Here is a 100,266-nt window from a genome sequence, read left to right on the forward strand (position 1 = left end):
TTGGTATATTAATATGGTGCGAGTTTACGCTCGCTCCTTGCTCCCAAGCGCAGCAATTTGGGGGCCATAGTCCAAGAGGAGGTGAATCAGATGCGCAAATATGAAGTGATGTACATTATTCGTCCTGACGTTGAACAAGAAGCTGTTCAAGCTACAGTCGAAAAATTCCAAGGCATCATCCAAAACGGCGGTGAAATTACCAAACACGATGTAATGGGCAAACGCCGGCTTGCGTATGAGATTAACAAGGTTCGCGACGGAATTTACGTGCTCGTAAATTTCACGGCTACCCCTGAAGTGGTTGCCGAGCTTGAGCGGATTTTGAAGATTTCCGACGAGGTTATCCGTTATCTCATCACGAAAGACGTAGCCTAATTGTTCAAGTTTGAGTAAACACTTCCCGAAGGAGGGGATTTGATTGTTGAACCGTGTCATTCTAATCGGACGTCTTACCCGGGATCCCGAGCTTCGCTATACGCCTTCCGGCGTGGCGGTAACTCAGTTTACGATTGCGGTGGACAGACCGTTCACTTCGCAGGGAGGAGAACGGGAAGCGGATTTCATTCCGGTGGTCACCTGGAGGCAACTTGCCGAAACTTGTGCGAACTATTTGCGCAAAGGGCGGCTTACGGCGGTGGAAGGACGTATTCAAGTACGGAATTACGAAAATAACGAAGGCAGACGTGTATACGTAACCGAAGTTATTGCCGACAATGTCCGTTTCTTGGAGTCGAATCGCGAAGGCGGCTCAGGTGGTGGAGGTGGCATGCGGGAGGAGTCTCCGTTTGGAGGCGGCAGCAGCAGCAGCGGTGGCAACAACCGCAGCGGCGGCGGATTCTCGCGCAGCAATCAAGATGATCCTTTCTCCGATGACGGGAAACCGATCGATATTTCGGATGACGATTTGCCATTTTAATTACGGAAAGGACTGAATAGCATGAGCTTCAAACAAAGAGAAGGCGGAGACGACAAGAGACCGGCTCGCCGCGGCGGCCGCAACAAACGTCGTAAAGTGTGCTACTTCACTGTGAATAAAATTACTCACATTGATTATAAAGACACTGAGCTGTTGAAGAAATTCATCAGCGAACGCGGTAAAATTTTGCCTCGTCGTGTAACGGGCACCAGCGCGAAGTACCAACGCCTTTTGACGGTAGCCATCAAACGCTCTCGTCAAATCGCATTGCTTCCTTACACTACGGAATAATCGGCAAGCCGAAAGCGGCAGCCGGAACCTACATGGTTCCGGCTGCTTTTTTTTTGTGACTATACATTTTGCGGCGGAGTAGAGGGCGATGCGCAGGTAGAGAGGGGAGGAGAAGAGGAGTCTGGGTGCTAAGGGACAGCAGAGCCGCTATTTTCGAAAAAACGGAGGTTTACAAAATGTAAACGGACACAGATGATCTTATTTACTTCAAAACGTCCTGGATAAACAGGTTTAGAGTGAAATAGGGGCGTTGGTGTCCGTTAGGCTGGGAAATACCCGGGAAATGGGCGGATAAGGTCGCTGGTGTCCGTTAGAGCAGCGTCCACAGATTAGAAAGTCCGAACCAAAGACGCGGTACTTCTGCTCATGAAAGAGGGGAAGAGTTCTCGTAATAGAACCGAAGAAAGAATAGGTATTTATACAAAAGATGTTACTTTTTTACTATTTACATAAATTCCTACCAGAGTTATTCTATGGATAGGAAATAATTGGATTTCAGAAAGAAACAAAATGGTTTCAAATAGTTGAAGGAGGGATGAAAGAACAATAAAGCCTACAAATGTATGTTTTCCTTGTCGGTTCAGACTCAGGTGTGAAGATTTAAAATTAGAGGAGGTAAAATTGTGAAAGCAATAAAAAAAATATTTGCTGGATTAATGTTGTTTACTCTGATTTTTGGTGTATCTTTTGCTGGATCGGCATTTGCGAGCGGTGATGAGGTCAAGCTTATTGACTCGGATGTCAGCGTTATTTATAAACCTGGATATGTCGGATTCAGCGGCAATATTGAAGTCGCTAATCTGGGACCCGTGAAGAATGTGACTGTCCATTACACGACAGATAACACAAATTGGTATGATACGAGTGCGTATTATGTAGGTCCGACAGATGTAAACCATGAGAAATGGCGTTTTAGCATTTCCACAAATGGTTCCACAACAGAACATTCTGAGTTGAAGAATCTGAGATCCATAAAATTCTCAATTAAATACGAAGTGAATAACCAGACCTATTGGGATAACAACGGGTCAGCGAATTATTATAATGAAGTGAATAGTACAGTTCCCCTTAGATCCGTGATTTTGGGATCACCAAATGTGCTTAACGCCAATAGTACTCTGAGCAATGGTGAATTTAGCGGAAATATCTATGTGAAAAACCTGGATCCTACGAAAACCGTGAAGATACGGTACACAACGGATGATTGGGCAACGACTCAAGAGGGCTACGCCACTTATAATGGCTCCTTGAATAATTTCAATAGTGTTGAAAACTGGAACTACAGTTTCAATGTTCAGGGTGCTACCAATGTTAAATATGCGATTTCGTATACAACCGGTGGGCAAACGTATTGGGATAATAACTATGGCCATAATTACGAGGTATTCTAATTCATTTTAATATACAATATAAGTAGGATCACAGGCGGATTATTGTTCTGCTCTGTGATCCTTTCTTTTCTCTATGCCCCAGAAGGGGGGGAATTGGCCAGGTTTTCTAACATACTTACCCTGAGATTGAACGATATCAATCGATGCGATACGACAAAATGTGATTATTTTATAGACAAGCCTAGTCGTATCTTGTCATATTGATGTAATATGTGTCAAAAACAAGCAATAAACTATGTTAGTTATATGTAATAAAATATAACTCATTAAACATTGTAAGCGTTTTATACGAACTTTTAATTTATATTTTTTGAAAAATTTGATAATTAAGGAATCGACAGTTTACTAAAAAAGATATTGACGTAAGATATTTTCACATGTATTATGATCAATAATTCAACTGAGATTTTTTGCCATTTGAGGATCGGCTTCAATTACATAATTCAAAAGGAGGAGTCACTGCATCATGGTAAAGAGGAGAAATGTGTGGTCGGTTTTGCTTATTTTATCGCTGGTCGGAATCTTGTTTACGGGCTGTAGCACGAGCAACACAGCTTCCAATAAGCCTGCGCCCGAGAACACGACGCCAACTGAAAATACGTCTGAACCCGGAACGGATAAGGCAGCCGGTGAACCGGTGGACGGCGGAACGATTACGATCAGTTCGTTCTCGGATATTGTCAATGTAAATCCGATATTTTTTAATGACACGGCCTCGGGTGATGTGGTGCAGTTTATTTTCGCCAAATTGTATGACTTGGACCGGGAAGGAAATGTCGCTGCCGAACCTTGGTCGTTGGCCGCGGAACTTCCGCAAATTTCCGAGGACAGCAAAACGTACACCGTGAAGCTGAAAGATACGGCAAAGTGGAGCGACGGGCAGCCGGTCACCGCGGACGATGTCATTTATACGATCGATACGATCCGCAATCCGGATACAGGGGCTCCCGGAATCGGGCTGTATGATAAAGTCGACAAAATGGAAAAGGTCGATGACCATACCGTGAATATTACGCTGAAGCAGGTTTATGCTCCATTCCAGTATTCGCTGGTCCAACAATTGGTTCCGGCCCATGTCTTGAAGGATGTTCCGGTGAAGGAACTGCAGAAGAACGCCTACGGAACCGATCCGGCCAAAACGGTCACAAGCGGGCCCTGGAAGTGGACGGCATGGAAACAGGGGGAAAGCCATACGCTGGATGCGGATCCGAACTATTGGGGAGCGATAAAACCGCATATCGCTCAAGTCATTTACAAAATTTACGCCGATCAGAACACCGAAGTACAGGCGCTGCTGAAAGGCGATACGGATCAAATCGGTGCTATTCCGGTGACCCAGGTGGAAGCCGTAAAAGCAAACAAAGATATTGCGATCATCCAAAAACCGGGAGCTCAGTACGAATACATCCAATTTAACTTTGAACCGAAAAACTTCCCGGGCAATTACGGACTGTTTGCAGGGCAAAAGACGAGACAGGCGATCGCGTATGCCCTGAACCGCCAAGGCATGGTCGATAACGTGCTGAAGGGTGTTGGTGCGTTGATGAACGCGCCATTCCTGCCGGATACGTGGGCAGACCCGAAAGACGCGGCCGTGAATTATCCCTATGATTCGGAAAAGGCCAAACAGCTGCTGGCCGAAGACGGATGGGTGGCCGGCAAGGACGGCATTCTCGAGAAGGACGGACACCGCTTCTCCTTTGAACTGCAGTACAATGCCGGGAACAGCCGCCGCGAGCAGATCGCTGCGGTCATTCAACAAAATTTGAAAGATGTCGGCATTGAAGTGGTTCCAAAAGCAATCGATTTTGCGGCATGGATCGACCAAAACGTAACGCCGGGCAAATACCAAGCGATCCTGCTCGGCTGGTCGCTAAATACGCCAGATCCGGATTCGGAGAACGTCTTCTCCTCCAAATACTTCCCGCCGACAGGCCAAAACAGCGGCTGGTACAAAAACGAGAAGCTGGATCAGCTGTGGGTGGACGGTTACTCGACGGTCGATCAGGCGGAGCGCCAGGCAATTTATAAAGAAGTGGCCAAGGAGATTTCCACCGATTTGCCTTATGTGTTCTTGTATCAATACGGGCAAGCGATCGGAACGGGACCTCGCGTACATTGGGCGGAAGAAGACCGTCCGGAACCGTCGCTCGGTTACGGTCAATACTTCCATATCATCAAATGGTGGGTAACTGACTAGAAAAGACGGGTACGGGATATAGAATCGCCGGAGGGGAAAGGGAGCACTCTCTTTCTCCTTCTCTTTAATGGAAAGGGTCCGGTGGTTCTATCGCTTGTTACCTCGGGAGGGTAAACAATGACAGAATATCTGATCCGTCGTTTGCTGCAATCGGTATTGGTCATTTTTTTGATTACGGTCGTCACCTTTCTGCTCATTCACGCTGCTCCGGGTGGTCCCACCCAAGTCATGCTGGCTCCGGGCTTGTCGCCGGAGACGTTTGAACAGCAGAAACGTAATCTTGGCCTGGATCAGCCAATTCCCGTTCAATACGTCCGCTGGGTGGGGGACTTGCTGCGGGGCGACCTTGGTTATACGTTCAAAAATCATCTGCCGGTCGGGGATCTGCTGTGGCCGCGAATCGCGAATACGCTGATTCTGATGGGGGCGGCCTGGCTGGTTACGCTCGTTATCGCTTTACCTTGGGGCATCTATAACAGTACGAAGGAGTACGGGTTGTCCGACCAGACCGCGTCCTTTATCTCTTATTTGGGGTTTGCCATGCCAACGTTCTGGTTCGGCATTTTGCTGCAGCAATGGCTTTCCCTCGGCCTCGATTGGTTCCCGCTTTCGGACATGCACAGCCGCGGCAAGGAAGGCAGCATCACCGATTTATTTATGCATCTGGTGCTGCCGGTCTCGGTGCTGTCTTTGGGGTTCCTGGCTTCTTATATGAAATACGCGCGCGCGAGCATGCTTGAGGTGCTGGAGCAGGATTACATTCGCACCGCAAGGGCCAAAGGCGTCAAGGAACGCAAGGTGGTGTTCCGGCATGCGCTGCGCAACGCGCTCATTCCAATCATCACGATCATCGGCCTGGACTTGCCGCTGTTGGTTGGCGGAGCCGCTTTGACGGAAAACGTGTTTAACTGGCCAGGCATGGGCCGGTTATATGTCGAGATGGCCACGGCGCGCGAATATTCCGTGCTGATGGCGATCACCATCGTCACCGCTGTCGTGGTTGTCATCGGCAGTCTGCTGGCGGATATTTTGTATGCGATCGTGGATCCGCGGGTCAAATTGGGACGGAAGGGGGGAACGGCGGCATGAGCGAGCTGAAAGTTCCGTATCCGTCCGGTCATTCTCCGGAGCCGCCCATCCCGAAGCCGCCGGAGTCTTCTCTAACCAGCGGCAAAGCCGAGCCGGCGCATGCGTCCAAAAAGCCGCCCGGCCCATGGAGAACACTCTGGAGCAAATTTTCGCATAATCCGTACGCCATGACGGGGCTGGGCGTGCTGTTGTTCTTCATTATCGCGGCTATATTGGCTCCGGTGATTTCAGGGTATGATCCGGCGAAAATCGATCTGCTGTACGCCAACCTTCCGGCTGGTTCGCCCGGGCATTTGCTCGGCACCGATGAGCTGGGCCGGGATATTTTTACCCGGCTGCTGTACAGCGCCCGCATCTCCTTGCTGATCGGCTTTTCCGTCGCCTTGGCTTCGGTCGTGATCGGATCGATCATCGGGGCGTTGTCCGGGTACTTCGGCGGCTGGATTGACACGGTGTGCATGCGCATCGTCGATGTGATGAATTCGGTGCCCACCTTGTTCCTTAATATCCTTGTGCTTGCTATCTTCGGGTCCGAAATCCGGTATATGATTATGATCTTGGCTTTTACGAGCTGGATGAGCATCGCCCGCCTGGTCCGGGGGAACTTTCTGCAGCTGCGGGAAATGCAGTATGTGGAAGCGGCAAGGGCGATCGGGGTATCGGATATGGGCATCATTTTCCGCCATTTGCTGCGCAATTCCAGCTTTCCGATTATCGTCAACGCCACGTTAATGGTAGGCTCGGCCATTTTGAGCGAATCGGCATTGTCCTATTTGGGGCTCGGCATCCAGGCGCCGGCGACGAGCTGGGGGCTTATGCTCAGCAATGCGCAGGAATTTATGCTGATCGATAAGCTGCAGGCCGTTTATCCCGGGCTATGCATCCTGATCGTCGTGCTGGCGGTGAACTTTATCGGCGACGGCATTCGCGACGCCCTGGATCCCAGACAGAACATCAGCAAATCGCGGAGGAGGCTGACGAAATGGCGGAAAAATTACTCGAAATCCGCAAATTGACGGCAGGTTTTCTTACAGAGCAAGGCGTCGTCAAGGCGACCGACCGCATCTCGCTTAGTCTGGACAAAGGGCAAACGCTGTGTCTCGTCGGCGAGTCGGGCAGCGGAAAAAGCGTGACCTCGCTGGCGATCATGCGGCTGCTTGATTATGCCGGGGGGATGATTTTGGAGGGAGATATCAGGTTCCGTGAGCAGGAGTTGTCGCTGAAGAGCCAGGAGGAAATGCGCCAGATCCGCGGAAATCAAATTGCTATGATCTTCCAGGACCCAATGTCGGCGCTAAATCCGGTATTTACGGTTGGGGAGCAAATCGCCGAAAGCTTGAGGCTGCATCAGCACAAAAATGGGGAGGAAGCCTGGAACATGGCGGTCGATTTGCTGCGTTTGGTGGGCATTCCGGGTCCGGAGATCCGCGCCAAGCAATATCCGCACGAGCTGTCGGGCGGCATGTGTCAACGCGTCGTAATCGCCATTGCCTTGGCCTGCAATCCGGAGCTGCTGATCGCCGATGAGCCGACGACGGCGCTGGACGTGACGGTGCAGGCGCAAATTCTCGATCTGCTGCGGAAGTTGCAGGCCGAGCTGGGGATGTCCATTCTGCTGATTACGCATGACATGGGCGTGGCCGCGGAAATGGCCGACCGGGTCGCCGTTATGTATGCGGCAGCGATCGTGGAGGAAGGGCCGGTGGCGGACATCTTCGCCCATCCGAGCCATCCTTATACGGTGGGGCTGCTGCAATCGATTCCGGGTTTTGAAGGGGAACGGGGAGGAGAGCTGTATACGATCCAGGGGACGATTCCGCCGATCGGGCAGCTGCCCTCGGGGTGCCGGTTTCATCCGCGTTGTCCGCACGCGATGGACATTTGCCGGCAAAAGGAGCCTGGCGAATTCTTGGTCGGAGACGATCATCGCGTGGCTTGCTGGTTGTATGAGGATAAGCCGGCGTTTATGGCCGGGGAGCCAAGCGGACGAAACGGGGTGAAACCGGCATGATCATCAACACGTCGCCTGTGCAGTCAACACCGAAGGCGGACCGCCAAGATTCCGGGGAGATTTTGGTGGATATCCGCAATGTTAAAAAGTATTTTCCGATTCACAAAGGATTGTTAAGCCGGGTCGTTGGGCACGTGAAAGCTGTAGACGACGTTTCCTTGGCCATTCGCAAAGGAGAAACGTTTGGACTCGTCGGTGAATCGGGATGCGGAAAATCGACGCTGGGGCGTGTGATATTGCGGCTTCAGGGCGCGACGGACGGGGAGGTCGTGTTCCAGGGGCAGGATATTCACGCGTTAAAGGGCCAGGAGCTGCGAAAGCTGCGCGAGGAAATGCAGATTATTTTCCAGGATCCGTTTGGCTCGTTGAATCCGCGTTTTCTGGTTAAGGATATCATCGGTGAACCGCTGCGCGTTCACCGCAACATGTCGGCCAAACAGATTGACGAGCGCGTTGTTGAACTGATGGAGCTGGTCGGGCTCGATGCCAGCCGGCGCAACCGGTATCCGCATGAATTTTCCGGGGGACAGCGGCAGCGGATCGGTATTGCCCGGGCAATTGCCCTGAACCCGAAATTTATCGTCGCGGACGAGGCGGTTTCGGCGTTGGACGTATCCGTGCAATCGCAAGTCATTAATTTGCTGATGAAGCTGCAACGTGAATTGGGGTTAACGTTTTTGTTCATCGCTCACGGTTTGAATGTCGTCCGCCATATTTCGGACCGGGTGGGGGTTATGTATCTCGGCAAACTGGTGGAGGTGGCGGAAACCGAAACATTGTTTTTGGCGCCGCTCCATCCTTATACGGCTGCACTGCTGTCGGCGATTCCCAAACCTGTGCCAGGACGCCGCAAGGAGCGCGTTGTGCTGCAGGGGGATGTACCGTCGCCGGCGAATCCGCCTGCAGGCTGCCGGTTCCATACCCGCTGCCCGTTTGCCAAAGACAAATGTGCCCAGGTGGAGCCGAAGCTGATAGAAGCGGCGCCCGGCCGCCAGGTGGCCTGCCACTTTCCGCTCAGCGCGGATGGCGGTTTGGTATGAAGCTGGGAATCGCAGCGATGGAATAATAGTAAGGCAGGAGGTCTGCTCTCGGAATGGGGAACAGGCCTCTTTTTTTAAGATATCAGAAAGTATAAATTTCAGCGTCTCGGCTTCTGATATCGCAAGAAAAACTACCGATAAACACACTCTGGCTTCCTTATAAGAATTTTCGGCAGGGTAGGGGAGTAGAGGAGGATGCGCAGGTAGAGAATGGGGGGGGGGAGAAAAGGAATCTGGAAGGGCTAAGTGACACCAGAGCCGTTATTTTCGAAAAAACGGAGGTTTGCAAAATGCAACGGACACAGATGACTCTATTTACCTCAAATCGGCTTGAATAAACTGGTTTAGAGCGAAATAGGGTCATGTGGGTCCGTTAGGCCGGGAAATACCCGGGAAATAGGCGGATAAGGTCGCTGAGGGCCGTTAGAGCGGCGTCCACAGATTAGAAAGAGCTGAGGTACTCGGTGCTTCGGCCCGTGAAGGAAGGGGAAGTGTTCTCGCAGTTGAACCGAAGAGGGGATAGGTTTGCACCCCACGAAAAACCTCGCCAGCGGCGAGATTTTATTACACTGCGAGATGTTCTCCTGACGGTTTGGAGACCTTGTTCGACAGGAGGTATGTCGGTTATTGTTGTACCGCAATTCCTCAATGTGTTATAGTACGAAACGATAGAGATATTTTTGTCGGCAAGTTGGAAATGGTATTTTTACTATAAAGTGGATATTTGAATCTATGAATTAAAAATGGAGGCATCATAATGATAGAAAGGCAGAAACGCAGCTCGAAGCGTAAAAAGAAGCTAGGTAAAAAGTCGTGGATTGCGCTCATCGCCATCGTGGTGATCCTTGGGGCGGGAGCTTACGTGTTCCGCAAGCCGCTGGCCGTCATGGCATTTGACTTGTTCCTCTCCGGACAGGTGGAGAAGCAATTGCAGGAATCCTATGCTCCGCTGGGAGGGGAAACGGAGCCGCAGCAGGTTGAGCAGGAGCAGGGACTGGAGCCGTTCACCATGCTGCTGCTTGGTGTCGATCAACGGGATAAAGAACCGGCCCGATCCGATACGATGATTTATGCGGTGGTGCGCCCGGAAGATGAGAAAGTGCTGCTCATTTCCATTCCCCGTGATACGTATACGGAAATTGTGGGTAAAGGCGGACTGGATAAGATCAACCACGCTTATGCTTTTGGCGGCGAGAAAATGGCGAAGGACACCGTGGAGAACTTTATCGGTTATCCGGCCGATTATTATGCGGCGATTAACTTTCATGGGCTGAGGGAAATCGTGGACGCCCTGGGCGGCATTGAGCTGCCGATCACCAAGGATATCGTCAACAAGGAGAAATATCACGAGAAATTTACGATTAAGGCCGGCAAACCGCTTTATAGCGGAGATGAAGCGCTTAATTACGTCAGATACCGGGAGGACAGCGACTTTGACCGGACGAAACGCCATCAGATCTTTTTGAGTGCGATGGTGAACCGGATGCTGAAGCTGGACCAGGTGACGAAAATTCCCGAATTGATGAACATGATGGGGGATAACTTCAAAACCGATCTTGCGCCAAGCAAAATCATCGACCTGTCGAAGCAGGTGCTGCTCGGCAGCCAGCAGCCGCAGATTAGCGGGTTCACCATTATGGGCGAAGGAATGCGCATAGGTGGGATTTATTATGACAAAGCCAACGAAGAGGATGTCGCCTTCGCCAAAGAGATGATCGGAAGCTGGATCGATCCGAAAACGGAGCCGGCTGGGTTGATTACCCCGGAATCGCGGGATGCGGAAAAGGCCGGGACCGAAGCCGGGGCATCGAACGGAAGCGATTCGGGGAAGGCGGCGGAATAGCGAGGCAGCATGAGAGTATGAGAGCATGAGCCGGAGAATCCGGTCATATTTTAGAATAGAGGTAGTTCAAAAAGTCATCTTTTGAACACGCACTTATAATGCAAAAAATTCGGCAGTCCGGTTTCCGGCTGCCGATTTCTCGCGGAACGGGCGGAACAACTTCCGTTTTGAAACGTAACAATTAGGGGAGTCTGAAGAAAGGTGAGGAGGATTTTCGATTCGATGAATATTGCGTTTTTTTTATTGCCCAAAAACGATGTCGTCACCGTCACGCTGGACTCCACGCTGCGGCAGACGCTGGAGCGGATGGAGTTCCACCGCTATACGGCCGTGCCGATCATCAGCGGGGACGGGGCCTATGTCGGAACGGTGACCGAAGGCGACCTGCTTTGGTACATGAAAAATTCCAATGGCAAGGTCAACTTTGAGACCGCTTCAAAATTTCTGCTGAAGGATGTTCCGCTCAAAATGGACATCAAGCCGGTGCGCATCGATGCGGACATGGAGGATTTGATTAATCTGGCGAAGATGCAGAACTTCGTTCCGGTGGTGGATGACCGGGGGCGGTTTATCGGCATCGTACGCCGCAGTCAAATTATCGAGTATTGCGAGAAATTCGTCACCAGAAACGCGCTGGAATCCAATAAATAGAAGGCGTTTGCGTCCCTTGGCGCATTTGCTATATGCTATAATGAAGAATAAGTTTTTTCAGGGAGGGTGGAAGCTGTCCGCCATGCAAAGGGAAATGGATGTGGCCAAACGCGCCAAGGTGATTGAATGGCTCAAAACCGAAGTAGTCGATCACGTATCCCGTTTGTTTAAGGCACTTTGGGAAGGCAGCACGACACGGGTAACGGACAGTCTTGCCAGTCTGATCGTCAGCAGTTATATTTTGGGGCGCAGACTTGGTGTTTCCTATCGGGATATGGATGACAGTATTCTGGAAAAACTAAGGAAACATAAGCAGGAGGGTCACCAGTTGGAGGATTGGTATCAGGATATTTCGGCACTTGAAGAACATATGCGTAAGAGGTGAACCCATTTGAAGTTGCGCTGGATATCGGTGGCCTGGAGCGCGGTTTATTTGCTGCTTCTGCTGTCACTTGCTACTCCGCTGATCGTGATTACGACTTTTTTCCTAATGGTACCGGGCGTTTTGCTCTACACGACGTTGTCCACCAGAGCGTTTATCGCGCATATGGCGGTTGTTTGGCTGATTGCGGCGCTCGTTTTCGGGCCGCTCATATTGCTGCAGGCCGTGATTTTCATCATTCCCGCGATCGTGATGGGTTATTTATATAAGAAAAGAAGCCCGGCCTTTCGGATCGTGATGTCCGGAACCGGGGTGCTCCTGCTGGAATTTATCCTGGTGCTGCTGATCAGTACGGTGTTTTTCAACTTCAATCTGGCTACGGCCATTGAAGATATGATCAATGCGGCGGTTGCGCCTTTGCAGGACGTGGCCGACAGCCCCATGTCGGGCGGATTGGTCTGGTCGCCGGAGCTGAGCCAGCAGTTTTCCAGTCTGACCGTGCGGATGGTGCCGTTCACGATGATTGTCTGTTCGCTGTTGATGGCCGCCGTGGCCCATGCCGTCTCCCGGCCGACGCTGGCCAGCCTGGGGCATGCCGTCCCGAAGCTGGCGCCGATCCGGGATTGGAAGCTTCCGCGCTCGCTCATCTGGTATTATCTGATCGGGCTGCTGATCCAGCTGTTTTCTGGCGGAGTCATCCAGAATGGGTTTATCGGCACGATCGTGCTCAATCTGATGCCGCTGCTGCAGTTTTTATTTATGGTACAAACGGCAAGCTTCTTCTTCTTTGTGGCTTATCATCGCAAGTGGAACCCGGTCTTCCCGGTGCTGCTCGTGGTGGCGCTCTTGTTCATTCCGCCGCTGCGTATCGTGGGGATTCTGGACATTGCTTTTCCGCTGCGGGATATGATTACTAGACCAAGACGATAGGGTGAGAAGGCATGCCAAATCTTTTGCAAAAACGTTGGTACGGTTATCAAACCGTGTGGATGTTCATGCTTCAGCTGCTGCTCGTCATCTTCGTCTCCTATTACAACTGGATTCTGGGACTCGTCAGCCTTTGCCTGGTCGGAGTGCTGACCTATAACATGCTGCAGGCGGAACGCCGGTTCCGCAAGGAGCTGGTCCGTTACGTCACGGATCTGACCTACCGCATCAAGCGGGTGGAAGGCGAGGTGGTCAGCAGCCTGCCGTTCGGGATTATGCTGTACAGCGAGGAGCGGACCGTGGAATGGCATAACCAGTTCGTCGATCGGATGTACGGCCGGGATTCGGTCATCGGGCAGCCGCTCGCCGAGCTGCTGCCGCAGCTGCAGTTCCCCCAGCCGGGAAAGGACAAAAAGGATGGGCACGGCGGAAAAATCACAGCGGAAGCGCTGGTGGACGATCGTTATTACGAGCTAATCGTGGATCAGGCGGAGCGGCTCATTTACATTCATGACATCACGGAACTGGCCGTGTTGCGCGAGCGTTACGAAGACGAGCGCGCTGCGCTGGGCATCGTCCTGCTGGACAATCTCGACGAGGCGACGCAGGGGATGGACGACCAGCAGCGGACGGCGTTGATCGCCCGGGTCGCGACGGCGATCACGGAATGGGCCAAACAGTACCGCGTTTATTTGCGGAGGCTGTCTTCCGAGCGGTATCTGATGATTCTGAATCAGAGATCGCTGAACGAACTGGAGCAAAGCCGGTTCGTCATCCTCGACGAGGTCCGCGAGATGACCGCGGACCTGAAGGTGCCGATTACGCTCAGCATCGGCCTCGCTTTTGGCACCGAGCGCTTCAGCGAGCTGGGCGAACTCGCCCAGTCGAGCCTGGATATGGCGCTCGGGCGGGGGGGCGACCAGGCCGCGGTGAAGGCCGGTCAGCGCTTGTCTTTCTATGGCGGCAAATCGGGCGCCATAGAGAAGCGGACGCGCGTTCGCGCCCGCGTGATCGCGCATGCTTTGCGCGATTTGATGCAGGAGAGCGACCGCGTCATCATCATGGGCCATCGCGTCCCGGACTTTGACGTGATCGGCGCCTCCATCGGCGTGCTGAAGGCCGCCGATATGTACAAGGTCGAAGCCCACATCGTCCTGGATGGCCCGAACCCGGGCATCGGCAGCTTGATGGAGCATCTCGGCAAGGACGAAGCTTTGATGCGGCGGTTTATTTCGCCCGAGCAGGCGCTCAGCATGATGACGCAGCATACGCTGCTCGTGCTCGTGGATACGCATAAGGCGTCGATCACGATGGAGCCGCGGCTGGTGGAGGAAGCGAGCCGGGTGGTCGTCGTAGACCACCACCGGCGGGGCGAGGAATTCGTGAGCGACGCGGTGCTCGTCTATCTGGAGCCGTACGCCTCCTCCGCCTGCGAGCTTGTGACCGAGCTATTGCAGTACATTCACGAGAAGGTGGAGATCAGCCCGCTGGAGGCGACGACGCTGCTGGCGGGGATGACGGTCGATACGAAGCATTTTGCGCTGCATACCGGGTCGCGCACGTTCGAGGCGGCGGCGTTCCTGCGGCGGAACGGGGCCGACACGGTGCTGGTGCAGCGGCTGCTGAAGGAAGACCTGCAGGAGTATATCACCAAGGCGGATATCATCAAGCGTGCGCAGATGATCCACGGGCATATCGCGCTGGCGGCGGCGGAGCCGGGACGCAAAGTCCCGCAGCTGTTGATCGCCCAGGTGGCCGATACGCTGCTAAATATGACGGGTGTGATGGCATCGTTCGTGATCAGCGAGCGGCCGGACGGCCTGATCGGCATCAGCGCTCGCTCGCTCGGCAGCATGAACGTGCAGGTCGTGATGGAGCGGCTGGGCGGCGGAGGGCATTTGACCAATGCCGCCGTCCAGCTGGAAGGAACGCAGGCGGAAGCGGAGAAGAAGCTGCTCGCCGTGCTGAATGAAATGGAGAAGGAAGAGGGGTTGTTCGAATGAAGGTTATCTTTTTGCAGGATGTTAAAGGTCAAGGCAAAAAAGGGGAAATCAAAAACGTATCGGAAGGCTACGCGCAAAATTTCCTGATCCCGCGCGGACTGGTCCGCCCGGCGACGGAAGGCAACGTGAAGACACTGGAGCAGCAAACGGCGTCGGAGCAAAAACGTAAACAACAAGAGAAGGAAGACGCGATCCAGTTGGGCAAAAAGCTCGAAGAGATCACTGTCGAGCTGAAAGCGAAAGCCGGTGAAGGCGGGCGCCTGTTCGGTGCGATCACCAGCAAGCAGGTGGCGGACGCGCTGGAGAAAACCGGCGTGAAGCTGGACAAACGGAAAATCGAGATGCCCGAACCGATCCGTTCGCTTGGTGTGACCCAGGTTTCGGTGAAGCTGCATCCGGAAGTGAAATCAACGCTGAAGGTTCACGTGGCGGAGGAATAAAATGAGCGGTGATCTGTTTTTCGATCGGATCCCCCCGCAAAATCTGGAAGCGGAGCAGGCGGTGCTTGGAGCGATCCTGCTTCAATCGGAGGCCCTCATCACCGCGATGGAGCGGGTGCGGACCGAAGATTTTTATGACAAGCCCCACCAATTGATTTTTGAAGCGATGGTTCAGCTTGGCGAGGAGAATAAGCCGATCGACCTCGTCACATTGACGGCCAAATTGAAAGACCGCGGCGAATTGGAGGATATCGGCGGGGTCAGCTATTTGGCGAAGCTTGCGCACGGTGTGCCAACGGCCGCGAACGTGGATTATTACGCGCGGATCATCGAGGAGAAGTCGATGCTGCGGCGGTTGATTCGCACGGCGACGCAGATCGTCAGCGACGGTTATGCTGGGGGCGAGGACGTCTTCGGCATGCTCAGCGACGCCGAGCGGAGCATCCTGGAGATTTCCAACCGCAGCTCGGGCAGCGGGTTCGTGGCGATCCGCGATGTGGTGATGGAGGTGTTCGACCGCGTCGAGCAGCTGCATCAGAACCGCGGAACGACGACCGGCATTCCTTCCGGCTTCGTTGATTTGGACCGAATGACGGCCGGATTCCAGCGCAACGATTTGATCATCGTGGCGGCTCGGCCGTCGGTAGGTAAAACGGCGTTTGCGCTGAATATCGCGCAAAACGTGGCGGTGCGCGCCAAAGAGACGGTCGCCATCTTCAGTCTGGAGATGTCCGCGGCCCAGCTGGTGCAGCGGATGATCTGCGCCGAGGCCAACCTCGACGCGGGGATCATGCGGACCGGCGATTTCAAAAACGATGACGACTGGGCGAAGCTGACGATGGGCATTGCCGCCCTGTCGGAGGCGGAGATTTACATCGATGATACGCCGGGCGTGACGGTCGCCGATATCCGGGCGAAATGCCGCCGTCTGAAGAAGGAGAAGGGCCTCGGCATGATCCTGATCGATTACCTGCAGCTGATCCACGGGCGGGGCAAACCGGGCGAGAACCGGCAGCAGGAGGTATCGGAAATCTCGCGGACGCTCAAGCAGATTGCGCGGGAACTGGAAGTGCCGGTCATCGCCTTGTCCCAGCTCAGCCGGGGCGTCGAGCAGCGGCAGGACAAGCGTCCGATGATGTCCGACTTGCGGGAATCGGGTTCGATCGAGCAGGACGCCGATATCGTGGCGTTCCTGTACCGGGACGATTACTATAATCAGGAAACCGAAAAGAAGAACATTATCGAAATCATTATCGCCAAACAGCGGAACGGCCCGGTCGGGACGGTCGAGCTGGTGTTCTTGAAGAACTTCAACAAATTCGCCAACTACGAGCGGGCGCATACCGACGCGTTTGCCGGTTAAAATTAGATACAAGATCAAGATACAAGATACGAGAGCTGACGTTTACCGTCGGCTCTTTTTTACATTTTAGAATTTATAAAATTTCGGTCATGACAGAGGGCGATGCGCAGGTAGAGAGGGAGGGAGAAGAGAAATCCGGGGGCTAAGGGACACCAGAGCCGTTATTTTCGAAAAAACGGAGGTTAGCAAAATGTAACGGACACGGATGACCTTATTTACCTCAAATCGGCCTGGATGAACGGGTTTAGAGCGAAATAGGGTCGCCTGTGTCCGTTTAGGCTGGGAAATACTCGGGAAATGGGCGGATAAGGTCGCCGGAGTCCGTTAGAGCAGCGCCAACAGATTAGAAAGAGTAGAATTACTCGGTGCTTCTACTCATGGGAGACGGGGAAGGGTACTCATAGTAGAGCCGAAGAAGAAACTCAGAACCTGCCATTTCATGGCATATATGTCTTCTGTTATCTGTACTTGGGTGAATAACTTGTATAATCTAGGGTTGCAAGGGATGAAAGTAAATGGAAGGGAGCTTGATGCGATTTTCAATAAACCGATCTGGAGGCTTCTTCAACTGCAGTATCCAAAGAGACAAATCACTCAAACGGGAGCAATAAGGAGAGGATACAGATGGAAATGAACGGCAAGCCGGATGTAAGGGATTGGTTTCCAAGCGAGGACGGCAATCCGGAACAGCGCGAACGGATGATGGAGTTGATCGAGCAACTGGTCCGGGGCGTTGATGAGTTGAAAAATCCCGAAGGAGTCAACCTTAAAGGGGAGAAGCAGAGAGACCCCGATTTTTACGGCAGGCTGGCGTCGCAAAGCGCCATTCCGAGTGAAGGTGCCCCTATGCAGGAGGTAAACGCGGAGCTGCTCAAGCTGCTGCATGGCCACCCGTATCATACCAAGTACTTTTTTACGAATATACTGCCTATGGCTTCGATACCCGGGATGCTGGGCATGCTGACGGCGATGCTGGTGAACGGGAACAATCTGTGGGATGTTTACGGACCGGCCGGGGCCGAAGCCGAGGTCAGAGTCATAGCGATGATGTCCAAGCTGGTCGGTTACGATGCCTGCCTGAGCGGAGGATACACGACCTGGGGAGGGCAAGGAGCGGTTTTTTCCGGACTTCGAATCGCCATCGCCAAATATGATTCGGGCGCGCTAAAACATGGTGTACCGAACAATCTGTATGCTTTTTGCTCAGAGGCGGCTCATTACAGCCTGCTCAAGTCGGTGGAAGCCGCCGGGATCGGCAGCGATCATCTCGTTAAAGTGAAAACATTGCCCGACAGCTCGATGGACGTGGCCGATTTGCGCAGCAAACTGGAGAAAGTCGCTTTATCGGGAGGTATTCCTGTTTATATCGTCGCCACGACGGGCACAACGGACGCTATCGGGATCGATGATCTCGCCGCGATTCGCGCCGCCGCCGAGGAAACCGCTGGGCGGTTCGGCTTGCCATGCCCGCATATTCATGCGGACTCGGCTTTGGGCGGTTTTTTTGCTTTTTTCAACGATTATGATTTGCAGGAAAATCCACTGCGGCTTAGCGCGGGGGTTGTCGATATGCTGCAGGACATTCAAAGAAAAATGCGGCTGCTGCCGCTGGCCGACTCGCTGTGCTTCGATTTCCAGAAGCTCGGACAAGCCCCTTACGTTTCCAGCTTGTTCCTGCTCAAAAACGCGGCCGATCTCCGTTTAATGGATCTGGAGGCGGACGAAACCCCGTATGTCGGACACCGCGGTTATGGCGAATACCACACCGGCTATACGCTGGAATGCTCCCGGATGGCCAGCTCGATCAGCATGTACAGTCTACTGCTGTCCTTCGGCGCGGAAGGCTATCAGCGGCTGCTGGCGCAATTCCTGGAGGTGAATTTGCGGTTCCGGGAACGGCTTGCCGCCGAAATCCCGCAGGCCGACATTGCCAATCCGGATAACCCGGGCATTTCGACGCTGATCCGCATCTATTTGCCGGGAAGCCCGCGGTTTTCCGATGAGGTCGGCGGGACATGCTCCGCGCGGGAGATTGAGCGGACCAACCTGTTGAATGAACGGCTGTTCGAGAAGCTTGGGGAGCGCCGCGACCGGATGTTTTTCGGGGATACGAAGAAGCATTTGCTGGTAGGCTCTGCCGAAGGCCAGGAAATTCCGCTTTATGTCAGCAAGTTTTTTGTCATATCGCCGCATACCCGGCCGCAGCTTGTGCCCGAAATCGTGCAGTATTTGAAGGCGTGCATATCCGAGGTATGCGAGGAGTTTAGCGTCTCGCTGGCTTAATCATGACAATTAGACGGTTCACTAACTAAACATTCCAGGAGATGAAATTCAAGTGAAGGAAAAGATCAAACGCTTGCTTTTTGGCCATATCTCTTCGAAGATTATGCTGGGGACGACCATCGTACTATTGGTGGCCATCCTCTGCTTTATTGGCCTTACCAGCGTAGTGAACTCCACCTTGAGCGGAGAGCTGCGGAGCGAGCTCGATAAACGTCTGCAGAGCAATATTCACGTCGTCCAGAACGAGCTTAACCGGATCGAGGGTAACAAACTGGGGATTACGGGAACGGACAGCCCGCTGTATCAGGAAACCCGGAAAACGCTGGACGAATTGAAGAAAGAGTACAATTTGGAAAATGTCTATATTTTATCGAATGAAGGAGGAAAGGAACGCATTATTGCCTTATCTGAAACGGAGGGGGATTTCAATCAGGACTATCCGTTCTCTGCAGAGATGAAACAAGCCATTGCGCAAGGAAAGGAGACCATTAGCGATATTTATGTTGATGAGTACGGCACGCATAAATCGATTTTTGTTCCGCTCGACAATAAGGACGGCGTAGCTTCGGGACTGCTCGGGATCGATCTTGACGCGTCCGTCATTCCGGCCACCGCGTCGAGGGTGTTCTGGATCAGCTTGGCCATTACGCTTTCCGTATTCATCATCGGCATCCTCATCGCTTATTTGCTGGGCCGGATGATTGCCAAACCGATCAGAACGCTGGTGCATGCGACGGAACGGATGGCCACGGGCGACTTGTCCCAGGAAGTCCAGGTCAGAAACCTGGATGAAGTCGGCCGGCTGGCCGACGCCTTCCGCGCGATGAGCGACAGCATGAAGCGGCTGATCAGCCATATTTCGACCTCGTCCCAAGAGGTATCGGGAACCAGTTCCCAGTTGATGCATGTGACCAAAGAATCCAGCGAAAGCGCACAGCAGGTCGCGGTATCGATGAACAACATGAGCGAGGGGATCAACGAAGTGGTGGAATCGATCGCCCATAGCTCCACATCGATCATGGAAATCGAACAGCAACTGTCCGGCGTCGTGTCGGATGTGAACGAGATGCAGTCCATCGCCGGGAAGGTCAGCCAGCAGTCGATGGAAGGGCAGAACATGGTCGACCATACCTTGCGTCAAATGAATACGATTGAAAAGGTGATGCGCCATTCGGTGTCGACGGCCGGGCAATTGGAAGAACGGTCCAAGGAAATCGGCAACGTCATCGGCATGATTACCGATATTGCCCAGCAGACCAACCTGCTGGCGTTGAACGCTTCCATCGAAGCGGCAAGGGTTGGCGAACAGGGCCGGGGTTTTGCCGTGGTCGCGGGCGAGGTGCGCAAGCTTGCCGAGCAGTCGGCCGCCGCGGCGTCTTCGATTACGGAACTGGTAGCGGGAACGCAGGAGAATAGCCGCTTGGTGATCGAGAGCATCGGTGAAGGCAACCGGGCAATCGAAGAGGGGCAAAAATGGATGGGTCAGACGTACCAGAACTTTCAGGATATTTTCCAAGGCATCAGCGATTTCTCCACCCGCACCGATCAGTTGCTGAAATCCTTGGTGCTGGTGGAAAATTCCTATCAAAGCATCTCGGCCTCGGTGCAGCAGATCTCCGGGGTAACGCAGGAGCAGGCGGCTTCTTCCGAGGAAGTGGCGGCAGCAAGCGAGCAGCAGAGCGCGGCGATGGGGGAAATCGCTGCAGCGATCCGCCAGCTCTCGGCATTATCTGGAGACCTTCAGAAGGCGGTAGCGATCTTTAAACTGTAACTTGGAAGGGATGGGGCGGGACGTTCGCGCAAGTCTAATTTTGGCTTCGACGTCGGACGTCCCTTTTTTGCCGAAATTTTGGGTTTGAGGGTGTCGCAATAACATTATTTCCGAACAATCATAAAATACTGTATATAAATCGTTCGTTTTTTAATTTGACTTTGAAATTGGAGACTGTTAAACTGGTATTGCTGCGTTAAAGCGCAGATGAGCCGCCGTCACCGTATATGTGTGAGCGCGTTCAAACGGCGGAAGCGGCAGTAAGTTGGTCAGGTTGTTACAGTCATCGGCCTACGATTTGGGGAAAGTGAATCGAGGCTGGATTTTGGAGTGCTTAAATACAGGTGCCGGACGCACCGGGCGGGGGAATGTACATGTCAACGGTAGTCGTTGTGGGAACGCAATGGGGAGACGAAGGTAAAGGTAAAATCACGGATTTTCTGGCGGAGAGCGCAGATGTGGTGGCCCGTTATCAAGGCGGCAACAACGCCGGTCACACCATACTTATCGACGGCAAGAAGTACAAACTCACCTTGATTCCGTCAGGCATCTTCAATCAAGATAAATTGTGCGTCATTGGGAACGGCGTGGTCATCAATCCGGCCGCTTTGATCGAAGAAATTCAATACGTGGAAGAGAACGGGTTCAGCGCGAAAAACCTGGTCATCAGCGACCGGGCCCATGTCATTTTGCCGTATCACTTGGTGCTGGACGCTTTGGAGGAAGATCGCAAGGGAGAGAACAAGATCGGAACGACCCGGAAAGGGATCGGACCGGCGTATATGGATAAAGCGGCGCGAAGCGGGATTCGGATTGCCGATCTGCTGGACCCGGAAGAGTTCGAAGCCAAGCTGCGCCATATCATGAAAGAGAAGAACCAGGTGATTCAGAACGTTTACGGAGGGCAGCCGCTTGATGTGGAAGAGGTACTGAAGCAGTACTTGGAATACGCGGAAATCATTCGTCCTTATGTTGCCGATACGTCGGTTATTTTGAACGATATGATCGATGCGGGCCGGAAGGTATTGTTCGAAGGCGCGCAAGGGGTCATGCTCGATATCGATCAGGGCACTTATCCGTTCGTAACGTCGTCCAATCCTTCGGCGGGCGGCGTCTGCAACGGTTCCGGCGTGGGACCGACGAAGATTCATCAGGTTATCGGCGTGGCCAAAGCGTATACATCCCGCGTCGGCGACGGCCCGTTCCCGACGGAGCTGAATGATGAAATCGGCGATTTCATCCGCGAAACCGGGCACGAATACGGCACGGTCACCGGCCGTCCGCGCCGTGTCGGCTGGTTCGACAGCGTCGTTGTCCGCCATACGCGCCGCGTGAGCGGACTCACCGGCCTGTCGCTTAACTCGCTGGACGTGTTGACCGGCCTGAAGACGGTGAAGATTTGCACCGGCTACAAATACCGCGGGGAAGTGATCACCCACTATCCGGCCAGCCTCAACATGCTCGCCGAATGCGAGGCGGTATATGAAGAGATGCCGGGTTGGGATGAAGACATCTCCGGCGCCAAAACGCTGGAGGATTTGCCGGAAACGACCCGGAACTACGTGCTGCGGGTCGCCGAGCTGACCGGCGTGCCGATCGCGATTTTCTCGGTGGGCCGCAACCGTAGCCAAACGAACCAGGTGCTGCCGATTTACGAATAGTTTGAGGCAACAGAGAACCTCCGAACCGTCCTTGATGAAGGACGGTTTTTTCGTTCAATATATAAAATATCGGTCATGGTAGAGGGCGATGCGCAGGTAGAGTGGGGAGAAGAGGGACCTGGGGGCTAAGGGACACCAGAGCCGTTATTTGCGAAAAAACGTAGGATTGCAGAATGTAACGGACGCAGAAGCCCTTATTTGCCTCAAATCGGCCCGGATGAACTGGTTTAGAGCGAAATAGGGTCGTGTGTGTCCGTTAGGCTGGGAAATACCCGGGAAATGGGCGGATAAGGTCGCTGGTGTCCGTTAGAGCAACGTCTAAATCAACGTCCAAAGTTTAGGAAGGGCTTCCAATCACTCCAAAGTAGAAGTCGGAGCCACTAAAGGGACGCCGTCAGGCGTTTTTCTTAACCAGACCAACTGCCAAAAGTGCATTTGATTTTTCTAAAAATCGGCATTTTGGGGCGATGAAGTGCAAAAGTGCATCTGTTTTGGGGCTATCGGATAAAAAAGTACCTTTTGAGCTGAAATGAAATGCACTTTTGCACTTGATGAGCTAATTTCGGGGCATTTGGGTGAACATGAACTGCACTTTTGCATTTGGTTGGGATTTGGCATGGCCTCGTGTCCATGTACCGGATATTTGCACGAAACTATTGTAAGCCGATGTAGACTGAATTCTCCTACTACTGTCCATACTAGAGATAGATGAGCTGCAAGGATAGAAGGAGGAAATCATTCATGAAATGGGTCGGCTGGCTGCTGAAATTATGCGCGACGATCGTGGCGGTAAGCCTGATCAGTGTGGCGACAACGGGCTTTGTCGTAAATATGTATATCGGATCGCTGCTGAGCAGTTTCAATTTGCCTATGATGACTCAGACGCCAAGTGTGGGCAGCATCGTGAAGGGGATGCTAGGTTTGGGCGGAGGCAACAGCGGCAGTGGTGACGGGGAACAAGGCAACAGCGAGACCGGGGCAAACGGAAGTGAGAACGCCAGCGGGCAAGGGCTTAACGGAGCAGGAAACACCGCAGGGGCGGGAGCCGGTAAAACCGGAAGCATTGCGGGCGGCGGAACCAACGGAACCGACAAAACTGGCGGAACTGGAGGAACTGGAGGAACTGGCGGAACTGGCGGGCAAGGCGCAGGCGGTTCCACAGCCGGCAACGGCACCTCGACAGCCGGCACGTCCGGGGGTGAGTCCAATGGCGGTGCGATGGGCGCTAACGGCTCCTCCGGGCAAGTAGGCTCCAGTTCCCCAGGTACGGGGCAGGGGACGGACGACAGCGTCCCGGAAGATGCGCTGCCGGTGATGGGCGGGATGTCCTCCGGTTCCTCCGGCCAGGGGGCAGCAGACCAGGATCAGCAGGTCGTGGTGACACCGGATGACATGATTGCAAAAAAGGACGAGCTGCCGGACAAGGACAAAGAAGAGGTGTTCAAAATTCTCATGTCCAAACTGCCGCAGGAGGATATGCAGACGTTGACTGCGGCGCTGGAGGGCGGGTTGACGGAGGCGGAATTGATCAATATTGAGCAGATTTTATCGAAACATCTGGATAAAACGGAATACGCCAAGGTGATGGAAATCCTCAAAAAATAGACGTTTATCCTGCGGCGGATCAGGCACGTCAGAGCTTCCATTCACAGGATTGTAACTAAACGCAGCTTCAAAACGTTATTGGTATACGGGTCAGGCCCGCGCACAGCGCGGGTTTTTTGCGCGTTGTGCGAAAGTTGAAATCCTTTGTTGGGCTGTGTTAAAGTAAACATTGGCAGTAAAAAGGTTAAAATTTTGAAACTATTTTTGGTCGAAATGAGTCGATGGAAAAAGGAGATCAGTATGAAAGGTTTCACGGGGAAGCTTTGGCAGCTGTGGCGCGGGGAGCAGTCCCAGGCGCAAGAGAGTGACGGCCGCCCGGAAAATGATCTAGAGATGTCCGAACAGACTGGAAAGACGGAAGAAATCAAGGCCTTCACCAATATACTTAAAACGCGCAAAACCGCTATAACGGCGGCTGCAGTCGTATTGATTGCCGGTTCGGTCTACTTGGCGGGCCAGCAATACGTCAAAGCCAATACGGTGTCCTATTACCGGGTTTATGTAGGCGGTATGGAGATCGGCACGATCGCCAGCAAGGCGGAATTTGAATCCATGATCGAACGCAAACAACAAGAATATAGACAAAAATATCCCCATGCGGAAATGGCCGTACATACCGAAGGTATTACGTTGAAGCCGGAGCAAGCCTATAAAGCGAAGGTGGATTCCGAGGAAACGCTGGGCGAGTTGTATAGCCTGTTGACCGGATACGCTAAAAGCGTTGAGCTGAAAGTGGATGGAAAAGTGATTGCCATCGTGAAGGATGAGGCGGCTGCGCAGGCGGTGCTGGAACAAGTTAAAGAAAAATACGTTCCGCAAACCGACCAGCAAACGCTGGCCTCCAAAGTGAAGTTGACCGGCGGGGCCAAATCCAAAACGTCGCAAGTGAAGTCCAAGGGGGCCAGCGTCACGCTGGAGTCGGCCAAAATCACCGAGGAAGTGGCGCAGGGGGCCGTAGATGCGGATCCGAACAAGGTGCTCACCGTCGACGAGGCGGTGCAAAAAATCGTCCAGGGGAACGAAGCAGCGATTGAATATGAGGTACAGGAAGGAGATACGATATCCTCCATTGCCGCCCGGTTCGACGTAAAACAGGCCGAATTGTTCGCTAATAACCCTGACGTAGAGGAACGGACGATGCAAATCGGCACGGTGTTGAACGTAAAAGCGCTGCAGCCGGCGCTGACCGTCAAAACGGTGGAGAAGGTGACGGAAGAAATCGTGACCGAACCGCAGCTGATCATTCGCAAAAGCGATAACCTGAAGGCCGGTGAGTCCAAGGTCGTCGCGAAAGGATCAAGCGGCCTGAAAACGATGGAATACCGCATTACTAGGGAAAATGGCGTCGTTGTTGCCGAGCAATGGCTCGGTCAGGACGTGACGAAAAAGGCGACCCCTCGGATCGTGCTGAAGGGGACGAAGGTGGTTGGCGAAGGAACCGGGCAGTTTGCCTGGCCGGTGTCGGGGGCGAGTATTTCGAGCAGCTACGGGTCACGCTGGGGGCGGACGCATAAAGGCGTCGACCTCGTATCCTCCGATCGCGCCATCCTTGCGGCGGACGAGGGTGTGGTCTCGTTCACCGGAACAAAAACCGGATACGGCAATGTCATTATTATCGATCATAAAAACGGCTACGAGACGCTATACGGACATTTGAGCAAGATCAGCGTCAAGGAAGGCGAGATCGTCGAGAAGGGCTCGAAGATCGGAGTTATGGGCAGTACGGGACGCTCCACCGGCACTCATTTGCATTTTGAAATCCATAAAAACGGGGGCGTCCAAAACCCGATGAAATATCTGTAAGAAGAGGTAGTTCAAAAAGTCATCTTTTGATCACGAAGCAAGTCACGAAGTGGATCGGGCGTCGAATCTTGAATTCAGCCGGGCCAAGTATATGCTTCCGAAGCATGTTTCCTGCGGAAACATTTCAGTTGCTCACGTAGGCTCCTCCTACGCTCCGCTACTCAGTCCCTAGCTTCATCCAACCTTCTTGGTGCTAAAAACCTGACTTTTTGAACACGTACTTATTGTACTCCTCAAAATGAAAAAATGGCCCGCGGGTCGGTTCCTGATGGAACGTCGTCGCGTGAGGCCATTTTTTGCTTTAATTCGCCAAAGCCTCTTCAACCTCTTGCTTGGATAGCTGATGCCGCCGAGGATATGGTAAGATAGAGGAAGATGAAAGCCATGACCGAAAGTTTGGGGGTGAACCTGCGTCATGCAAGGCAAAATTTTGGTAGTGGACGATGAGAAGCCGATTGCGGATATTTTAAAATTCAATTTGGAAAAAGAGGGCTACGAGGTCATTCTCGCCTTTGACGGCATTGCAGCGGTGGAGCTGGCGTTCTCCGAGCAGCCGGACCTCATTTTGCTCGATTTGATGCTGCCCGGCAAAGACGGCATGGATGTGTGCCGCGAGGTGCGGGCGAAGCTGGAAACGCCGATCATCATGCTGACGGCCAAGGACGGGGAGATCGACAAGGTGCTGGGGCTGGAGCTTGGCGCGGACGACTATGTGACCAAGCCGTTCAGCACGCGGGAACTGCTGGCCCGGGTCAAGGCGCAAATGCGCAGACGGCAGAAGCCGGCGGTTCAGGACGACGGCGAAGACGCGAAGCAGGGCATCAGCCTGTTCGAGCTGTTCATCGACACGGACATGTATACGGTGCATAAGAACGGCGAGCCGTTGGATTTGACCCACCGGGAATTCGAACTGGTGCATTACCTGGTCAAGAACGCCGGCAAAGTCATGACCCGCGAGCATTTGCTGCAGGCGGTGTGGGGGTTCGAATATTTCGGCGACGTGCGTACGGTCGATGTGACGATCCGGCGGCTGCGCGAGAAGATCGAGAAAGACCCGAGCAAGCCGGAGTATATTTTGACCCGGCGGGGACTAGGTTATATGATGCGCAGCTCCAAGGCGGGTGGATTCTAAGCGATGAATCTGCCCTCCTTTTTTCGCACGATCCAGGCCAAGCTGATCATTATTTACGTGCTGCTGATCCTGATCGCGATGCAGCTGATCGGGGTCTATTTCGTGAGCGCGATGAAAACCTCGCTGACCAGCAATTTCAGCAAAGATCTCAACGAGCGGGCGGAGCTGATCTCCGTGCTGGCGGCGCAAAACCTGGGCGTGTCCGGGGAGTCGGCGGAGGAATCGCTGGAAAATCTCCGCGTACTCGTCAACAATCTGTTCAGCATTAACGGAGCGGAGATTCAAGTGCTCGACGCCAGCGGCAAGGTGCTCACGACGTCCAAACCGTCGCACGCCGATTACGTCGGCACGAAAAACACGCAAACCGTGGTCAGCCGGGCGCTGCAAGGGATCCGGGACAACGAGGAATACATCATCGACGACGACAACGTCCGCAAGAAGGTGGTCGCCAAACCCGTCGTCAGCGGCGGGAAAATCGTCGGCGCGATCTACATCGCGGCTTCCATGACCGAACTGTACAGCACGATGGAGCGGATTAATAACATCTTTATTTCCGGGATTTTGCTGGCGCTGGGCCTGACGGTGGTACTTTGCGTCATCCTGGCGCATACGATCACGTCGCCGATCAAGGAGCTGACGCGGCGGGCCACGGCGGTGGCGGAAGGCGAGTTCCACCAGAAAATGGCCGTGCTCGGCAACGACGAAATCGGCCAACTCAGCAAGGCGTTTAACTATATGACGAGCCGGCTGCGCGACGCGCTAGCGCAAAACGAAGAGGAGAAGGAGAAGCTCGCTTCGATTCTAACGAACATGAGCGATGGGGTGATCGCGACCGACGAGACCGGCCGGGTCATCCTGATGAACCGGCGGGCCGGCGAGATGCTGCAGGTGGAAGACCACCCGGCCCTCGGGACGGACATCATGTCGCTGCTCCATTTGCCGCCCGAGGAGCAAGGCGTGCTGGAGCAGGGCACGATGCATTCGGCGATTCTGGAGAACGACGGGCCGGACGGCAACATGTACCTGATCCGGGTGACGTTTACGCCGATTCACCGGCGGGAAATCGGGATCATCGGCACGATCGCCGTGCTGCAGGACGTCACGGAGCAGGAGAAGCTGGAGGCTTCCCGGCGGGAATTCGTGGCCAACGTGTCGCATGAGCTGCGCACGCCGCTGACGACGATCAAGAGCTACACGGAGGCGCTGGAGGACGGCGCCCTGCAGGACCCGGAGCTGGGTCCGCGGTTCACTGCCGTCATCCAGAACCAGACAGAGCGGATGATCCGCCTCGTCACCGACCTGCTGCACTTGTCGCGGCTCGATTCCAAGGAAGCGCAGCTGCGCAAACAGCCGACCAGCGTGATGGAGATGCTGGAGGAAGTGGCCGACCGGTTTTCTTTTCAAATGCAGGAAAAAGAGATCAAGCCAACGCTGTTCATCGCCAGCGATGTGGACACGGCCTGGATCGACCGGGACCAAATCGACCAGGTGCTGGACAACCTCATTTCGAACGCGATGAAATATACGCCGGAAGGCGGAGCGATCGCGCTTGAGGCCCGCAAGAGCGAAGACGGGCAGCTCGCCATCTCGGTACAGGATAACGGGATCGGCATCCCGAAAAAGGACCTGGACCGGATTTTCGAGCGGTTTTACCGCGTCGATAAGGCGCGTTCGCGGAATATGGGCGGCACGGGCCTTGGCCTGTCGATTGCCCGGGAAATTGTGAAGGCGCACGGGGGGACGATCTCCCTGCAGTCGGAATTCGGCAAAGGCACGAAAGTCACCTTTACGCTGCCGATGGAACCCCAGGGAGGCGAAGCGAGATGAAAGAAAAAATCAAATCGCTGACGCTGGTCTTGCTGGTGGCGTGCAGCCTGATCCAAAGCTATTTTCTGATTTACCAGCTGCCGGGGAGCAACCCGGTCGTCAAATCGGGAAGCGACTATATCCGCACGGAGAATATGGGAACCGCGCTGAAAAGCGAAGATATGCTGTATCCTTCGCAGATCGCGGTGCATCTGGGCAAGGAGCGGCATACCGTTTTTTACCCTGATTCGACGTTTTACAATTTGATTTATTCGCGGCTGAAGGTCCGGCAATTTGACGGATTTCAGCGCCATGCGGTGCAAAATTTCGATTGGTCCGCGTTCCGCGGCGATCATGTCGGCATCGAGCTGGAGTTCGGGGACGGGATTCCGGTCGAGCTGCTGCAAAAAGTGATGCAGATCGCTCCCGATCCGCTGTTCGACGCGGAAACCGTCAGCCGGCTGCTCATTTACAACACGGGCACCGAGGACCAGGTGCGGGCGTTTTTCTTCAGCGCGCAGGGGGATGTCGTCTATGAGGCGACCAAAGCCGACCTGACGGTGCAGGACGTGCAGCAGCAGGCCGACTTCGGCAAGAACTGGGTGCCGTACACGTTAACGGCGGATGGCTACTATCTTCCCGAGGAGCCGGTCGAGCTGGTGGAAACGGGCCTGAATATCGGGGTGTATTCGACCGAACAGATGCAGCGCAGTCTCTTTTTCGACCCGAGCATTACCCGGTATATCCGCGAGAAGGACGGTTCGGAAATTTACACGGACAGCAAGCGAAGCCTGCAGGTCAAGCAGGACCGGAACTGGATCAACTACACCGATCCGGCGGCGCCTTCGGGCGGCGAAAACAGTCCGAGCAAAAACGTGCTGTCTGCCGTGGACTTCGTCAATCAGCACGGCGGCTGGAACGGCAAATACCGGCTGGAGCAGACCGACGGCTTGAATGAAGACGAGCCCAGGGTTGTTTTTCAGCAGTATTACGGAGTTGGGCAGTACGGCGCTTTTCCGATCCTCGATCTGCCTTCGTTCCATTATGGAGCGATTTCGCTGGAAATGCGCCAGGGGACGATCACCGGCTACGAAAGGTCGCTCATCTATAGCGCGGGCGGCAGCTGGGAGAAGAAGGTCGTCGCGCTGCCCGGCGGCAAAACGCTGCGGGAGCAGGTCGCAAAGCTGCAGACGGGGGCGGACGTCGCCCGCCTGTACCCGGCCTATCTGCCGTCCTTGTCCGAGGACGGGCTGCTGCTTACGCCAACTTGGGTGGCCGAGCTGAGCAACGGGGCGATCCGGGTGCTGAAGTAAGCGCGGGGGTTGCCGGGTGGGTGTGGAGAATGCGGCAATGGCGGCGTACCTCGTGGGCCGTGGGTTGGATTGGGCGATGGTTATGGTCCGGCGAATACGATGGAGAAAGCGTTGAAGCCATGAGTCGCGGGGACGGGGAACGCCCCCGATAGTGCGAATGCCGGAGCTTCTGGTGCCTGAACGCTTGGATGCCTGGATGTCGGAACGCTAGAACGCCGGAACGCCCGGACATGAACGTTGCTAGCCGGCGGGGCTGATCGCATGTAGGCTAACGGACCTGAGCGACCTTATTTGCCTGAAAAAACGCCGATTTCAATTCTAACGGACAGGGGAGCCCTTATTTTCTCGAAATAGGCCGGTTTTGGGTGCATAATCGCCGAATAAGGTCTGTAGTGTCCGTTACATTTTGAAAACAGTGGATTTCACCGAAATAGCGTCGCTGGAGTCCGTTAGGGCTGGCTTTACGGTGCACGAATGGTTTGCACAAACGCGCCAGTACACGTTTTTTCGAATGTTTCTACTAGATTAGACTCGTGACTTTAGCGAAGGGGGGATGATTCATGGATTGGGGCCGGGCGAAAAATGTGCTGATTTACGCGTTTTTACTGCTGAACCTGGTGCTTGGCTATCAGTTGTGGAACGGTGTGCGGGAACAGAGGGACTCCAATCTGGATATCACCTCCCTGGAGAACAACACGCAAAGACTTATGGATGAGAAGCAGATCCGCGTGCTGGCGAAAATTCCGACGGAGACGCCGGAGCTGGCCAAAATCGCCTACCGCTTCGTGGATGGGGATCAGCGGGGCAAAACCGTGGATTTGCCGGCGCCGGTGGACAGCAAGCTGATTTTTTCGCCGCGTGAGTTGGCGTCGGCGTTAAAGAACACGCTGCCGGACATCGACCAATACCGGTATGACGAGGTGGCGAGCAGCGCGGACGTGTTTGTTCTGCATCCGCTCGTCGATGGCAAGTGGCCGCTTTTTAAAATCGAGATGAAGCTGTTGGGCAGCAATCAGAAGATCATTTCTTACCAGCGCCAGGCGATCGAGATCAGCTATCCCGAGGAGGAGAAACCGCAGCGGGTGCTGTCGGCGTCGAAGGCGCTGGGCAATCTGATTGAGAACTTCCTGCCGGAAGGGTCGGTCGTGACGGAAATCGAGCTGGGATACTATGGGGAAGTGTTCGATTCGGACGCACATCTGCCGGCCGCGCCGGCCTGGCGGTTTATGCTGGAGAGCGGCAAAGAGTATTACGTGCAGGGCATCAGTGGGGACGTTATCAGTCCGAACACAGAGAAGACAAAGGAGTAATGGGAGATCATGGGGATACGTTTTTCGGTGCTGTCGAGCGGTTCGACAGGCAATGCAACGCTGGTCGCGAATGGGGAAGTAACGCTGATGATCGACGCGGGCTTCAGCGCGAAGCGGATCGACGAGCTGATGATGGAGCGGGAAGTGACCGGGCAGGAGTTGTCCGGGATTTTGGTTACGCATGAGCATTCCGATCATATCAAGGGCTTGGGCGCGGTAGCCCGGAAGTACAATCTCCCGGTTTACGCCAACGAAAAGACATGGGCCGCCATGGACAAAGCGATCGGCGCGATTCCGGACGAGCAGCGCTGCGTGCTGGGCACGGGGGAAACGCGCGACTTCGGCTCGCTTCGGGTAGAGTCGTTTGCGATTTCGCATGACGCCGCCGAGCCGGTGGGCTACAGCTTTTACGACGGCAGTGAGAAGCTGAGCGTGTGCACCGACCTAGGGTATGCCAGCGACAAGGTGAAGGAAGCGATTTGCGACGCCGATGTGCTGGTGCTCGAGGCAAACCACGACATCGAGATGCTGCGGATGGGGCGTTACCCGTGGAACATTAAGCGGCGTATCCTCGGCGACCTGGGGCACCTGTCCAACGACGCGACCGGCGAACTGATGAGCGAAATCCTGAACGGGCGCCTGAAGCGGGTGTATTTGGCGCACTTAAGCCGCGAGCACAATATGCTCGATCTGGCCAAAATGTCCGTGCGCAGCGCCATGGAGGACCGCGGCTGCTTCTACAAGGACAGCGAGTTCAAACTCTGCGACACGTATTACGACCGCCCGACGCCCTGGGATGTGCTGAAGGAGCGGTGATTGTCTATTTTTTATATTGAGAGGGGATTGTGTTGTGGATAGGACGAATGTATTCGATTCTGGCAAAGACAAGGCTCGTGAGCGGGTATTGTTTAAGTTTCGCTTGTTTTATAATGCGGTTGAAACGCTGGAAGACGCCTGTGCGCAACCTTACAATGTGTATATTCGGGATTCGGTTATAAAAAGATTCGAATATACATATGAAATGGCAAAAGGGCTTCTTCATTCTATTTTTCAAGAACGATTGGCCAATATTCCGCCTTACCCGAAGGATATTTTTCGTGAAGCTCTGTCCAGGGGCTGGATTGAGGATACCGTTTTATGGGAAGATATAGTATACGACCGCAATACGACTACTCATCAATATTTTGAAGCAAAAGCCGATTCCGTGTATGAACGCATTATTAAAAGATATCTTGAAGAATTTAAAAATTTGCGGCAAGTACTGAAGGAGTATGTGGAAAATGCCCTTTGATATGCCTGATCGGATTTATCGCAGATTGCTGGAGGTTTGTAAGTCCAGCGGATTATCGAACGTTTATATTTTCGGTTCCAGGGCCAGAGGCGATAGTACGGCCAGTTCGGATATCGACTTGATGGTGGAACAAGAGCTTCCTCCCCATGTAAAAAGCGCTTTTGATGATGCGGCAGGTTTTCTGAAAATAGATATCGTCGAATTACCGTTCGTCGACAACGAGTACTTATTGGAGAGTATACGTAAGGACAAGGTGTTATTTTATCCGGAAAAATAGAAAGAGAAGGCCTCCCGTACGTCATTGAAAATGACAGGGGGGCCTTTTGGGCTTCTGCGCTAACGGTTGTGACCTACGCTTATTTGGCTCCAAAGACGGTGTTTCTTTTTCTAACGGTTCTGAGCACGCCTATTGATTTAAAAATGCCCCATAACTCCAACCAAAACGTGGAATAACCGTTAGATTTTTCGCACTCAAACGCGATTTCGGTTTTGAACCTCAAAAATCCGGCTATTTTTTGCAAAGACGCCTGAAATGTAGAAAATTCCAATTCAGGTATTGACTTGTCCTAATTAAGAGTGGTATTTTTAGGAAGGAAACCGGTTTCCCTAAATTGTGTAAGCGTTTTATTGTTTGCCTGCCATACTGCCTCTGGCGGTTGTGCACCCGCCTTATGCAGGCCAGGCAGGTTCGGCTCCCAAAGATCGGCAGAACATTTGAGAGGAGAGATAGGACAATGAAATCGCAGTTCAAACGTTTGACCTCCCTGGCGCTTTCGCTGAGTCTGGCGTTGGGGATTTCGCTGCCCGCATGGGCGTCACCCGATACAAGTGTGGACAACAAGGTCAATTTTAGTACGGACGTCATCTATCAGATTGTGACCGACCGCTTCGCGGATGGGGACAAGACGAACAACCCGACGGGGGATGCGTTCAGCAGCGACCGATCCAATTTGAAGCTCTATTTCGGGGGAGACTGGCAGGGGATTATCGACAAGATTAATGACGGCTATCTGACCGGCATGGGCGTTACCGCCCTTTGGATATCCCAGCCTATGGAGAATATCACCTCCGTCATCAAGTATTCCGGCGTTAACAATACGTCTTATCACGGCTACTGGGCGAGGGATTTTAAGCAAACGAACGACGCTTTCGGGGATTTTGCCGATTTTCAAAATCTGATTGATACGGCTCACGCCAATAACATCAAGGTTGTGATCGACTTCGCCCCCAACCACACGTCTCCGGCCGACAGGGACAATCCCGGCTTCGCTGAGAACGGTGCGTTGTATGATAACGGTTCGCTGCTCGGCACTTACAGCAATGATTCGGCCGGCCTATTCCATCACAACGGGGGCACCGATTTTTCCACGATTGAAGATGGCATTTACAAAAACCTCTACGACTTGGCGGACATCAACCATAACAACAGCACGATGGACGCTTATTTTAAAACCGCCATCGATCTCTGGCTCGACATGGGCGTGGACGGGATTCGTTTTGACGCGGTGAAGCATATGCCTTTCGGCTGGCAAAAAAGCTTCGTTTCCTCGATTTACGGCGGCGATCATCCGGTATTTACGTTTGGGGAATGGTATCTTGGCGCGGATCAAACCGACGGGGACAACATTAAATTTGCCAACGAAAGCGGCATGAACCTGCTGGACTTTGAATACGCCCAGGAAGTGCGCGAAGTGTTCCGGGACAAAACGGAAACGATGAAGGACCTCTACACGGTGTTGGCCAGCACGGAAACCCAATACGACTACATCAACAATATGGTGACCTTTATCGACAACCATGATATGGACCGGTTCCAGGTTGCCGGCGCCGGTACGCGGTCGGCCGAGCAAGCGTTGGCGCTGACGCTGACTTCCCGCGGCGTGCCAGCTATCTACTATGGCACGGAGCAATACATGACCGGCGATGGCGACCCCAACAACCGGGCGATGATGACCTCGTTTAATACAGGTACAACGGCTTATAAAGTGATCCAAACTTTGGCGCCGCTGCGTAAATCGAACCCGGCCATCGCTTACGGGACGACGACGGAGCGCTGGGTCAACAACGATGTGCTGGTTTTTGAGCGCAAATTCGGCAGCAGCGCCGCTTTGGTTGCGATCAATCGGAGTACATCCACGTCTTATCCGATCTCGGGCCTGTTGAGCTCGCTGCCGGCGGGCACTTATTCAGATGAGCTAGGCGGGCTCTTAAACGGCAATTCCATTACCGTTGGCAGCGGCGGTGCCGTCACCAACTTTACGTTGGCGGCAGGCGGCACGGCGGTATGGCAGTACACAGCGGCGGAAACATCACCGACGATCGGCAATGTGGGTCCCACTATGGGCCAACCGGGGAACACGGTGACGATTGACGGCCGCGGTTTCGGTGCCACGGCGGGCACGGTCTATTTCGGCACGACAGCGGTGACCGGCTCTGGCATCGTAAGTTGGGAAGATACACAGATTAAGGTGCTCGTACCGAGTGTCACGGCCGGTAAAACAAGCGTATCGGTCAAAACATCGTCCGGCACCGCTAGCAATAAATTCAGCAACTTTAATGTACTGACAGGTGATCAGGTCACGGTGCGTTTCCTGGTCAATCATGCTACGACCGATTATGGATCAAACGTTTATCTTGTTGGCAACGTCGCCGAGCTCGGCTCCTGGGACCCGGACAAAGCGGTTGGACCGATGTACAATCAGGTGATCGCGAAGTACCCGACCTGGTATTACGATGTCAGCGTACCGGCCGGGACAAAACTGGAATTTAAGTTTATAAAGTCGAACGGAAGCAAGGCTACTTGGGAAGGCGGGAGCAACCATACGTACACGACGCCGGCCAGCGGCGTAGGGACGGTGACGGTGGACTGGCAAAATTAAGCGTCCTAAGCAGCCGGAGCGAGCGGCATCCGGAAGAAGCAGCGGCGGCCGTCAGTTAAAGCCAACATGTAAATGTGATTGGGGAGGGGCGTGAAGTAAAGGCACGGGATTTCTGCTGCGGTTAGGGCCAGCGGAAATTCCGTGTTTTTTTGGTAGAGGGCGATGTGCGGGTAGAGTCGGAAGGAGAAGAGAATCTGAAAGCTAGGGGACACCAGAGCCGTTATTTGAGGAAAAACGGAGGTTAGCAAAATGTAACGGACACGGATGACCTTATTTACCTCAAATCGGTCTGGATGAACGGGTTTAGAGCGAAATAGGGTCGTGTGTGTCCGTTAGGCTGGGAAATACCCGGGAAATGGGCGGATAAGGTAGCTGGTGTCCGTTAGAGCAACGTCCACGGGATGTAGATACAGATTGGAAAGGGCCAAGGGACTTGACGCTACTGTTCATGAAAGAAGGGGAAGGTTACTCAAAGAACCGAAGAAGGAATGGGTATGGGGTAAGAACACCCATCCCTCCAATCGCTCCAAAGTAGAAGTCAGAGCCATTACAGGACGCCGTCAGGCGTTTTTCTTGTATGCGCTTAATTTCCTGCTTTTGTGAAGGAGGGGAAACCGGTATAATTAGTTGTAAATCATTGTATTTTTTTTGAGAGGGTCTAATACGATGAAAATCACGATTAACGACATTGCCAAAGCCGCGAATGTGGCCAAGTCAACCGTATCGAAAGTGCTGAACGATGCGCCGAGCATTTCGGAAGCAACCAAGGAAAAGGTTAGGGCCGTCATGCGCGAGATGAATTATGAACCAAGCAGCTTGGCCACGCGGTTAGCGAAACAAAAAGGTTACAATGTCGGACTGGTTATCGATCTGACACGCAAAAGCGATTTTTTGAACGCTTCCTTCTACGATATTATCGGCGGCGTGGAAAGCGTCATCGGGCCGCTTGACTACGAACTGACGATCAGCAATATCGAACATGTCGGACGGGAGCGGTTTGTCAGCCGTTTTGTGCTGGGGCGCAAAGTGGACGGGCTGATTATGGACAATTCCATCCTGACTCCGGAGCTGGCCGGGGAGTTAAACGGCTTGAAATTTCCTTATGTCTCTATTGGCGAAATCCCCGGCATGGCCCCGTTGTGCTGGGTGGATATCAACAATCGCCGCGGGGCGGCAATGCTGACCAGCCACTTGTTTGCCCGGGGATACCGCAATCCCGCCTTTATTGGCGGGGAGCGGGGCGATCCGATGTTTGAAGCAAGGGTGGCGGGATACCGGGAAGTGCTTGTCGCTGAAGGAATACGGGGGGGAAAGGAGGCGGAAGCAGGCCCTCCCGTACCGTCCGGCATCGTGCTGCCCGGTTATGCCAACGAGGCCAACGGGCGCAGGCTGGTGCGCGAATTGCTTGCCCTGCCAAGCGTTCCCGACGCGATCATCTGCATGAGCAATTTGGTTGCTTTCGGGGCCCTGGAGGAGCTTCGCGGGCGGGGGGTGTCCATCCCGGACGAGATGGGTGTCGCCACTTTTGACAATAGGCCGCTCGCCCCCTTCACCACTCCGCCGCTTACCTGCCTGGACATGGACACTTTTGCGCTGGGAGCGGCGGCCGGCGAAATGCTGATGGCACAAATCAACGAGTCAGAGGCGGCTCTGTCCGGCAGGCGCCGATGGGTGGAGCCCAAGCTTGTAGTGCGGCGCTCCACGGAAAAGGAAACGACTTGATTTGTACGTTGGTTGACAGTATACAAGCAGGCGGGCTATAATTTAAAATTAATCTCAAAACGGACTATTCCGATGTACTATTTGAACCAGTTTGGCAAGAGTGAAGCAAGATCGCAGGCAATGGGGCTGACAAAGAATGTCATTCTTCGGGCGGGTTCTTTTGTGTGTTAGCGCGGCAATGTGACAAGCGCAAGAACCTTAACGTCTTCATGATTCAAGGGGGTCACGCCCGGCTATATTAATGGAAGGTAAGCCGTGGTGGCCGGGAGGGACAATCTCGGCCCATTATTCATTTTGCGCGGTTGCTTACGATGACAAGAAATACTTCCAGCCGCCGGATAGCTATTAATTGAAAAAGGAGATGTGCACATGACAACGATATCGAACTTCTTCAAGGAACAAGCCGGATCGCTTCAGCCAAAACTCGTCGACATACGCCGGGAATTGCACCGGCATCCTGAGCTCTCTAACGAAGAACACGAAACGACGAAGCGGATTCGCACCTGGCTTACGGAACTGGGCATTCGCCAGCTCGAGCTGAATTTGCCGACCGGTGTACTGGCCGAGGTGAAGGGGGCGCTTCCGGGACCGACGATTATGCTGCGGGCCGATATCGACGCGTTGCCGGTCAAGGAGGAGACGGGACTCCCGTTCGCTTCAACGGTTACGGGGAAAATGCACGCGTGCGGCCACGATTTTCATACGGCTTCGATGATCGGAGCGGCGGCGCTGCTTAAGGAACGGGCCGACGAGCTTCGCGGCACGGTGCGCATTTTGTTCCAGCCGGCGGAGGAACTGGCGGTTGGCGCCCGCGCGGTGATCGAAGCGGGAGCTTTGGAGGGAGTTACGGCGATTTTCGGCATGCATAACAAGCCTGACCTTCCCGTCGGTACGGTCGGGATTCGGACGGGCCCTTTGATGGCGTCGGTGGATCGCTTCGAAATCGAAGTCAAAGGCAAGGGTGGCCACGCGGGGATGCCGGAAGCGGCGATCGATCCGGTGGTGGTCAGCAGCGCCATCGTGGGCGCGCTTCAGACCTTGGTCAGCCGCAATGCCAGTCCGAAGCATTCCGCCGTGGTCAGCGTGTGCAAGCTGCAAGCCGGATCAACCTGGAACGTGATCCCGGACACGGGAGTTCTGGAAGGTACGGTGAGAACGTTTGAGCCGGAAGCGCGGATTCGCATTCCCGACCAAATGAAACGGGTTGTCGAAGGCGTGGCTGCCGGATACGGGGCCAAGGCAGTACTGAACTGGATGGGGATGCTGCCCGCGGTGAACAATGAGGCGAACATGGCGGAAATCATGCGCGTGGCCGCCGAAGCACAGGGACTACAAGTGGTGGAAGCGGAGCCGACGATGGGGGGCGAGGATTTCGCCCTGTACCAGGAGCATGTGCCGGGTTGTTTTATATGGATGGGCACCGGCGGGACGGAACAATGGCATCATCCGAAATTTACTTTAAAGGAAGAAGCGCTGGAGATTAGCGCAGCCTTGTTCGCGGAAACGGCCGTACAGGCGCTGAAGGCCCTCGGATGAGTGCGGGGTCCCTTACCCGGCAGCTTGCGGAACGAATTGTTGGCTCCGTTCTGCTGAAGGATACGTGGGCCTTGGAGGCCGCTCGCGCTGGGGTGCTGGACTGGCTGGCGTCTACGCTGGCCGCAAGGGACGATGCGGGAGCGGACAGCATTGCCGCGGCGCTTGGGACCGGTGTGGGCGGGACAGGCAACGGCCGCTCGTCCGTGCCGGGAAGGCCGGAACGGCTTCCGGCGCTTGATGCCGCGCTGGTCAATGGCTACTTAAGCCATGCGCTCGATTACGACGATGTCCACGAAAGCGTCCGGGGCCACCCGAGCGCCGTGATTTTGCCCGCGCTGCTGGCGGAAGCGGAGGAGCGGGGGGCGACCGGCGCCGATTTCCTGGCAGCGTATATCGTCGGGGTTGAGACGATGTGCAGGCTCGGGCTGGCGCTTGGTCCCAAGCCCTACGCGGCCGGCTGGCATAGCACCGCCGTTCTCGGCGTGGTGGGGGCCGCCGCCGCGTGCGCCCGCCTGATTGGCCTCGACGCCAGCACGACCGCCCGCGCGCTCGGATTAGCGGCCACGCAAGCCGGCGGGCTAAGAGTGCATTTCGGCACACAGGTCAAGCCGCTGCACGCGGGTTTGGCCGCCCGCTCGGGCTTGCTGGCGACGCGGCTTGCGGAGGCGGGGATCGCCGGAGCGGAGGAGCCGCTGGAGGGGCCGCTTGGTTTTTTTGCGGCCCTCGGCGGGGGCGAAGCAAAACCGGAGAAGACGCTGGAAGGCTGGGGCGAGCCATGGCAAATCGCCGAACCCGGTCTATGGTTCAAACGGTATCCGTGCTGCTCGGCGTCTCATCATGCCGCGGATGCCGCACTGGCGATTCGTGCCGCCCGCGGGGCGGACATCTCGGCCATCGACCGGGTGACCGTCACTTTTCCGCCCGGGGGAGACGCCGCTCTTATCGTCCGCGAACCGAAAACGGGCGTGGAAGGGCGCTTCAGCGTCGAATATGTGATTGCGGCGGCGCTGGCGGACGGGGAGCTTGGCATCGGCACGTTTGCCGATGAAACGATCCGCCCTGATTTGCTGGCGCTTGCGGCGAAGGTGCAGCGGCGTTACGACGCGGATGTCGTTCCCGCGCCGAACGCGATGCCCAAAGGGCGGTTTACGATCGTCAGCGTCACTTACGCCGACGGAACGACGCATATGGAGCGGGTGGATTGCCCGCGCGGAGCGCCTGGGCGCCCGCTGACTGCGGAGGAAAGAATGGACAAGTACGCTGACGCTGCCCGCGGCCTTTCCGCCGCTTGGCAGGAGCTGCCCGGCAAGGTCGGGCGACTGGAGCGGCTAACCGATATGCACGTATTGATTCCCAACACCTAGTAGACGATTCTGGAAATAACGTAAGCATGATGGTAAAGGAAGACTTGAGAAAACGGCAAAATGAGTCTATTGAAGATCTCGGGTGACAACATAAAGGAAAAAAAGGGCGCTATTTCAGCGCTATCCCCCATGTTGCGTGAAATAGAGGAATTTTATGGCGCTATTTTCATGATTTAGTGGCGAAAGGCCGACTTTCGACCTGTTCATCGGAAAATAAGACCCAAAAGTTCCCCTATGGTGATGAATAGGCTCAAATTCGGAAAATAAGACCCTAAAGTTCCTCTATTTTATGGGGACAGACGATACTGAGCACAAGACTAATATAGAACGAAGTGATTCATGGCCCCTGTCCGCAGATAAACCATATTATTTCCGGATCATTCTACTAGATGTAGTTCAAAAAGCCATTGAAAAAACGCACATCGGAAGCATACGCTTCGGTCTTTTTGAACACGCATTTTTGAACACTTTTGAACACGCACTTATGAGCACGCACACTTAGGAGGTACACACCATGCCGTCACATGTTATCGATATGATTATGCTGCAAAACAATTTTGGAACCGCGGAAATGCGCCAGGTTTGGTCCGACGAGAACCGGCTGCAGAAGCACCTCGACGTGGAAGCGGCTCTGGCGCTTGCGGAAGCGGAACTTGCGCTCATCCCGGCCGAATCGGCGGCTGTCATTGCCGACAAGGCGAAGGTAGAGCTTATGAATATAGAGGAAATCGCCCAGGAAGTGCTGAAGGTTAAGCATTCGCTGATGCCAACGCTGAAGGCGCTGCAAAACCTGTGCGGCCCTGAGCACGGGGAATGGATTCACTATGGCGCGACCACGCAGGACATTGTCGACACCGGGATGATGCTGCAGCTTAAGGAAGCCCACCGGATTATCGTCCGCGATCTGCGCGCGGTCGCCCGCGAGCTGGCGCTGCTGGCGCGCAAGCATCGGGAAACGCCGATGGCGGGGCGTTCCCACGGCATGCAGGGCTTGCCGACCACGTTCGGCTTCAAAATCGCCGTTCTGCTCGACGAAACGATCCGCCATCTGGACCGGCTTCGCGAAGCGGAAGCCCGGGTATTCAACGGCGTGATGGGCGGCGGTGTTGGCACTTACGCCTCCTTCGGTCCGCATGGGCCGGAGGTGGAGCGGCTGACGATGGAGCGGCTTGGCCTGCAAGCGCCGAATATTAGCTGGCACTCGTCACGGGACCGTTCGGCGGAATACGCCGGCCTGCTCGGCATGATCAGCGGCACGCTCGGCAAAATGGGCAACGAATTTTACAATTTGATGCGTACCGAGATAGACGAGGTGGAAGAACCGTTTACATCCGGCAAAATCGGTTCCTCGACGATGCCGCATAAACGGAACCCGGCGGCGCTGGAAGGGATCGCAAGCCTCACCAAGCCGATCCGCTACAATGCCGCACTTGTGCAGGAGTCGATGATCGTCGAGCACGAGCGGGACGCGATGTCCTGGCGCGGGGAATGGATCGCGCTGCCGGAAAGCTGCATTTATTTGGCGGCCCAACTGGCGTCTACGAAAGCGGTTCTGGCCGGACTGGTCGTCAAGCCCGACCATATGCTGCGGAATTTGAACAAACTCGGAGGATTGCTGCTTTCCGAGCGCGTTATGTTTGCACTGGCGAAGCCGATGGGTAAGCAGACTGCGCATGAGGTCGTTTACGAGCTGTGTATGAAAAGCGTGGAGGAGGACATTCCTTTCCGCGATATCTTGATGGCTGACACTCGCATCCGGCAAGCGGTCGCCGTGGAAGAGCTGGAGCGGTTGATGGACCCGTCGACGTATTTGGGTTCGGCTCCGCAAACGGTAGACCGGGTGCTGGCCGCCGCCGAGGCGAGCGGGTGGCTGCGGGAAGAACAAGCGTAAGCACGGGGACAGCGGCACAGATCAACTACATTAACGTTCCCCGATAGAACCCGCCCGTGAGGCACCTGAAACCGGGCGGCGTACATCGGCATTGAACGGCAGGAGGACGGAGAACGACATGACTAATTTTCGTATGGCAACCTTGAACGACGCGCCTGCTTTGCTCGATTTATCGCTGCGCGCCTATGAACCGATCCGCCAACTCGGCATTAACTTTGCCGCCGCCACGGCGGACCTCGCTCTGGTGGAAAAAAATATCCGGGAAAACCTCTGTTTCATGATGGAGGAGGACAGAAAAATCGTGTCCACGATCTCGGCCAGAATGCCGTGGGGCCCGTCCCCGGGACCGTTCGGGGTGCCTCACCTGTGGTGGTTTGCCAGTGACCCGGATGCAGGGCGAAAAGGGATCGGCCGGGAGATGATCTCCTGGTGCGAGGAAACGATCGTTCGCGATACCTTGAAATCTCCGGCCGTTTCGCTGGGTACGGCGGACAAGCATCCTTGGCTGATCGACATGTACAAGCGGCGCGGGTACGAAATTGAAGGCTCCAAGGATCTGGGCAAAGGCCATATTACGATTTACATGAAAAAAATCCTCATTCCGGGTATGCTAAAGCAAGACGGCGAAAAACGACATTAAGTTGACTAGTCTGATAGGAATATATATAATGTAACTCATTAAATTGTCGAATTTGTCGATATAAGTGAATAACATCATGAATGAGGGGGAAAACACAAAAATGAAGAAAAGATATCTATTTACCTTAATCTCTATACTTTTAATCGGCATGCTCGCTACCGCTTGCTCCGGTTCAAATTCCGGGGCGACAGACGGGAAGAAGGTGCTTCGCGTCGGGGCGACAGGACAATCTTTTCCTAACAGCTATAAAGATGGGGACAAGCTGGTTGGCTTCGATGTGGAAGTCATTGAAAAAGCTGCCGCCAATCTCGGTTACACCGTCGAGTGGACCAATTCGGATTTCAGCGGTTTAACGGGACAACTGGAGACGGGCAAAATCGACACTATCGCTAACGCGGTTGCGGTGACGGACGAGCGGAAGGCCAAATACGATTTCACGACTCCGTATTCCTACGCCGGGGTGACGATTGTTACGCATAAAGACAACACGAATATCAACACGCTGGACGACCTGAAAGGCAAAACTGTAGCCGGTGTATTCGGTTCGCAAAACGTGAAAAACCTGGAGAAGTTCGATACGAAAGGCGAGATCAAGGTTCGGACGTACGAAACTCGCGACGGCGCGCAAAACGATGTGCTGAACAAGCGTGTGGACGGTTACGTGAATTCCAAGGCGTCCCTGCTGGCGGAAATCAAAAAGCAGGACTTGCCGTTGAAGTTCGTCGGTGAACCGTTCCATTATGAAGATGTTGCGTTCCCGTTCATGAAGAACGACAAGAACACCGCTTTGATTGAGCAAATCAACGCCGAGATTCAAAAATTGAGAGACGACGGGACGCTCAAGCAAATTTCTGATAAATATTTCGGAGAAGATATTACGGTAAAACCGGAGTAATGGCTCAGGTGAATGGAGAGCAGGCGATTCGATATGAATTTTGATCCTTCTTATATTTTAGTGGCGATAGCCAATGCGATGAAATACATTCCGATTGCCTTGTTTATGGCCGTCCTGGCCATGGTCATCGCCGTGGTGGTCGGGCTCCTGATGGCATTCCTCCGGAACAGCTCCAACCGGGGGCTGCGGGGGCTGGCCAGCGTATATATTTCGTTTTTCCGCTCCATCCCGATGCTGGTGCAACTGTTCTTGTTATACTACGGGTTGCCGCAGTTGTTTCCCTTTTTCTCGAAAATGGATGCGGTCACCGCGGCGATTATCGGGCTCGGGATCAAGCAGGCCGCTTTCCTTGCGGAAATTTTTCGCGCTGCGCTTCTGTCGGTGGACAAGGGGCAGATGGAGGCTTGTTTAACCGGAGGAATGACGAAGGCGCAGGCGTACTGGCGTATCATCTTGCCTCAGGCGGCGCGCAATGCCCTTCCGGGTACGGGCAACGTTTTTATCTCGCTGCTCAAAGAAACCTCGCTCGCCTTCACATTGGGCGTCGTGGAAATCTTTGCGGAAGCGAAAATGCAAGCGGCGGAATCGGCTCGGTTCTTTGAGGCTTACTTGGCCGTGGCCTTGATTTATTGGGCGATGATTATCGTGTACACTTATTTGCAACAATTGCTGGAAAAATACTTGGAGCGTCCATACCGGACGTAAAGGTTGAATGGTATATGATTAGAGTCACGAATTTAACCAAAAGCTTTAAAGGCCTGGAGGTCCTGAGGGGCATCGATCTGGAAATCAAGGACGGGGAAGTACTCTCGATTATTGGCCCTTCCGGGTCGGGGAAATCGACGCTGATCCGTTGTTTGAACTTTCTGGAGAAACCGGATACCGGGATCATTGAAATCGGAAACGCCAAACTGGACGCGGAAAACTGCACGCGTAAGGAAATTCAGCAATTGCGCTCGCAAACCGCCATGGTCTTCCAAAACTATAATTTGTACAAAAATAAAACGGCACTGCAAAACGTGACGGAATCTTTGATCGTCGTGAAGAAAATGCCGAAAAAGGATGCGGACGAGCTTGGCATGCAACTGCTGAAGCAGGTCGGGCTGGCCGAGAAAAAGGACAACTACCCCGCGACGCTGTCGGGGGGGCAGCAGCAACGCGTTAGTATTGCTCGTGCGCTGGCCATGCGCCCGCACGCCATTTTGTTCGACGAACCGACCTCATCGCTCGATCCGGAGCTGGTAGCCGAAGTGCTGCAGGTTATCAAATCGATCGCGGAGATGGACACGACCATGATCATCGTAACGCACGAAATGGGCTTTGCCCGCGAGGTGTCGGACCAGATCGTGTTTGTCGAAGGCGGTCATATCGTCGAGCAAGGCCCGCCTGATCAATTTTTCAACCATCCGCAGAAGGATCGGACGAAGCAGTTTCTTAAAAATTTTCAAAATGGATAGAACAGGTTGATTCAACTGGAGACCGGATCCCGGAGGGGATTTGGTTTCTTTTTTTTGACAGTATAGAATTTATAAAATTTGGGGCAAGGTAGAGGGCGATGCGCAGGGAGAGAGGGGAGGAGAAGAGGAACGTGGGGGCTAAGGGACACCAGAGCCGCTATTTGAGGAAAACGGAGGTTAGCAAAATGTTAACGGACACAGATGACCTTATTTACCTCAAATCGGCCTGGATGAACGGGTTTAGAGCAAAATAGGGTCGCCTGTGTCCGTTAGGCTGAGAAATACCCGGGAAATGGGCGGATAAGGTCGCTGATGTCCGTTAGAGTGCAACTGCTTCCCTATGTAACTTTGGAGCACTGGTATAGAGAAAACTATAAGATTGTATGAGGATAATCTTTTATTTAATTTGCCTTATATAGCTTACTTGTTTTCTTCAGCTTCGCCACCTGCTCTTCGGACAACCCCGTAACTTTGGCAACCAGCGATGTTTCCATTCCCTCGCGAAGCATATTGAGCGCCGTCTTTTCTATCCCTTGCTCGATCCCTTTCTCCAAACCTTCCTCCAAGCCTTCCTCGTATCCCCAGCGCTTCCACGCGGGCATCAGTTCCATAATAGACTCACCTTCCTCCGGGTATTGTTCTTTCAACTCTTCCAGCAACCGCTTGTCTTGCTCGGGATCGGCATTGAAATACTGATCCGCCACCGACATGATCAAGGCCATTCGCGCATCCCTTTTAAATGTTTTGAGCTCACCAGTAACGTTTAAATGCCTTATCAACTTATTTTATTATAGCCCAATCATGCACATTTCTTCCTTATTGCTCCATAATGCAGCTGGCCGTATTATAAAATTAGTGTATTTTATTGTTCCGGTTTATTTGGTGAAGGAGGGGCTTGCTTGAAATCCGTGGCTACGATTCGCACTCAATTGGAAGAGTATTTGAAAAGCAACCGGATGACGCTGAATCAGTTCTCCGAGAAAACGCAGATTAACTCTGGAACGTTAAGCGGGATTATCAACGGCCATCGGCCCATTGCCATGCAGCAGTTGGACCGGATCACGGCGGGGATGGGATTGCCCGAAGGTTTTTTCTATGAAGCGTATATTGAAGAATGCTTTTTTCATGCTGCGCCGGATTGGCGTAGGTTGGGCCCCTTTTTGAGGCGATGCGCCGAGTTGAACAAGCTGGAATGTATTGAGCGAATGGTTCGGTTATTGATGGACAACCTCTCCTATATTCCGCTGCTTTTCGATTTGGCCGAACAGTTTTTTCATGAAGGCAAGCGGGAGGCGGCCGTACTATTATACGAAGCGGTTTCGGAGGGTGAACGGATGCAGCACTCCGAGCGGCTGGCGCTCTGCCGGTATCGTTTATTTACACTGGGTTTGTCCAAGGACCAAAACAAGAACTTATTGCTGGCCGCCCAATTTGAACCTTATGTGGACCGGCTGGATGAACCTTATCAGTTGGATGGGTTAAATGATTTACTCAATGTGTTTGGTTCGCTGCATCGATGGAATAAGGTCAAAGAATTGGCGGAAAAATTAAAAGTAAGGGCAACTATTTATTATCGGCTGAACGGCAATAAAAAGCCGGCGGAAACCAAAAAGCAGAATATTTTTTATGTTTTATATGCCTATTTAGAATTAGGTGACGCACTTTTCAATTTAGAAGACTATGAAAATGCGTTGCAGTATGTTTCCCTGTATACGGACTGCGATTGGGTGAAAAATCCAAATGAAGATGAGATGGTCGTGATTCACCAGTTTCAGGAGTGTGCTGAGGGCAATCGTTATCTGTATCAGTTAATGTCCGGGAAAGTGGAGGTTTTGCCGGAGTACGAGAGGTATATTTCTACCCGGGAAAACGAAGTTTTTACCGCTCTATGCGAAATTGTTATTGCGGCTAACCGGTATAGTTTTAATATCGATTTTATACTTGAGAAGTACAAGTCTTATTTGAACTACCGAGAGCAACGTAACCGCATCGGAAAGATTAGCGAACAGTGTACTAACGACCAGTACCTAAATTTAATAACGGGTTTGGGGGAATATTATTTAAGGAAAAGTGACTTAGGGCGGGGATTTAGGTTTGTTTTAGATAGTTTGGCGTACGCTATTGACACCCGTAGTGGGCACGGAATGCTGAAAAGTGTGGAATTGTTTGGACAATATAGAAGCTATGCCTCTGACGAAGTGAACCGGGAGTACAAACGGTTATATGAGAAAATGAATTTTACGGAAATCAGCGTATAAAAGTTAGATTACCTTGATCGGTTCCGCACCGTCGAGGTTTTCTTTTTTTAGAAAAAGTTAATTTTGTAACATTTTTTTCCTCTTCCTTATTGACCGATGTTATATTAGTCTATACTATTAGTCATATATGGCTGTTTATTCCATTATTGTGTAAAAGGAGGTGTTCACTTGAAAGCGGCAACGATGATTCGCTCCCAGTTGGAGGCTTATTTAAAAAACAAAGGTATCACACTCAATCAATTCTCCGAACTTACGCAGATCAATTCCGGAACGTTAAGCGGTATTATCAATGGGCATCGGCCTATTGCCATGCAACAGCTTGACCGGATTACGACGGGGATGGGGCTGCCCGAAGGATATTTTTATGAGATGTATATTGATGAATGCTTTTTTCAGGCCTCGCCGGACTGGCGCAGATTGGGACCGTTTTTGCAGCGGTGCGCCGAGCTGAATAAGCTCGACTGTATTGAGCAATCGGTTCGGTTAATGATGGATAATCTTGCTTACATACCGTTGTTATTTAACTTGGCCGAGCAGTTTTTTCATGAGAACAAATGGAAAGCGGCTGCTATACTTTATGAATCAATTGCGGAGAGTGAGCAGAAGCAGCATTCTGAGCGGCTGGCACTATGCCAATATCGGTTGTTTACGTTGGGGTTGTCCAAGGATCGGAATCAAAATTTGTTGCTGGCTTTGCAATTTGAACATTTTGTGGATCGGCTCGACGAACCCTATCAATTGGACGGACTTAATGATTTAATTAATGTGTTTGCTGCGCTGCATCGGTGGAACAAGGTAAAGGAACTGGCGGAAAAATTAAAGGTACGGGCAATTGTTTATTATGAGATGAACGGCAAAAAGAAGCCGGCGGAAATGAAAAAGCAGATTATTTTTTATGTTATGTATGCCTATTTAGAATTAGGCGAGGCACACTTTTATTTGGGGGACTATGTGAATGCGCTGCATTACGTCTCATTGTATACGGATTACAATTGGGTGAAGAATCCCAGTGAAGATGAAAAGGTCATGATACACCAGTTCCAGGAATGGGCTGAGGGCAATCGCTACTTGTATCAATTGATGTCCGGCAATGTAGAGATTCTTCCGGAATATTTAGAGTATATTTCCACGAGGGAAAATGAAGTATTTCAGGCCCTATGTGAGATAGTGATTGCTGCTAACAAATTCGATATAAATATCGATTTTGTACTAGAACAATATGAGTCGTATTTAAAGTACCAAGAGCAAAACAGCCGTATCGGAAAGACCATTGAGCAATACACTGATGATTGCTATCTAAAATTACTATTAGGTTTAGGGGAGTATTATTTAAAGAAAAGCGATTTTCAACAAGGGTTGAAGTATGTACTGGATTGTTTTGCATTCGCTATTGAAATTCAAAACGGACACGGTATGCTTAAATGTGTAGGATTATTTGAACAATACCGTGATTTTGCAACTGAAGCGGTGATCCGGCATTACAAAATTTTGATTAGCGAGGTGCAAAAACCAAATGAAGAAGAAGTTGTATTTATTGGTAGCGGGATGTAGCTTAATGGTGATGGTAGTGTTCTCACCTACTACCCTTGTCTCTATCGAAAAGCTGCAGACTCCTGTCATCACCACTTATGGTCATGGTCAAGGGCATTAATTATCTGGCAATGAAAGTGCTCCTGGATTTTTGAGATCCGGAGCTTTTTTTATCTCGACCAAGCTAAACAATTTCTATACTCGCAAGAAAAAACCAACTTGACTTATTCAACTGCAAAAGTGCATTCTATCCTCCTTAAATTACCGCTCTAGGGCGATTGAAATGCAAAACTACATTTGAAAAAGGGCTATTTGATAAAAAAGAGAATTTTGAACGGAAATGGACTGCCCATTTGCATTTGGCGAGCTATGATCGGGGCGTTTGGGAGAAAATGAGGTGCACTTTTGCATTTCGTGGATTGCTTAACAAGCTCCGGCTCGATGTTCTCTCACTCCATCCTCCCTCTGTAAGAAAGTTCCACTGCTGACAAAATAGCCACACCCTGGGGTTTAACATCATACATTAGAATGATGGCGGTAGGAGGGAAATCGTTGATGGAAAGCCCCGAAAAACTAAAAATAAGAATTGAATTAGCCCGAAAGAGGCTTGTCCAATTAGAGATGATCTACGGGCTCGGTCACGCTCTGGTCCTGAAACAATCCGTGCGGTTGGACGAGCTCATTAATCAGTACTACAGGTTTGGCATTATGGTTTCCGCAAAGAAAAGAGCCGATGTATAAACCAATGGGCTCAGCGTAGAAAGCAGTAACTCAGGGCGCAGAAAGCAGTAACTTAGGAACGGAATTCAAGCTTTGCTGCAAGGTTATCGGTTAGGACACGGCCACAGGATGCAGGCTGACCGCATTCCGGCCGTTTCGTTTAGATTCGTAAAGGGCGGTGTCGGCATCCCGGAGCAGCGACTCGAGCGTATCGTGAGCCCCTGCATATTGGGCGGCGCCGAAGCTTGCGGTTATCGGGACTAGCTCGCCTGCAGTATCGAACGGTTTTTCCTCCAAAGCAGTTCGGAGCTGTTCCGCGACTTCCCCAGCTTCCCGGATGGAAGCTCCGGGCAGACCGATGACAAATTCCTCACCGCCATACCTGGCAAACAAGGCCTCCGTCGGAAGAATAGTCTTGCACACCTCGACAACATGTATCAGGGCTTTGTCCCCGGCTTCATGGCCATAGGTGTCGTTGATTTTTTTGAAAAAATCGATGTCAAACAGGATGAACGAGCAGCACGTTCCAGCCGCTGCCGCTTCCTCCAACAGGGCCAGACCCTGTCTGAAAAAATCCACCCGGTTGCCGATACCGGTCAAACCGTCGGTATAGGCGAGCCGCTCGAGCTCGTTCTGAAGCGCTTTTTGCTCAGTCACGTCGATCAGCAGAAGCAGCGTGCCCAGCGTCTCGCCTCCTTTGCCGAGAACGGGGGAGGACCGCACGAGAAAAAACCGCATGTCCCCGCCAACCTTCCACCCCAGCTCCTTCTCCATACCGTCGATATTTTCCACCGCAGGGAAGTCCGTACCCGTTAAGGCAAGCCACACCTTCCTCAGCGGCTGGCCGATTGACCGGCTGCTGATCTCCGGTATCATTCCGGTCAGCGCCTGATTGAAGTCAATAATCCGCCGGGTGCTGTCCAGGACAATGACACCTTCCCGCATGCTTTCGAAGATGCTGTCCTTGGCGATCGGCACGATCGTCAGCATTCTGGAGGAAACGATCGCCCAGATGTACATGGCCGAAGTCAGGCACAGCACGACGGGCACCGGATCGGCCCCCCAGGGGGTCAGCCCCATCAGATAAAGAAAAGCGGCAACCATAGGAATCAGCTGCGAGACAAGGAGGGTGGCGTGCTGGATCCGGTACGTCTTTTTCGTATGCGTCCACCGCCTGAGCAGCAGGATAAACCCCGCCAGCAGGCAGCCGAACGTATAAGCGCCATGAACGATATACCATTCGCCTATGACGATATCAACCATTGGGGTAGGAGCGGACTCGCGCAAAAAAATCGACTTGTAAAACCGGTGGTGCGCATCGTTGGTAGCCACCATAAGCAGTGTGATGACGGGAATGATGAACATTGCGGAGACCGCTTTGCGCGGGATATTTTTCCCTAGGTAACGGAATACCAGAAGCAGGCTGAGAGCGGCCGAAAACGGCATGCCGAAATACTCCACTACGATCCAGCGCTTGATTTCCGCCAGCGAATTGCTCGACAGTTCGAACGCAAAACCGAAAATGTAAATGCACAAAGTGGCCATGTAAACCATAAAGGTCCGCGCGAATGGAATGTTTTTGCGGTTGATGAACGCGTAAATGCCCAGAAACAAGGACAGTACGCCGGAGGTGGCGACAAGCGTAATATATACGTTAATTGGGGCTCCCATTGGTTATTGTTCTCCATACTCGGGATCACCCGAGGAAATTTCGCGATTCGCTGCCTGCTCGCTATCTATGATTGTACAGAAAGTGCAGAGGGTTGGGAATCTCTTTTATTTTGGAAAAAGGCAGCCGAATAGGATGCGCATGGAAAAGCAATAACACGGGAGCCGCAGGTACACCTATTTTACGATGAATGAGCGATCATCAAGCCTTGACGTACGGTTCCAACAGCCAATCCGGCAAATAGGCCTTGGTGTTGTTCAGCATAGTCACGAAAAGCTCCTCCGCTTGCTCCGGCGTCAAGGCGGAGAGCAGGGGATCGTTCATGAACGCCCGCAGCGCCAGTTCCCGGTCTTGGTTCAGCGAGGCTTTGACCAGCGCTTCCTGGTTGTAGACGTGGCGGATGACCAGGTTGTTGATGTCGTCCGGCAGGCTGCCGGCCAATACCGGCTGTACGCTGTCCGTGCTGAACACGGCGTTGGTCTCGACGACGGCGCCCAGCGGCAGCGAAGCCACCTGGCCGCGGTTCGGCAGGTTGACGTTGGTCACTATCGGCCCGCTTGCCCCGGTCAGGCTGCGCAGCATGGCGATGCCCTCTTCACCGCTGTTCTTCAGCGTAAATGCCTCTTCGCCGGAGACGAGGCGGCTGCTGCGGTCCAATAGCTTTTTCTGGTTATCGGTCCGCCAGGAGACGGGGGTTAAGCCGAACTTCCAGCGTTTGACGTGTTCGGGATCACGCAAGTACCAGGTGTGTGGCAGGAATTCGGCGAGATGACGGTCCCCGGCGGCGGCGATCAGGCCAAACCGCAGGAACAGATCGAAATGGATCCGGTTGGCGGAGGCGAAGCTGTTGTTGATCCAGTGGTCTTTATCGGCGTGGCCGCTGAACCCTTCATCGGCGTATTTCACCGCAAATTCACGATATAGCGGGAATAGGTTGGCACCCCGGTAAGAAGCGCGGTCAAGCCAGGTGAAGTGGTTGATACCGAGCACATTCACCTCGATGTCCTGACGCCGCACGTCTTCAATGCCTTGCAGATCCTTAAGCATTTCGGCGAGCAGGGACTGGGTGCCGAACACCTCATGACAGCAGCCGAACGCTTTGATGCCCGGGAACACTTCGTACAACGTGCGGGTCAGCACGCTCATCGGGTTGGTGTAGTTGATGACCCAGGCGCTTGGTGCGTGGTCGCGGATGGCCGCGGCGATTTCGGCGTACATCGGGATGCTGCGCAGCGCGCGGATGGCGCCGCCCGGGCCGACGGTGTCGCCGACGGACTGATATACGCCGTAAGCTTCGGGCGCATGAACGTCCGATTGCATCTCGGCGAAGGTGCCGGGCAGAATCGAGATGATGACGAAATCGGCTCCTTTCAGCGCTTCCGGCAGCGTCTCTACCGCTTCGTAGCGCCAGCGGCCGACGGCCTCGGGATGCTCCAACAGTTGGTTGCCGATTTGCTCATTGGCTTTGGCGGCCGCCAAGTTGATATCGTACAAAGCAACGGTCCCCGAAAGCGCCGGCTCCAAAGCCAGGTCGCTCATCAAACCCCAGGCCCAGCCGCGCGATCCGCCCCCGATATAAGCGATTTTCAAATCCATTGATTTATTCACTCCTTCGTGTTGTGTTACAATTACGATAGAACAAAATGAGAGCGATTACAGCACGATTATTGCTGAATTGGTCGCCGGATTCTACATTTTTTGCTGAAATGGACTGGGGAAGTAAATCTACCTGCGGCAGGGGGAGCATTGTGATGAATATCGAAGGACAGCTCGCACCCATCGAGCGGCATTTCACGATCGAGGCGGCCAAGCAGCCGGGCCGGTTTACCATGGACGGGGAGCATTTTCACGATGCCTGGGAAATCTACTATTTAGTGTCCGGGGAGCGCTGTTATTTTATCAAAAATCAAACCTATCATATCCGCGGCGGCGACGTGGTGCTGATCCCGATGGACGTGCTGCACAAAACTTCGCCCTCCGGCAGGCTGTCGCGGCCTCATGAGCGGATTCTGATCAATTTTCGCACGGAAGCGTTCGCCGGTGATCTGCCGGGCAGACAAGGGGAGATCAACCGCCTGTTCGGCGATTATCCCGTGATGCGGCTAACCGCGGAGGAACAAAACTTCATGCAGCCTCTGCTCTCCCGGATGCTTGCCGAGCAGAGCCGGAGGGAGACCGGGTTCGAGGATTATTGCCGGCTTCTTTTGTCGGAACTGCTGCTGAACCTGGTACGCTTGGCGGAGAATCGTCCCGTTTATGATGGGGAAGCGGAGGCGGGGAAGAGGCCTTACCGTGAAATCGCCGAGGTGGCCAAGTACATCACCGCCCACTACGAGGAAAACCTTGGCCTAAGCGAGCTTGCCGGCCGGTTCCACCTCAGCGCGTATTATCTCAGCCACATTTTTCCCCGGGTGACGGGAATGACGCTGGTCGCTTATATTAACCGTGTCCGCATCGAGCAGGCTTGCCGGCTCCTGCGGGAGACGGAGCTGCCGGTGACGGAGATCGCCTACCGTGTCGGCTACCAAAGCGGAACGCATTTCGGCCGCGTGTTCAAGAAAGCGAAGGGCATCTCGCCGCAGGGGTACCGAAGGGAGCGGGGGATGTTGGGGTGAGGGGGTGTCCCACCAATAATGTTTATGTATTAGCAGATAAGTAGCCATCATTATACCCTAGAATCTTTTTGTCAGTAACTTCAACTCTGGTTCTGGGCTCAATTTTGCGTAGTTCCACAAAAGAAACAGGTACAAAAAATTCAGGGTTATTTTTGCTTTCTCGGCGCAATTTTAGCTCGACAAAACGCCCAGTATATTTATTATAAAAAGTAAACATGGCCTGAACCCGATTAGGTTCATTAGGATGATTCATGACTACAATGGGATCGTGAATCAATTGATAAATAAAAGGGAAATATAACATTCGATATTGGGCAGTTTTAAATCCGCCAATGTTCGCTTGAATCAGGGAGTCAAAAGTTAATATATCTTTTTTCAATTTTTGAAACCCAAGCTCACCAGCAAATTGTCTGCCTTTCAAAACATACTGAATCCCCAGAAGATGGCATAAATCACCTTGTTTAAATCGGAGTCGGAGGTTTTGCTGCTTATGTTTCAGCTCATAATAAAATTGACGATTGCATAGGTGCTCTTCATAGAACATTGCAATGGTCTGCAGAGAAAGTTCGTCGGTGCTCGGTAATTCCTGAATTGTAAGCAAATCCTGAATAGATAATGGCATAATTAAATTTCCCCTGAAAACAAAAAAATCGGCCTCAAGGCCGATCCACATTTGTAAGCTTTGGCAGCGACAAGGACAATCTCCTTGTGGGACGAACGTGGTATTTTTTCACCTTTTCAGGTGCCCCCAAGCAGGAACGCAGAGTGCCTCTTCCGCGTAATAGGAACAGAAGAACTGTTCATTTATATTATAAACCCCTCTATCCCTAAAATACAAATAAAAATATGCCAATTTTGTGGCGTTAGCGGCGAAACCCCGAGATCGCTTTTCGACCTATTTGCGGCCGCCTTCGGCCCAAGTTGCCGCCGCTTCCTTCGGGGAAAAGCTCGGCAGGAACTACCTGTTCGCGCTCGTCTCCCGAACGATCAGTTCCGGATCGATCCGCTGGCTGGAGCCGCGCTTGTTTTTGCCGTCGATGCGTTTCAGCAGCATGTGGGCGGCGGACAGGGCGATTTTGCCGGCGGGCTGGCGGACGGTGGTCATGCGAGGGCGGAGCCGGGAGGCGGTGTAGTGATCGTCGTAGCCGACGACCGCGACCTGCTCCGGCACGGAAACGCCGGCCTCCATCAGGGCGTTCACGACGCCGAGGGCGATGTTGTCGTCGCCGGCGAACACGGCGCCCGGAAGCCTGCCTTCGCGCAGCCAGCGCTGGCACGTCTTGTAACCGAAGGCGATATCGAAATCGCCACAGACGACGTCGAACGGCTTAAGCCCGTGCTCCTCCAGCGCCTGCAAAAAACCGCCGCGCCGTTCCCGCGTGCTGCGGAACACTTCCTGGCCGCACAGATGGGCGATGGAGGTACGCCCGAGCTCGAGCAGATGCCGGGTGGCCGCATATCCGCCCTTGAAATTATCGACCGTCACGGAAAAAGCGTCGTTTTCCGTCTTTTGATGATCGATCAGCACATACGGGATGCTGCGCCGCTTCAGCTCCAAAATATAATGGTCTTCCTCCACCGGCGAGAGGAGGATCAGGCCGTCGACCCGGTCCTCCTGAATCAGGTAATGATCTCCGCCTTCGCCGATCCCGGTCGAAACCGAGATGGCTAAATAGTATCCGTGCAGTGCCAGCACTTCATTCAACTCTTTGACCACCGCATCGAAAAAAGGATCATGCAGCGTTGTCAAGATCACGCCGATAATGCCGGTTTTGCCGCTGGCAAGGCTGCGGGCGGCTGCATTCGGGCGGTAATCCAGCTCCTTTATCGCTTCGAGCACCTTTTGCCGGTTTTTCTCCCGCACGGTTTCCACCCCGTTCAGCACACGGGATACGGTAACGACCGAAAGCCCCGATTTTTTGGCCACGTCAAAAATACTAACCTTCATTTCAATTTCTCCCTGCGGCAGATTTTCCGTTCCCTGGAACCTGTTTGTTAGGACTAGTATAACAAGCCCTGCGGAACGTCCGCCAAAAACAATAGCTTAACTTGTAACAGAGGAATGGAAGGCCCCGAACCGGGGAGCCGCCTAAACGGAGGGATAGGGTGGAGGGGTCATAAAGCCGTCGATTTCCAGCGCCTTTTTCTCGACTTCTTCGCGCGTTAAAATCCCTTTTTCCGTCAACAGCTCGATAATCGCGCTGAGGGTCACCAACTGGTGGTAATGATCCTCCTTCATGTCGGCGAGTTTGGCCAAAACATTCACTTCGTTCATGGGCAAAGAATAATAGGAATTCATAGGTACCTCCTCAAGTTTAAAGTTAGGGCAAAAATCCGAAAATTACCTGATAGAAAAAGGCTTCCGTGCCATCAAAATATGGTAAAATAAATCTATCAATCTATCGCTTTAATATAGTGTAGTCCGAAACGCGGTCAAACATTCCTAATTTAAAGAAAAAACTGCAAAACATCCCGTGATGGCAGCAACTCATAAGCTCAGTGCAGCGTCAGAGTAAATGATGAATGCCTGACATATGGTTTTGCCGTACCGGCATACAGTTGAAGGGGACCTTTGTTTTGCGTAAAACAGACTAAAAAACATGGCGACGAGATCAGGGATAGAGTATGGAGGGAGAGAGTGCGATGGGATTGTTTGACGATGATTTTTATTCAACGAAAGTGCCGGGTCGCCGCTTGCGCATGTCCGAGGGCGGTAAACGACGTTGGCTGGAGGTATGGCGCGGGCAGGGGTTGTCCACGCTGCAAATCTCATTGATCTCTTCCGCATTGAGCGCGGTTGTCGCCGTTTTGTTGTTTAGCTTTATTGTGGGTCTTCCTTCCTCTACCTCCAGGGGTGATGCTTCGGCAGGAGCGGCCCCGAATCCTGCGAATCCGTTCGACCGGATCAGCTGGGCCGCGGCCAAGGCGGCTCCGGCGGTGGTCAGCATCCTCAATCACAGCGAGCTGTCGCATGGGGATCCCGAGCGGGCGGCGCTCGGTTCGGGCGTGATTTTCAAGAAAGAGAAAGGCAAGGCTTACATTATATCCAATACGCATGTTATTAGCGGCTCCGAGGACCTGGAAGTGGTGACGAGCGACGGTGTTTCGCATAAGGCCAAAGTGACTGGCCAGGACTCGATTAACGATATCGCGGTGCTGGAAATCGAAGATAAAGGAATCCATACGGTGATCGACATCGGTGATTCCAACAACCTTCGCGCCGGAGAGACGGTCATTGCCGTCGGCAATCCGCTCGGGCTGGGAGGCACGCTGACGTCCGGCATCGTAAGTTATACGAACCGGATGATTCCGGTCTCGCTAAATCAAGACGGGGTGTACGATTGGGAGCAGGAAGTGATCCAGACCGATGCGGCCATCAATGAGGGCAACAGCGGCGGGGCGCTGGTGGACCTGGACGGGCGGTTGATCGGGATCAATACGATGAAGATCGCCGACACCGGCGTGGAAGGCCTCGGCTTTGCCATTCCGGTGAACGATGTGATGAAGACGGTTGATGATCTGCTGCTGCACGGCAAAGTCGTCCGTCCTTATATGGGTGTGTATACGCTCGATCTGGATAACCCGTATTCGCCGATCACCGACGAGCAGCGTCAAGATTTGAAGCTGCCGAGCCACGTCACTGAGGGCGTCATCGTGCTGGAGGCTCACGGCCCGGCGCTGGATGCGGGGCTGAAGCTGAACGACGTGATCACTCAGCTCGACAAGCAGCCGATCCAATCGACGATGGAACTGCGCCGTTATCTCTATGAAAACAAGAAAATCGGCGACGATTTGCAGGTGAGCTACTACCGGGACGGCAAGCTGCAGAGCGTCATGATGAAGCTGACCGACAAGCCGTCGGACGCGGAGATTGAAGCAGGGCTTGAAGATAAATAATATGATTGAAGCGGAGTATGGTAGAAAGGATAAAGGACAACCTGTAATTACGTGAAGATTCCGCCGGGTGGGCGGTTGAAAGAGAAAGGATGCTTTGAATTTATGTATGTCGTTTGCAAGGATCATGTGGAACTGGCGATTGATATGTTCGTGGACGAATTCGAGGAGGCGCCCGACGTGGTTGATTTGGAGCACACGAAGTTCATCGACTGGGAGCCGCCGGTGAAGTGCCAGGAATGCGAGCAAGAGGCGCGGTTTTTGGTGGTATGAGGAAGCGGGGGCGGTTTTCTCCATGGGGGAAAGCGGCCTTTTTCTTTGGATACGTCTGCCTAAATATGCATTCCCCGGAGCAATTTAACAAGTAAAAAGATTCCCGGAGGAGTGAGGTCAATGAACCGGAAGTGCACGCTGCCGCGCTGCTGCTCCCGGGTTGGGGCGGCTTTTATCCGCTGATACATTTACGAAGCTAAGGAGATTAAACATGTACATACAAATCATTGCCGTCGGCAAGTTGAAGGAAAAGTACCTGGTGCAGGGGATCGCCGAATATACGAAGCGGCTGACGCCATATGTGAAGTTTCAGATCGTCGAGGTGCCCGACGAGAAGGCGCCGGAGACGATGAGCGAGGCGGAAGTGCTTCAGGTGAAGGAGCGCGAGGGCGAACGGATCCTCGCGCAGATCAAGAGCGACGCGCATGTCATCGCGCTCGCCATCGGCGGCCAGCTCTGGAGCTCGGAGGAACTGGCCGCCGAACTCGACCGGCTCGGCACGTACGGGACGAGCCATGTCGCTTTTGTCATCGGCGGCAGCCACGGGCTCGCCGATGGCGTGCTCAGCCGCGCGCAGCAGCGGCTGTCGTTCGGGCGCATGACGCTGCCGCATCAGCTTATGCGCCTCGTCCTCACCGAGCAGATTTATCGCGCGGTGAAGATTAATCGGGGTGAACCGTATCATAAGTGACGGCGAAAAATTGGGTTTAAGGCAGGAAATCCATTCCCGGCATCGTCTGCGGTATTTAACTTTGTTTCTCCGAAACTGGTCAGCTCGGCTAAGTTCTTGTCGTAGGCAAGCAGAAACAATTGAAGTGATTGCTCTACTTGGGAAAACCAGCTTTTATGATCTCTGTATCGATCAATCGAGATATTGTTTATCTTCTCTAATGCTTTCAACAACGATTCAATCATGGTGCAGATACAAACGATAATTTCAAAGAATATTTGGTGGGTAAGCTCCAACTTGCAGGGCTGAAGGACTGCAAGAACGTAAGCTGCAGTTGAAGCCCGGAATGCCGCCTCGCGGCACACTTAGGCGGATTTTTCGTAGAATAGACTCAGGCCCAAAAGACGGCTATTATGTGAAACAGCGTTTGATCATTTTATTAAGCTAACGGGCAGTTTAGCCCAATACAACGTTTGTAAAACGTACTTTATAATGCTATATTTGTATAGTATAATGAACGAAAGGGGGTGTTACTTCTTGAATGCTATACACATCAGGATAGGAAACAACCTGCAACGTATTAGAAAACATAGGCAGTTAAGCTTAGATAATCTTGCTGATTTAACAAAGGTTAGTAAAGGTATGCTTCATCAAATTGAGCGAGGAGAAACGCAGCCCTCAGTGACAACCGTGTGGAAAATTGCTACGGGACTCAATATTTCGTTTTCATCTCTACTTAAAGAGGATGAGGCAGTAGTATCCATTGCAACTCGAAAAGAAATTCCAGATTTAACAGAAGACAATGGAAATTGTAGAGTATACTTACTGTTTCCGTTTGACCCCCAAACACGTATTGAAACGTTTACGATTATTCTTAGTCCTACTTGTAACTATGTTTCACTCCCACACAATGATGGGGTTCAAGAGTACATCACCGTTATCTCTGGAGTGTTTAATCTACAGATTAAGGATGAAATATACGCCTTACAAGAAGGACAGGCTATAAGATTTGCAGGCAATGTTGAACACCGTTATATAAATAAATCGGACGAAGATGTGACGATACAGGTTGTTATGTATTATGGGGAATCTTAATTGCATGTGATCATTAAGGAGGGATACACGTTGACAAGTCAACTTAAAGATAGTGCACAACAGGTTCAAAACAAACTAATAGAGTTGGGATATGCAAATAAAGTTATAGAACTACCTGACAGTACACGAACTGCACAGGAAGCTGCCGATACGATAGGTTGCGAGGTTGCACATATAGCTAAGTCAATTATCTTTCGACTCAAAAATAACGATAAACCCTTATTGGTTATAGCCAGTGGAGTAAATCGAATTAATGAAAAACAAATTAACACCCATCTGAATGACAATTTAGGAAAAGCTGACGCTGATTTTGTACGTGAACACACAGGATTTGTTATTGGAGGCGTACCACCTTTAGGACATATAGAGTCAATCATCACTCTTATTGATGAAGACTTGTTACAATTTAGAGAGATATGGGCTGCTGCCGGACATCCAAGAGCAGTGTTTCAATTAACACCCGAAGAATTAGTGCAAATGACAAAAGGACGAGTAATCTGTGTAAAATAAATTTGTGTTAACTGGCCAGACCGAGAGAGAAATATGGACATCACTTCAACGCTAGTAGAAGGCTCCTGAAATGACACAGTAGCTTTTCAATCCACACTTCCAGCGAAAAGGGATTGGATAAAACCACCTTCGGAATAATGAACGAAGGTGGTTTTTCACATTCTGTATCTTTTCGGGTCATCATAAAATCATTCTTCATACGATGATGAGTAAGACGTTGACTCCATTTCCGTAAAAAGACCAAGGAGGGAGCCAAATTGAAGTGGAATGATTGTAGGGGGGAATACACGGCGTACATTAGCCTAGGTTCAACGTGTCAAACCGCCTATCAGCTAAAAAGACTGGGTTTACGGAAATTTTCAGGCCCGTTAGATTGGTTTATCTCGTTTAGGGCTCACGAGGTGGCTCGTTTGCTCCGAAATCGCTTTGACGGATTTATGGAATTAGACCAACTCCGACTTTCCGGTATGGATTTGAATTGTTACGTCGTTACAGATGACAGGTATGACATCGTTTCTTATCACGATTTTCCGTTAAGCTTGTCGATTTACCGATGGACGGATGCTTACCCTGCATTTAAACGTAAGATTGATCGGCGTATAAACAGATTTTTAACAGCAGCAAAGAGCAAGCCAATCTGCTTGGTTAGAACCCAAACGTCAAAGCTGGAAGCGGAGAAGCTTTATGCATCACTTCATAAGGTCATGCCCAATAAATTTCGTCTTTTAATTGTGAACAACATGGATTATTTACACGAGTTAGGGCACGAGGATTGGGGATTGCATGGTGTTTGCTCCGTATCGGTACCTAAAGGAATGGATTGGAGAGGATCTAACCAGGCATGGGACCAAATCATGAAAGGATTTAAGCTGAAACCTTAAAAAGGGAAACAGTGACTTTCACACATAGTCCCTGGTGCATTATACTATCGGAGGAGACGATAGTTAAATCACCGACAATCAGGCTGCCGATTACTTCTGCGGCCTTCCATGCATGTTATGGAGGTTTGGTCATTGTTTTGGATCGGGTAAAAGATTGGCAACTATGCGCCGCGGCGTGTTTTTCGCCGTTATGACCGTTAAGCTGAACCGTATCATAAATAAGGGCAAGTTTTAAATATGCTCCCCTTTAAGTAGACAGGATTAATAAATAAACCGGCTACTTGCAGAGGAGCATATCAGTTACCGTGGATGTCGAAGTCCTTTCGTATCCTTTAAAATGGTTTCACCACATCATCTGAATCAGTGGAGTAAGCCAGCTCTTTCTGTGCTTCCAGAGCGGCCAGTCTGTCCAGCAGGGCTGCCCGGATTTGCTCATAGGCGTCACTGCCCAACGCCATACGTATCGGACCCTCTCCCTGGTCAACACGATGGATAATCTGCTGCGCCATTTTATCCGGGTCGCCGACAACCATTTGATTGATCAGGCAGAAGCTATACTCATACTTTTCTATCAAATGTAAGCGTTTGATTTTATGATACACTTGGTAGTTTTTACAGCTACGGTAACCAGATTGCCATCAGAATTTAAGATCCTGGATGCAAAGGTATAATGGGATTACCTAATAGGGGCGAACCCTGCGAAAACATATCCGAATAACAAAGTGAAGAACCTTAGCTTTCCCGTTGGCAACATATCCGAAAAGGAACGTTACAATATAACGAAGGAGCTGTCGGCGGCAGCTCCTTTAGCAATTTCGCCGTTAGATCCGTTAGGCTGAACCGTATCACAAGTAGGGCGAAATTTGGAACTGAGAGTCCTTACGGCGCGTGGGTTTTGCAAGAGGAAGAGATGGAATCTTACAAGTGTAGAGGTTCTCTCAGCCAATGGAAAAGCCCAAACCAATTTAGCAATTCCTTATTGTTGACAATAAATAAACGAACATTTATTATTGTTTCATGCGATACAGAGATGATAACAAAGTCGAAGCCATATTCGACGCGACAATACAGCTAATTAACGAGATTGGTTTCTCAGAAACGTCGATATCCAAAATTGCCAAAAGAGCGAGTGTATCGGCAGCGACGATTTATATTTACCATGAGAACAAAGAGGATCTGCTTTACAAGACCTACTTGAAGATTAAAGGTAAGATGAGCGAGAGAATGTTTCAGGGAGTGGATCATACCCAAACAGTTCACGAACGGTTTGAGGCTATCATCCGCAACTATGTTGATTTTATCCAGTCTTTCAAAGAATATTTTTTGTTTCTGGAGCAAATAATGAATTCACCTTTGCCCCAAAAATGGTGCCTAGAGGATACGGTAGGTCAGTTTCAACCGATCTTCGCGATGTTTGATGACGGCATTCGACAGGGGCTGTTGAAGAAGGAGGATATTAACATGCTCGTAGTTTACTCCATCTTGCCAATAGCCGAATTGTTGAAATCACATTTGAAGAACGGGACCATACTGGATAGTAAACAATTAGATTCTGCCATCAAGATGAGCTGGGATGCTATTAAGGCATAAATCCGCGTAACAAAGCTTTTTCAAGCGATACTGTAGTGTCGCTATTCTTTTCACCATAAGTAAATGATTATTCACTTATTAATAAAAGAGATGAAAACAAAAAGAGAGGCAAATAACTATGAAATTTACCGTCTTTGGAGCTAGCGTTTAAAATATAACCTTTCGGAGGAATAACACATGAGACCAAACTGGAAACCTGACGATCTTCCAAGCTTAGGAGGAAAAACCGCTATAGTAACGGGAGGTAATGGCGGAGTAGGCTATTACACGGCATTAGAGCTGGCGAAGCACGGTGCCAAAGTGATCATTGGAAGCCGTGATTCTAGGCGTGGGGAAGAAGCAATCATAAAGATGAAACAAACGGTACCGGACATTCAAGTATCAGTGGAGCCATTAAACTTGGCCAATCTGAAGTCAGTTCGAAGCTTTGCTGATACGATCCTCGCAAAAGTGACAGGAATAGACATTCTCATTAACAATGCGGGGGTCATGGCAGTTCCTACTCGCGAACTAACAGCAGACGGTTTTGAAATGCACTTCGGAACCAATCATCTTGGACACTTCGCGTTGACAGGTCTGTTATTGCCTTTAATTGAGAAGAACCTCGGTCGTATTGTTACAGTTAGCGCACAGTCAGCTCAAATGGGGGATATAGATTTTTCTGATTTGAAAATGGACAAGAAATACGGGCCAATGGCTGGATACAACCGTTCGAAACTTTCGAACCTGCTGTTTGCCCGAGAATTAAATCGGCGTGCGATGAAGAAAGGTATAACTTCTATAGCAGTACATCCCGGTACAAGTCCTACGGGGATCGGAAGACATGCACCGAAGGGAACCAAAGCATTCGGACTGCTATTGATGAAAATATTCGGAACTTCTCCTGATCAATCAGCTTGGCCATCACTCATTGCGGCGACGGATTCGACAGTCACAGGAGATAATTACGTAGGGCTAGGAATGAATCCGCTAAAGGCTAAGAAACCAAAGCTTGTAAATTTCCCTAAAAAAGCCTTGGACGCGCAGCTTGCGGAAAAGCTATGGCTACTATCCGAAAAGTTAACTGGAGTACATTACGATTTATAAATAAATTGCCAAAGGTGGCTACAAAATGAGCAGCAAGCTTGTCTATTCCACCCGCAGATTGCTTATGAAAGCTTACGGGCTGCGGGCGCTAGCGGCAGCGATTATCACAGCTATTATCAACGTCATTGTGTATTAAGCCCTCGCGATTGCGAAGGCTTTTATTGATTTCATGACCCCTAGGCTCTTTATTAAGTTAGTATTGTTATTTAAAGCATGTATATCATTACTGGAACCAGGCATTACCATGGAATTGTTCCCTTGCGATCTGTGAAGGTTCCCGTAGGTCCGTCTTTACCAATGGTAGCCATTCTAACGATAGCATCTGTTCCTTCCTGGACAGTCTGATGTCCTTGTCCAGAGAGGTCTGTTTTCGTGGGACCAGGGTCTACGGCATTGACCTTCATATCAGTCAAGCCTTTCGCATATTGCACTGTGAGCATCGTTACAGCTGACTTGGATGAAGTATACGAAAGAGCGTTAATTTTCGATTCCAATGTGTCTGGGTTGGTAACCATACCGAAGGATCCTAAACCGCTACTTACATTGACGATAACGGGAGATTCCGAATGGCGTAGCAAGGGAATAAAAGCATGGGTAACACGGACGATTCCAAAGACGTTGGTCTCATAAGTCTGGCGGATATCATCAACGGTGATATCTTCAGGTTTTTTGTATGCTCCGGTGATTCCCGCATTATTGATAAGAACGTCAATGCGCCCCTCCTTTTGCATGATTTCGGTTGCGGCTGCATTCACAGAATTGGTGTCCGTCACATCGAGAAGAACATAACGAGCACCAAGTTCTTCGGCTGCTTTCTTTCCGCGCTCTGCATCCCGGGAGCCGATATATACGGTCTGTCCCAGTTCAATAAGGCGTCGTGCGGTCTCAAAACCAAGTCCCTTATTACCACCGGTTATTAATGTAATGGTCATTTTAAATATCTCCTTTGCTTTTTTCATAATGTAAGAATACTCTTACATAGTAACAGATTAAATGTAAGACGTCTATTACATTTGAGTGTGGTAATAGTGTACAATCATATTAAAGGAAGTGATAACATGACCAATAATGAACGGAGTTACCATCACGGCGACCTCAGGGAAACACTAATTCGAACTTCATTGGAATTGATCTCGGAAGCTGGACTTACCAATTTCTCTGTTGCCAGGGTAGCAAAACGAGCAGGTGTGTCCTCAGGTGCTCCCTATCGTCATTTTCCAGATCGGGAGAGTCTTCTTCTCGCTACAGGGATTGCGTTCCTAACCGGGCTTACATTGAACATGCGAACAGCAGCGAATAAGGCTGGTTATGATCCGGTTGACCGTCTGGCTTCGACAGCGGGTGCCTATGTTCTTTATACAATTGATCAATTTGTAGGTGTTGAATTATTTATTGCATTGCAAGGGGCTCAATTCACAGAATTTCATGAACGGAAACGTGAAATGATTGATTTTCTATTTTCCTTAGTACAAGAAATTGAACCACATGCGACATGGAGCCAAATCGTTGAGTTATTAGAAGCGCATCTAGCTGTTAGCCAGGGCTTTTCTGATATGTATCACCAAGGCATGTTTTCCCACATGAAACTTACAAATAAAGAAATTGCAACGAGGGCGACAGTTGCTGCTCGACATCTAATAAAGGGTTGGGAAATGAGGTAAAGCTGAAGATTCTTCTTGCTTTCGGTGTAGTTCCAACTTTTCCTTAGCTTTTGTGTTGTTGGGTAAGCGGGGGAGAGTGGTTGGTTAGCGTATAGCTTTGAGATAAAAGAAGAAAGAGGAGTTTTAAATGATCTACAAATTTACAGAAGTGCTGAATGATCTGATAGATTATTTCATTCTCGGGGATATTTTGCTGCTGGAGAGCTGGAAACAGTCCAATCATCTTTCAGACAACCTAGCAATGGAGTTTACAACAAACGAAAGCGGCGATCATGTTGTGCTTGATGGGATCGTACTTCCAATGGCAGGGATTGAAAACTATCCCTATACAATCATATTTAATCTTTCCGGCGATACACCGGAATTGTTAAAATCAGATAGCCATTTACAATTTAGACGTGGTGGCTATTCGCTTAAAGTTGAAAACAACATACTGATGTTGTTTACGTGGCGAATACTGGAACAATTCACTAATGAAAGAGTCAGCGCTTTACTTAATCAGTACCGGCAATCCCAAAAACCGATGATTGAAATTGAAAACGGCTGGTACAGCATAGAAGTATTGGGTGGGGAAACGTTGCAGGATTCATATTATGAACCTACATTTGAGTTTGTTTTGCGAAAGACAGAAAAGAAGGGGCCAGCGGAATTTGACATCAATTCAGATTTTAAGATTGACAGCTCCACCTACTAAAATAGAGGTTTGAGCAGCCCTTGCACTTTCTATAGCACCGTATTCCTGCATCAAGGGCAATTATTGGGCAGTTGATTTAGCTCAAGTCGCTGTCCTAACATAGGGAGGATGCCTCGTCTTCTTCACCGTTGCAACAAACGCATCCATACGTTTAAATGCGTTTGATTGCAATAAGCTCTATTTCAATCTTGGCGTCTCTTGGCAGTCTAGACACTTCTACGGTTGTTCTGGCAGGGTAATGATCGCTGAAATATAGGCTGTACACTTCGTTCATCTGCTGAAATTGCTCTATAAAAAGGCCCGAGGGACAATGCCGCGGGCCTCTCTAATTAGGCAAGCGATATCATTAAAATCCGCTCTTGAGCGGCGTCTTTATTTCGCAGGTGCGTACGATTCATCCAAGAAACCGCGGATGGCTTGAAAAGCCTGAAGTCTGTTTTTCTCCAGCAATACCATGTGCGTCCCTTCACCGATTTCCACCCAGCGGCGATAGGCGGCTCCTGTCAGGGAAGTGAAGAAGTTCTGGGCCAATTCAAGAGGGACATCGATATCCCACTCGGCATGGATCAGAAGGACGGGAACCGTGATATCCTTAGGATCATAGAAAGCTTTTCCAGCCGTCCAGTATTCGCGGATATCCAGGATAGGGCCGTTGGTCGCCCGGATATGCTCAGAATGATCGGTTAAACTCCCCGGGTCCGAAGCAAGAGTGGCTTTGACCCATTGTTCAAACCAACCGTCCGGAATCAGATCATCGCGTTTATGCTCTGGCGCCGCGCTGAGCCAGCGTTCCTTCGTGCTGCCGGCAGCAACAAGGCGATACGAACCGAGCGGGCCTCCGGTATCGATCGGAACCGGTTTGGAGCTCAGCCATTGCGGCGCGACAAGCGTAAGCTTGTTCACTTTCTCGTTGTTTTGGCTGGTATAAGCTCCCGCAACCGTTCCCCCCCAAGACATTCCCAGTATGTTGACCTTCGTTAAATTCCGGCGTTTCAGAACGTAGTCCACAGCTGTACCCAAATCTCGGACCCCTGTCTCCGTGCGGACAAGCGGCGGATTAAGGTCGGCAGGCTGCTCCATTTCAGGTGGTCTTGTCGAGCCGCCGTAGCCGCGAACATCCACGGCGTACACGTCATAGCCATGGCTGGCAAGGTAGTCCAGAAAAGTGAAGCCGTCCAGTTCCACGTCATACAGACTGCCAATTGAATAGGTAGCGCCATGAACCATCACGATTGTTTTTTCGTTAGAAAAGGTAGTCATGGAAGCGGGACGTTTATTTCGCACATAAAGCTCGATTCCGGGCGTATCGCTCGGGATACGCAGGTCTTCGGTCACGATAGGGTTATCTTCAAGAAAATCATGGGTTGTCATAAGCTCAGCGCCTTTCGTATTGGATTTTGTTGTCAGATGGTATTAAGTAAAGTTCCACTTATACTTGCCCCCGCTGCGAGTCACGTACCCCGCCGCGCTTCCGGGGAAATGCGTACTGAAATAAATGACCGGGCGATCCGCTATGAGCTCCAGCACCCGGAGCCGAGAAATACGCGCTTGATCGGAAAATTCGCAGTACATGGAATTCCATTCCGGATTATAGACCTGAAACGGATGATGCATCACATCGGCGCCGAATAAAGCTTCTTCTCCGCCAGATTTGAGACGGATGGACATTTGGCCGATGCTGTGGCCGGGTGTCGGAATGAATGTGAATAGATCAAGGAATTCACCGCCCTCAGGGGCAATGGTTTGCGTTAAGCCAGCTTCAACAACAGGCAATACACTTTCTTCGTAAACGTTAAAGTTTACTTCGTTTGCTTTGTTGTGACTGGCTTCGCTGGAGTAATATTGCTGTTCTGCGAGGGGAAATACGTATTTGGCATTGGGGAAGGTCGGTACCCATTTTCCATCCACAAGCTTTGTATTCCAGCCGACATGGTCCACATGCAGATGCGTCAGCAGCACGTAGTCCACTTCCTCCGGCGAAACCCCTGCCTCCTTCAGCCGCTCAAGATAGGGGAGCTGGAGATTGGCGAGATCGGGATTTAAAGGCAGGTTTTTATCGTTTCCTGTAGCCGTATCGATAAGGATCGTATGCTTCGGGGTTTTCACTACCCACGTTCCAATGCTGACGATAAGCTGAGAATGGCTATCGATCAGGCCAGCCGGAAGAGAGTTCCGATTCTCCTCCAGGAAAAGAGGGTTCCACGATCCCGGAAAATATACTTCTGGCGGAATACCCTCAAGCATCATCTCCGTGACACGCGTCACGGTAACATCCCCGACTCGATAGACTTTGGGAATTTTAGCGGTCATTCTTTTAACTCCTTTCGTCCTGCTGGCATATCTCTTTGAGCCGAATAACAAAGGTGCATCAATGTGACTCGTTCCTTATTATTCATGAGAATTTCGCTGTAAATGAAAATGATTCTATTGAAATGAGCGATGCTCAGATACCCGGGTAAGATTCGTTCGCCAACCTTGATTAAATCGTAGTCCAATAATGGCGCTAAATCAACGTTTTTACACCGTAATTCCGCTCTAGTGAAAGGGCTTGATATTGCTCATGTTTACGCCTAATATAAAACTATAAATTTCGCCAACAGCGAAACTTGATCGAAAATTTAGGGGGCTTGCATATGAATTCGATCGGCGAAGCCATTCGAAGCACGCGAAAAAAACAGAAATTAACGCTCAAGAAGGTAGCTCAAGCAGCCTCTGTATCCTTATCTTTTCTTAGTGAAATTGAACGCGATAAGGCGAATCCGTCCATCAGTGTTCTGAAGCGCATAGCGAATGCACTAAACGTGAATTTTACCGATTTGTTCGGCGAGGAGAAACGAAGCATTGTCGTTAGAAAAAACGAACGCAAACCTTTGGTGCATTCCGAAGGTTCCCGTATTACCTGGTACGCGCTCAGTCAAGGAAGCAGTAACCGAATGGGGCCGATATGGGGAGTGTTGGAAGAAGGAGCAGCTTACGGCAACATCGGTGTCGGGCATAGCGAAGGCGAGGAATTTCTATTTGTCCATTCCGGACGTTTGGAGTTTATGCTAGGCAATGAACGTTACACACTCGAAGAAGGGGACAGCATCTATTATGATGCCAGAATCCCCCATAGTTATAAGAATATTTGGGAAGGCGAAACGCTGCTAATAGCAGTTGCTTCTCCGCCTACTTTTTGACGGCACGGAGGTACATCCATACCCGGCAGCATAACAGCCTAAGAATACACTCAGCAAAATGTTGAATAAGTTTATAAAGGGGCATGCGCTATGTCTTTAAATAATCAAGAGCTTCACAAGGAATCGATTAAGTACCTCACAACTGCGCCAATTCGCGAAAATGATCCTAGGTTTATGAGCGCATTAGATGATGTAGTCTATGAGTTTTTAACAAAAGATGAGGCAGACTTAATAGAAATCTTGTATTTTAAATCTAAGAATGCCGCATGGCGAAATAAAATTCTGAGAGGTCTCATCCAATGCAAAGAATTAGAGTTGAAAGATTTTTTTCAGAAAGCTTATAAAAAAGAACGATATCTAGATATGAGACTACTCAGGATCCATGGACTGGCCCAATATGCTACCGAACAAGAGATCGACAAGATCATCAATCATTTCTTAAAGCTCTTAATAAAAAGAGCAGAGACAACTCCTTATAACTACTATGAATATGAGTTTCTAAGGTCTGCTTTCGGGTTTCCTCTTCTAATTAAAAAATACGGGTATTCCTGTTTTGAAAAGGTATATCAACAAGTCGAGAAACAATATCAGGATATGCCGGAAGCATTTAAGGGGCATTTGACCTTTGATGAAGATGGGAAGCAAGTTTCGTTGAGAACTCCGATGAAAATAAAGCAAATGGTAGATCGTTTTTATGAATCACGAAATCTTCGATAAGCTGAGTCCAAGAAGTTGAAAAGCAGCGACGACTATAACAATGATGAGGTTTGTTGAAAGGAGAATAGAGATGACCGTAAAGTTTACCTTGAATTATACGGATGGAGATTTCATTGAAAACGTAGAAGTTCCAATTTATGAATTGTATGGCAAAGGCACCTCTTTTCAACTGTACCATTTAAATCGCAACCCTGCTCTTACTGAACACAAAGAATTGATGGTTATCGATGAATCAGGGATTGCACCGGAGAGTATGTTTAAAAGCGTTGCAGAATTTTGCGAAAAAATTATTCCTTATTTGTTGAGTAGGAAAAAGGAGTCTTTATTTTTATTTGGGGAGTACTATGATGCGGAGAAAGGTAAGATGATAGACATTGATGATATTGAACTCCCCTGTTTCATAGGCGGGACAGCCGCCTCACAGGAAGAAGGGTTGTAGAAGTTCGTTCCAGACCGGAAGTAATTTGTTTATTTGGTTCATCTGTTTTTCTTCGGATACTAAAAAACCGTTTCGCGGTAATTTCCGCGAACGGTTCCGTAGCCCGAAAAGGCGGATTATAGTGCTTAATGCATCGGCTTTTCCCATTCACCTTTGATTACGATTCCTGTCTCTTTCGCCGCTGCTTCAAGATCATGGATTTCCTGTGCTGTCAGCGTGATTTCAGCGGCTCTTACAGCATCAGCAATTTGGGAAGTTCTCGTAACGCCGATGATCGGAACGGTTCCTTTCGCAATGGCCCAAGCGATTGCAACTTGTGCAGAAGTCGCATTGTGCTTATTGCCGATTTCCTTCATAACATGGATTAAGCCTTCCAGTTTCGCAAGCACGTCTTCATCAAACGCCTCTCCTCTTCTGGTGCCGCTTGGGAGAGGATTTTTCGCATTGTATTTGTCGGTTAATGCGCCTTGTTCCAACACCATATAGGAGAAAAACACAATGTTGTTTTCGTTGCAGTAGTCAATAATTCCGGCTTCTTCGGACGAACGGTACAGTAAGCTGTAATGATTTTGTACAGCAGAGATTTTCAGCCCTTCTTCAGCCAGAATACTTTGCGCTAGTTTGATTTCCTCCAGATTGTGGTTGGAGACGCCTGCATATTTTACTTTTCCGCTTTTCATGGGCGGAATCAGCTCTGGAGTCCATCTTTTTACATCAAGAGGGTTATGGATCCAATATATATCCGTCCGGTCTGCGCCGAGCCGGTTCAGGCTACTGTTCAAGCGGTCTTCAACAGGCCCGCCAAGTTGCGGAGTGAATTTCGTTGAGAGCAGCACATCGTCGCGGCCTTTTGTAAACTCGCCCAGAATGCTTTCGGAGGCTCCCATTCCGTACACAGTCGCAGTGTCCCATAAATGGAGTCCGGCTTTCATCGCCGCATCAAAAACCGGTTTTAAGTCTTCCGCGGTAAGATTATTCCCGAAAATAGCATCCCCGCCGCCTTGACCGGTCCCCCATGACCAGGTACCAAGAGCGATCGAAGGAATCATTTCATTTTGCAATTTTACCTTTTTCATTAGTTTCATTCTCTCCTTCATTCTTATTTTAATACTGCTGTGTTTACCGCATGAGATAAGAATATCAAGGAGACGAATGAATTTCTTTGCCTACAAGCTCATTTTATTTGTTTATTTAGCTCATTTTGTTAGGCATCCTCCTTCAACCTGAGCTGCCGTCTAAACTCTGACGGCGGGAGTCCGAATCTTTCCTTGAATACTTTGGAAAAGTGAGCGATATTTTCGAATCCGGTCGAAAAACAGACATCCGTAACAGATAACGCTGTTTCCGCTAACAGTTCCTTGGCTTTATCCAGCCTTCGATTGCGAACCCATTTGAGCGGGGAGGTGTTGTATATTGCTTGAAAATCCCTTTTGAACGTCGCCAGGCTTCTGCCGGACAAATAGGCCAGGTCGTTAAGGGAAACGGGATTCATGAAGTTCTCCTCCATGATCTTTGCGATGCTGCCTCTTTCCTTACTTATGGGTTGCATCATTTGATGCAACAAACGATCATTCGAATCTGCTATGTGAAACAGCAATTCCATCAGCTTCACACGAACCAGTCCTTCTTTGACTTCGTCAGGGTTCTCGAAATAGGGTTTTAACGACTCGATATAGCTTCCAATGCGGTCATTGATCGGAAAGACTGTTATCGGAACAACATCATTCACGAGATAAATTGGATTTAAACCGGCGAATTTGAGGAATTCATCTACTATCTTCTCATTCAGGAAAAACATCATATAGTCGAGGATATAATCGGAATCGGGTTCACCCGTTTTCTCGTACTCGACTCCAGCTGATTTATGAATAAACATCATTTCATTGCTCCGCATCGTGTATTCTCGATCACCGAAGCGAATTGTATAGACACCCGACTTGACGATTAGCAGAAGATGATCCTGCAAAAAAAAGGTTCCTTTTCTGCCTTGCGTGTAAAAACAGAATTCGATAACGGACATCCCATCCAGCTTCAAGCTCCCTTTTTTGTCCGGAGACTTTTCCAATTCATGAGGCACCTTGACCATTTTGCTTGATCTCATAGTCATGGACGTCCCCGCCTTACTTGTTCCTGCGATTGCCATAGTTTCCATTTCATAATCATCCTTTCGGTTATACCAGTCTGCGCTTACCTGTAGAATAATTAGAAGCCGTTTTGACGGTACCTGATAACTATGTGCTTTGCCCGATGTTCAAAGGAACCATCCCCTATGTTTCTTGACAAACGTTTCAACACTTATACTATTAGTATAACTGGAACCCGGCGAGAATACTCTGCTGAAAAGCTCAAATGACTTGTTCATTTAGCTCCAAACGAGCAAGTTTTCCTGGATACTGTTTTCGACTATGAAGATGACCGGGGTTTACTGCGAAAAACTGAATCGTGCCTGTTAAGTTCTCGAGTGAAATGTAGGTACTGGGATAACGAAGTTCCAGAAATCAGGTAAAAAGTAGGTAGATTAGGGACAAACGATCTTTATAATGGAAATAAGATCTATATTATCCGGGGCTAATATCAACTAACGGAGGAGACAGCTTAACACTGGTCCGATACAGCGCGCAAGGAATTGCAAAGTTTATCAAAGGAGTGGCGGTAATGTCTTTAAATCAACAGCTTCACAAGGAATCAATGAAGTATCTAACGACTGCCCCCCTTCGTGAAAATAACGCTAAGTTTATCAGCGCAATAAGTGATATAGCCTATGAGTTTTTAACAACAGACGAAGCCGTTTTGATAGAGCAGTTGTATTTTAAATTGAAAAATATCGCACTACGAAACCAAATTCTGTACGGTCTAATCCGGTGCAAGGAATTGGAATTGAAGGATTTTTTTCAGCAAGCCTATAAGAAAGAACGGTACTTGGACATGAAACTGCTCGCGATCCATGGATTGGCCTATTATGCCTCAGAAGAAGAGATCGACAAGGTCATGGATCATTTCCTGAAGATTTTGATCAAAAGGCCGGAGACTACCCCCTATAACTACCAAGAATATGAGTTCTTAAGATCTGCCTTCGGGCTGCCTCGCCTCATTAAAAAATACGGTTATCCCTGTTTTGAACAAGCACTGCAACAAGTCGAGAAACAGTATCATGATATGCCAGAAGCATTTCAAGGGCATTTTACCTTTGATGAAGATGGAAAGGCAGTTCAGTTGAGAAGTCCAAGGGAAACGAAACAAATGATTGAACGCTTTTTTGCCTCACAGTACGATCACTAATCAGCCGGACAAGGCGGGTCTTAGGATTTTGAATAAGGAGTGGTATGATTGATCGTCCTGAAAGATATCGGCAGGTTCCAGGAGCTGCCGGAAATCGCGATGCATATTTACAAAGGAAATATTTCGGCTTTAGATGCTGCAATCGCAGCAGGCTGGGATATTGAGGAGGGCATCGAACTTAGTAAGCATATTGCACTTAGTCCGTTAGATCTGGCGCTCGTATCGCAGCAAATGGAGGTTGTAAAGCTGCTGGTAGAGCACGGTGTCAACCTGAATGTCCATCATAATCCAGCTTTTTTGAGAGCTGTTCGCTATTGCAGGGAGGACATCGTCCGTTACATTGCAGCGCAAGGAGCCGAGATGGACAAACTCAATCAAACGGGGTCAGGCGCCTATTCACAGGCCTACTATGGCAACAAAAAAAATATTCCGCTTATTCATGAGCTGGGATTAGACATCAAGCTGCATGGCGGTGAGGTAATGCGTCAAGCCGTATCGGACCACGACCTGAAGACACTCAAGTATTTGCTCGATCAGGGGGTGGACATCAATTATAATAGGCCGGATATGGTCTATCCTTATGGGGCGACTCCGTTAACGGTGGCTGCTCGTATGGGTAATATGGCCATGGTCAAATTTTTGATTGAACACGGTGCAGACGTTACTCTAGCGGAAAAAGACGGCGAGCGGCCGTATACGATTGCGGTCAGCAATAAGGATACGGTCATGGCTGATTATTTGAAGTCACTGGAACCGGCTGAATTTCATCATGTGGAGAACAAGAAACATGAGCTTAAAAAATATAAATTACCCGACGAGCTGGTCAGCTTTCTTACAGGAGATAAGCTGCGCCTTGAGCTGGCACAAAATGAATATGAAATCGAGTATATCGATTTTTTTACATTGACCGATACGATTGAGATGAAAGTCGGCAGGCAAAAGCTGCTGCGTCTTTCCGCCGATATCGACAATTACTCCGACCTGCAGTTGGTTTGGAACCCCAAGAATAAAGGCCGGATAGGCTGTTATGACGTGGAGCATCAGGCGTATGCGGATTTATGCAGCTTTACAGAGTTCCTCGCGCAGCCTGAATTGCACCTCATGAAGTTTCTTGAGGGGGAGTTGTAAAGTGACTAAGGAGAACCAAACGAATTTTTTAGACCAGAGAGTAGATTGTATTCTTTATTATGCGGAACCGGCCTTATCGAACGAACATCTACATCGGTCAGGCTGGATCGGCGGGAATGCACCCGAATTTTTTGACGATCACGATGAAGAGGGTTCCTCCGACACGTTGCTTCAAGAGGATTGCAATTATCCTTTTGGTTTTGGTTCACTCTATGTTTACGCCAAAATGGGGACGACGGAGGTCGGGCATCCGGTAGCAGGCTTTTGGCAATTCTCTTGAGCGCGATTGGAGGCCTCGAGTACATCTCATTTGACTGGAGTGACTGTTTTGAAGTATGTAAAGGACATACAGGAGCCGGGGATGGGGATCTGGTATTTTGAAATTGACAATGACGGTGTGGCATATAGACAGATGGTTTATCAGGATGACGGCTCTTGTATCACATCAAACCGGAAGCATGATTTCTATCATTTCATGCTGGCAGAACATCCACTGGATGCGCAGGAACCCTATTACAAAGAAATTAGTCAGGCGGAATTCGAGGAACTTTGGCACGAGCAGCTTCAACTCGGCATAGAAGACTGGCATCGAACCCAAAGTCTGTTTCCTGTCGGGGCTCGAGTGGAAGGGTATATAGAAGCTTTTTTTCCACAAGGTACCTTGATTAACTTACTAGTACCTCAGGCCGTAGGGATAGCGGACACATCCGCTTTGAAATCCGAAACCCCTGCTGAATGGATGTACCCACGCTATCGAGTGATCGCCGAAGTATCTGGATATGATGAAGATAATCAGTGGGTACTTCTTACCCGTGCCGAAGTTATGGGAAGTCCGTATGAAGAAGCTGAAGTTTGTGGAAATCAATGAAAGAGATGAGTGATAACCTTGAGATACACTGAATATGTCCGCCTGAAACCAGGTTTAATCAGCTCGTCTCATTGGCAAGACCTCTTTTATAATAACGAAGTAGCTCAAAACCGAGATCGGTGCTTGACAAAATAAATTATGACTTTGGCTCTGAGGCGGCTGTCTATAGCGTTCGTGTCTTGGTATCCCTGCATGCTGCCTTGCACGATTATCCCTTTAGTTCAGATGGGAAAGGGTGGGGGCTAATCACGGTCCTTTCATTTTTCCCGGTGCTTTGCCCCATTCCTCCCGTCAGGCCTGCTTCACTTCTCCTAAACCTCCTTCTCCCAAACCTGTCTAACGATCTCGAACATGTCTGCTTCTCCCAAACCTATTTTCTTCTCCTAAATTTATCTTTCTCTCTGTTTCCGGATCAAACGGGATAATCGTGCAAAGCGTCCAGACAGCGGATATTGATCTGCCGACCAACCACCGGCCTTCCCTGTCAAGCGCTGATTATTAGGTTAAGCCTAAGAGTTCTTAGAATTTGCAATTAAAGTAAAGAAAGGACAGGGGTCAGTTCACGCTCGCCTGTCCTTTCTTAATAGATGAGGATCAACACGTTATGAGCTTGTCTTTCGACGAAGGTTTACAGATCGACTTTCCAGTTGCCCATCATCTTGGCGACTTCCGGATCGTGGTACGATAAGAAAAGACTTTCCCGTGTATCGAGTGTGGAAACTTGTTCCATATCGTCCGCACTTAACTCAAAATCGTATATGTCGAAGTTTTCGACGATCCGCTCTTTGCGCACCGATTTTGGAATGACAACGACTTCACGCTGAACAAGCCAGCGCAACACGATCTGGGCGACGGACTTGTTATGTTTTTCAGCGATCGAGGTCAGCACTTCGTTGCCGAACAGGTTGCCCCGTCCTTCAGCGAACGGCGCCCATGACTGGTGTTGAACTCCTTGGTCTTTCAAAAAAACGTTGGTCTCCGTCTGCTGGTAGAACGGGTGCGTTTCGATCTGGTTGACGGCGGGCACGATTTCGTTATGCACGATGAGGTCCATCAGACGGTCGGGCAGGAAGTTGCTAACCCCGATTGCCTTGATTTTGCCTTCGCGGTACAGCTCTTCCATCGCACGCCAAGCGCCGTAGTAATCGCCGAACGGCTGGTGAATAAGGTACAGATCGAGATAGTCGAGCTGCAGCTTATTTAGCGATTTGGCAAATGCCAGCTTGGCGCTCTCGTAGCCTGCGTCTTGAACCCAGAGCTTGGTCGTGATGAACAGTTCCTCACGCGGTACGCCGCTGCGCTTGATCGCGCGCCCGACCGCTTCCTCGTTCAGATAACCGGCGGCGGTGTCGATCAGGCGGTAACCGGTCATCAGCGCTTCATATACGGCGTTCTCGCATTCTTCAGCATCGGGAACTTGGTAGACGCCGAACCCGATGATCGGCATTTTTACGCCGTTGTTCAAGGTTACGGTTTGCATAGTGATTCCTCCCATTGTCCAAATGTATAACGGCAAACGGCCGCGAATCCCGGGGGATTGGCGCTGCGGAGCGGTAGTTCCGCTTATAGCCGGTTTGCATTACAATAAGCTTAGAGCCTTCGTGTTACACGAAGTCAAGACGTATTCAAAAATTTATTTCCCAAGGAGGGTTTCACATGCATACGGTCAAAGAAGCCGCCCAGATCACGGGACTCACCGAGCACGCCGTGCGCTTTTACACGGATAAAGGCCTGGTGCCAAGCGTACAGCGCAATGAGAATAATATCCGGATGTTCGACGAAGAATCGATCAACTGGCTGCATGGCGTCAAATGCCTCAAGCAATCCGGGATGCCGATTGAAGTCATTAAAATGTACGTCGATTTATGTTTCGAAGGGGATACGACCATTCCGCAACGCTACAAACTCATCATGGAGCATAAAGAAGCGGCGCTAGCTAAGCTCGAGGAAGCCAAGCGGCATGTTGCCCATTTGGAAGAGAAAACCGCCCTATATCAGGCCATTCTGGAGCATCGCTCTCCAGACACGACCAATCCCGGCAACTGGGACAAAATTCAGCATATGCATGGTGACGTATTTTACTCGCCTTCTGTTCGTAAACCATTTTAGATATTTCGTGGGCGGTTATTCGTGTCGGAACGATTAAGGAAGCGGAGTTTTTTGGAGAGGCAAATATCCCTGCGATAAAGCTTAAGATTGATTTTGGACCGGAGATTGGAATGAAATCCTCAAGTGCACAAATAACTAAGCGGTATAAGGCTGAGGAAATTGTAGGGAGGCAAGGTATAGGAATCGTTAATTTTCCTCCTCGGCGCATTGCGGGGTTCAAATCGGGGGTATTACTTGTACAAGTCTATTTTCAGGAGATGAATGCCTATGGTACCAACAAGTGAATGGCTGTCCCAGTGGGAGCAGCAGCGTGACAAATTGAAATGCCCTGTAGATTTAAATGACTATTTTACTTTGCCTGAAATTGCAGGCAAGCAGCTGGAAATTATAGATATCGGTCCCACCTCTATTCCTACCGGCCAAATTCTTGTCCGCGATCCGCTATGTTATTTGGGGCATATTGAGGAGCAGCCTTATTTTCAAACGGCGCCCGTTGGAACCTACTCAGCCGAAGTCTGTGTGGTGAAGCCGGACGAGGATGGTGACTGTGCTCGCTATGCCGCCGTTCGTCTGCGTTTTTCCGATGTTCCTGCCGTCCGGTTCGAGGAAGCTCTGATTGGACATGAAGATATTTCGGGGATGGGGGACGGAGAGTTTTTTGGCTTTAATGTAGATGCCGGTCTGGCATGTATTTGCGATAAGCAGGCGCATCAAGCTTTTTGCGACTTTGCTAGTCGTTGGCATAAAGAACATCCTGATGGCAATCTTTACGATGACTATTTTGCCGCCCTGTTTGCCAAGAGTTTTCGTGAAAATCCGCAGTATCAGCGCGATGGAGGCGATTGGGTGAACTGGCGGATTCCTGATACCGAGTACCATGTACCCATGTTTCAGTCCGGTTTTGGTGATGGCGCTTATCCAGTTTATTGGGGCTACGACCAAGCGGGTGAAATTTGCCAAATCGTCGTTCAGTTTATTGACATTCAATTGGCATACACGTAAGTTCAACTTACCCATGCGCTCCATCACAGCCTTACACGTTCCACCATGCCAATACAAAGGAGAACGTTCATCACATGCAAATGTATACGATAAGTAGAGGGGAACGACATACGAAAGGAGTGGTAGGGGAGAAGCGGATTGGCTGGAAGCTGCCGTAAGCCTGTTCCCGACCTGCAAAGCGATCTGGATTCCATCCAGCGGGAAAATGCTGCATCCGGCCGAAATTGCGGATAATCCGTACGAAGGAGCGGCGAGGTTCTTGCAATTCGGCATGAATATCCGCTATTTTACCATTCATGGGACCGAAGACAGCTTGATCGATTCGCTTGGCCTCTTTGCGCTTGGCCTCCCGGATGTCCAGTACCACTTTCATACATTGGATCCGAACGACGTGTCACGGCATGCATTCAATGTCGCAGCCTACTTGTTTGAAGCGGATGTGCCGGTGAGCGACGGCGATACGATCGCCGGCTTGCTGAACGGGGAGATGGTACCGGACGTGCATTGGCCTTGCAGGTTCGAAATGGCGCTGATCCAGCCTTCCAGAGAAGTAATGGACGTCAGTCCGGGCAAATTTGCGGCAGGAGAACGAGATTAAATCTGGCCGCCGCCCCGGCATAAACGTCCCCGCTCCCGGCCGAAAAGGCCGTATCTTTTCATTGGCTAGCCTAAGAGGACCGTTCAGGCGCTGCCCGTGTACACATCGGTAGTTAAAGCCCATGACCCTTTTACTGTATCCCTTTCATATAACCCTGAATTTTCGAGGAGAACGAAAAGAGCAGAATACTGAGGAGGATTGCCGCTCCTCCAATGACTCCAAAGTATACCATCTCGTTGGCAGGCGAATAAAATCTAACAATCTGCGCATTAATCGCTTGGGCAGCCGCATTGGATAAGAACCATAAGCTCATGGTCTGGGCCGAGAAGGCCGAGGGCGCTAATTTTGTCGTTGCCGATAGTCCTACAGGAGACAGGCATAATTCCCCCAGCACAACGATGAAATAGCTGAGAACGAGCCATAAAGGATTAACCAAGGAATGCTCACCGCCAAAGTAAGTCGGCAAGAGGATCACAAGAAAGGATAATCCGGCAAACAATAAGCCTAAGGCGAATTTCTTCGGTATCGTGGGCTGCCGTTTTCCAAGCTTTATCCATAACCAGGCAAACAGTGGAGCTAAAGCAATAATAAATAAAGGATTTAAAGACTGAAACCAGGCTGGCGATATATGAAGTCCGGCAAAATCCAATTGCGTACGTTTATCTGCATAATTGGCAAGGATGGTTGACCCTTGTTCTTGAATAGCCCAGAACATAATCGCTGCAATAAACATCGGAATATAAGCAATGAGTCTTGAGCGTTCAACGCTTGTCGTTCGTGGACTACGGAACATGACAATAAAATATAGGGTTGGAATCAAAATCCCCAGAATACCTACGATCGCGATAAAGGATTTAAACGTTAACAGACCTAACGGAATCGTAATAGCGACGATACCAGCGAGAAGCACTGAGCCGAGAACGACTATAGGGAACACTTTTTTCCGTTCCGCCTGTGATAACGGGCTTGCCACTAAAGTGCCTGCAAGGCCGAGGTTTTTCTTCTTGGTAAAGACAAAGATGATTAATCCCAGAAACATACCGACGGCTGCAATGCTGAAGCCCAGGTGGAAGTTGTAATTCATGCCGACGGTTCCTACAATAAGCGGAGCAATGAATCCCCCCAGGTTGATGCCCATATAGAATATACTGAATCCTGCATCCCGGCGTTGGTCACTTTCACTGTAAATTTCCCCCACAACACTGGATACATTAGGCTTCAGCAAGCCTGTACCCAGCACGATCAGAACCATGGAAACAAAAAATAGTGAAATACTTCCCGGGATGGCCAAGGCGATATGCCCCAGCATGATTAATATGCCGCCATAGAATACAGCTTTTGACGCACCGAATATTCGATCGGCTAACCAGCCACCAATAATCCCAGACATATAGACAAGTGAACCATAGATAGACATAATGGCAAGAGCTGTGCTCTCATCCATGCCGAGTCCGCCTTGACTCAGTTCGTAATACATGTAATAAACAAGGATAGCTTTCATTCCATAGTAGGAAAAGCGCTCCCAAAACTCTGTAAAGAACAGAGTAAATAACCCTTTGGGATGTCCAAAAAATCCCCGTTGCGGAACACTCTCAACAATTCTTTGTTTGTTTAAATCAGCCATGCTGATACTTCCTCCCTTGGTGTAATAGAAATTTTTTCAAAAGCATCACCACTTAGTAATAATACCACATTATCCCTTGATTACCCTCCATTGTCAGAAGATGGGTATTTCCTTACGTTTGAAGGACCGAGCTGGCAGTTAATTTTTGTTCCGGCTGACATCCCTGGAGCGATATTCGAAATTGCCTTACCGGTTTGGCTCATGGTGAAGGGATTTAATCTGCATACGCAAGCTTCCGCAAAATAAGGTGGTTCTGATATTTATCTGGCTAAGAGGGCCATTAGGCTTTTTTCTTTTACTTGTATGTCAAAGTTAAGTGTACAACTATTTCTTTGGGTATTCAGTGATGTATACCGCCCCCGATAAAATGGTAAATTTGCGGGATTCCGGTAGTACGTTTTCTGAGCACACCAATGCTCTAACGGTTGCCACAAGCGCTATTTGTTCCAAAAACGTTGATTTCAAATTGTAACGGTTGCCATGGAGCTTATTTCGCTGAAAACCGGTAATTTTTGCTTGGATTCAGACAAATAACGGCAATCCTCTTTTTGTTATGCTCCATTCCTTGATTTGAAAGCTTCATAAAAATGGCTCTCCTTTTCGGGTTACACATTTTATTATTTGTAACTTGCTAGTGAGCTAAGCATAGAATGCCGAGTTACAAAAGTCAATAGTTGTAACCGGCCTCGCCAATCTGTATAATAAGACCATGAAAACTTTAAGCAGAGAACTCATTTTGGAAACCGCACATCGAATGGTCGTCGAACACGGGATGGAGAAAGTTAATCTGTCCAAAGTCGGCTCTGAGCTGGGGACAACTCACGCGGCGATCTACAAGTATTTTTCGGGCAAAGAAGAGTTGTGGACCGAGCTTGCGTTGTCGTGGCTGGACCATGAACTGGCGGGGATTTTTCCATTTGACACGGACAAGTACTCGTCTACGAAGGACATCGTGCACGACTGGTTATGGATATTAAGTCAATCGAAATATGAAGCTTATGTGCGTGAGCCGGAAATGTTTAAGCTGTATACGGCCTATATCGATAGGAATCCGGCGGCACTCGCTCGGCACATCGGCGATTTGGTAGGTAGCTTGAAGGCAGCGAGCGGCATTGAGGACATAAAGCGTCTGCATGCCATTTTGCTGGCTTTTTCTTATTTTTCCGCGCCGGCTTATGCAGACAATTGGCTGCGGGTTGATTTCAAAGCAGAGTTCGAAGCGGTTTGGAAGCTGATCGAAGCGGGGATTGTGGGGTAGCCCCGTTAAGCTGAACGCTACCATAAGCAGTGAATTTACTCTAACGTAAGGATGATCCGAATTGAAAATTTTATTAGTCGAAGATGATAAGACGATCGCGTCGGGTCTGGAATATTCGCTGCAGCAAGATGGATATCAAACCGTTCTCTGCCATGATGCCGCTTCAGCCAAAAAGGTGCTCGCCGAAGATATCGATCAATTCGCTTTATGCTTGTTCGATTTACAGCTTCCGGATGGAAACGGCTATGAACTGTGCAAAATGGTGAAGGAGCGGCGGGACATTCCGGTCATCTTCTTAACGGTGATCGACGAAGAGGTCAATGTCGTGATGGGGCTCGACATGGGCGCCGATGATTACATTACCAAACCTTTTCGAGTTCGTGAGCTGCTCTCCCGGATCAAGTCCGTCTTGCGGAGATACCAGAAGCTGTCCCACGCCGGAGCGATCATCGACATCGGCCATGTTCGAATCCATACGCTGGAAGGCAAAGTGCATAAAAACGGTGCCGAAATTCCGCTAACTGCCTTGGAATATCGCTTATTGCTGATCTTCGCCAACCACGTTGGACAGGTTCTCACAAGGAGTCAGCTCTTAGAGCAAATCTGGGACGTGGCTGGCGACTTCGTGAACGACAATACGTTAACGGTGTATATCAAAAGGCTGAGGGAAAAGTTGGAGGATGATCCAGGGCATCCGACTTTGATCAAAACGGTACGCGGTTTAGGCTATAAGGTCGGTGATTAGATGCTGCGCAATCGGGAAATTCAAATGTTATTACTCGTAATGAGCTCGATCGGCATAATGGCAACCGTGGTTGCTGCTTTCTTTTCGTCCGTCGCGGCGATATTCGTTTTTATTGTATCCATGCTGCTCATGGGCACGAGTTTGTTATTCACGAGCTGGAGATACCGCGAATTAGCGAAGCTCTCCGTTTATTTGCGGGAAATAAGCAACGGCAATGATTCCCTTGACGTTCGTGATAACCAAGAAGGCGAGCTAAGTATTTTAAAAAATGATATTTACAAAGTGACGCTCATGCTATCGGAACACCGGTCGCTATTGCAGCGGGACAAAATTCAACTGACGGATGCCATATCCGATATTTCACATCAGCTCAAAACGCCGCTCACCTCCATGACGGTGATGGCTGATTTGTTAAGCGCCCCTAACCTGCCTCCGGCCAAAAGAACGGAGTTCACCCATCATATTCGCGTCCAGCTTGAACGTATCGATTGGCTTGTTTCTTCCCTGTTAAAGCTATCGAAAATGGATGCGAAGACCATCCCATTCAAAAAAGATCGAATACTCATGAAAAACCTGATCCAAAAGGCGCTAGAGCCGGTTATGATTCCGATGGATATTAAGGGACAGACGGTTTCCATCGAGGGCGATGACGAGGTCTCTTTTGTCGGCGATTTCAATTGGACTGCTGAAGCGGTCATCAATATTTTGAAAAACGGTGTGGAGCATACACCTGAAGGCGGAGCGATCACCATCACATTTTCCGAAAACGCGCTATTCACGGAAATCGTCATTGCTGACAACGGAAAAGGCATCCCGAAAGAGGATTTGCCTTATATTTTCAAACGTTTTTACAAAGGAAAGAATGCCAGTGAAGGGAGCATCGGTATAGGGCTTGCGATGGCTCACAGCATCATTGCCAACCAGAACGGCGTGATCGATGTGACGAGCGACAGCGAGAAGGGTACGCAGTTTCGGATTAAATTTTATAAGCATGTGATTTAACGGCACTCCGTAAGTGACTGAATTGTCACCTCCATCGTCACTGGAAAGTCATTTTGGACAGATAAAATGATATTCATCAGATGAACGATGGAGGTAAGAGCATGCATTTGAAGCAACAGCGTAAGACTATTTATGCAATCACTATATGCTATACCCTTTTAATTATTTATTTTTGGTTTTTCGCTTTCGGCAGAACGGATAGTGTAGATCAAATCAGCGAGTACACCTTTATTTTTTTGCCGGACGCTTTTTTTAGGGTGCCGGGTCTATCCGATATTCTACATCCCACGCTGATGGATTTTGTGGATCTCGGGAACATCGCAGCCTTTATCCCTTTTGGCATATTGATTCCGTTGTTATATCGAACCAGCTTTGTTCGCTTTATGACTTTGTTCATCCTGTCCATTCTTGTGGTGGAGACCATTCAGGCACTAACTTTCCTCGGCAGCTTTGATATTAACGACGTCATCCAGAACTCATTGGGTGCTGCCATCGGATTCGGGGCGTACAAGCTTGGCTTTCGTACAAAAAACAACTGGAGAAATATTGCTGTCACGGGTATTTCCAGTGCTGTCTTGATGCTCGGCGTGTGGGGGGTCTTCGGGATGATTGACCAAATGTTCACCAAAGAAATTGGCCCCTTTGTGGCGATCAACGATTTGAAGGATAGTACCGGGAATACAATAACGGGAACCAAACCGAGCAGTCTTAAGGTTGGCGGTCAAGACGTGGAACCCCAATATAATGTGTATGGCATCGAAGGTAACAAGCAGGAGACGTACACGTATACGTTAGGCAATAAGGAGTTGTATCTTAGCTTGAATTATGGAATTCCTGATCAGAAGGATTTCCAGGGCAGCATCAAGGTTACCGTTGACGGGCAGGAGTTCCTGTCCGTATCCGCAGAAGATCAACTCCATGAGCCGGATATGAGGATCATTTATCTCCCCCAGGCAAATGAGCTTACGATAATTATTGAGGGGAATGAAACCCTTTGGGATGTTGGATATAGAGAGATGGTATATACCTGGAATTGAGCATTTAGGGAAAAGAGTAAAATAATGGAAATTTTAAAAATTGAGCATTTGTCTAAAATATACGGCGCAGGCGAATCGGTGGTGAAGGCGCTTGACGATGTTTCCTTTTCGGTCCAAAAAGGCGAATTCGTTGCGATTATCGGCCCGTCCGGATCGGGGAAATCAACGCTCCTTCATATGCTGGGCGGCGTGGATCGGCCGACTGGAGGGAAGGTTTATGTTCAGGATACGGATATGTATGCCTTGAACGAAACGCAGCTGGCCATCTTCAGGCGCAGGCAAATCGGCCTGATCTACCAGTTTTTCAATTTGATTCCCGTCCTGACGGTGGAAGAGAATATTACGCTGCCGCTCTTGCTGGATAAACAAAAGGTAGATCAAAGGCAATTGGATGGCCTTGTGAATACGTTGAATTTGCAGCATCGATTAAACCACCTGCCGAATCAGCTATCCGGCGGACAACAGCAGCGGGTCTCGATCGGCCGAGCGCTCATCGGCAATCCTGCGATCATGCTGGCCGACGAACCGACCGGAAATCTGGACAGCAAGAATAGCAGCGAGATCATCGACTTATTAAAAATGCTGAATAAGACCTATCATCAGACGCTGATCGTGATCACGCACGACGAACGGATCGCCTTGCAAGCCGACAGGATCATTTCGATTGAAGACGGGAGGATTGCCAAAGACGAGGTGATCAGGCGATGAATATTGTCAATACGTTAACCATCCGGCATCTGAAGCAGAACAAGAGACGAACGCTTGTAACCATCGTCGGCGTCATCATTTCGGTTGCCATGGTGACCGCTGTCGCTACGCTTGTTTTCTCCTTTTCGGATTTAATGATTAGGCAGACCATTGCGGATACAGGGGAGTGGCATGTCCAATATCAAAATGTGACCAAAGAACAGCTGACGGCGATACGGGGCGATGATGCAACCAAAAGCGTTGCGATCACAAGAGACCTTGGCTATGCCCCATTAGAAGGGGGACAAAATCCTAATAAGCCGTATTTGTTCATCAAGGAATATGATGCGCAAGGGTTCGCACAATTCCAGGTTGAACTAAGCCAGGGGCGTCTTCCGCGTACGGATAAGGAAGTTGTGATCTCCGAGCCCGTTGCCATGAACGCCAAAGTGAAGTACGAAATCGGCGATCGTCTAACCCTTCGCGTCGGCGAACGATTCCAACAAGGGGGCGATCATCCCCTAGATCAGACCGAATCACTGCGCAGGGAAGACGGCACATTGACCGAAACGTTGCAGCATATCAAGATAAGGGAATATACGGTAGTAGGCTTCATCAAGCGTCCCGCATGGGAACCGGCGTGGGCCCCGGGTTATACGATCATTAGCTATGTCGATGATCATATGATCGGGGAAAACGATCGAGTCGATGCGTCGGTGGTCTTACAGCGTGTTAATCCGTCCTTGTTCGCTCATGCGGAGGATTTGGCTAAGCAAAACCAAATTGAAACCGTCCAATATAATAACGATTTGCTTCATTATTACGGCTTGTCCAAAAGCAAAGCCTCGTACAGCATGATGTTCTCCTTATCGGCGATCCTTATGGCGGTGATTATGATCGGCTCGGTTTCGCTCATCTATAACGCTTTTGCGATCTCCGTCGCGGAACGTTCCCGCCATTTAGGGATGCTCGCGAGCGTGGGCGCTACGAAAAGGCAAAAGCGAAATTCAGTGCTTTTTGAAGGTGCCGTCATTGGCTTGATCAGCATTCCCATTGGCATCCTATGCGGTCTTGCGGGGATCGGGATCACCTTTTGGTTCATGAACGCGATGATTGAAGAGGCATTAGGGACCAGTGAAAAGCTGAGGCTCATCGTCACGCCATTATCGCTCTTGATTGCTTGTCTTGTTTCGATGCTGACGATTTTCGTTTCGGCGTATCTCCCGGCGCTGAAAGCATCCAAGGTTTCTGCTATGGACGCGATTCGCCAAGCTGCCGACATAAAGCTTACAGCCAAAGCTGTGAAAACGTCGAAGTACATCCGCAAGCTCTTCGGGATCGAAGCGGAAATCGGGCTGAAAAACTTAAAAAGGAACAAACGGAGATACCATGCTATTCTTTTTTCGCTTGTCATCAGCATCGTCTTGTTTTTGACGGTATCGTTTTTTACGGCCGGTATGACACAATCCCTGGAACTGTCGCGGGAAGGCGTCAATTACGATATTGAAGTATCGTACAGCGATGGCAAAAGAATAGATGACCGGTTGCTGCGATCGATTGTATCCCTGGATGGCGTCACGGAATACAACGTGATTCACGAGTTATATGGGAACGCTTGGGTCGATGCGGCGATCATCGCCGACGAATTGCAAGAGCGTATTAAGAAGGATAAGAGTCTGCTGCAAGACGGGAAATACCCCTACGATATTAAGATTCTTGCCTTAAACGATTCGAGTCTGCAAGCCTATGCCAAAGCGGTTGGAGCAGACTACGAACAGCTTACGGATCCGGATCATCCCGCTGCGATCGTGATGGATACGATTCACTACAAAGATATGGGCACGGGGAAATATGTGCAGACGAAGGCCATGTATACGAAGGTCGGTCAAAGTATCGAGCTAACGAACTTCTATCAAGAAAATGGGGAAGAAACAAAGGCAGATAAAGTGATCGTTGCCGCATTGACGGATCAAGCCCCGATGGGAATGAACCCGATAGGCGTAGGCGGATTAAATATGATCGTGTCGGAACGCGTCTTGAATCGGCTGGCAGGCGACGAGGACCAAGCTAACGCTTCGACGTACCTCCATTTGAAAAGCACGGAACCGATGAGAACGCAGCAGGAAATTGAAGAGATGCATGAGACCAATCTGAACGTCTACAATGTATATCAATCCAGAAAAAGCGAAGAACGGCAGATTCTCTTGATGTCCGTCTTTTCTTACGGTTTTATCGTATTAATCTCTGCGATTTCCATTGCGAACATTTTTAATACGATCTCAACGGGGTTGTCTCTTCGCAAACGAGAATTTGCGATGCTGAAATCCGTAGGCATGACGCCAAAAGGCTTTGCGAAAATGATGAACTATGAAAGTATTTTTTACGGAGTCAAGTCGCTGTTGTTCGGGCTTCCCGTTAGTTTCGCCGCGATGGTTCTGATCTATAGAGCATTTGCGAACAAATTCAGCTACGGGTTCACCCTCCCTTGGATGAGCATTCTGTCTGTCATTGTCGCCGTATTTGTCATTGTCGGTTCCGCGATTGTTTATTCCGGCGCGAAAGTAAGAAAGGAAAATATTATAGATGCATTAAAGCAAGAGAATATATGAGAGCTATTGGTCAACATGAGTGATGCATACTGTCACCAATAAAACTCTTAATATTGTCGACTAAGGCCGTTTGAAGGTGGAAAATTAAGGGCACCTGGAAGGGTGCCCGTCTGTGCCCATCCGAGCAGGATGGCTTTTTCTGGTCTTCAAAGCCGATCTTGTCCAAGATTGGATACTATAAACCTGAGGAAGGAGTACCCGCGTTTGAGGAGGTTGAAGTTGAGAGACCAAAAGCGTCAGGGAGGGATTTGCTCGTAGAAGTGAGGGCGGTATCTGTCAATCCAACGGATTGGCGTTCGCACATGGCTAAGAAACCTGATGATTCTACGATAGCAGGCCGAGACGTAGCCGGCGTAGTGGTCGAAACGGGACCGGATTGCCATCTGTTCAAGGTTGGGGATGAAGTTTATTATTCTGGCAGCAACATTCGGCCAGGCGGGTTCAGCGAGTTTCACCTGGTTGATGAACGAATCGTCGGCAGAAAACCGCAAAGCCTCGATTACGCAGAGGCGGCGGCGCTGCCGCTAACAACGATTACAGCGTGGGAAGCTTTGTATGACCGCTTGGGAATATCCAAGAATCCATCAGACAATAAGGGTAAAAGTATTTTGATTATCGGGGCCGCGGGGGGAGTCGGATCGATCGCTACCCAACTGGCCAAGCTTGCCGGACTTCAGGTTATCGCCACAGCCTCGCGTCCCGAATCGATTGAATGGACAAAGGAAAACGGTGCCGATCATGTTATCGATCATCGTCAACCGTTGGAGCCTCAGCTAAAGGAATCTGGCCTGCATGGCGTTAAGTATATTTTAGTATTAAATAGTCCGGATCAGTATTTGAATGAGCTGGCGAAAGTGATTTTGCCACAAGGAAAAATCTGCTCGGTTTTGCCATTCGAACAACAGGTTGATCTTAGCGCGTTCTTTGCAAAAAGCGTGACATTGGTTTGGGAACTGATGTTCACTCGTTCCATGTTTCAGACGGACGATATGATTGAACAGCATCGGTTGCTTACTGAGGTGTCTCATTTGGTGGATTCGGGGAAAATACGAACAACTTTAAAACAGCGTTTGGCACCCATTAATCCTGATAACATGAAGGAAGCATTTCGCCAGAGTTTGACCGGAAGTATGCTCGGCAAAATCGTATTAGAAGGATTTGAAAAATTCTGAGGGGAGTAGAAGGGGAATCTGGGTGCTAAGGGACACCAGAGCCGTTATTTTCGAAAAAACGGAGGATTGCAAAATGTAATGGACACAGAAGACCTTATTTAGCTCAAATCGTCCTGAATGAACGGGTTTAGAGCGAAATAGGGTCGTGTGTGTCCGTTAGCCTGGGAAATACCCGGGAAATGGGCGGATAAGGTCGCTGGTGTCCGTTAGAGCAGCGTCCACTGGATGTAGACTACAGATTGGAAAGGGCCGAGGTACTCGACGCTACTGTTCGTCAAAGAAGGGGGAAGGTTACTCAAAAAACCGAAGAGGGAATGGGAACCCATCCCTCCAATCGCTCCAAAGTAGAAGTCAGAGCCACTAAAGGACAAAGGACGCCGTCTGGCGTTCTTCTTATTTCTTTTTCTCCAATTCCGCCTTTAATCTTGTATTCTCTTCCAACAGCTGTTGAACGTCCGGGATATCCTTGCCGGAAACCCAGCCATACAAATCGTCTCTTGCTGCATACACCGGCAATTGGTCACGAAGTACCATTGTAATGTGCCGTACATCTTCAACATAATAGGTAGGGACTTGTTCCATGACCGCTTGCTTAAACTCTTGAAACTTCTGATAGTATTCAATTGCTGTGAAGTCGTATGGCTTTTGTCTTAATGCTTCATCCGTGACAACAAAAGCAAATCTAGGTTTGCCCGCTTCTCCGGCATACTCGTATTCCCATTGCGTATAGCTCTTGGATTCATCATCAGGAAGCGTTAAGCCATAGAATCCTCCGAGAATCAGGATATACACATCGGACTCGTCGATCCATCTCTTCCTGATTTTCATTGGACTTTCCTTGAAAGATTGCTCTACCCCAGCAGGGATATGACCGGCTTGAAGTATGGCTTCGACAGCGATATGTCTTTCCTCGATAAGATCGTAGTAAGTAGACGATATGTAAATTTGTAGTTTTTTTCTCATAGCCCACCCAAATTAAAGAATTTTAGTATAAATAGAATCTACCACTCGCTCACTTTAATTGTCAAAACTTGATCTAATCAGTTGAATATACGGTGGTTAGCCAATTTCAGTGCTCCAAAATGGCAGTGTTCCTCAGCAGAATCTTCCGCAGTAAACTTCATATATGTTTTGGGACCTCTTAAAGCTGTGTATAATCGTTCGGGCTGTCCTGCAAAAGCGTGATCATGTTCCGCTTCGCAAACAAGCACGGGACACTGGATTTGTTCAGCAACGCCTTCTAAGGTAAAAGGTTCCGTTTTGTGCACAAGTGAACTTAAATCGAATTCACCGCCTGCTTTACCGCCTAATCCCGCAGCTATTGCCCCCACTTGGAAGGAGAATAAACCGTCATTTGCTATGCAAGCAGCGAGCCTGTGCTCATAAGCAGCTGCGCGCGGAGCCAAATACCCACCTAAACTAATACCCATTAACGCGATTTTGTCGGAAATGACTTCCGGACGTTTAGCCAGATAATCGACAACAGGAGTTACAACAGCCTCCCAGTCATGTCTGAATGGAATTTGCTGTTCGCGTATAACAGCCCCTTGTCCTGGACCCTCGAATACCAAACAATGATAACCTCTTTCTAAAGCAGAGATAACGACTTGGAAATAAAGCTCTTCTGCAGTGGAATCATATCCACCATGAACAATCAAAACAGGGCCTGGTCGATTTCCGGCTAAATATAAGTAACCGGGCAGCTTAGTATTTTCATAAGGAATAGTAACAATCTCCCAATGATGATTAAGTAAAGTAAGAGCCTGTCTGAATGTGCTCCGGCTCAGCCCCCATGTTTCCAAAATACGTTTATCCTCCACGTTAGAGGATTATAGAGAGAGGATTTCTTCCTTTCAAGAACAGAGCCCTGACGTCAATCACCCTCTGTTTTCTACAATTTCCGTTATAGAAATGGGGATAAACTTCGAGGAGGCAAGTATCCTCTGGTGTAATAGGATGCTGGAGGTGTTAAAGCAGCATAAGCTTACGAGTAGAACGGTGAATCATATCTGACAATAGCCTATTCCCCTATGTACCTAAGAAGGAAGGATCGGGGGCTGCCCCGATCCTTCCTTCCTGAGTGTTATATGTTTTTTCTACTGCACTAAACTTTCCAAATCCGGCTGCAATTTATTCCGCAGCGCATACAGCATGATGGCTCCAACAAGGAACGCTACTGCATCCGCAATGACGAGCGACCAGACCACCCCGTGGAAGCCGTTCATTTGATTGGCAATAAACAACACAGGAATCAGAGTAATTCCCTGAATAACGGACATCATGAACGCGGCGGTTCCTTGCGCTGTTGCTTGGAAGATCCCCGTAAACAACGTAGTCATTCCTGTAATGAACAAGGATAAGAACGTCACATGCAGAATGTAGCTGCCCATTTCAATTAATTGCGGATCATTCGTAAATAAACCAATCAAGTGGTCGGAAATCAGATAGACGATGACGCCGAACACAACGGCTAACGCCACAATCGTTTTGATCGTAAATCCAATGGTATGCTTCATACGTAATTTATCTGCTGTAAAAGAGAAGGCAATGAGCGGCACGACTCCCTCGCATAAGCCCATCAGAATAAACTCAGGAAACTGCAATAAACGCGATGATATTCCGTAAGCCGCTACGGCCTGATCTCCATATTCGACAAGAAAATGGTTGAAGATCAGCGACATTGCACCCAAGAAGATACTCATAATAAAGACGGGAACTCCGATTTTGAATACATTGCTTAGAATGTCCTTGGTGGCCCTGAACCATTTTATGGAGACAGTTAAGAATTGGCTTTTATATCCCATATGAAAGGCGTAGAAAACACTCGCAACCAAGTTAGAAATGACCGTAGCAGACGCAACGCCGATCACGCCCCAATGGAAAACGAAGATGGCCAGCGCATCGAGAATAATATTCACGACAACACTCAGAATCATACCGATCATCGACGTGATAGCCGCACCCTCCGAACGCACGATATTCTCCAGCGTGAAGAATAATACGACGAATGGTGAACCCATAAGCATAATTGTGACATAATCCTTCGTGAAGCCGAAGGAGTCAGGCGTTGCCCCCAGGCCCTGGACGATTGGATCGATCAATGGGAGACCGACGGCCATCACGATAAGACCGAGAACTAAACTGCTGTAAAAGGCGAATGAAGACACATGCTTTACATCATCATATTTTTTCTCACCCAGCAAACGGGAGATGAAGGTACCGCTGCCTATGCCAATCAAGTTGCCTAGAGCCATGATGATCGCGAATAACGGCAAAATTAGTGCTAGTGCGGTTAACATGGCGGTATTGCCCAGCGTACCAAGGAAATAGGCATTCAAGATGGAATAGATGACACTCATTGACGTACCTAGCATCATAGGTACAGCGAAGTGAGCTACGGCTTTAGCGATCGGTGCTTTTTCAAAATAATGGAGGTTCTCTGCATCCATGCGGGTCACCACTTTCTTAATATATTTTGTTCTTATCTAACGGTGTTAGTTTGAACCTTACAGTGTTAGATGATATCATGAACCTATAGACCTGTAAAGCATAAACTTACACTGTTAGATAAAAGGGCGGATAACGATGAAAAAGCAGCAGCCTCAGATTTCGGAGGATAAGATTTTGGAAGCTTCTTGGGAGCTTTTGGGGGAGGGGGGGATCGAGAAATTCAGCATGAGACGACTGGCCGACCGGCTGGGGATTCAGGCTCCCTCTCTGTACTGGTACTTCAAGAGCAAGCAGAATCTCTACCAGCGTCTGGCTAATCAGGTATCGAAGCTCATTCTGGAGGAGTTTCACTCCGAGGGAGATTGGAAGGAGCAACTGACAGGGCTTGCGGGAACGGTACGGAGCGTGCTCAGCCGGTATCCCTGCTCCACGCAGCTCATGATGATGACGCTGCCCCATGAACCGGACATCATCCGGTTTACCAACCGGATGATGCTCTGTGTGGAATCGACACCGCTTGAGCAAGAGCAGAAAATGCAAGTCATTACTACGTTTGTCAACTATGTCTACTTCTTCGTTCTGGACGCTTATCAGCATGAGCGCAATGTTTCCGCTATTCTTAAGGAGCAGGGGGAGGAAGCGCTTCCGGGCGAGGAGATGATCCACCTGCTGGACTCCATGAGCGAGACGGAAGCGGGACTGTTCCGAAGGATGTTCACGAACGGGTTGTTCAAGCTGATGGGGACCGACAGGGCATTCGAGTTCGGCTTGAAGCTGATTCTGCTCGGGATTGAGCAGGTGATAAAGGAGCAGGAGAAGTAGAATGTAAATGTTGTTCCCATAGCGTCCGGAACTCCTCGCTCCTGGCACATAACTTGTCGACCAGTTCTTGAAACCACGAATCGTTCATGTACAAGGCAAGCCTCTTCCGCCAAAACCCCAGCGGAAGAGGCTTGAAGATGATGAGCCGGTTTGCTCCCGGGGTTATTCTTAGTCAAGGGCAACACAAGGGAAATGAATGGTTATGCATTCCCCTCGCGTTCCCCAACGTCAAGGCCTGCCGCTGAACCGCTCTAGCGCTTCCTCGGTAACCGGCGCAAAGAGGTTGACGAGGTTGCCGTCGGGGTCGCGAAACAGCGCAGAGCGGTTCCCCCATGGCATTGTGGTCGGTTCCTGCACCCACTCATCGACAAGCGGCTTCAAGCGTGTGTACTCGGCATCGACGTCGTGGACGCGAAACTCGATGATCACGGTGTGGTTGTCGGCCGCGCGCACGGAACCAGCGCCAAACAGTTGCACCGTCTGGGAGTGGCCGATTGCCAGGGTGCACGATGGCAGAACAAACTCAGCGAAAACAGGTGCGGGGCGCTTTGCCGAAACACCTGTGACTTTCTCATAGAACACGACGAGCCGATCCAAGTCGTCGGTAATGATGCGTACAGAAGCGAAATTCACGGGACATCAACCTTTCAATAATATAATTTTACGCTACGATACCGTATCGTATCATATCGGCCTGAAGAACACAAGCGGCTAACAAAAAAATGTGTTCGCAATGGATTCGTTGCCTCACTGAAGCACAAATAAGTAGTAATGGCAAGCCCCAAGCCCCCGGCGCCAAGGATGCTCCCATGGTATAATGTGAAGGACCTATTATTTTAAGGCAACGAATCCCAGTTTAAGTACATTTATGTTGGAGGGAAGATGGTGACTACGTCTAAGAAAACTGAACGTGTGCCGTTGGACAAGGTGAATAGACGCGTCGAGCGTTCACGGCATACCGTTCTGACCACTGCATTTGAACTGCTCAGCGAAGGCGGTGTGGCTAGCTTCACCGTCGACGAGGTGGCGCGTCGTTCCGGGGTCGCCAAGACGACCATCTACCGTCACTGGCCGACGCGGGAAGCACTGGTGATCGACGCCTGTTCTCGGATGATTGCTGAGCAGGAAACGCCCGACACCGGTTCACTCGAAGGTGACGTCACGGCTATCCTGGTGGAAATCGCGCACCTGCTGCAGACGGCCAATTGGTCCTTCGTCCTGCCGTCAATTGTCGACACCGCCGAGCGCAATCCGGAGTTCGCGGAAATCCACAGTCGGATTCAACGCGGACACGCCGCACCCCTGCGGGAGGTCCTGCAGCGCGCGGTAGACAGGGGCGAGCTGTCGGCACACGCCGACCTGTCAACGATCGTCGCAGCCCTGCTGGGGCCACTCTTCTACCGCCGCTGGTTCTCGCGCGAGCCGATCGACGACCAGTTCGTAAAGGCGATCATCAAACGCGTACTCGCTTCACTTTAGTACGAGACGCCTACCACTGCTTGGCCGGACATCGATCGCGGACCAGCGAATATCTATTTTGAGCGCCATAAGCTGCGGCATCCTGACGCAACGCGATCGAACCCTCGGCCTGGAGAGCGAGGGTTCGAAAACAGGTTATATACATAAACCGTGTTTCTTCGTAAATAATTACGTCTATTCCGATCCGAATGACTTGCCAACATGAAGATCTTCGGGCGTTTAGGTCCTTTTCTGATGCACTAAGCAATCGGATAATCCATGACTACGATTCCTTCGGCAAATGGGCCCATGGATTGCAAAAAATTTTGATGCAGGGGATGCTGAATATAATCCCGGCAAGCCTGCTGATTCTCAAAAGTAACTCGAATGCCCAATGTATACCCCTGTTTATGCTCTATTTCCTCCGTAACGTTAATCCCGGCGCTTAGATCGACAATACCTGGGATATCCCTCTTAAAGGCATGCGCGCGCTTCACCACATCTTCTTGTTGTTCAATAGAAACATTGGGTTTAAGTTTCAATAGTACAATATGCTCGAACATCTTTTTTTCCTCCCAGGTTCCTGATTATACTTCACTTCTTGCTATACTCCCTAAGGAGAACATAGACTAGTGTATATGGACCTGACGAGGCTAGGAAGAGATCTGGTTATCGTAGGATCGCGAATATCCTACGTTCATCAATGGATAGGAGGCATGGAGATCATGGCGGACGGATTGGATCGTTACGAGGAATTGTCCCGTTTTTTGCGCACGCGCCGGGAACGAATAACCCCTAAGCAAGTAGGATTGCCAGAGTCCGGACGCAGACGTACACCCGGGCTTCGCCGCAGCGAGGTCGCTCTGTTGGCAGATGTGGGATTGGATTGGTATACCTACTTGGAACAAGGGCGTCATATCAACGTATCCGCCGAGGTCCTTGATCGAATAGCGGGAGTGCTTCGGTTGAATGAGTCGGAACGCAGGCACTTGTTTCATCTAGCCCGCAAGCAGTTCCCCTTGATCGAAATAGAGAAACCCCCTGAGGTAGTACCTGCGCTTCAACGTTTTTTGGATAGCCAAAACTTGTCTCCGTCGAATGTCATGGATGCGCGAATGAACATTATTTCCTGGAATGCAGCCTACTGCGCGTTGAACGGGGAGCTCGCGGCTATGTCTGAAAGGGAGCGGAATTTTGTCTGGATGACGTTTACATCACCCCGTTTTCGTTACATCAAGGGGGACCAATGGGAACTGCATGCGCGGCGGATCGCCGCAAAATTCCACGCCGGGTATGCACGTCACGTTGACGACCCTTGGTGGTCGGAGCAGTTCGAGGCGCTGTGCCAAGCCAGCAGCGAGTTTCGAGAATTTTGGGACACCCATGAGGTTCTTGATGCCATCGATGCTCCTAAGGCACTGCAGTGTCCGAATCTCGGGACTCTGAATTTTGATCTTGTTTCGTTTCAGTATTTGGACGATTCAAACCTGACGGTTTCCATCCATGTTCCCCATCAAGACGGCACGGTGGAAAAAATGCAGCGGCTGGTAAGTGATTATCAGAGCCGGCGCCCGGGACCTTTTGAATCTTTACAAAGAGTTTAGTGTGGAGGAGAGGAATCTGGGGGCTAAGGGACACCAGAGCCGTTATTTTCGAAAAAACGGAGGTTTGCAAAATGTAAACGGACACAGATGACCTTATTTAGCTCAAATCGGCCTGGATGAACGGGTTTAGAGCGAAATAGGGTCATGTGTGTCCGTTAGGCTGGGAAATACTCGGGAAATGGGCGGATAAGGTCGCTGGTGTCCGTTAGAGCAATGTCCACTGGATGTAGACACAAGTCATTTATCCGTAAATCCTGCCCAAAGTGGAATACTCCATCACGAAATACGGCAAGAGCCTGTCTCCGATTTTGGAAGCCGTGCATCAATGGGGAGCGGCCCATGTCGAGCGAAAGCAGCTCAAAATGGCGAATAATGAACAAACAGAAACGGACTAGCGTTCGACCTTACGCTAGTCCGTTTCGTTCTGCACCGTGTCACAATCGGCCTATCGTGCAGATCCTTTTCAAGCAAACGGCAGCTAATTCTAACGCGGATTCGTGGGTTTTCTAATTTCAAATCTCTATTTTTGTCTCCAAAAACTCAAGATACTTTGGGTCGTCCTCCATAAAAATCTCCATACCGGCGCCCATGTAAGCCCGGGTTAACTCGTCAGCCGCCTTTTCAAAGTTTTCCTGTTCATAATACAACTGTCCCAGTCGAAGATGAATATACGGATTACCCAACCCTTTCGGACACTGTACGGCATTAAAAAAGCACTTGAAGGCCTTATCGTAAGTCCTCATACGAAAATGGACATCTCCAATAGCCACGTATATCCAGGTAGCAGCCTCCCATTCTCGATGATTTTCAGGCAATAAACGGAGGGCGGCAATATATTTTTGCTTGCCCGCATCAAGATCGCCTGCCTTCACCAAATCATCGCCTTGTTTACATAGAGCGGTAATTTCGGAATAAGTGGAATCTGAAAGCTGCAACGCGATCTCTCCTGTTCTATTCGATGGGATTCATGAATGTTAGCCAATGATCGTTTTTTGATTTTCATCAAAAATGATTGCGTCTGGTATTGCCAATAAATATTCTATCGCCCAAATGATTTGGTCCGTAAATTCTCTCCCATCATCAGGCGAGAAAACGAAGCGAATGCGCTCGGTACAGTCTTTGATTTCAGGCGGACAATCCTTGACGGTGCTTGCAACATAATTGACATCTGCGACTACATTGGGGCCGGTTTCAAAATGTGCCGAAAAATTCCACTCTGGCCAACGAAGAATCATATATCTTGCTTTCGTGAACGGGTTCGCCGATGCCCCGATTTCCAGGCCATTCTTAGTTTCATAATCAAAATAGGCGCTCAACTCAGAGGAAAGACGCTCGTAGGAGTAAGGATCTGACGACTTCGAAAGGTAGGCATGTATTACAGACATGTTCCAATTCTCCTAGTCCAAGGGGATAGACGAGCCAACAATACTAAGACCGGGAATTCTTAAGTTCGTATCGTCTTCTGATATGAAAAGTCTACCAAATTTTCAGGCACATTCATAGTTTGGGGATATCGCTGAAATAGCGCCCTTTTTTTCTTTATGTTGTCACCCGAGATCAATTGCGAAGCCCAACTTGATTTTACATAAACAAGGAACGATTGTTGAACAAAGATAGTCATGAGATTATAAAATAATCATAGACGTATTGGCCTACCGGGCGCTACACTGGGGGAAGCGACAAAGAATAGATACATTAGGAGCATGTAAAACGTGACATTAACAGATCGTATTCCATCATGGAAAAAACTTAGTCTTTTTGCCGTGACTTGGCCTATTTTCGTCGATTCCGTACTGCGGATGCTGCTGGGCACGGTGGACGTGTTTATGTTAAGCCGCATTTCCGATAAGGCGACCGGGGCAGTAGGTTTGGCCAACGAGATTATTTACTTCTGCATTCTGATGTTCGGGTTTGTCGGCATCGGCACCAGCGTCGCAGTCTCCCAGTATATCGGCGCCGGGCGGGAGAAAGAGGCGAGCCGCATTTCGGCGCTGGCCATTACGATGAACCTGATTTTCGGGATTCTCGTCAGCTTGGTCCTCGTTCTTTATGGGGAGCCTCTCCTGCATCTGTTGAAGTTAGATCCCGAACAAATCGGAATCGCAAGCCATTATTTAAAAATCATCGGCGGTTTTATGTGGATTGAGGCGCTCTCTTATGCGGTGTCGTCGGTCATCCGTTCGAGCGGACACACCAAAAGTGTTATGTTCGTAACTTTAGGCGTCAATATCATTCATGTGACAGGAAATTATTTGCTCATTTTCGGGAACCTAGGCTTTCCAGAGTGGGGTGTGACGGGTGCGGCTATATCAACGGTCGTTAGCCGTTTGCTCGGCATCGTCGTTCTTTTTATCATTTTGTATCGGCGGGTTCCTGCACCGATTCGCGGAAAGGATTATATTACCTGGAACGGTTCCTACTTGAAACAGATTTTGAGCGTTGGCTTGCCTGCCGCGGGCGAGCATCTCTCCTGGCAGTCGCAGTACCTCATGATTATCAGTTTTGTCAATATGATCGGCATTACGGCACTAAACACCCATGTTTACGTCATGAACGTATCCAACTATTTTATGGCGCTTGCGATGGCGATCGGGGCGGGTACGGAAATCATTGTCGGTCAAATGGTCGGTGCGGGGGAAATGAAAGCGGCCTACAAGCGACTCATGAAAAGCGTGAGGATCAGCTTCGTGTTAACTTTGGCCATCGTCGGTACGGCAGCGATATTCCGGCATGGGCTGATCGGCATGTTCACGAAGGACACCGAGATCATTGCCGCCGGAGCGAGTATTTTTTTGCTTTCCATCGTACTCGAACCCGGCCGGACCTTCAATATGGTCATCATCAATTCGCTGCGCGCCGCCGGGGATGCGCGTTTTCCCGTCTTGATGGGCGCGCTCTCGATGTGGGGCGTCTCAGTGCCGCTTGCTTATGCGTTAGGCGTTCATTTCGGGATGGGGCTGCTTGGCATCTGGATCGCTTTTGTGGTGGACGAATGGCTGCGCGGGGTCATCATGCTGCTTCGCTGGAGGAGCCGGGCCTGGGAGAAGAAAGCGCTCGTGAAGCCTGTTTCCGTTTCGGAAAACGGCATGGGGGCGTGAGATATTATGGAGAGTAAAAGATAATTGAATAAGTCACGGCAGCAGCTAATCAGAGATGATCAGCTGCTTTTTTTATCAAATTTTGGGCATGGTAGAGGGCGATGCGCAGGTAGAGATGGGAGGGGGAGAGGATTCTGGGGGCTAAGGGACACCAGAGCCGTTATTTGAGGGAAAACGGAGGATTGCAAAATGTAACGGACAGAGGAGCACTAGCCATGCAAACAACCTGACATGAAAAGTTGAAATTATGGTCCAATTACTATTTTGGTAATTAATGAAATATATTTACAGGTTTGTTTCGGTCTTAGATTCAAAAAGGAGAATGTCCG

Annotated in this window: 95 protein-coding genes and 4 pseudogenes; 76 read left to right on the top strand and 23 right to left on the bottom strand. The window is 50.4% G+C overall.

Features of this window, described 5'->3' with window-relative positions; all coding sequences use genetic code 11:
- The first annotated feature begins 90 nt into the window (after positions 1 to 90).
- The 37 genes from rpsF (at position 91) to ACLD72_RS24870 (ending at position 44,906) form a co-directional block, all read left to right on the top strand.
- Entirely contained in the window at positions 91 to 375 is a 285-nt protein-coding gene (rpsF, locus tag ACLD72_RS24690) for a 30S ribosomal protein S6 (protein WP_068784284.1), read from the top strand.
- A gap of 43 nt (positions 376 to 418) precedes the next feature.
- Positions 419 to 916: a single-stranded DNA-binding protein gene (gene ssb / locus ACLD72_RS24695; protein ID WP_411000807.1), complete on the top strand. Its 498-nt coding sequence runs from the start codon at positions 419 to 421 to the stop codon at positions 914 to 916.
- A 21-nt stretch (positions 917 to 937) separates the two neighbouring features.
- Positions 938 to 1,207, top strand: a complete 270-nt coding sequence (gene rpsR, locus ACLD72_RS24700) for a 30S ribosomal protein S18 (protein ID WP_082207605.1) — start codon at positions 938 to 940, stop codon at positions 1,205 to 1,207.
- 623 nt (positions 1,208 to 1,830) lie between these two features.
- Positions 1,831 to 2,598, top strand: a complete 768-nt coding sequence (locus ACLD72_RS24705) for a hypothetical protein (protein ID WP_411000805.1) — start codon at positions 1,831 to 1,833, stop codon at positions 2,596 to 2,598.
- 466 nt (positions 2,599 to 3,064) lie between these two features.
- Entirely contained in the window at positions 3,065 to 4,798 is a 1,734-nt protein-coding gene (locus tag ACLD72_RS24710; RefSeq protein ID WP_251594807.1) for a peptide-binding protein, read from the top strand.
- Positions 4,799 to 4,915: 117 nt separating this feature from the next.
- Positions 4,916 to 5,887 (top strand): ABC transporter permease, encoded by a 972-nt coding sequence (locus ACLD72_RS24715; protein WP_128630788.1) that lies wholly within the window; start codon positions 4,916 to 4,918, stop codon positions 5,885 to 5,887.
- Entirely contained in the window at positions 5,884 to 6,903 is a 1,020-nt protein-coding gene (locus ACLD72_RS24720; RefSeq protein ID WP_411000803.1) for an ABC transporter permease, read from the top strand. The genes ACLD72_RS24715 and ACLD72_RS24720 overlap by 4 nt, the downstream gene beginning before the upstream one ends.
- On the top strand, positions 6,870 to 7,898 hold the full coding sequence (locus ACLD72_RS24725) for an ABC transporter ATP-binding protein (RefSeq protein WP_411000801.1): 1,029 nt from the start codon (positions 6,870 to 6,872) through the stop codon (positions 7,896 to 7,898). Before ACLD72_RS24720 ends, ACLD72_RS24725 begins: the two co-directional genes overlap by 34 nt.
- Entirely contained in the window at positions 7,895 to 8,938 is a 1,044-nt protein-coding gene (locus ACLD72_RS24730) for an ABC transporter ATP-binding protein (RefSeq protein WP_411000800.1), read from the top strand. Before ACLD72_RS24725 ends, ACLD72_RS24730 begins: the two co-directional genes overlap by 4 nt.
- Before the next feature lie 757 nt (positions 8,939 to 9,695).
- A complete protein-coding gene (locus ACLD72_RS24735; RefSeq protein ID WP_411000799.1) occupies positions 9,696 to 10,781 on the top strand; it encodes an LCP family protein in 1,086 nt (361 codons plus the stop codon).
- Between the two features lie 222 nt (positions 10,782 to 11,003).
- Positions 11,004 to 11,432, top strand: coding sequence for a CBS domain-containing protein (locus ACLD72_RS24740; protein WP_251594819.1), 429 nt, complete (start codon positions 11,004 to 11,006; stop codon positions 11,430 to 11,432).
- An 82-nt stretch (positions 11,433 to 11,514) separates the two neighbouring features.
- Positions 11,515 to 11,817 (top strand): MazG-like family protein, encoded by a 303-nt coding sequence (locus ACLD72_RS24745; protein WP_251594821.1) that lies wholly within the window; start codon positions 11,515 to 11,517, stop codon positions 11,815 to 11,817.
- A 6-nt stretch (positions 11,818 to 11,823) separates the two neighbouring features.
- A complete protein-coding gene (locus ACLD72_RS24750) occupies positions 11,824 to 12,744 on the top strand; it encodes a DUF2232 domain-containing protein (protein WP_411000798.1) in 921 nt (306 codons plus the stop codon).
- A gap of 11 nt (positions 12,745 to 12,755) precedes the next feature.
- Positions 12,756 to 14,744 carry a DHH family phosphoesterase gene (locus tag ACLD72_RS24755; RefSeq protein ID WP_411000796.1) on the top strand — a complete coding sequence of 663 codons (1,989 nt, stop codon included), beginning with the start codon at positions 12,756 to 12,758 and terminating at the stop codon, positions 14,742 to 14,744.
- Positions 14,741 to 15,184: a 50S ribosomal protein L9 gene (gene rplI / locus ACLD72_RS24760; RefSeq protein ID WP_411000794.1), complete on the top strand. Its 444-nt coding sequence runs from the start codon at positions 14,741 to 14,743 to the stop codon at positions 15,182 to 15,184. Before ACLD72_RS24755 ends, rplI begins: the two co-directional genes overlap by 4 nt.
- A gap of 1 nt (position 15,185) precedes the next feature.
- Positions 15,186 to 16,547, top strand: coding sequence for a replicative DNA helicase (dnaB, locus tag ACLD72_RS24765; RefSeq protein WP_411000792.1), 1,362 nt, complete (start codon positions 15,186 to 15,188; stop codon positions 16,545 to 16,547).
- A gap of 624 nt (positions 16,548 to 17,171) precedes the next feature.
- On the top strand, positions 17,172 to 18,830 hold the full coding sequence (locus ACLD72_RS24770; protein WP_411000790.1) for a pyridoxal phosphate-dependent decarboxylase family protein: 1,659 nt from the start codon (positions 17,172 to 17,174) through the stop codon (positions 18,828 to 18,830).
- Positions 18,831 to 18,933: 103 nt separating this feature from the next.
- Complete coding sequence (locus ACLD72_RS24775) at positions 18,934 to 20,601, top strand: methyl-accepting chemotaxis protein (protein WP_411000895.1); 1,668 nt, start codon at positions 18,934 to 18,936, stop codon at positions 20,599 to 20,601.
- Between the two features lie 374 nt (positions 20,602 to 20,975).
- On the top strand, positions 20,976 to 22,262 hold the full coding sequence (locus ACLD72_RS24780; protein WP_411000788.1) for an adenylosuccinate synthase: 1,287 nt from the start codon (positions 20,976 to 20,978) through the stop codon (positions 22,260 to 22,262).
- 741 nt (positions 22,263 to 23,003) lie between these two features.
- Positions 23,004 to 23,867 (top strand): hypothetical protein, encoded by an 864-nt coding sequence (locus ACLD72_RS24785; RefSeq protein WP_411000786.1) that lies wholly within the window; start codon positions 23,004 to 23,006, stop codon positions 23,865 to 23,867.
- A 213-nt stretch (positions 23,868 to 24,080) separates the two neighbouring features.
- The gene (locus tag ACLD72_RS24790; RefSeq protein WP_458476195.1) at positions 24,081 to 25,670 is read left to right on the top strand and encodes a peptidoglycan DD-metalloendopeptidase family protein; all 1,590 of its coding nucleotides are present in this window, start codon (positions 24,081 to 24,083) and stop codon (positions 25,668 to 25,670) included.
- Positions 25,671 to 26,085: 415 nt separating this feature from the next.
- A complete protein-coding gene (gene yycF, locus ACLD72_RS24795; protein ID WP_411000782.1) occupies positions 26,086 to 26,802 on the top strand; it encodes a response regulator YycF in 717 nt (238 codons plus the stop codon).
- A gap of 3 nt (positions 26,803 to 26,805) precedes the next feature.
- Positions 26,806 to 28,629 carry a cell wall metabolism sensor histidine kinase WalK gene (gene walK, locus ACLD72_RS24800; protein WP_411000780.1) on the top strand — a complete coding sequence of 608 codons (1,824 nt, stop codon included), beginning with the start codon at positions 26,806 to 26,808 and terminating at the stop codon, positions 28,627 to 28,629.
- The gene (locus ACLD72_RS24805; RefSeq protein WP_411000778.1) at positions 28,626 to 29,921 is read left to right on the top strand and encodes a YycH family regulatory protein; all 1,296 of its coding nucleotides are present in this window, start codon (positions 28,626 to 28,628) and stop codon (positions 29,919 to 29,921) included. The genes walK and ACLD72_RS24805 overlap by 4 nt, the downstream gene beginning before the upstream one ends.
- A 560-nt stretch (positions 29,922 to 30,481) precedes the next feature.
- A complete protein-coding gene (gene yycI / locus ACLD72_RS24810; protein ID WP_411000776.1) occupies positions 30,482 to 31,231 on the top strand; it encodes a two-component system regulatory protein YycI in 750 nt (249 codons plus the stop codon).
- 9 nt (positions 31,232 to 31,240) lie between these two features.
- Positions 31,241 to 32,047 (top strand): MBL fold metallo-hydrolase, encoded by an 807-nt coding sequence (locus ACLD72_RS24815; RefSeq protein WP_251594854.1) that lies wholly within the window; start codon positions 31,241 to 31,243, stop codon positions 32,045 to 32,047.
- 34 nt (positions 32,048 to 32,081) lie between these two features.
- Positions 32,082 to 32,522, top strand: coding sequence for an HI0074 family nucleotidyltransferase substrate-binding subunit (locus ACLD72_RS24820; protein WP_251594856.1), 441 nt, complete (start codon positions 32,082 to 32,084; stop codon positions 32,520 to 32,522).
- A complete protein-coding gene (locus ACLD72_RS24825) occupies positions 32,512 to 32,799 on the top strand; it encodes a nucleotidyltransferase family protein (RefSeq protein ID WP_411000773.1) in 288 nt (95 codons plus the stop codon). The genes ACLD72_RS24820 and ACLD72_RS24825 overlap by 11 nt, the downstream gene beginning before the upstream one ends.
- Positions 32,800 to 33,256: 457 nt before the next feature.
- Positions 33,257 to 35,401: an alpha-amylase family glycosyl hydrolase gene (locus ACLD72_RS24830; protein WP_411000771.1), complete on the top strand. Its 2,145-nt coding sequence runs from the start codon at positions 33,257 to 33,259 to the stop codon at positions 35,399 to 35,401.
- Positions 35,402 to 36,067: 666 nt separating this feature from the next.
- Positions 36,068 to 37,123 carry a LacI family DNA-binding transcriptional regulator gene (locus ACLD72_RS24835; protein ID WP_411000769.1) on the top strand — a complete coding sequence of 352 codons (1,056 nt, stop codon included), beginning with the start codon at positions 36,068 to 36,070 and terminating at the stop codon, positions 37,121 to 37,123.
- Between the two features lie 369 nt (positions 37,124 to 37,492).
- Positions 37,493 to 38,659, top strand: a complete 1,167-nt coding sequence (locus tag ACLD72_RS24840) for an amidohydrolase (RefSeq protein WP_411000767.1) — start codon at positions 37,493 to 37,495, stop codon at positions 38,657 to 38,659.
- Positions 38,656 to 40,023 (top strand): MmgE/PrpD family protein, encoded by a 1,368-nt coding sequence (locus ACLD72_RS24845; protein ID WP_411000765.1) that lies wholly within the window; start codon positions 38,656 to 38,658, stop codon positions 40,021 to 40,023. The genes ACLD72_RS24840 and ACLD72_RS24845 overlap by 4 nt, the downstream gene beginning before the upstream one ends.
- Before the next feature lie 514 nt (positions 40,024 to 40,537).
- Entirely contained in the window at positions 40,538 to 41,914 is a 1,377-nt protein-coding gene (gene purB, locus ACLD72_RS24850; RefSeq protein ID WP_411000763.1) for an adenylosuccinate lyase, read from the top strand.
- Positions 41,915 to 42,032: 118 nt separating this feature from the next.
- A complete protein-coding gene (locus ACLD72_RS24855; RefSeq protein ID WP_411000761.1) occupies positions 42,033 to 42,554 on the top strand; it encodes a GNAT family N-acetyltransferase in 522 nt (173 codons plus the stop codon).
- 100 nt (positions 42,555 to 42,654) lie between these two features.
- Positions 42,655 to 43,449 (top strand): amino acid ABC transporter substrate-binding protein, encoded by a 795-nt coding sequence (locus tag ACLD72_RS24860; RefSeq protein WP_411000759.1) that lies wholly within the window; start codon positions 42,655 to 42,657, stop codon positions 43,447 to 43,449.
- A 33-nt stretch (positions 43,450 to 43,482) separates the two neighbouring features.
- Complete coding sequence (locus ACLD72_RS24865; RefSeq protein WP_411000757.1) at positions 43,483 to 44,154, top strand: amino acid ABC transporter permease; 672 nt, start codon at positions 43,483 to 43,485, stop codon at positions 44,152 to 44,154.
- A gap of 14 nt (positions 44,155 to 44,168) precedes the next feature.
- Positions 44,169 to 44,906, top strand: coding sequence for an amino acid ABC transporter ATP-binding protein (locus ACLD72_RS24870; protein ID WP_411000755.1), 738 nt, complete (start codon positions 44,169 to 44,171; stop codon positions 44,904 to 44,906).
- Between the two features lie 401 nt (positions 44,907 to 45,307).
- Here ACLD72_RS24870 and ACLD72_RS24875 read toward each other — a convergent pair whose 3' ends face one another.
- Positions 45,308 to 45,616, bottom strand: coding sequence for a hypothetical protein (locus tag ACLD72_RS24875; RefSeq protein WP_458476196.1), 309 nt, complete (start codon positions 45,614 to 45,616; stop codon positions 45,308 to 45,310).
- Positions 45,617 to 45,862: 246 nt separating this feature from the next.
- Between ACLD72_RS24875 and ACLD72_RS24880 the strand changes: the two genes are divergently transcribed.
- From ACLD72_RS24880 to ACLD72_RS24890, 3 genes are all read left to right on the top strand, one after another.
- Positions 45,863 to 47,164: a helix-turn-helix domain-containing protein gene (locus ACLD72_RS24880; RefSeq protein ID WP_458476197.1), complete on the top strand. Its 1,302-nt coding sequence runs from the start codon at positions 45,863 to 45,865 to the stop codon at positions 47,162 to 47,164.
- A 168-nt stretch (positions 47,165 to 47,332) separates the two neighbouring features.
- Positions 47,333 to 48,715: a helix-turn-helix domain-containing protein gene (locus ACLD72_RS24885; protein ID WP_411000751.1), complete on the top strand. Its 1,383-nt coding sequence runs from the start codon at positions 47,333 to 47,335 to the stop codon at positions 48,713 to 48,715.
- Positions 48,716 to 49,315: 600 nt separating this feature from the next.
- Positions 49,316 to 49,435 carry an aspartyl-phosphate phosphatase Spo0E family protein gene (locus tag ACLD72_RS24890; RefSeq protein ID WP_458476209.1) on the top strand — a complete coding sequence of 40 codons (120 nt, stop codon included), beginning with the start codon at positions 49,316 to 49,318 and terminating at the stop codon, positions 49,433 to 49,435.
- Between the two features lie 90 nt (positions 49,436 to 49,525).
- Here the strand turns inward: ACLD72_RS24890 and ACLD72_RS24895 are convergent, their stop codons facing one another.
- Together ACLD72_RS24895 and ACLD72_RS24900 are read right to left on the bottom strand one after the other, a co-directional pair.
- Entirely contained in the window at positions 49,526 to 51,085 is a 1,560-nt protein-coding gene (locus ACLD72_RS24895) for a histidine kinase N-terminal 7TM domain-containing protein (protein ID WP_411000749.1), read from the bottom strand.
- Between the two features lie 199 nt (positions 51,086 to 51,284).
- Positions 51,285 to 52,679: a family 4 glycosyl hydrolase gene (locus ACLD72_RS24900; protein ID WP_411000747.1), complete on the bottom strand. Its 1,395-nt coding sequence runs from the start codon at positions 52,677 to 52,679 to the stop codon at positions 51,285 to 51,287.
- Positions 52,680 to 52,834: 155 nt separating this feature from the next.
- On the opposite strand from ACLD72_RS24900, the gene ACLD72_RS24905 reads away from it, so the two are divergent.
- Positions 52,835 to 53,698 (top strand): helix-turn-helix domain-containing protein, encoded by an 864-nt coding sequence (locus ACLD72_RS24905; protein ID WP_458476198.1) that lies wholly within the window; start codon positions 52,835 to 52,837, stop codon positions 53,696 to 53,698.
- Between the two features lie 22 nt (positions 53,699 to 53,720).
- On the opposite strand, the gene ACLD72_RS24910 is transcribed toward ACLD72_RS24905, so the two are convergent.
- From ACLD72_RS24910 to ACLD72_RS24920, 3 genes are all read right to left on the bottom strand, one after another.
- Complete coding sequence (locus ACLD72_RS24910) at positions 53,721 to 54,371, bottom strand: PBECR4 domain-containing protein (protein ID WP_458476199.1); 651 nt, start codon at positions 54,369 to 54,371, stop codon at positions 53,721 to 53,723.
- Positions 54,372 to 54,656: 285 nt separating this feature from the next.
- Positions 54,657 to 55,646, bottom strand: coding sequence for a LacI family DNA-binding transcriptional regulator (locus tag ACLD72_RS24915; protein WP_411000741.1), 990 nt, complete (start codon positions 55,644 to 55,646; stop codon positions 54,657 to 54,659).
- Positions 55,647 to 55,787: 141 nt separating this feature from the next.
- Complete coding sequence (locus ACLD72_RS24920) at positions 55,788 to 55,997, bottom strand: hypothetical protein (protein ID WP_411000739.1); 210 nt, start codon at positions 55,995 to 55,997, stop codon at positions 55,788 to 55,790.
- Between the two features lie 344 nt (positions 55,998 to 56,341).
- On the opposite strand from ACLD72_RS24920, the gene ACLD72_RS24925 reads away from it, so the two are divergent.
- From ACLD72_RS24925 to rlmH, 3 genes are all read left to right on the top strand, one after another.
- Positions 56,342 to 57,595, top strand: a complete 1,254-nt coding sequence (locus tag ACLD72_RS24925) for a S1C family serine protease (RefSeq protein WP_411000738.1) — start codon at positions 56,342 to 56,344, stop codon at positions 57,593 to 57,595.
- 102 nt (positions 57,596 to 57,697) lie between these two features.
- On the top strand, positions 57,698 to 57,865 hold the full coding sequence (locus ACLD72_RS24930; RefSeq protein ID WP_063836288.1) for a CxxH/CxxC protein: 168 nt from the start codon (positions 57,698 to 57,700) through the stop codon (positions 57,863 to 57,865).
- A 211-nt stretch (positions 57,866 to 58,076) separates the two neighbouring features.
- Entirely contained in the window at positions 58,077 to 58,556 is a 480-nt protein-coding gene (gene rlmH, locus ACLD72_RS24935; RefSeq protein ID WP_128630740.1) for a 23S rRNA (pseudouridine(1915)-N(3))-methyltransferase RlmH, read from the top strand.
- On the opposite strand, the gene ACLD72_RS24940 is transcribed toward rlmH, so the two are convergent.
- Positions 58,547 to 58,900, bottom strand: coding sequence for a hypothetical protein (locus tag ACLD72_RS24940; protein ID WP_458476200.1), 354 nt, complete (start codon positions 58,898 to 58,900; stop codon positions 58,547 to 58,549). The two genes, rlmH and ACLD72_RS24940, sit on opposite strands and share 10 nt — an antisense overlap.
- Before the next feature lie 172 nt (positions 58,901 to 59,072).
- On the opposite strand from ACLD72_RS24940, the gene ACLD72_RS24945 reads away from it, so the two are divergent.
- From ACLD72_RS24945 to ACLD72_RS24955, 3 genes are all read left to right on the top strand, one after another.
- Positions 59,073 to 59,630, top strand: a complete 558-nt coding sequence (locus ACLD72_RS24945) for a helix-turn-helix domain-containing protein (protein ID WP_251594910.1) — start codon at positions 59,073 to 59,075, stop codon at positions 59,628 to 59,630.
- A 30-nt stretch (positions 59,631 to 59,660) separates the two neighbouring features.
- Entirely contained in the window at positions 59,661 to 60,140 is a 480-nt protein-coding gene (locus ACLD72_RS24950; protein ID WP_023986986.1) for a YbaK/EbsC family protein, read from the top strand.
- Positions 60,141 to 60,397: 257 nt separating this feature from the next.
- Positions 60,398 to 61,021, top strand: a complete 624-nt coding sequence (locus tag ACLD72_RS24955) for a DUF1796 family putative cysteine peptidase (protein WP_411000735.1) — start codon at positions 60,398 to 60,400, stop codon at positions 61,019 to 61,021.
- A gap of 332 nt (positions 61,022 to 61,353) precedes the next feature.
- On the opposite strand, the gene ACLD72_RS24960 is transcribed toward ACLD72_RS24955, so the two are convergent.
- Positions 61,354 to 61,623 (bottom strand): hypothetical protein, encoded by a 270-nt coding sequence (locus ACLD72_RS24960; RefSeq protein WP_411000733.1) that lies wholly within the window; start codon positions 61,621 to 61,623, stop codon positions 61,354 to 61,356.
- A gap of 415 nt (positions 61,624 to 62,038) precedes the next feature.
- Here ACLD72_RS24960 and ACLD72_RS24965 point away from each other — a divergent pair.
- The 3 genes and pseudogenes from ACLD72_RS24965 to ACLD72_RS24975 form a co-directional block, all read left to right on the top strand.
- Positions 62,039 to 62,143, top strand: a pseudogene (locus ACLD72_RS24965) (TetR/AcrR family transcriptional regulator); the annotation flags it as partial.
- A gap of 72 nt (positions 62,144 to 62,215) precedes the next feature.
- On the top strand, positions 62,216 to 62,611 hold the full coding sequence (locus tag ACLD72_RS24970; protein WP_458476210.1) for a hypothetical protein: 396 nt from the start codon (positions 62,216 to 62,218) through the stop codon (positions 62,609 to 62,611).
- Between the two features lie 177 nt (positions 62,612 to 62,788).
- Positions 62,789 to 63,697 carry an oxidoreductase gene (locus ACLD72_RS24975; protein WP_411000731.1) on the top strand — a complete coding sequence of 303 codons (909 nt, stop codon included), beginning with the start codon at positions 62,789 to 62,791 and terminating at the stop codon, positions 63,695 to 63,697.
- A 239-nt stretch (positions 63,698 to 63,936) separates the two neighbouring features.
- Here ACLD72_RS24975 and ACLD72_RS24980 read toward each other — a convergent pair whose 3' ends face one another.
- Positions 63,937 to 64,656 carry an SDR family NAD(P)-dependent oxidoreductase gene (locus ACLD72_RS24980; RefSeq protein ID WP_411000729.1) on the bottom strand — a complete coding sequence of 240 codons (720 nt, stop codon included), beginning with the start codon at positions 64,654 to 64,656 and terminating at the stop codon, positions 63,937 to 63,939.
- A gap of 99 nt (positions 64,657 to 64,755) precedes the next feature.
- Between ACLD72_RS24980 and ACLD72_RS24985 the strand changes: the two genes are divergently transcribed.
- Both ACLD72_RS24985 and ACLD72_RS24990 read left to right on the top strand, forming a co-directional pair.
- Entirely contained in the window at positions 64,756 to 65,358 is a 603-nt protein-coding gene (locus ACLD72_RS24985; protein WP_411000727.1) for a TetR/AcrR family transcriptional regulator, read from the top strand.
- A gap of 127 nt (positions 65,359 to 65,485) precedes the next feature.
- Positions 65,486 to 66,052: a hypothetical protein gene (locus tag ACLD72_RS24990; RefSeq protein ID WP_411000725.1), complete on the top strand. Its 567-nt coding sequence runs from the start codon at positions 65,486 to 65,488 to the stop codon at positions 66,050 to 66,052.
- 151 nt (positions 66,053 to 66,203) lie between these two features.
- Here the strand turns inward: ACLD72_RS24990 and ACLD72_RS24995 are convergent.
- The 3 genes and pseudogenes from ACLD72_RS24995 to ACLD72_RS25005 form a co-directional block, all read right to left on the bottom strand.
- A pseudogene (locus ACLD72_RS24995) lies at positions 66,204 to 66,335 on the bottom strand (Rid family hydrolase); the annotation flags it as partial.
- A gap of 89 nt (positions 66,336 to 66,424) precedes the next feature.
- Complete coding sequence (locus tag ACLD72_RS25000; protein ID WP_411000723.1) at positions 66,425 to 67,423, bottom strand: alpha/beta hydrolase; 999 nt, start codon at positions 67,421 to 67,423, stop codon at positions 66,425 to 66,427.
- 42 nt (positions 67,424 to 67,465) lie between these two features.
- On the bottom strand, positions 67,466 to 68,362 hold the full coding sequence (locus ACLD72_RS25005; RefSeq protein WP_458476201.1) for an MBL fold metallo-hydrolase: 897 nt from the start codon (positions 68,360 to 68,362) through the stop codon (positions 67,466 to 67,468).
- 323 nt (positions 68,363 to 68,685) lie between these two features.
- Here ACLD72_RS25005 and ACLD72_RS25010 point away from each other — a divergent pair, with 323 nt between their 5' ends.
- The 3 genes from ACLD72_RS25010 (at position 68,686) to ACLD72_RS25020 (ending at position 70,387) form a co-directional block, all read left to right on the top strand.
- Positions 68,686 to 69,231: a helix-turn-helix domain-containing protein gene (locus tag ACLD72_RS25010; RefSeq protein WP_411000719.1), complete on the top strand. Its 546-nt coding sequence runs from the start codon at positions 68,686 to 68,688 to the stop codon at positions 69,229 to 69,231.
- A gap of 90 nt (positions 69,232 to 69,321) precedes the next feature.
- Positions 69,322 to 69,948, top strand: coding sequence for a hypothetical protein (locus ACLD72_RS25015; protein WP_411000717.1), 627 nt, complete (start codon positions 69,322 to 69,324; stop codon positions 69,946 to 69,948).
- A gap of 70 nt (positions 69,949 to 70,018) precedes the next feature.
- A complete protein-coding gene (locus ACLD72_RS25020; protein WP_411000715.1) occupies positions 70,019 to 70,387 on the top strand; it encodes a hypothetical protein in 369 nt (122 codons plus the stop codon).
- Positions 70,388 to 70,512: 125 nt separating this feature from the next.
- Here the strand turns inward: ACLD72_RS25020 and ACLD72_RS25025 are convergent, their stop codons facing one another.
- Positions 70,513 to 71,463, bottom strand: coding sequence for an aldo/keto reductase (locus ACLD72_RS25025; RefSeq protein WP_411000713.1), 951 nt, complete (start codon positions 71,461 to 71,463; stop codon positions 70,513 to 70,515).
- Positions 71,464 to 71,591: 128 nt separating this feature from the next.
- On the bottom strand, positions 71,592 to 72,539 hold the full coding sequence (locus tag ACLD72_RS25030) for a helix-turn-helix domain-containing protein (protein WP_411000711.1): 948 nt from the start codon (positions 72,537 to 72,539) through the stop codon (positions 71,592 to 71,594).
- Positions 72,540 to 73,042: 503 nt separating this feature from the next.
- Here ACLD72_RS25030 and ACLD72_RS25035 point away from each other — a divergent pair.
- The 4 genes from ACLD72_RS25035 to ACLD72_RS25050 are packed head-to-tail and all read left to right on the top strand — an operon-like array spanning position 73,043 to position 75,662.
- The gene (locus ACLD72_RS25035; protein WP_411000709.1) at positions 73,043 to 73,666 is read left to right on the top strand and encodes a hypothetical protein; all 624 of its coding nucleotides are present in this window, start codon (positions 73,043 to 73,045) and stop codon (positions 73,664 to 73,666) included.
- A 48-nt stretch (positions 73,667 to 73,714) separates the two neighbouring features.
- A complete protein-coding gene (locus ACLD72_RS25040; protein ID WP_411000707.1) occupies positions 73,715 to 74,794 on the top strand; it encodes an ankyrin repeat domain-containing protein in 1,080 nt (359 codons plus the stop codon).
- 1 nt (position 74,795) lies between these two features.
- Complete coding sequence (locus ACLD72_RS25045) at positions 74,796 to 75,074, top strand: hypothetical protein (protein ID WP_411000705.1); 279 nt, start codon at positions 74,796 to 74,798, stop codon at positions 75,072 to 75,074.
- 48 nt (positions 75,075 to 75,122) lie between these two features.
- The gene (locus tag ACLD72_RS25050; RefSeq protein WP_458476202.1) at positions 75,123 to 75,662 is read left to right on the top strand and encodes a hypothetical protein; all 540 of its coding nucleotides are present in this window, start codon (positions 75,123 to 75,125) and stop codon (positions 75,660 to 75,662) included.
- 628 nt (positions 75,663 to 76,290) lie between these two features.
- Here the strand turns inward: ACLD72_RS25050 and ACLD72_RS25055 are convergent.
- On the bottom strand, positions 76,291 to 77,142 hold the full coding sequence (locus tag ACLD72_RS25055) for an aldo/keto reductase (protein ID WP_411000701.1): 852 nt from the start codon (positions 77,140 to 77,142) through the stop codon (positions 76,291 to 76,293).
- A gap of 176 nt (positions 77,143 to 77,318) precedes the next feature.
- Between ACLD72_RS25055 and ACLD72_RS25060 the strand changes: the two genes are divergently transcribed.
- The 4 genes and pseudogenes from ACLD72_RS25060 to ACLD72_RS25075 all read left to right on the top strand — a co-directional run bounded on the left by ACLD72_RS25060 (position 77,319) and on the right by ACLD72_RS25075 (position 79,371).
- Complete coding sequence (locus ACLD72_RS25060; RefSeq protein ID WP_411000699.1) at positions 77,319 to 77,771, top strand: MerR family transcriptional regulator; 453 nt, start codon at positions 77,319 to 77,321, stop codon at positions 77,769 to 77,771.
- Positions 77,765 to 78,010: pseudogene (locus tag ACLD72_RS25065) on the top strand (tRNA-binding protein); the annotation flags it as partial. The gene ACLD72_RS25060 and the pseudogene ACLD72_RS25065, both read left to right, overlap by 7 nt.
- Before the next feature lie 28 nt (positions 78,011 to 78,038).
- Positions 78,039 to 78,773 (top strand): DUF4241 domain-containing protein, encoded by a 735-nt coding sequence (locus ACLD72_RS25070; protein ID WP_411000697.1) that lies wholly within the window; start codon positions 78,039 to 78,041, stop codon positions 78,771 to 78,773.
- Positions 78,774 to 78,978: 205 nt separating this feature from the next.
- Positions 78,979 to 79,371 carry a DUF4261 domain-containing protein gene (locus ACLD72_RS25075; RefSeq protein WP_458476203.1) on the top strand — a complete coding sequence of 131 codons (393 nt, stop codon included), beginning with the start codon at positions 78,979 to 78,981 and terminating at the stop codon, positions 79,369 to 79,371.
- 130 nt (positions 79,372 to 79,501) lie between these two features.
- Here the strand turns inward: ACLD72_RS25075 and ACLD72_RS25080 are convergent, their stop codons facing one another.
- A complete protein-coding gene (locus ACLD72_RS25080; RefSeq protein WP_411000695.1) occupies positions 79,502 to 80,995 on the bottom strand; it encodes a peptide MFS transporter in 1,494 nt (497 codons plus the stop codon).
- Positions 80,996 to 81,704: 709 nt separating this feature from the next.
- Between ACLD72_RS25080 and ACLD72_RS25085 the strand changes: the two genes are divergently transcribed.
- The 7 genes from ACLD72_RS25085 (at position 81,705) to ACLD72_RS25115 (ending at position 89,505) form a co-directional block, all read left to right on the top strand.
- Entirely contained in the window at positions 81,705 to 82,253 is a 549-nt protein-coding gene (locus ACLD72_RS25085; protein ID WP_458476204.1) for a TetR family transcriptional regulator, read from the top strand.
- 61 nt (positions 82,254 to 82,314) lie between these two features.
- Positions 82,315 to 82,998, top strand: coding sequence for a response regulator transcription factor (locus ACLD72_RS25090; protein WP_411000691.1), 684 nt, complete (start codon positions 82,315 to 82,317; stop codon positions 82,996 to 82,998).
- Positions 82,999 to 84,000, top strand: a complete 1,002-nt coding sequence (locus ACLD72_RS25095) for a sensor histidine kinase (protein ID WP_411000689.1) — start codon at positions 82,999 to 83,001, stop codon at positions 83,998 to 84,000.
- A 101-nt stretch (positions 84,001 to 84,101) separates the two neighbouring features.
- Positions 84,102 to 85,037 carry a VanZ family protein gene (locus ACLD72_RS25100; RefSeq protein ID WP_411000687.1) on the top strand — a complete coding sequence of 312 codons (936 nt, stop codon included), beginning with the start codon at positions 84,102 to 84,104 and terminating at the stop codon, positions 85,035 to 85,037.
- A gap of 24 nt (positions 85,038 to 85,061) precedes the next feature.
- Positions 85,062 to 85,745 (top strand): ABC transporter ATP-binding protein, encoded by a 684-nt coding sequence (locus ACLD72_RS25105; protein ID WP_411000685.1) that lies wholly within the window; start codon positions 85,062 to 85,064, stop codon positions 85,743 to 85,745.
- Complete coding sequence (locus ACLD72_RS25110; protein ID WP_411000683.1) at positions 85,742 to 88,333, top strand: ABC transporter permease; 2,592 nt, start codon at positions 85,742 to 85,744, stop codon at positions 88,331 to 88,333. The genes ACLD72_RS25105 and ACLD72_RS25110 overlap by 4 nt, the downstream gene beginning before the upstream one ends.
- 158 nt (positions 88,334 to 88,491) lie before the next feature.
- A complete protein-coding gene (locus tag ACLD72_RS25115) occupies positions 88,492 to 89,505 on the top strand; it encodes a zinc-binding alcohol dehydrogenase family protein (protein ID WP_411000682.1) in 1,014 nt (337 codons plus the stop codon).
- A 393-nt stretch (positions 89,506 to 89,898) separates the two neighbouring features.
- Here the strand turns inward: ACLD72_RS25115 and ACLD72_RS25120 are convergent, their stop codons facing one another.
- Positions 89,899 to 90,468 (bottom strand): DUF4062 domain-containing protein, encoded by a 570-nt coding sequence (locus ACLD72_RS25120; RefSeq protein ID WP_411000680.1) that lies wholly within the window; start codon positions 90,466 to 90,468, stop codon positions 89,899 to 89,901.
- 77 nt (positions 90,469 to 90,545) lie between these two features.
- A complete protein-coding gene (locus tag ACLD72_RS25125) occupies positions 90,546 to 91,325 on the bottom strand; it encodes an alpha/beta hydrolase family protein (RefSeq protein WP_458476205.1) in 780 nt (259 codons plus the stop codon).
- On the opposite strand from ACLD72_RS25125, the gene ACLD72_RS25130 reads away from it, so the two are divergent.
- Positions 91,279 to 91,518 (top strand): hypothetical protein, encoded by a 240-nt coding sequence (locus ACLD72_RS25130; protein WP_411000676.1) that lies wholly within the window; start codon positions 91,279 to 91,281, stop codon positions 91,516 to 91,518. The two genes, ACLD72_RS25125 and ACLD72_RS25130, sit on opposite strands and share 47 nt — an antisense overlap.
- Positions 91,519 to 91,601: 83 nt before the next feature.
- Here the strand turns inward: ACLD72_RS25130 and ACLD72_RS25135 are convergent, their stop codons facing one another.
- Positions 91,602 to 92,954: an MATE family efflux transporter gene (locus tag ACLD72_RS25135; RefSeq protein ID WP_411000674.1), complete on the bottom strand. Its 1,353-nt coding sequence runs from the start codon at positions 92,952 to 92,954 to the stop codon at positions 91,602 to 91,604.
- Positions 92,955 to 93,090: 136 nt separating this feature from the next.
- On the opposite strand from ACLD72_RS25135, the gene ACLD72_RS25140 reads away from it, so the two are divergent.
- Positions 93,091 to 93,777 carry a TetR/AcrR family transcriptional regulator gene (locus tag ACLD72_RS25140; RefSeq protein WP_411000672.1) on the top strand — a complete coding sequence of 229 codons (687 nt, stop codon included), beginning with the start codon at positions 93,091 to 93,093 and terminating at the stop codon, positions 93,775 to 93,777.
- A 228-nt stretch (positions 93,778 to 94,005) separates the two neighbouring features.
- Here the strand turns inward: ACLD72_RS25140 and ACLD72_RS25145 are convergent, their stop codons facing one another.
- Complete coding sequence (locus tag ACLD72_RS25145) at positions 94,006 to 94,410, bottom strand: VOC family protein (RefSeq protein WP_251594142.1); 405 nt, start codon at positions 94,408 to 94,410, stop codon at positions 94,006 to 94,008.
- A gap of 279 nt (positions 94,411 to 94,689) precedes the next feature.
- Between ACLD72_RS25145 and ACLD72_RS25150 the strand changes: the two genes are divergently transcribed.
- Positions 94,690 to 95,256 (top strand): TetR/AcrR family transcriptional regulator, encoded by a 567-nt coding sequence (locus tag ACLD72_RS25150; protein ID WP_458476206.1) that lies wholly within the window; start codon positions 94,690 to 94,692, stop codon positions 95,254 to 95,256.
- 239 nt (positions 95,257 to 95,495) lie between these two features.
- Here the strand turns inward: ACLD72_RS25150 and ACLD72_RS25155 are convergent, their stop codons facing one another.
- Positions 95,496 to 95,798: a Dabb family protein gene (locus tag ACLD72_RS25155; protein WP_411000668.1), complete on the bottom strand. Its 303-nt coding sequence runs from the start codon at positions 95,796 to 95,798 to the stop codon at positions 95,496 to 95,498.
- A 162-nt stretch (positions 95,799 to 95,960) separates the two neighbouring features.
- Here ACLD72_RS25155 and ACLD72_RS25160 point away from each other — a divergent pair, with 162 nt between their 5' ends.
- Both ACLD72_RS25160 and ACLD72_RS25165 read left to right on the top strand, forming a co-directional pair.
- A complete protein-coding gene (locus ACLD72_RS25160; RefSeq protein WP_458476207.1) occupies positions 95,961 to 96,839 on the top strand; it encodes a helix-turn-helix transcriptional regulator in 879 nt (292 codons plus the stop codon).
- 251 nt (positions 96,840 to 97,090) lie between these two features.
- A pseudogene (locus ACLD72_RS25165) lies at positions 97,091 to 97,234 on the top strand (winged helix-turn-helix transcriptional regulator); the annotation flags it as partial.
- Positions 97,235 to 97,351: 117 nt separating this feature from the next.
- On the opposite strand, the gene ACLD72_RS25170 reads toward ACLD72_RS25165, so the two are convergent.
- Positions 97,352 to 97,774, bottom strand: coding sequence for a tetratricopeptide repeat protein (locus tag ACLD72_RS25170; protein ID WP_285890352.1), 423 nt, complete (start codon positions 97,772 to 97,774; stop codon positions 97,352 to 97,354).
- A 39-nt stretch (positions 97,775 to 97,813) separates the two neighbouring features.
- Positions 97,814 to 98,224: a hypothetical protein gene (locus tag ACLD72_RS25175; protein ID WP_411000665.1), complete on the bottom strand. Its 411-nt coding sequence runs from the start codon at positions 98,222 to 98,224 to the stop codon at positions 97,814 to 97,816.
- Between the two features lie 327 nt (positions 98,225 to 98,551).
- Between ACLD72_RS25175 and ACLD72_RS25180 the strand changes: the two genes are divergently transcribed.
- The gene (locus ACLD72_RS25180) at positions 98,552 to 99,937 is read left to right on the top strand and encodes an MATE family efflux transporter (protein WP_411000664.1); all 1,386 of its coding nucleotides are present in this window, start codon (positions 98,552 to 98,554) and stop codon (positions 99,935 to 99,937) included.
- Positions 99,938 to 100,266 lie beyond the last annotated feature (329 nt).

Source organism: Paenibacillus lacisediminis, from assembly GCF_046567315.2.

What these genes read in the sequence shown, in the direction of transcription:
- ACLD72_RS24720 (WP_411000803.1), top strand. Translation starts at nt 5,884, where the DNA reads ATGAGCGAGCTGAAAGTTCCGTATCCGTCCGGTCATTCTCCGGAGCCG.
- ACLD72_RS25060 (WP_411000699.1), top strand. Translation starts at nt 77,319, where the DNA reads ATGCATACGGTCAAAGAAGCCGCCCAGATCACGGGACTCACCGAGCAC.
- ACLD72_RS25085 (WP_458476204.1), top strand. Translation starts at nt 81,705, where the DNA reads ATGAAAACTTTAAGCAGAGAACTCATTTTGGAAACCGCACATCGAATG.
- ACLD72_RS25020 (WP_411000715.1), top strand. Translation starts at nt 70,019, where the DNA reads ATGACCGTAAAGTTTACCTTGAATTATACGGATGGAGATTTCATTGAA.
- ACLD72_RS24830 (WP_411000771.1), top strand. Translation starts at nt 33,257, where the DNA reads ATGAAATCGCAGTTCAAACGTTTGACCTCCCTGGCGCTTTCGCTGAGT.
- ACLD72_RS24990 (WP_411000725.1), top strand. Translation starts at nt 65,486, where the DNA reads ATGATCTACAAATTTACAGAAGTGCTGAATGATCTGATAGATTATTTC.
- purB (WP_411000763.1), top strand. Translation starts at nt 40,538, where the DNA reads ATGCCGTCACATGTTATCGATATGATTATGCTGCAAAACAATTTTGGA.
- ACLD72_RS24725 (WP_411000801.1), top strand. Translation starts at nt 6,870, where the DNA reads ATGGCGGAAAAATTACTCGAAATCCGCAAATTGACGGCAGGTTTTCTT.
- rpsR (WP_082207605.1), top strand. Translation starts at nt 938, where the DNA reads ATGAGCTTCAAACAAAGAGAAGGCGGAGACGACAAGAGACCGGCTCGC.
- ACLD72_RS24815 (WP_251594854.1), top strand. Translation starts at nt 31,241, where the DNA reads ATGGGGATACGTTTTTCGGTGCTGTCGAGCGGTTCGACAGGCAATGCA.
- ACLD72_RS24870 (WP_411000755.1), top strand. Translation starts at nt 44,169, where the DNA reads ATGATTAGAGTCACGAATTTAACCAAAAGCTTTAAAGGCCTGGAGGTC.
- ACLD72_RS25015 (WP_411000717.1), top strand. Translation starts at nt 69,322, where the DNA reads ATGTCTTTAAATAATCAAGAGCTTCACAAGGAATCGATTAAGTACCTC.
- ACLD72_RS25070 (WP_411000697.1), top strand. Translation starts at nt 78,039, where the DNA reads ATGGTACCAACAAGTGAATGGCTGTCCCAGTGGGAGCAGCAGCGTGAC.
- ACLD72_RS24910 (WP_458476199.1), bottom strand. Translation starts at nt 54,371, where the DNA reads ATGTGGATCGGCCTTGAGGCCGATTTTTTTGTTTTCAGGGGAAATTTA.
- ACLD72_RS24745 (WP_251594821.1), top strand. Translation starts at nt 11,515, where the DNA reads ATGCAAAGGGAAATGGATGTGGCCAAACGCGCCAAGGTGATTGAATGG.
- ACLD72_RS25155 (WP_411000668.1), bottom strand. Translation starts at nt 95,798, where the DNA reads ATGTTCGAGCATATTGTACTATTGAAACTTAAACCCAATGTTTCTATT.
- ACLD72_RS24825 (WP_411000773.1), top strand. Translation starts at nt 32,512, where the DNA reads ATGCCCTTTGATATGCCTGATCGGATTTATCGCAGATTGCTGGAGGTT.
- ACLD72_RS24845 (WP_411000765.1), top strand. Translation starts at nt 38,656, where the DNA reads ATGAGTGCGGGGTCCCTTACCCGGCAGCTTGCGGAACGAATTGTTGGC.
- ACLD72_RS24980 (WP_411000729.1), bottom strand. Translation starts at nt 64,656, where the DNA reads ATGAAAAAAGCAAAGGAGATATTTAAAATGACCATTACATTAATAACC.
- ACLD72_RS25100 (WP_411000687.1), top strand. Translation starts at nt 84,102, where the DNA reads ATGCATTTGAAGCAACAGCGTAAGACTATTTATGCAATCACTATATGC.
- ACLD72_RS24890 (WP_458476209.1), top strand. Translation starts at nt 49,316, where the DNA reads ATGATCTACGGGCTCGGTCACGCTCTGGTCCTGAAACAATCCGTGCGG.
- ACLD72_RS24920 (WP_411000739.1), bottom strand. Translation starts at nt 55,997, where the DNA reads ATGAATTCCTATTATTCTTTGCCCATGAACGAAGTGAATGTTTTGGCC.
- ACLD72_RS24730 (WP_411000800.1), top strand. Translation starts at nt 7,895, where the DNA reads ATGATCATCAACACGTCGCCTGTGCAGTCAACACCGAAGGCGGACCGC.
- ACLD72_RS25105 (WP_411000685.1), top strand. Translation starts at nt 85,062, where the DNA reads ATGGAAATTTTAAAAATTGAGCATTTGTCTAAAATATACGGCGCAGGC.
- ACLD72_RS25005 (WP_458476201.1), bottom strand. Translation starts at nt 68,362, where the DNA reads ATGACCGCTAAAATTCCCAAAGTCTATCGAGTCGGGGATGTTACCGTG.
- ACLD72_RS24880 (WP_458476197.1), top strand. Translation starts at nt 45,863, where the DNA reads ATGACGCTGAATCAGTTCTCCGAGAAAACGCAGATTAACTCTGGAACG.
- ACLD72_RS24900 (WP_411000747.1), bottom strand. Translation starts at nt 52,679, where the DNA reads ATGGATTTGAAAATCGCTTATATCGGGGGCGGATCGCGCGGCTGGGCC.
- ACLD72_RS24780 (WP_411000788.1), top strand. Translation starts at nt 20,976, where the DNA reads ATGTCAACGGTAGTCGTTGTGGGAACGCAATGGGGAGACGAAGGTAAA.
- ACLD72_RS25000 (WP_411000723.1), bottom strand. Translation starts at nt 67,423, where the DNA reads ATGACAACCCATGATTTTCTTGAAGATAACCCTATCGTGACCGAAGAC.
- ACLD72_RS24975 (WP_411000731.1), top strand. Translation starts at nt 62,789, where the DNA reads ATGAGACCAAACTGGAAACCTGACGATCTTCCAAGCTTAGGAGGAAAA.
- rplI (WP_411000794.1), top strand. Translation starts at nt 14,741, where the DNA reads ATGAAGGTTATCTTTTTGCAGGATGTTAAAGGTCAAGGCAAAAAAGGG.
- ACLD72_RS25025 (WP_411000713.1), bottom strand. Translation starts at nt 71,463, where the DNA reads ATGAAAAAGGTAAAATTGCAAAATGAAATGATTCCTTCGATCGCTCTT.
- ACLD72_RS24805 (WP_411000778.1), top strand. Translation starts at nt 28,626, where the DNA reads ATGAAAGAAAAAATCAAATCGCTGACGCTGGTCTTGCTGGTGGCGTGC.
- rpsF (WP_068784284.1), top strand. Translation starts at nt 91, where the DNA reads ATGCGCAAATATGAAGTGATGTACATTATTCGTCCTGACGTTGAACAA.
- ACLD72_RS24710 (WP_251594807.1), top strand. Translation starts at nt 3,065, where the DNA reads ATGGTAAAGAGGAGAAATGTGTGGTCGGTTTTGCTTATTTTATCGCTG.
- ACLD72_RS24840 (WP_411000767.1), top strand. Translation starts at nt 37,493, where the DNA reads ATGACAACGATATCGAACTTCTTCAAGGAACAAGCCGGATCGCTTCAG.
- dnaB (WP_411000792.1), top strand. Translation starts at nt 15,186, where the DNA reads ATGAGCGGTGATCTGTTTTTCGATCGGATCCCCCCGCAAAATCTGGAA.
- ACLD72_RS25055 (WP_411000701.1), bottom strand. Translation starts at nt 77,142, where the DNA reads ATGCAAACCGTAACCTTGAACAACGGCGTAAAAATGCCGATCATCGGG.
- ACLD72_RS25035 (WP_411000709.1), top strand. Translation starts at nt 73,043, where the DNA reads ATGTCTTTAAATCAACAGCTTCACAAGGAATCAATGAAGTATCTAACG.
- ACLD72_RS24925 (WP_411000738.1), top strand. Translation starts at nt 56,342, where the DNA reads ATGGGATTGTTTGACGATGATTTTTATTCAACGAAAGTGCCGGGTCGC.
- ACLD72_RS24875 (WP_458476196.1), bottom strand. Translation starts at nt 45,616, where the DNA reads ATGTCGGTGGCGGATCAGTATTTCAATGCCGATCCCGAGCAAGACAAG.
- ACLD72_RS24865 (WP_411000757.1), top strand. Translation starts at nt 43,483, where the DNA reads ATGAATTTTGATCCTTCTTATATTTTAGTGGCGATAGCCAATGCGATG.
- ACLD72_RS25095 (WP_411000689.1), top strand. Translation starts at nt 82,999, where the DNA reads ATGCTGCGCAATCGGGAAATTCAAATGTTATTACTCGTAATGAGCTCG.
- ACLD72_RS24775 (WP_411000895.1), top strand. Translation starts at nt 18,934, where the DNA reads ATGCTGGGGACGACCATCGTACTATTGGTGGCCATCCTCTGCTTTATT.
- ACLD72_RS25120 (WP_411000680.1), bottom strand. Translation starts at nt 90,468, where the DNA reads ATGAGAAAAAAACTACAAATTTACATATCGTCTACTTACTACGATCTT.
- rlmH (WP_128630740.1), top strand. Translation starts at nt 58,077, where the DNA reads ATGTACATACAAATCATTGCCGTCGGCAAGTTGAAGGAAAAGTACCTG.
- ACLD72_RS24735 (WP_411000799.1), top strand. Translation starts at nt 9,696, where the DNA reads ATGATAGAAAGGCAGAAACGCAGCTCGAAGCGTAAAAAGAAGCTAGGT.
- ACLD72_RS25160 (WP_458476207.1), top strand. Translation starts at nt 95,961, where the DNA reads ATGGCGGACGGATTGGATCGTTACGAGGAATTGTCCCGTTTTTTGCGC.
- ACLD72_RS24905 (WP_458476198.1), top strand. Translation starts at nt 52,835, where the DNA reads ATGAATATCGAAGGACAGCTCGCACCCATCGAGCGGCATTTCACGATC.
- walK (WP_411000780.1), top strand. Translation starts at nt 26,806, where the DNA reads ATGAATCTGCCCTCCTTTTTTCGCACGATCCAGGCCAAGCTGATCATT.
- ACLD72_RS24855 (WP_411000761.1), top strand. Translation starts at nt 42,033, where the DNA reads ATGACTAATTTTCGTATGGCAACCTTGAACGACGCGCCTGCTTTGCTC.
- ACLD72_RS25175 (WP_411000665.1), bottom strand. Translation starts at nt 98,224, where the DNA reads ATGTCTGTAATACATGCCTACCTTTCGAAGTCGTCAGATCCTTACTCC.
- ACLD72_RS24740 (WP_251594819.1), top strand. Translation starts at nt 11,004, where the DNA reads ATGAATATTGCGTTTTTTTTATTGCCCAAAAACGATGTCGTCACCGTC.
- ACLD72_RS24915 (WP_411000741.1), bottom strand. Translation starts at nt 55,646, where the DNA reads ATGAAGGTTAGTATTTTTGACGTGGCCAAAAAATCGGGGCTTTCGGTC.
- ACLD72_RS25030 (WP_411000711.1), bottom strand. Translation starts at nt 72,539, where the DNA reads ATGGAAACTATGGCAATCGCAGGAACAAGTAAGGCGGGGACGTCCATG.
- ACLD72_RS24770 (WP_411000790.1), top strand. Translation starts at nt 17,172, where the DNA reads ATGGAAATGAACGGCAAGCCGGATGTAAGGGATTGGTTTCCAAGCGAG.
- ACLD72_RS25080 (WP_411000695.1), bottom strand. Translation starts at nt 80,995, where the DNA reads ATGGCTGATTTAAACAAACAAAGAATTGTTGAGAGTGTTCCGCAACGG.
- yycI (WP_411000776.1), top strand. Translation starts at nt 30,482, where the DNA reads ATGGATTGGGGCCGGGCGAAAAATGTGCTGATTTACGCGTTTTTACTG.
- ACLD72_RS24985 (WP_411000727.1), top strand. Translation starts at nt 64,756, where the DNA reads ATGACCAATAATGAACGGAGTTACCATCACGGCGACCTCAGGGAAACA.
- ACLD72_RS25110 (WP_411000683.1), top strand. Translation starts at nt 85,742, where the DNA reads ATGAATATTGTCAATACGTTAACCATCCGGCATCTGAAGCAGAACAAG.
- ACLD72_RS25075 (WP_458476203.1), top strand. Translation starts at nt 78,979, where the DNA reads ATGCTGCATCCGGCCGAAATTGCGGATAATCCGTACGAAGGAGCGGCG.
- ACLD72_RS25140 (WP_411000672.1), top strand. Translation starts at nt 93,091, where the DNA reads ATGAAAAAGCAGCAGCCTCAGATTTCGGAGGATAAGATTTTGGAAGCT.
- ACLD72_RS24835 (WP_411000769.1), top strand. Translation starts at nt 36,068, where the DNA reads ATGAAAATCACGATTAACGACATTGCCAAAGCCGCGAATGTGGCCAAG.
- ACLD72_RS24715 (WP_128630788.1), top strand. Translation starts at nt 4,916, where the DNA reads ATGACAGAATATCTGATCCGTCGTTTGCTGCAATCGGTATTGGTCATT.
- ACLD72_RS24790 (WP_458476195.1), top strand. Translation starts at nt 24,081, where the DNA reads ATGAGTCGATGGAAAAAGGAGATCAGTATGAAAGGTTTCACGGGGAAG.
- ACLD72_RS24895 (WP_411000749.1), bottom strand. Translation starts at nt 51,085, where the DNA reads ATGGGAGCCCCAATTAACGTATATATTACGCTTGTCGCCACCTCCGGC.
- ACLD72_RS25135 (WP_411000674.1), bottom strand. Translation starts at nt 92,954, where the DNA reads ATGGATGCAGAGAACCTCCATTATTTTGAAAAAGCACCGATCGCTAAA.
- ACLD72_RS24785 (WP_411000786.1), top strand. Translation starts at nt 23,004, where the DNA reads ATGAAATGGGTCGGCTGGCTGCTGAAATTATGCGCGACGATCGTGGCG.
- ACLD72_RS25010 (WP_411000719.1), top strand. Translation starts at nt 68,686, where the DNA reads ATGAATTCGATCGGCGAAGCCATTCGAAGCACGCGAAAAAAACAGAAA.
- ACLD72_RS24860 (WP_411000759.1), top strand. Translation starts at nt 42,655, where the DNA reads ATGAAGAAAAGATATCTATTTACCTTAATCTCTATACTTTTAATCGGC.
- yycF (WP_411000782.1), top strand. Translation starts at nt 26,086, where the DNA reads ATGCAAGGCAAAATTTTGGTAGTGGACGATGAGAAGCCGATTGCGGAT.
- ACLD72_RS24930 (WP_063836288.1), top strand. Translation starts at nt 57,698, where the DNA reads ATGTATGTCGTTTGCAAGGATCATGTGGAACTGGCGATTGATATGTTC.
- ACLD72_RS24755 (WP_411000796.1), top strand. Translation starts at nt 12,756, where the DNA reads ATGCCAAATCTTTTGCAAAAACGTTGGTACGGTTATCAAACCGTGTGG.